Below are 87,598 nucleotides of genomic sequence, written 5' to 3'. Positions count from 1 at the left end.
CGCCGGCCAATCCAATACTGCCAGGGGCACTGACTGCGCTACTGGCGCCTGCCGAGCTGCCACCCATCATTGCGCCTTCCCAACACGCGTTGATGGCCGATTCCAAACGTGAAAAGCCTGATTTTTGCCCCGTCTGCGAGGCCTGCAAAAACGCAGTGTGCCTGCCTGAAGGAGCCACAGCATGAGCACTCTGTCGCCTCGGCAATGGATGATCGAACAACGCCACCTCGGGCATTGCCTGTGCCTGATTCTCGACTCTGAGGGCGAACACGAAACCCGTCAGGCGCTGATAGGCGCTCAAAACGCTGACCAGTATTGCAGCATATACAGCGAAACACCGGTCGCAGAGTTGGCGAGTGCGGGGCCTTTTGTGTTCCTTATCGACAACCCTGACGATCGGCGTTTGAACGCGTTGCTTGACGCGCCTGAAAGGAACTGGGGCTGGCTGGCCAGTATTCCACCGGAGGCCGGGCTTAACGCGCTGGCCAAACATTGGCGTGACCGCCTGATTGTCGGGGCGCGACCGTATCAGGCGCTCTATCGTTTCCATGACAACCGGGTATTGACCCGCGCACTGGCGCATTTAACCGGCGGGGCTATTGCGGGGTACTTGGGGCCGATTGCCAGCGTTTGCTACTGGCAGGGTGAGCACTGGCTAACGCTGAATAATTGTGCGCCGGGTAACCATCCCGTTCCTGAGAGACCTGCCTGGTGCGAGGTGCCGGTTGACGGTGATCAATTCGCGCGTATCAGTCAGATCAATGCCAGGCGTTACTTGCTGGCCGAACATCTGGATGCCTATGCGCGAATTGCTGAGCAACAAGACCCTGACTTATGGCTCAGTACACAGTTGGAATTGGCTAAGTCTTGGGGATGGCGGTCGCCCGAGCAAATAGAGTTTTTATTGGTCCAGAGTTTAAAGGCAACCAACGGCACACTTGCAGAGCGCTGGCGGGCGCGCTCTGGAGAAACACCAGTAACGCATTTCGAGCGTATTTATCAGGAAGTACAGTTTTGGCAAGGAGACGCGCCGTTATGACACCTGTACTTAAAATCTTGTTCTTGGGGTTTTGCGTCGTGCCGATAGCAGGGTGTGCTACCGGGAAGTTGGAGAGTTTTACCTTTTCGGCTGACTTTCCTCCTGATTTTACTTACGAGGCAGTCGCCAGGTACGCACCTGCCAAGGGAGCGACGTGCACGGTTAAAAAGCCTCATATAGGTTACAACCAAAGATGGCACCTGGATTATAAAGAACGCTACAAGCGCGACTTGGAAATTCCCATCTACCGCACCGTTGAAGGTTGCCCATTAGTTATCTATCGCGTTGAGGTTGAAGTCTACGGCGCTTATGGAGAAGCGCGTGGTGACTTCGGCGCAGATACAGCGATGATTATTGTTAGAGAACAGCTGGAAGATAAATACAAAGGTTTTTTTGATTCTGTTGGGGAGAGCGCGATAAATGGTCAGTGTCAGTGGCTGTTCCGTACTGTAGGTCCTAAGCGATATATAAGAAAACTACTTGACTGTAAAAAAACCGACGACCAGGGCTTGGTGGCGAAAGGGCGTCCTGTAGGAGCTTACACCTTGGACCAACTACCGGGTAAAACAGTGAAGCTGAAAATCAAGTTGGCTGAAGAGGAAAATCCTGCAATCGGCGATACTTGGATCAAGGTCCCTAATGGCTGGAAACGTTGCATGGGCAAAGCTCTTGAAGATCAGTATGCGTTCTGTTTTGGAAACCACAAAGACTTCAGCAATTTCAAAATGCCTGATGGGCGCAGCTGCACCATTTACCCCGGCTGTACAGAATAAGGAATCGCTCAGTGAGCGCATTGGATGAAGAGATAAAGCCCCCGTTACATAGCCGCACGTTTAACTGCCCGCCCCAAGGTAACTGGACGATTTTTCGGCTGGTTGATGGATCTCTGAAAGGGAACGCCTCGCTATGACGAATGCACTTAAAACCCTCTTCCTGGGGGGCTACGTAATGCTGACAACAGGCTGTGCTACCGGGAAGTCGGAGAGCTTCACCTTCACGGCTGACTTTCCTCCTGATTTTACTTACGAGGCAGTCGCCAGGTACGCACCTGCCAAGGGAGAAACGTGCACGGTTAAAAAGCCTCATATAGGTTACAACCAAAGATGGCATCTGGATTATAAAGAACGCTACAAACGCGACTTGGAAATCCCCATCTATCGCACTATTGAAGGCTGCCCATTAGTTGTCTATCGCGTTGAAGTTGAAGTCTACGGTGCTTATGGAAAAGCGCGTGGCGACTTTGGCGCAGATTCAGCGATGATTATTATCAGGGAGCAATTGGAGGAAAAGTACAAAGGAGTTTTTGACTCTGCTGGAGAGGGCGCGATAAATGGTCAGTGTCAGTGGCTATTTCGTACCATGGGGGTTGAACGTTATATTTCAAAGGGGCTCGCGTGCAAAAAAATCGACGACCACGGCTTGGTTACTAAAGGGCGTCCTGTAGGGGCTTACACCTTGGATCAACTACCTGGTAAAACCGTAAAGCTGAAGATTCAGTTGGCTGAAGAGGAAAAACCTGCAATCGGCGATACTTGGGTCAAAGTCCCGAATGGTTGGAAACGCTGCATGGGCAAAGCAATTGAAGACCAGTATGCGTTCTGTTTTGGAAACCACAAAGACTTCAGCAGTTTCAAGATGCCTGATGGGCGCAGCTGCAACATTTACCCCAACTGTACAGAATAAGGAATAGATCAATGAGCAAGTTGGATGATGAGCTGAAGCACCCGCTAAACGATCGTATGTTCACCTGCCCTATTCGAGGTAAATGGACAAGCTTTCAGTTGGTTGATGAAAGTGGTGAAGGGCAATCTTATTTTGGATTAACTTACGAAGTCATTGACTCAGAAGGTTATACCTACGAGGGTAAACTCGACGCTACAGGCGCAGGCAAAGTCGAGAACCACTTCGCGGGGCCGATAGCGTTGATTTTCAAAAAGCCGTATCAGGGTGGAAATGAATTTTATGCCTATCTACAGAAAAGGCCTCACTACCCACTGCCGATAACCGAACTGCAAGTTCGCGCCGAGCAAACCCGCCACTTTCATAAAGACGGCTCGCGCACCGCAGAAAACCCCGCACAAGCGTGTGCAGACTTTTTCTTCCAGGTCGAAGTTCGTCATTTTGTCGACCATGTTGCGCATTTGCCGCCTGAAGTCGAGTGCCAATACCCTGCCATGCGGCGCTGGGCTTCACTGATGGGCGAGCATGGAAAGCGCGGGGTCTGCCTGCTTGCCAATAAACACAGCGTGTTGGAAGTTCGTCCTTTACGCGCCCTGTGTCCGATGCTGTCTACAGACCCGCAGTTCTGTGCGCTGAACCTGTATCAGCTCGCCATCATGGCCACCTTGAGCTACCACCCGTTTGGGCAGGAGTCCGACAAGCCGCCCATCAGAGACAAGAACGTTAGTTTCCCGAGCAAACCAAGCATGGGTAACTGGTTCGGTGATGCGTTGGCAAAGTTTGATGAAATCTGGACAGTGGACCCCTCCCAAACCACCGCTTACTACCCGCTATACGAAGATGTGCCGTATTCCAACCGCCTGGAAATCGTACCGTTTGATCCTGATCTGTACCCAGCGAACAGCCCGGATTTAGAAACGGATCAAGAAACCCCTGCCAGCATTCACTTTCTGGATGATCGAGACCAAATTGATAACACCGACACCCAAGCGTTTATCACGCACAACGATGAGTTGATCCTGATTTCCGTACGCGGCACCAATGAAATAATCGCGGATGCCCTCCGTGATGCCGATGCACTCCAAGTACCCTTTGTGGAAGGTGTGGGCAATGTCCACCGAGGATTCTATGAGGCTGCACTTAAAGTCTATGACCTCACTGACAAGTATCTCGATAAGTTCTACACCGGCCAAAAACTGATCATCTGCGGTCACAGCTTGGGCGGTGCCATTACCTTGCTGCTCTCGGAAATGCTACGTCGGCAGAAAAAGTATGGTGCCGACATCACGCTCTACACCTACGGCGCCCCAAGAGCGGCTGACGCCACCTTCGTAAAAGCGGCCGCCAACCTGGTGCATTACCGCATGGTCAACCATAACGACCCGGTGCCCAGCGTGCCCGGTACATGGATGAACACCAAAACGCCGGTCTACGCGACTGGCGCCGCCTTGACCTTCGTAAACGTGCCTGTCGGCCTCTCGGTGTTCGTAGCGGGCATTACCAACCTCAGCGGCGAGCCGTATGAACACCACGGCACGTTACGCCACTTCCTCCCGGTGGAGTTGGGCGGCAAAGAAACCTCTTCCATCCTCTGGCAGCCCGGTTGCGACACCATTACCCAGCACGCCGCCTGCACGCTGGCCGTGCAGCAAATCAACGGACTGCCCGACCGCCCCGGGCTTATCGCTCAAGGCCTCAAGCACAGTGGCAACCATTCAATGGTTGGAGGCTACATTCCCAATTGCTGGGCCGCGCTTCGACGCGCGCAGGAATCGCTGCAGCTCAAACGTTCGCTGGTCACCCCGCGTGAGTTCGATTTTGTAGACGCTGCTCTGATCCGCATTAACCAACAGTTATTCCTCCGCCGCCGAGACTTGTACGCGCGTGGCGATAAATACCGCGAAAGCCACGAACCTGCGGTTGAAGCGTTCAGTCGAGAAACCCATAAAGTGCAACAGACCCGTGACCGCTTGGCCACGTTGCGCTATGAGAAGGTGACCGCCGCAAGCGTCTACGGCTTGCTTTCAGAAGACGCGGAAGCACTCGCAGACAGCCTGCTGCGCTGGCAGGCTCACGCGGAAAATACGCGGGCTGAACAACTGGCCATGGCGCCCGCCGCGGTCTTGAGCGACGAGGAATTTATGGCGTCACTGTCAGGTTATACCCCCGGCGCGCCGTACCCGTTTGATATTGATTCAATGATCTGAACCCACACAGAACGCCGGTTTTTTGAAGTATTTGCTCGCACGAACAGCATCAATCAAATCGGCGTTCTAGTTTGCGTCTTCGCCGAAATTGCGTGAAGAACCCTTTTTTCACGCCGTGTTCGGCTCAGGTGGTTGAGTTCTGATCGCCGCCTCGACCCGCGCCAAATAGGTATCAAACCGCGCCACCAAGTCTACCTGCTCGGGAAACCGCAGCCACTGGATCTGCAAGCCATCCATCATGGCGAGGATCTCCTCGACCAGCCCCGCCAAGTCAACATCCCCGCGTACTTCGCCCATCGCCACCAAGTCAGCGAACTGCCCGCGCAGTCGCCGCTGAATGCCCGCATAACGTTCCTGAAACCACGCCCAGGCAGGTTGGGTGTCGAGCAAGCTTTCGGCATTTAAAATCGTGAAGGCCCGCACCACCCCCGGCGCGGTTGCGTTTGAGCGGTTGATCGCGCGCAGGCTGCCAAGCAACCCTGTCAGTGACTTCTCGGCCCGCACTTGATCGGCAATGCGTTGATTCACTTCGTCGCGGCGTTGCAGCACGCCCATCAGTAATGAAATTTTGCTTGGAAAGTGATGCAGCAGGCCGGCCACGGAAATACCGGCAATGGCCGCCACTTGGGCCACTGACGCACCGCTGTAACCTTCGAGGGAAAAGACCTGCAAGGCTGCGTCCAGCAGCTCTTCGCGGCGTTTTTCACCTTTGGGCGCACGGCGAGTCTTGATCGGCGCAGGCGCGAGTGGATCGGTCATGGAAAAGTCCTTTTTTGGGGCAGGCTTGCACCGTATCCAAATTGACCATGAGCCGCAAATAAACCTCAGGTGCTTTCGCGCTCGATCAAGCGGCAGTCGAGCAGGTTCAAGCGCTGCACCTCATCCTCCAGCGGCAGTGCGCCGAGGCTTTGCAGCACGCGGGTTGCCGCGAGCACACCGATCTCCAGCGCAGGCGGCTTGATGGTGCTGAGGCTCGGCAGGAGCATTTCGGCAAACGGGTAATCACCAAAGCCGAGCACCGCGCAGTCTTGCGGGATGTTCAGCCCGGCACGCTGCCCGGCCAGCAAGCCACCGGCGGCCAGGTTGTCGTTGGCGAAGACGATTGCATCCGGCGGCGTGGCATCGGCCATCAATGCCTGCATCGCTTGTTTGCCCGCTTCGAACGGCGCGTGCTCGGCGCTTGGCACGAATACCCAAGGCTGCAAACCCAGCGCGGTAACGGTCGCGGCATAACCATCACGCCGCTCCAGCGCGCTGAAGTCGCCGACCACACTGTTCTGCACGAAGGCGATGCGCCGGTAGCCCTTGCCATGCAGATAACGCGCGGCGGTGACGCCCACCTCGTAATGCGAAAAACCGATCTGCAGTGGCTCACGCTCGGGTACGTAGTCCCAGGTTTCGACCACCGGAATATCCACTTCTGCGATCATTTTTTCAGTGCCGGCGCTGTGGAAGCGGCTGGTGAGTACCAGCGCCGCAGGCGACCAACCGAGGAACGCGCGCACCGCGCTTTCTTCCTGCTCGACGCTGAAGTAGCTCGAGGCCAACAGCAATTGATAGCCATGGCGGCTGAGGGTGTCGCTGAAACCCTGAAGCGTGTTGGCAAAGATCGGCCCGGAAATGTTCGGGATCACCATCGCGACGATTCTGCCGCGCGCCGACGCCAGCCCACCGGCCACCAGGTTAGGCACATAACCCAGCTCGGCGACCACGGCTGCAATGCGTTGGCGCCGCTGCGGCGAGACTTGCTCCGGCTGGTTGAAGTAACGCGACACGGTGATCGCCGACACGCCGGCCTGCCGCGCCACGGTGCTGAGGGTGACACGGCCTGCGCCACGGCGTTTGCGCGGTTTGTCTTCGCTCAAGGGACAGTCCTGCTAGAAACAAAAAAGAATATAAGGCTAATTTTTTAGTATTTGACGCTCTAAACCAGACCTACCAATAATGCCGATGTTAGCGCTAACAAAGCGCGGTGTCTGCTACTCGCTCGAGCGAATGCCCAAGACAGTGACACAGGCGCTGACGGTCGCAGAACCGCAGCGGATCAGGGCATTTTTCGAACGGGCACAGCATGCACAATTTTCCACGCCACACTCATTTATTGCTTCTGGCCGGCCTGACCGCACTCCCGCTGCCAGGCGCATTTGCCGCCGATGAGCCGGAACTCACGCTCAAGCCGGTCACCGTCACGGCCACTCGCCGCGAAGAGTCGCTGCAAAAAGTGCCGGTGGCGGTGTCGGTACTCGATGGCGAACAACTGGAGCGCGACAACCGCACCGGCGTGGCGAGCATCGCGCAACAGGTGCCGTCGCTGAACTTTCGCACCGGCGCGTCGAACAAAGACACCTCGTTGTTCGTGCGCGGCGTGGGCACCATTTCCACCTCCCCCGGCGTTGAGCCGACCGTGGCCACCGTGATTGACGGCGTGGTGTATGCGCGCCCCGGCCAGGCCACCCTCGACCTGCTGGACCTGGAACGCATCGAAGTATTGCGTGGCCCGCAGGGCACACTGTTCGGCAAGAACGCGTCGGCCGGTGTGCTGAATATCACCAGCAAAGCGCCTACCGCCGAGACCCATGGTTATATCGACCAGTCGTACTACAGCGGCAATGAAAGCCGTACCCGTTTCGGCATTGGTGGCAGCTTGGTGCCGGACGTGCTCAAGGGCTCGATCAGCACCTTGTTCGGTAGCTATGACGGCAATGTCGACAACAAAAACAACGGCCAGGAGGTCAACGGCTACAACCACAAGGGTATCCGCGGCAAATTGGAATTCACCCCCAATGACGACGTGAAGCTGACCCTGATCGCCGACTACATGCAGTCGCACGACGACGCACCGAACGGTGTGGTCAGCAAGTCGCTGAGCCCGGCGTTCAGCAACGCACTGAGCCCGGTGCGGGCGTCCAGCGACAACCGCGATATCAACACCGATACCCGCAGCCATGTCGAAGACACCAACAAGGGCTTGTCCGCCCAGCTTGACTGGAACCTCGGTGACTACACCCTGACCTCGATCACCGCCTGGCGCGGCTGGGACAACACGCAGTACCAGGACGGCGATCGCCTCGGCAGCGTGACCGCAGCCTTCCCCGGCACCGCCGACAAGGGTGATTTGGCGTTCGACCAGTACTCCCAGGAAGTGCGCCTGGCGTCGCCCAAAGGTGAGTTCCTGGAATACGTCGGTGGCCTGTTCTACATGCACGGCAAGGACCAGGAAACCTACCAGCGCACACTCACCACCACCACGCGCACCGACCGTGGCATTGCCGACTACAGCACCACCAGCGACAGCTACGCCGCGTTCGGCGAGACCACGCTGAATTTCACCTCGCGCTTTCGCGGCATCGCCGGCCTGCGCTATACCCACGATGACCTGAAATACGACCACAGCCGCGTCTCTACCTCCGCCACCACAGTCAGCGGTATTCAACCGGCCACCCGCAGTTCGGGCTCGGTGGATGAAGACGGCTGGTCCGGCCGGCTTGGCGTGCAATATGACATCAGCGACACCATCACCAGCTACCTGACCTATTCGCGCGGCTACAAAGGCCCTGCGTACAACGTGTTTTTCAACATGCAGCCGCGCGACACCGACGCGCTCAAGCCAGAGACTTCCAACACCTGGGAAGCCGGCATCAAAGCCACCGCCTGGAACAATCGCCTGACCACCAACCTTGCGGTATTCCACAGCGACTACGACAACTACCAGGCCAACTTTTTCGATACCGTCGCCGGCCAAGTGGTGACGCGCCTGATCAACGCCGGCAGCGTCAGCACCGAAGGCGTCGAGCTGGATTACGCGTTGCAGGCCACCCAGCAACTCAAGCTCTCCGGCGCCCTGGCCTACACCCGAGCGCGCATCGACGCGTTCGCCTGCCCGCCAGGCGCGGCGTCTACCTGCAACGTGAATGGCAAGCCGCTGCCCTACAGCCCGGACTGGAAAAGCTACGTGCGCGCCGACTACAGTATCCCGCTGGATAACGGCCTGGACATCGAACTGGGCACCGACTACAGCTGGCAGAGCGAGGTGCAATACGACATCAGCCAGAACCTGGACACCCAACAAGGCGCCTACGGCATCTGGAACGCCAGCGTGGCCCTGGCCGACTACAACAACGGCTGGCGTGTGGCACTGCTGGCGAAGAACCTCGCCGACAAGTCCTACTCACCCATGCTGGCCAGCGGCGGCAACTCTATCTACCGCGCCGTACCGCGTGACGATGAGCGTTACTTCGGCGTGCAACTGCGCAAGGATTTTTAAGCATGAGCCGTCAACTGAAACTCGGCGCCTTTCTGATGGCCACCGGGCACCACGTCGCCGCCTGGCGCCACCCGGACGTGCCGGCGAATGCCGGGTTGGATTTCGCCCACTACAAGCACTTGGCGCACGTCGCCGAAGCGGCCAGGTTTGATGCGCTGTTCGTGGCTGACAGTATTGCTGCCGCCACCGGCGACATCGCCAGCCACATGGCGCGCTCGGACCACTTTGAGCCGCTCACCTTGCTCTCGGCGCTCAGCGCGGTGACGGACCACATCGGCCTGATCGCCACCGCCACCACCACCTACAACGAGCCCTACCACGTGGCGCGCAAATTCGCCTCGCTGGATCACTTGTCCGGCGGGCGCGCGGGCTGGAACCTGGTGACCTCGGACAACGCCGCCGAAGCGCAGAATTTTGGCCGCGATGAACACCTCGGCCACGGCGAACGTTACAGCCGCGCGCGGGAATTTCATCAGGTGGTGACGGGGCTGTGGGACAGTTGGCAAGACGACGCGTTTGTGCGCGACAAGGCCAGCGGCTGCTACTACGACCCGGCGAAACGGCATGTGCTGGATCACGTCGGCGAACACTTCCGGGTCAAAGGCCCGCTCAACGTCGCGCGCTCGCCGCAGGGCCAGCCGGTGATCGTACAGGCCGGTTCTTCAGAAGCCGGCCGTGAGTTGGCGGCGCAGACCGCCGAAGTGGTGTTTACCGCGCAAACCTCGTTGGCCAACGCGCAGGCGTTTTACGCCGACATCAAGGGCCGTTTGGGCCAGTACGGGCGTGAGGCCGATTCGCTGAAAATAATGCCCGGCGTGTTTGTCGTGGTCGGGCACACCGAGGCGCAGGCACAGGCAAAATTCGACGCGTTCCAGCAACTGGTGGAGCCTGCAGTGGGCGTGGCCTTGCTGGGCCGCATGCTGGGCAATTTCGACCTGTCCGGCTACCCGCTCGACGGGCCGCTGCCGGCGCTGCCATTGACCGACAGCGGCCAGCGCAGCCGCCAACAACTGCTCAGCGAGTTGGCGAACCGCGAGCAACTGACACTGGCGCAATTGGGTCGGCGGATTGCCGGCGGGCGCGGGCATTACAGCCTGATTGGCACGCCTGCGCAGATCGCCGACGAGTTGCAGCGCTGGTTTGAAAACGGCGCCGCCGATGGCTTCAATATTCTCGTGCCGCACCTGCCGGGAGGGCTGGAAGATTTTGCGCAGTGGGTGGTGCCCGAATTACAACGCCGCGGTCTGTTCCGCACCGAATACACCGGCAGCACGCTGCGAGAAAACCTCGGTTTGGCGCGCCCGAAAAATCGTTTTAAAGAGGTACAGCCATGAAAATCCCCGCGCTGTTGCTGGCCCTGCTGGCCGTGACGCACACCGCACTCGCGGCCGACCCGGCCGCCCTGCGTATCGGCTACCAGAAAGGCTCAATCGCCCTGGTGCTCGCCAAGGAACATGGCCTGCTGGAAAAACGCTTCCCGCAGACCGCGGTGAAATGGGTTGAATTCCCCGCCGGCCCGCAGATGCTCGAAGCGCTGAATGTGGGTGCGCTGGATGTGGGCTCGACCGGCGATATCCCTCCCCTGTTCGCCCAAGCCGCCGGTGCCGACCTTGTGTACATCGGCGCCGAACCGCCCAAACCTACGGCGGAAACGATACTGGTGCGCAACGACAGCCCACTGCATTCGGTCGCGGACCTTAAGGGCAAAAAAGTCGCTTTTCAGAAAGGCTCCAGCTCCCACAACGTGATCCTGCGGTCGCTGAACAAAGCCGGCCTGAGTTACCAGGACATCCAGCCGGTGTACTTGCCACCCGCCGATGCACGGGCCGCGTTTGAGCAAGGCAGCGTTGATGCCTGGGCGATCTGGGAGCCCTATTCGTCACTCGCCCTGAGCCAAAGCCCAAGCCGTGTGCTGGCCAATGGCGAAGGCTTGGGGTTGTCGGGGCCGGTGTATACCGCACGGCGCGAGTATGCCCAGGCCAATGGCGTATTTATCCACGACGTGCTGGATGAACTCAGCGCCGCCGAAGCCCTCACGCGCAGCCAGCGTGAAGACAGTCTCAAGGTACTGACAGGGTTTATGGGCCTGCCCGCCGAGGTTATTGCACGCTATATGGATAACCGTCCGCCATCGCCGATCCTGCCGATTGACGACACGATCATCCAGGCGCAACAGGCGACGGCCGATCTGTTTTACCAGAACCGGTTGCTGCCCAAGCAGATCGAGGTGAAAAAGGCGGTGTGGAGAGCCCAGGGCAACTGAGATTCAACGGTGGAGTGGGCTTGCTCGCGATAGCGGTGTGTCAGATAAGTATTTTTCAACTGAAACACCTCAATCGCGAGCAAGCCCGCTCCCACCAAAAGCGCTTTTGATCCAACCACTTAACCGCGTTCGGCCTGCGGTCGGGTGCTTTTCTCTACGAGGCACATCGGGGTGCCGGCCACCGGTTCAAGCATGATCCGCACCTGCACATCGAACACCTGACGCATCAGCTCGGCACTGATCACCGCCGCCGGTGCGCCATCGGCGACCAGCTTGCCGGCGTGCATCACCGCCAGGTGGTCGGCGTAGCGGCAGGCCTGGTTAATGTCGTGCAACACGGTAATCACGGTTTTGCCTTCGGCGGCCAGTTCGCGCATCAGGTCGAGCAGTTCAACCTGGTGGCTGATGTCGAGGTACGTGGTCGGTTCATCGAGCAACACCACCGGCGCGTTCTGCGCCAATACCATCGCCAGCCACGCGCGCTGGCGCTGGCCACCGGACAAGTCCGCCAGCGCCCGGTCGGCCAGCGTGTCCAGCTCCAGGCGCTGCATGGCTTGGGTCACATGGGCTTGATCACTGCCACTCAGGCGCCCCCACAATGAGTTATGCGGGCTGCGGCCGTACGCGACCAACTGGCGCACGCTGACACCTTCCGGCACGGGCAGCACCTGCGGCAAAAACGCAATCTGCTGGGCTAACTGGCGGGCCGACAGGCTGGCGTAAGCCTGACCTTGCAAGGTCAGTTCACCCTGCGTGGGCTTTAGAATGCGCGCGAACGCCTTGAGCAAGGTCGACTTGCCGCACCCGTTCGGCCCGATCAACGCAGTGACTTGCCCCGGCGGCGGCGCAAACGACAAACCTTGCACGATGCGCGTGGCGCCGTAGCCAATGTCGAGTTGATGCGCCTTTAGAATACTCATGTCATCAACCCTTGAACCGTGCCAGCAACCAAAGAAAATACGGCGCGCCAATCACCGCCGTGAGCACCCCCGCCGGGATTTCGCTGGGTGCGATCAACGTGCGCCCAAGGGTGTCGGCGAGTACCAGCAACAACGCGCCGATCAGCATGGCGGCCGGCAGCAAGTACTGGTGATGCCCGCCCACCAGGCGCCGTGCCATGTGCGGCGCGACCAGGCCGATAAAACCAATCGGCCCGATCACCCCCACGCCCAAGCTGGTGAGCAGCACCGCGCAGGCCATCGCCAGCCAGCGCGTGCGGCTCAGCGCGGTGCCCAAGCTGTGGGCCGCTTCGTCGCCAAGGGCGATCAGGTTCAGCGGCTTGGCCAGGCACAGCCCCAACGGAATCAGCAGCAGAAACGGCAGCACCAGCACCACATGCTGCCAATTGCGGCTCCACAGGCTGCCGGTCAGCGCGAGCAACGCGGTGTTGATGTCCAGCGGATGCGACAAAATCAGAAACTCGGTGACGCGGGACAAGGTCACCGCAATTGCCACCCCCGACAGCGCAAAACGCACCCCGGAGAAACTCACGCCGCTGTTATACAACGCCAGCAGCAACGCCCCAGCGCCGCCGCCGAGGCAGGCCACCAGTGGCAGCCAGGCAATCGGCAACTGCGGCCAACCGATGATCGCCACGGTCAGCGCCAGCCCTGCGCCTTGGGTCACACCGAGAATTTCCGGCGACGCCAGCGGGTTACGAATCACCCCCTGCACAATCGCCCCGGCCAGGCCGAAAGCGCAGCCGGCGAGAATCGCAATCACGCTACGCGGCAGGCGATGGTTCCACACTTCAAAGTCGAGCGCGTCATGCGCCAACAGGCGCTCCAGCACCGTTGCAGGCTTGAGCCACAGCGTGCCGGCGCTGAGGCTGACAAAGGTCGCCACCAGCAACAGACCGAGCAACAGCCATAAGCGCAAGCGTGGCCGGGTCATAACGCGCGCCTGGCAAGAAACAGAAAGAACGGCGCGCCGATCAGTGCAGTCACCACACCGGCCGGTGTCTCCACCGGGAACGCCACGGCGCGACTGAGCAGGTCGGCGGCCAGCACGATTACCGCGCCCAGCGCCGCACTCAGCGGGATCAGCCAGCGGTAGTCGTTACCGAGAAACTGGCGCAGGATATTCGGCGCAATCAGCCCGACGAAGCCAATCGGCCCGACCGCGCAGACACTGGCGCCGACCAGCAACAGGCTGGCGGCAAACACCTGCAAGCGCAGGCTGGCGATGCCGACGCCCAGCGAGCGCGCGGCGTCTTCACCGAGGTTGATCAGGTTCAGGCGCGGTGCACACCAGAGCGCCCACACACCGCCGATCAAGGTGCAAGGCCAGAGCAATTGCACCTGCGCTGCACCGACGTTGGCCAGCGAACCGGCCAGCCAGTTCAGCACGCTTTGTGCCTGCGCCTCGACCAGAATCACGCTGAGCCGGGTCAATGCCGCGCACAATGCGGCAACCGCCACACCGGCCAATACCAAGCGGCCTTGGGCGGTGGTCGGCGACCAGGCGCCGCCGAGGCTGAACACCGTGACCCAGGCGAGCGCGCCGCCCACGCAGGTCATTAACAGCGCACCACCGGCAAAGGGTGGTGCCACCAGGCCGGTCGAAAACAACGCCAATCCCAACGCCGCCCCCGCTGTCACCCCAAATAAAGAAGGCGATGCCAGACGGTTGCGGGTAATGCCTTGCATCAGCGCGCCGGCCAGCCCCAGGCAGGCGCCCACCAAGCCTGCGCACAGCGCACGCGGCACGCGCAATTGGGCGACGATATAAGCCATATTGCCGCCTTCGTGGCCTTGGTGAACCAAGCCATTCCAGGCATCCGCCGGGGTGATCACAAACGGCGACCAGCTGAACAGCGAGTACCAGAACAACACGGCCCCCAGCAGCACAATGCCTGCTGCGGCGAAACTGCGCTGCACGGTTACTGGCTCAGGTCGGCTTTGCCGCCTTTGAGAATCGCCAGCGCGTCTTCTGCGATTTGCTCCGAAGCCAACACGCCGCGGTTGCGCGCCCAACTGTCGCCATCCACCTCGGCCACGTGCTGGTTGCGCACCGCGCCGAGCACTTGCCACAGCGGCTGCTTGCTCCAGGTGTCGACGATGCTTGGGCGACGGTAGTGACCGACCAGCAACCAACCCGGATCCAGCGCGAGCAATTGCTCCAGGCTGACGAACTCAGTCGGCGCAGCTTTGGCACGCACAGACGGTACTTTCAGGCCGATGGCTTCGAGCACGCTGCCGGCATAAGAGTCGGGGCCGTGCACCGAAAAGCTGTCTTCGCGCGCCACACCGAACAACACGCTGGCACCGGCCGGGATCTGTTGCGCAATGCTCTTGAGGTGCTCACGGTTCTGCGCAATGCGCGCCTGCATCTGCGCGCTTTTGCCCACGGCCTTGCCGATCAGCTCGGCGGATTTCAGGCTGCCCTGGTAATCCTCTCCCCGCGAGGGCAGCAACAAGGTCGGCGCGATACTCGCCAAGTCGCTGTACAACGCCTGGTGGCGATTGAGGTCGGCAATAATCAAGTCCGGTTTAAGCCGGGCTATTTCCTCGATGCTCGGCTGCGAGCGCAGGCCCACGGACTTCCATTCGCCGATGGCCTGACGCACGCGCGGCAACACCCTGTTCGCATCGCCATCGTCGGCAGCGCCTACCGGCGTTACGTCAACCGCGGCCAAACTGTCGAGAAAGGAGAACTCCAGCACCACCACGCGCTTGGGCGCATCCGGCAGATGCACCGCGTGTTGGCCGTCGTTCAGGTCGATAGGCGCAGCGTTCAATACGCTGGAGCACAACGCCAGGAGGCAGGCGGCAAGAGTGGGGATGGAGCGCAGCATTCGCATGAACAACCTCGGCGTTGAAACACCCAAGCGCGACAGGCCTGGGAAAACGGCGGGTACTATTCCATATCGGGGCGGAGCAATCAAAAAACATTCCTATTAACGTCATTGATCAGCGGCGCTCGCAGGGGTTATGCAAGGTGACGCGGTGCGCCACGGGATGCATTCCCACGCAGCGTGGGAACGATCGACCGCTACATTCGGGCGGCTTCTAGAAATCGACAGTGGCCGAGAGTAAATAGGTGCGCGGCGTGGACAGGGTCAAACCTGGCTCACTGTCATCCGACGCCCCGGCCGAACTCCAGTAGCGCTTGTCGGCGACGTTTTCGACATTGGCGCGCAGGGTAATCTGCTTGTCGTCGACCTTGAAGGCGTAGCGCGCGCCGACGTCGATACGGTTCCAGGCATCGATTTGCTTGACGTTGGAGGTGTCCAGGTACTGCGCGCTTGAGTAGATGCCGCGGCTGGTCAGCGTCAGGCCCTCGACGGTCGGCACGTCCCATTCGGCACCCAGGTTGACGTTGTACTTGGGTGTGGCCGGTGCGCGGTTGCCGTCGAAGGTGCCGTTGGTGGTGTGGGTCAGTTCGCTGTCGATGTACATCACACCACCGAGCAAGCGCACGCCCTTGAGCGGCTCGCCGAACACGCTGAGTTCCACGCCGTCGTTCTGTCGCTTGCCATTCGGCCCGAACACCCGCGTGGTGGCGTTGGTTTCATAAGCTGGCTGTTTGATACGAAACACCGCGGCGGTCACGGCGAAGGCGCCTGCATCGTACTTGGCGCCGACCTCGACCTGACGGCTGATAAACGGCGGGAAGATTTCATCTTCATTGATCGACGTAGACGGCGCAACCTTGCCCTGGCTCAAGCCTTCCATGTAGTTGGCGTACAGCGACAAGCTGTCGGTGGCCTTGAACAGAATACCGCCGGAAGGCGAGACTTTTTCCTCGTCATAGGCAGTGTCGCCTTTGACGTTATCGGTCCAGTCATCGACTTTCACACGCTGCCAGCGCGCGCCCAAGGTCAGCAGCAGGCGGTCGTCGAAAAAGCCCAAGGTGTCGGAGAGCGCCACACCACTGAACATGTTCTCGGTGTAGACCTTCGAATCGAAACGCGTAGGCCGCGACGGCGTCGGGGTTTGCACCGGGTTGTACAGATTGCTCGGCGCCGCAGCGTAGCGAGCGCCGCCGTTTTCAAAGTCCATGTAGAAGTAGCTGGCGGCCAGGTTGACCTCGTGGCTGACTGGCCCGGTGTGGAACCAACTGCGCACGCCGGCCGTGGCGGTGCGCACGTTTTCGTCGCGGGTGAAATCACGCGGCAGCACGCTGAAATCCCCTGCGTCATTGGTGACCGACACCGCGTGGCGCAGGAAGTCGTGATGGCTCTCGCGTGCGCCCACGCCGCCATACAGCATCACGCTGTCACTGAGGTCGAACTCGCCGTTGAGCGTGCCGAACGTGTCGTTGGTGCTGGCCTTGCTCCAGCTTTGCGCGTAGTTGCGGTGCACCTCATTGGCACTCGGCACCTTGGCATTCGCGCCGACCTGCACGCGCTCTTGCGGCGCATCGGTGTCGCGCTCGGTGTGGCCGATGTCGGTGGAAAGGCGCAAGCGCTCGCCGCGAAAATCCAGGCCAATGACCGCCATCTCACGGTCGACGCTCTGGTGGTCCCATTCAGTATCGCCAGCCTGCTTGACGCCGTTAAAGCGAATGCCGAACTGGTTGTCCTCGCCAAAGCGCCGGCCCACATCCACTGCGCCACCGGCCTGGCTGTCAGATGCCCAGGTGCCGGTAAACGAGTTGATGTCTTTGTCGGTGGCGCGCTTGGGCACCACGTTAATTCCACCGCCTACGCTTCCGCGCGGCGAGATGCCGTTGATCAACTGGTTAGGGCCTTTGAGCACATCGACGCGCTCGGCCATTTCCATGTCGATGGTGTAGGTCGGCAACACGCCGTAGAGGCCGTTGTAGGCCACATCGCTGTTGAACAGGCTGAACCCGCGAATCGTGAATTGCTCGTAACGCCCACCGGCCGGGTTGGTCGCGCGTACCGACGGGTCGCTGGCGATCAAGTCACCAAGGGTGCGCGCCTGCTGGTTCTTCACCGCATCGGCGGTGTAGGTGGTCATGCTGAACGGCGTGTCCATAAAGTCCCGCGAGCCCAACAGGCCTTGCGAGCCCCGGCGCGCCACTTGCCCACCCGCATAGGTATCGCCGCCCTCCAGCCCTGAAGTGCCGACGATTGAAGTCGGTGCCAACTGCAGGCTGCCGCCCTCCGGGGCCGGTATCAACACATAGGCCTGCTCACCCATCGGTTGCAATTGCAGGCCGGAGCCTTGCAGCAAACGCGCAAAGCCCTCCTCCACCGCGTACTCGCCAGACAAACCACTGCTGCTGCGCCCGCTGACCAACGCCGGGTCTACCGACAAGTTGACGCCTGCCAACCCGGCAAAGCGAGTCAATGCGGCGCTCAAGCTGCCGGCTGGCACCTGATAGCTACGGCGCGCGGTGCTGTCTTCGGCATAGCTGACAGGGATGAATAGCGGGCTGGCGCTGAGGCTTAGCATCAGGCTCAGGTTCAGCAACGGGCGCAAGCGCAAAGGTGGAACTGCGGACATAGGAGGAAGCTCTCGAATTTATTCACTTACCTGAAATGACCGGCGAGATGAAAAAAAGGGACAGGCTTCGACGTCTATTTTGAGGCATTAAAAAGCGCAACCGCTGAGTGCATACTCATTCACCTGGAGCACGGCGCGCAGCAAATAGCCGGGCGGTCAGCGGCATAAGGCTGACTCAATTAAAAGCTTGCCACATGAAAAAGCCCAACCTTTTCAGATTGGGCCAAGTCATTGAATTATATGGTCGGGACGGAGTGATTCGAACACTCGACCCCTAGCACCCCATGCTAGTGCGCTACCGGACTGCGCTACGCCCCGACTAGGCGTGTTACTGGGTTTGCTTCGCAACGAAGCGAACCGGAATATACCGCAAGCTTTTGAAATGTGGAAGTATTTTAAAAACTGCGGTTATTTCTTCAGAACCACCAGCACATCTTCGAGTTCGGAGATCATCTGACGGATCATTTGTTTGTATTGGGTGGTGTCGTCTTTGGCTTCATCACCGGACATACGCTGGCGTGCGCCGCTGATGGTAAAACCCTGGTCGTACAACAACGCGCGGATCTGTCGGATCATCAGCACGTCCTGGCGCTGATAATACCGACGGTTCCCGGTGCGTTTGACGGGGTTGAGTTGAGGAAACTCCTGCTCCCAGTAGCGCAGCACGTGCGGTTTTACCGCACACAGCTCGCTGACTTCACCAATGGTGAAGTAGCGTTTGCCCGGGATGACGGGTAGCTCGTCGTTATGACTTGGTTCCAGCATAAGCCTCAACTCGGGCCTTCAACTTCTGCCCTGGACGAAAGGTGACCACACGGCGAGCCGTGATCGGGATTTCTTCTCCCGTTTTTGGATTGCGGCCAGGCCGCTGGCGTTTGTCCCGCAGGTCAAAATTGCCGAAACCGGACAACTTGACCTGTTCGTTGTCTTCCAGAGCGTGCCTGATTTCTTCAAAAAACAGCTCGACCAATTCCTTGGCTTCGCGTTTGTTCAGACCCAGCTCTTCGTACAGACGTTCCGCCATCTCAGCTTTCGTCAAAGCCCCCATACGTCACTTCCTTAACGTGGCGTTTAACCTTTGTTCGAGCGAGGTGAGGATATTTTGCGTCGTGGTATTCACCTCATCGTCGTTAAGAGTGCGCGATGGATGCTGCCAGGTCAAGCCGACTGCAAGGCTTTTTCTATGCGGATCAATGCCTTTACCCTGATAGACGTCAAATAGCCTGAGGTCTGTCAGCCATTCCCCTGCATTTTCACGGATTACTTCCAGAACAGCCGTGGCGGCGACGTCACGGTCGGCGATGAGGGCCAAGTCGCGACGCACTTCCGGAAAGCGCGACAACTCGCTGAATTTAGGCATCTTGCCCGAAGCAACTTCAGCCAATACCAGCTCAAACACGAACACCGGACGGTCCAGGCCGAGGGTTTTCGAGAGCTCCGGGTGAATGGCGCCGACGAAGCCCACCAGGCGACCTTCGCGTTCGATACGCGCGGTCTGGCCAGGGTGCAAGGCGGGGTGGCTGCCCGGCACAAAGGTGAAGTCAGCCAGAGCACCGGCAAAACCCAATACCGCTTCCACGTCAGCTTTAACGTCGAAGAAGTCCACGGCATCACGACCCTGAGCCCAGCCTTCGGGCAGGCGGCTACCGCACACCACGCCAGCCAGCATCGGTTCTTGCTGCAAGCCGTCGAGTTGGCCGACGAAACGCAGGCCGCTTTCGAACATGCGCACGCGATCTTGCTGACGGTTGAGGTTGTGCGAAAGTGCTTTGACCAAGCCTGGCCACAGCGACGAACGCATGGCCGCCATGTCGTTGGAGATCGGGTTGGCCAACAGCAGCGGTTCAACACCGGGGTTGAACAGTTCGAACTGCTTTGGATCGATGAAGCTGTAGGTCACCGCTTCCTGGTAACCACGCGCAACCAGCAGGCGACGCAGTTCCGGCAGGTGCGCACGCGCTTCTGCTTTGGGTTGCGGCGCCAGGCGCGCTTGCGGGTAACGGACCGGCAAACGGTTGTAGCCGTACAGGCGGGCCAGTTCTTCGATCAGGTCGACTTCCAGGCTGATATCAAAGCGATGGCTTGGCACTTCAACGTGCCACTGCCCGGCGCCGTCAGCAGAAATGCCGAGGCCGAGTGCCGACAGCAGTTGCTCGATTTCCGCAGGCGCGATGACCAGGCCAAGCATTTGCTCAACGGCTTTGGCACGCAGGGTGATCGGTGCAACCGACGGCAGGTACTGCTCGCTGACGGTTTCGCTGATCGGGCCGGCTTCGCCACCAGTGATTTCCAGCAGCAGGCCAGTGGCGCGCTCCATGGCTTCACGGGCCAACTGCCAGTCCACGCCACGCTCGTAGCGGTGCGAGGCGTCGGTGTGCAGGCCGTAGGAGCGGGCCTTGCCGGCGATGGCGATCTGATCGAAGAACGCGCTTTCGAGAAAAATGTCACGGGTGGTTGCGGACACGCCGCTGTGCTCGCCACCCATCACGCCGGCAATCGCCAGGGCGCGGGAATGGTCCGCAATCACCAGGGTGTCGGCGCGCAGGCTGACTTCCTGGCCGTCGAGCAGCACCAGCTTCTCGCCTTCCTCGGCCATGCGTACGCGGATACCGCCGTTGATTTCGGCAAGATCAAAGGCGTGCAGCGGTTGGCCCAGCTCCAGCATCACGTAATTGGTGATGTCGACAGCCGCGTCAATGCTGCGCACGTCCGCGCGACGCAGACGCTCAACCATCCACAGCGGGGTTGGCTGGGTCAGGTCGACATTTCGGATCACACGGCCCAAGTAACGTGGGCAAGCGTTGGGCGCCAGCACCTCGATCGGGCGCACTTCATCGTGCACCGCAGCCACGGCGGCAACCACCGGGCGCGTGACCGGAGCGTCGTACAACGCGCCGACTTCACGCGCCAGGCCAGCCAGGGACAGGCAATCACCGCGGTTCGGGGTCAGGTCAACCTCGATGCTCGCGTCTTCCAGTTCCAGGTAAACGCGGATGTCCTGGCCCACTGGCGCGTCGGCCGGCAGCTCCATCAGGCCATCATTGCCCTCGCCCACCTGCAGCTCGGCCTGGGAACACAGCATGCCGTTGGACTCGACGCCGCGCAGCTTGGCCTTCTTGATTTTGAAGTCGCCCGGCAGCTCGGCACCGATCATCGCGAACGGGATTTTCAGGCCCGGGCGCACGTTGGGCGCTCCGCACACGACCTGGAAGGTTTCCGCGCCGTTGCTGACCTGGCATACGCGCAATTTATCGGCATCCGGGTGCTGCTCGGTGCTCAGCACCTCGCCCACTACCACGCCACTGAAAACACCGGCGGCCGGCGTCACGCTATCGACCTCAAGGCCGGCCATCGACAGACGCGCAACCAGCTCGTCGCGACTTACCTGCGGGCTTACCCAGCCACGCAGCCATTGTTCACTGAATTTCATCCTGCTCTCCTAAAGATTCGTTACGACTAGCGAAATTGCGCGAGGAACCGCAAGTCGTTGTCGAAGAACAGACGCAAGTCGTTCACGCCGTAACGCAGCATGGCCAGACGCTCAACGCCCATGCCGAAGGCAAAGCCCGAGAATTCTTCCGGGTCGATCCCGGACATACGCAACACGTTGGGGTGAACCATGCCGCAACCCATCACTTCCAGCCAGCCGGTCTGTTTGCAGACGCGGCAGCCTTTACCGCTGCACATCACGCATTCCATATCGACTTCAGCGGAAGGCTCGGTGAACGGGAAGAACGAGGGACGGAAACGCACCGCCAGCTCTTTCTCGAAGAACACCCGCAGGAACTCTTCGATGGTGCCTTTGAGGTCAGCGAAGTTGATGTCGCGATCAACCAGCAGGCCTTCAACCTGATGGAACATCGGCGAGTGGGTAATATCGGAGTCGCTACGGTACACACGGCCTGGGCAAACGATACGGATCGGCGGCTTGTTCGCTTCCATGGTGCGAACCTGTACCGGCGAGGTATGGGTGCGCAATAACATGTTGGCGTTGAAATAGAAGGTGTCGTGCATCGACCGGGCCGGGTGATGGCCTGGGATGTTGAGCGCCTCGAAGTTGTGATAGTCGTCTTCGACCTCAGGGCCTTCGGCAATGCCGTAGCCAATGTGGGTGAAGAACTGCTCGATACGTTCCAGCGTCCGGGTGATCGGATGCAGGCCGCCCGAGGCTTGGCCACGGCCTGGCAGGGTCACGTCAATGGACTCGGCGGCGAGTTTGGCCGCAAGATCGGCCTCCTCGAGCGACGCTTTGCGCGCATTAAGAACCTCTGTGACACGCTCCTTGGCGACGTTGATCAGCGCGCCGACTTGCGGGCGCTCTTCGGCCGGCAAATTCCCCAGGGTCTTCATCACCTGAGTCAATTCACCCTTTTTGCCAAGGTAGTGAACCCGGATTTGCTCCAGGGCATTGATATCTTCAGCGCTTTGCACAGCCTCAAGGGCTTGAGCGACGAGCGCGTCGAGGTTTTCCATGTACAGACTCCAGATACAAAATAGGGGAAGAGCTTGAAGGCTCTTCCCCTATTTATGACGTTTACCACCGTGGGCTACAGGAGTAACCCAAGGTGACTGTCGGGGGTACTTAAGCCAAGGTGGCTTTAGCTTTCTCGACAATCGCAGCAAACACCGCTTTATCGTTCACGGCCAGTTCAGCCAGAACCTTACGGTCGATTTCGATGGACGCTTTTTTCAGGCCAGCGATGAAACGGCTGTAGGACAGACCGTTAACACGTGCACCAGCGTTGATACGAGCGATCCACAGAGCGCGGAACTGACGTTTTTTCTGACGACGGTCACGGTAGGCGTATTGGCCTGCCTTGATTACCGCTTGCTTGGCAACACGGAATACGCGTGAGCGTGCGCCGTAGTAGCCTTTAGCGAGTTTCAGAATTTTTTTGTGACGTTTACGGGCAATGACGCCACGCTTTACACGAGCCATGAGTTACTTCCTCTATCTTGATCCAAAAATTAACGAAGGCGCAGCATGCGCTCGACTTTTGCCACGTCAGACGGATGCAGCAAGCTGCTACCGCGCAGTTGACGCTTACGCTTGGTCGACATTTTGGTCAGGATGTGGCTCTTGAAAGCGTGCTTGTGCTTGATACCGTTAGCAGTTTTCAGAAACCGCTTAGCAGCACCACTTTTAGTCTTCATCTTTGGCATGTTCGGATACTCCGCATTCAGTTGATAAACATAATCAGAAGGCCTGCCGTGCCCTGATGATTACTTCTTCTTTTTCGGGGCGATGACCATAATCAGCTGGCGTCCTTCCATCTTAGGATGCTGTTCGACCGAACCGTACTCGAGCAGGTCACCTTCAACCCGCTTGAGGAGTTCCATCCCCAGCTCCTGGTGGGCCATCTCACGGCCGCGGAATCGCAAGGATACCTTGGCCCTGTCCCCATCACTCAGGAAACGTACCAGGTTGCGCAGTTTTACCTGGTAATCCCCTTCCTCCGTCCCTGGACGAAACTTGATTTCTTTTACTTGAATCTGCTTCTGGTTCTTCTTCGCTGCGGCAACCTGCTTCTTCTTTTCGAAGATCGATTTGCCGTAGTCCATCACCCGACAAACAGGTGGGATTGCATCGGCGGAAATTTCCACCAGGTCCAATTTGGACTCTTCAGCAATACGAAGCGCTTCATCAATCGAGACGATGCCAATCTGCTCGCCGTCAGCGCCAATTAACCGAACCTCGCGTGCCGAGATATTCTCGTTGATCGGGGCTTTCGGTGCAGCTCGTTTATCTTGTCTCATTTCACGCTTAATAATAATTACTCCGAATCTGGGCGACCACGCCGGGAAACCGCTTGCGCGAGGAACTCAGCGAACTGGGCGACGGGCATAGAGCCCAGGTCAGCACCTTCACGAGTACGCACAGCGACAGTCTGCATCTCGACTTCCCGATCTCCGATAACCAAAAGATAGGGAACCTTGAGCAAAGTATGCTCACGGATTTTAAAGCCGATCTTTTCATTTCTCAAGTCGGACTTGGCACGAAAACCGCTTTCGTTGAGAGTTTTTTCAACTTCAGCCGCAAAATCTGCCTGTTTATCAGTGATATTCATGATCACTGCCTGGGTCGGAGCAAGCCACGCAGGGAATGCACCCTCGTAGTGCTCGATCAGGATACCGACGAACCGTTCAAACGAGCCAAGGATCGCCCGGTGCAGCATAACCGGGTGCTTACGGCTGTTATCTTCGGAGACGTATTCGGCCCCCAAACGGATCGGCAGGTTAAAATCGAGCTGCAAAGTACCACATTGCCAGACACGACCAAGACAATCTTTCAGCGAGAACTCGATTTTCGGACCGTAGAAGGCGCCCTCGCCCGGCTGCAGATCGTACGCAAGGCCCGCGCTATCAAGCGCTGCGGCCAATGCAGCTTCGGCGCGATCCCATAGCTCGTCGGAACCGACACGTTTTTCCGGACGAGTGGACAGCTTCATTTCGACTTCGGTGAAGCCGAAATCGCGGTACACGTCCATGGTCAGCTTGATAAACGCAGCGGACTCGGCCTGCATCTGCTCTTCTGTGCAGAAGATGTGGGCGTCATCCTGCGTAAAGCCACGCACACGCATGATGCCGTGCAGTGCACCGGACGGCTCGTTACGGTGGCAGGCACCGAACTCGGCCAGACGCAGCGGCAACTCGCGGTAGCTCTTCAGGCCCTGATTGAACACCTGCACGTGGCACGGGCAGTTCATCGGCTTGATGGCGTAATCGCGGTTTTCCGACTGGGTGGTGAACATGTTGTCGGCGTAGTTGGCCCAGTGCCCGGATTTCTCCCAGAGGCTGCGGTCAACCACCTGCGGAGTTTTGATCTCCAGGTAGCCGTTGTCGCGCTGAACCTTGCGCATGTACTGCTCAAGCACTTGGTACAGGGTCCAGCCATTCGGGTGCCAGAACACCATGCCCGGCGCTTCTTCCTGAAGGTGGAACAGGTTCAGGCGCTTGCCGATTTTACGGTGGTCGCGTTTTTCGGCTTCTTCGATGCGCTGCACATAAGCCGCCAGTTGCTTTTTATCAGCCCAGGCAGTGCCGTAGATCCGTTGCAACTGCTCGTTCTTCGCGTCGCCGCGCCAGTAGGCACCGGACAACTTGGTCAGCTTGAACGACTTGAGGAAGCGCGTATTCGGCACGTGCGGGCCACGGCACATGTCGACATATTCTTCGTGGTAATACAGGCCCATGGCCTGCTCGTCCGGCATGTCTTCAACCAGACGCAATTTGTAGTCTTCACCACGCGCGGTAAACACGTCGATCACTTCAGCGCGCGGCGTGACCTTCTTGATGACGTCGTAATCTTTTTCGATCAGCGCGTGCATGCGCGCTTCGATAGCGGCCATGTCGTCCGGCGTAAAAGGACGCTCGTAGGCGATATCGTAATAGAAGCCTTCATCAATGACCGGGCCGATCACCATTTTCGCCGTCGGGTACAACTGTTTGACCGCGTGGCCAATCAGGTGCGCGCAGGAGTGGCGAATGATCTCGAGCCCCTCTTGATCCTTGGGCGTGATGATTTGCAGGCTGGCGTCACCGGTGATCAGGTCACTGGCGTCAACCAGCTTGCCGTCGACCTTGCCGGCCACGGTGGCTTTGGCCAGGCCTGCACCAATGGATGCGGCGACCTCGGCTACAGAAACCGAATGATCGAATGAACGTTGACTGCCATCGGGAAGAGTAATAGTTGGCATGGCGCCTCCTCTCCTAGTGGTGACCCCTACCAAAGGTCACGTGGGTTGGGATGAGCCAGTACAAGATCCAATACCAGGCCGTTCAATGCTGAACGCCTGCCTTACAGCGGCAGGAGCCTTTCGGCCAACCGATAATCGAACCAGAGTGACTGGAGTGAACTCAAAAAAATGGCAAGGCGGCAATTGGCGCACCTGGAAAAAGCCAAGCGCAGGATGCTAGCACAGATGAACGGTCATCGCGCCGGTGCCGGCACGCGTAAATACAAATTCACGCTTTTATAGCGGCTAAAGTGAACTTGGGCTGTACGCCACGCCTCAAACGCACCGAGAATCGCCGTTCGTCCTCGACCCAAAGGAGCATCCACATGATGCGTTTTACCTCGACCCTCGCTCTCGCCGCTTCCCTGGCATTCCTGTCTTTCGGCGCCCAAGCTGCTGCGCCATCGAACTGGCCCGACGGCGCCCGTGATAGCTTTGTCAAAGATTGCAGTGCGGCCGCCAGCCAGAACGTTGACGCCAAAACTGCCAAAGATCACTGTGAATGCGGCGCCGACAAGATCAACGCTGAATTGAGCACTGCAGAGATCAAAGAGCTCATGACCAATCAGAACGCCAGCCAAGAGCTCAAGACCAAAGCGGTCACGGCTATTTCCTCGTGCAAAGTGGCAAAGAAAAAGTAACAACGGCTGCTGATCCGACTGCCGGGTTGCGTGAAAAACGCGGTTAAAACTGCTATTTCTCACAAATTACGCAGCTTTTGCGGCTTTTTTTATCAGCTGATATTTCGCGCCAAAGCCCCGTAGATCGGGGCTTTCAGCCAGCCAAAGGACTAAACGCAAGGCTATTGATTAGCAAACAGTGCCTTGGGGGGGGTCCCAAGTCGAACATTTCGACTATGATACCCCGGTGTGCCCAGTTGGCCTGAGCAGCACAGCACTACTGAAAATATATGTTTCTTGGAGATACACCATGTCTAATCGCCAAAACGGCACCGTTAAATGGTTCAACGATGAAAAAGGCTTCGGCTTCATCACTCCTACAGGTGGCGGTGACGACCTGTTCGTACACTTCAAAGCTATCGAAAGCGACGGTTTCAAAAGCCTGAAAGAAGGCCAAACCGTTTCCTTCGTGGCTGAGAAAGGCCAAAAGGGTATGCAAGCTGCACAGGTTCGCGCTGAGTAATCTGCGCTGAGCTAAAAAAAACCCCGTCCATGTGACGGGGTTTTTTATGCGCGCTACAAAAGCCGGGGGCTATCAGCCGCAGTTGACCCGCGTAATCACCAGGTTATCGTCGGTGTTCAGGTTCAGGCGGTCGGAGCGGTATTCCAGCGTGACCATATCGTTGGGCTTGAGGATTCGTGCGTTCTGCGCACCGGCGCGCGTACGCGCCTGATCCAGTAATTGGGGCGAGGCCTTCTGGCCTACGGCGAACTCGGCGGCTTTCGATTCACAGCGGCTATAGGCTGCGTCAGCAACGGCGGCCTCTTTGCCTTGCGCTGGAGCGCCCGGAGTGCTGCAACCCGCCAACGCGAGTGCCGCCAACAGAGTACCGAATGATGCGAGCTTCCAAGGCATGAAGCCTCCTATGTAAAAAAATGGACAGAGATCGTGCGACAGCAGCAAGGCGGATAGGTTTCAAGACGTAAATCGCCAAGCGGCCAGTCTGCCTGACTCAAGACGCGCATTCGCCCAGGCAATCGTCACCAGATATGAACGCATTCAGTAGACGTCGATGTAGTCAAACGGCGGGTTTGGCCAATTTTGCTTGAGCGCATTGAAAATCTGCGTCACCCAGACTTCATCGCTGGCGGCTACGTTGCCCACATAACCAGAACCTTTGGCCCAGGTTTCCAGGCGAAACAACAGGCCGTCGATGTCTACACCGCCTACGGCTTTGCCGGAGGATATATAGGCGATACCGGCCTTGGTCACGCGCAATTGAGTGTGTTCGTCGTCACTCGCACTGGCGAGTAATTGACGAACAGCCTTCAGCGTCAGGCCATCGGGGTTGTTCAAGTCGATCTGCACGCGGTGTTCCCCGGCAATTAAGATGGCAGACAGTGTCGCACAGGGTCTGCCTCATTTCGAAGCAACTGCGGCCTAAGTAGCAGTGCCCAACACGCCGCAAAAATGCTTAACTGCGCCGGCAAGAACCGCGTTTCAGCGCACTACACAGTAATTCAGCCCCGCGAGCCCACACCATGAGCACCGTAACCCTGCAAGCCGACATCAAAGCCAAGTGGCCTCAAGGACAGGGCTCTTACAGCCCCGGAAGCCCGGAAGAGTTGGCAATCATTGGCATCGACTTGCTGGTCAAAGAGATGGGCACCCAAGCCGCGCAGGCCTTCATCGGCCAGGTATTCGAGAAATACCCGGCCGATCATATGGGCGCTCACAACCCCGAGCGCGAATAAGAACCGGCCGGCGAACGCCGACCGGCAAGCACATTACTTCAGACGCGCGAGGCGCTCGGTCAGCAGATCGAAGAAGCCTTGGGCATTGCCGTTCTCAACCCAGAACGCGTTCTTCGGTTGTTTCAGGCCGTCATACCAATCCACGATGGTCTGGCCGAAGGTCGGGCCTTCGCGGCTGTCGACGACCACGTTAACTTCACGGCCGCTGAACAGCTCAGGCTTGAGCAGGTAGGCAATCACAGTGGCATCGTGTACCGGGCCGCCGGGGATGCCGTAGTGTTCCATGTCGCCTTTTACATATTCATTAAGAATACTGCTGACGACCTTGCTGGCGTTGTTATTGAGGTCGGCGATCTTTTTCAAGCGCGCGTCACTGGTCAGCACCTTATGGGTCACGTCCAGTGGCAGGTAGGTCAGCTTGACGCCACTTTTCAGCACGATCTCGGCCGCAACCGGGTCAGCGAACAGATTAAACTCGGCCACCGGCGTGATATTGCCGCCATTGAAGTGCGCGCCGCCCATCACCACCACTTCCTTGATGCCTTGGGTAATTTCCGGCGCTTGGGTGAGTGCCAGAGCGAGGTTGGTCTGCGGGCCAAGCATGGCGATGGTGATGCTGTGCGGCTTGGCGGTGCTCAGGGTTTTGATCAAGTAATCAACCGCATTGCCTTCGGCCAGGGCTTGTTTCGGCTCGTGCACGGTGACGCCGGAGATACCTTCCTTGCCGTGAATATTCTCGGCATAAATCGGCGTGCGCAGCAGCGGTTTTGGTGCACCGGCGTACACCGGGATGTCCTCACGCCCTGCCCACTCGCGCGCCAGGCGCGCGTTGCGGGAAGTTTTGTCGAGCCGCACGTTACCGGCAACGGTGGTCAGCGCACGAATGCTCAATTCCTCTGGCGAGGCCATGGCGAACAGCAAGGCCACCACGTCATCGGCACCTGGGTCGGTGTCGATGATCAGGTCGATTTTTTCCGCCGCGTGGGCGTTGGCTGCAGTGAGCGCGGACAAAAGCAAAACACTCCGAAACAGGTTTTTCAGGGTGGGAAGACCACGTTGCATGAAACTCTCCTTGTCTTGGGAAAACGCTAGAAGGTGACGCCGGATACCAGCGCTATATTACAGTAAGGCTGGCACTCGCCAGTGCGCACCACGGCGCGGGCCTTACGGCTGAGCTGCTTGAATTCTTCGTGGCTGAGCAGGCGTCGCTCGCCGAGCGCCGCCTGCTCAGTCAAGGTGTTAAGTGCCGCCAGCGCCGGCGGCTGCTTGAGCAGAATTTCTTCCGCCAACACGTGGCTTTCCACCTGCATCTCGCTCAGCACAATACGCAGGGTGCTGATGAAGTCCGGAATACCCTGAGTCAGCGCCAAGTCGATTAACTCGACGCCCGGCGGCACCGGCAGGCCAGCATCGCCGATCACCAGAATGTCGCCGTGCCCCAACGATGCGATCACGCGTGACAGGGCAATATTGAGCAGAGGTGTCTTTTTCATGAGGGCACAAAACCTTGAACGTCATGCAGCGTAGGGATAGAAGGTTGCGCACCAGCGCGAGTCACCGACAACGCCGCTGCCACCTGGCCAAAACGGATGGCCTCGGCTTCGGTTTTGCCGTTGGCAAGCGCTGCGGCAAAGCCTCCGACGAAGGTGTCACCGGCGGCCGTGGTGTCCACCGCCTTGACCTTGGGCGCCACTAAATGCTCGAAGCCTTTGCCATCGGCAAACAGCGCGCCCTGGGCGCCGAGGGTAATGATCACCTTGCCGGCGCCCGCGTTGATCAAGTGCGTCGCCGCGAGCTTGGCGGTGTCCAGGCAGTCAACCTGCACGCCACTTAATGCGCTGGCTTCACTTTCGTTGGGAATCAGATAATCAATCGAGGCATACCACTCAGCCGGCAACGGGCCACTGGCCGGCGCCGGGTTGAGGATCACTGTCTTGCCCAGTTCGCGACCGCGCTTAAGGGCGTGCCCCACGGTGCTCATCGGCACTTCCAACTGGCAGATGATCACCTCGGCCGCCTGCAACACAGCGTCAGCGGCCTGCAACGACGCGGGGCTCAGTTCAGCGTTGCTGCCGGCCACGATCACAATCGCGTTCTGGCTGCTGTCATCCACCACAATCAACGCCACGCCGCTGGAACCGTCCACGCTGCTCACAGCCTGGCAATCGATGCCCTCTACCTTAAGCGCATCGCGCAATTGGCTGCCATAGGCGTCGGTGCCGACGCAGCCGATCATCGCCACCTCAGCCCCCAGGCGCGCCGACGCCACGGCCTGGTTGGCGCCCTTGCCGCCGGGGACGGTTGCAAAGGTTTGGCCAATCAAGGTTTCACCGGCGCGCGGCAAGCGGCTGGCGCGGGTGACCAGGTCCATGTTCAAGCTGCCTACTACCACTACTTTTGCTGGCATACATCAATTCTCATCAGTTCGGTTCAGCGGTAATGGGCGAACACACCGGCAAACGGTGCCGTCGACTCACGCAAAACAATACTCGGCGTCACGATGCGTTGATCGATCGGCAGTTGGGGTGTCGCAATTCGTCGCAGTAAAAGTTCGGCGGCCGTCTCGCCCAATTGCACGATCGACTGCCCCACCGTGGTCAGCGCCGGGTACACGTAACGGCCCATTTGAATATCATCAAAACCGATGACCGACAGCTCACCCGGCACGCGGATATTACGCTCGGCCGCGGCGCGCAATACGCCGAAACCAATCATGTCATTGCTGGCAAAAATCGCGCTGGGCGGGTTTTCCGACAACAACTGCACCGCTGCGGCATAACCGCCGGTGCTGGTGAAGTCACTCGCCTGCGTCCGACTGGCCGCCACCTCCACGCCCGCCTCACGCAGCGCGCGGTGATACCCGGCCAAACGCATTTGCGCCACGCGGGTGTGGCCGGGGCCGCCGATACAGGCGATGTCGCGGTGGCCCAGCTCAAGCAAATGCCGGGTCGCCAAGTAGGCGCCCTGCTCGTGATCGATACGCACCAGGTCGACATCTATACCGTCCAGCGCGCGGTCGACAATCACCATCGGCGTGCGCACCGCGTTCAAGCCGGCGGCAAGGCCACTGTCGTCGCCGCCCACCGAGGTCACGATCAAGCCGTCGATGCGCTTCTCAAGCAACACGCGCAAGTAGCTGCGCTGCTTCTCGGCGTTATCGTCGGAATTGCACAGGATTACGCAATAGCCATTACGCTCGCAATAATCCTCGATGCCTCGCGCCAACTCCGCGAAATACGGGTTGAGGCTGTTGGGCACGAGCAGGCCGATGGTGGCGGTGGTCTTGGCCTTGAGCGAGCGCGCGACCGCACTCGGCACGTAGTCCAACTGCTTGATCGCCGCCTCGACCTTGACCCGCACAGGCTCGCTGACCGGCCGCGACTTGTTCACCACATGCGACACGGTGGTGTAGGAAATACCCGCAAGCGCTGCCACATCCTTGATCGTTGCCATGGTTTAGCCCCGCCGACTGGCGCGCTGGCTACGATAGGTGTCGAGGACCACGGCAATCACGATTACCGCACCGGTGATGATGCGTTTGGTCGGCTCCGTAGCACCGATTTGCGCCAGGCCCGCCGCCAATACCGAAATAATCAGCACGCCGAAGAATGTACTGATGACCGAGCCGCGCCCGCCCATCAGGCTGGTGCCGCCGATTACCACGGCCGCAATCACCTGCAATTCCAGGCCGGAGCCGGCGTTCGGGTCTGCCGCTTCCAGGCGCGAGATCTGGAACAACGCCGCCACACCGGCCAACAGGCCCATCAGGCTGAATACCAGGATCTTGTAGGGCTTGGGATTGATGCCGGCCAGCCGCACGGCCTCTTCGTTGGTGCCGATACCGATCAGGTAGCGACCAAACACGGTGCGCGTCAACACCAGCTGGGCGACGATAATCACCAGCAGCGCAATGATAAACGATGGCGAAATACCGAAGGCAATCGGGTTCGACAGCCAGGCGAAGGAGTCACCGATGTAAGCGGTGCGCGAGCCGGTCATCTGGTACGCCACGCCGCGCGCCATTTCAAGCACGCCGAGGGACACGATAAACGAAGGAATGCGCCAGGCCACAGTGATCGAGCCAGTAATGGTGCCGGCCAACGCCGCACAGCCCATGCCGAGCAAGGCCGCTGGCAATACGCTCCAGCCCCAGCCGAGAATCGCCACGCTGACCGCCGACGCGGCCAGTGCCAGCACCGAGCCCACCGACAGGTCGATACCGCCGATGATCAGGATAAAGGTCATGCCCACCGCCAGCACCATCAGGTCGGGGATCTGGTTGGCCAAGGTGCTGAAGGTGTCGTAGGACAGGAAGTGATCGCTCAACACCGAGAACAGCGCGATCATCGCCAACAACGCGCCCGCCAGCCCCAGGTAGGTGCCGAGGCCATAGAAGTTGCCGGCGGTTTTACCGGGCGAATGTGTAGTTTTCATGGGGTATCCCTAAGCACTGCGTCGTTGAGCAGCGCATCACGTTTTTTATAGCCGGCAAACGCGGCGGCGAGCAATTCGTCCTGGGTCCAGCTGTCACGCTCGAAGGTATCGATCAGGCGCCCGGCGGAGAGCACGCCGATTCGGTCGCAGATCAACATCAATTCACGCAGGTCGCTGGACACCACGACCAGCGCTTTGCCTTGGCGAGTCAGGTCGCCGAGCAGCGCATAAATATCGAATTTGGCGCCGACGTCGATGCCTCGCGTCGGCTCATCGAACAGCATCACCGCGCAATCGCGCTCCAGCCAGCGACCAATCACCACCTTTTGCTGGTTGCCGCCCGACAGCTCGGACACCAACTGCGCCGGGCTTGAGCTGCGGATGCGCATCGCATCGATCTGGCGCTTGGCCAGGGCGGTTTCGTCACGGCTATTCACCACGCCGCCAGCGGAAATTTCCGGCATGTTGCCCAAGGCAATATTGGCGCTGATGGACTGGGTCAATAGCAGGCCTTCGCCCTTGCGGTCTTCGGTGATCAGGGCGATGCCATGACCGACCGCATCCACCGGCGAACGAATGCTCACAACCTGCGCTGGCGAGCCCAGCGCCACCGTGCCGCTGTCGGCCAGGTCGGCACCAAAGATCAGCCGCAACAGTTCGGTACGACCGGCACCGATCAGGCCCGAGATGCCATAGATTTCACCCGCGCGCACCTCAAAAGACACGTCGCGCACCTTGTCCGAACGGGTCAGCCCTTTCACCGTCAAGGCCGGGCCGCCGAGGGTGCGCGGGCCCAAGTCGATCTGTTCGCCCAACTCGCGACCGACCATCAAGGTCACCAGTTGCTCGCTGTTGTAGTTGGCCATCGGCTCGACGCAGACCAGCTTGCCGTCGCGCAGTACCGCAATGCGCTGGGCGACGCGGGCCAGCTCTTCGAGCCGGTGAGAGATATAAATAATCGCCACACCGCGCGCTTGCAGGCGGGTGATTTGTTCAAACAGCATCTCGACTTCACGCGCGGTGAGCATGGCCGTGGGTTCGTCGAGAATCAGGACATGGCAATCGCCGATCAGGTTGCGGGCGATTTCGACCATTTGTTGATGGCCAATGCCGAGGCTGCCGACGAGGGTGTCCGGGTCGATCGCATCGAGGCCGACTTGCGCCATGGCTTCGATCGCGGCTTTGCGCAACTGCTTGCGGCTGATCCAACCACAGTTACTGGGCAGGTTATCGAGGAACAGGTTTTCGGCGACCGTGAGCGTGGGCAACAGGTTGAGTTCCTGCATGACCATGCGCACGCCCAGCCCTTCGGCGTGGGTGCGGCTGCCGGGGCGGTAATCCTGACCATTGAACTGCATGTGCCCGGTGGTCGGGGTGACCAGCCCGCCGATAATCTTCGACAACGTGCTTTTACCTGCGCCGTTCTCACCGGTCAGCGCCAGCACTTCCCCGCGATTAAGCGTCAGGGTGATGTCGGACAGAACCGGTTGGGCATAGGTTTTGCCGATACCGCTGACCGAGAGGACAGCGTTCGGGGCGGAAGATGACATAGGAAATCTCCAGGCGCCCGCTCAGGACGAGCGGGCGCTGTTGGGTGCTGCCAGGATTATTGCTTGAGGACGAGTTCGACCGGCGTTTCAATCACGCCGTCTTTGGCGTCGACTTTCTCACCCTTGACCAGCTTGAGCGCGTTCTGGATACCGAACACGGCTTGCTGGGCGGCGGCCTGATCGGCGGTCGCCAGGATGCGGCCGTCTTTGAGCATCGGCTTAACCGCTTCGATATTGTCGTAGCCCACGACCAGTACTTTGCCGGCCTTGCCTGCGGCACGTACGGCCGAGACAGCGCCAAGCGCCATGTTGTCGTTACCGGCCAACAGAGCCTTGAGGTCCGGGTATTCGCTCAGCATCGCGGAAGCGACTTTTTGGCCCTGGTCGATTTCCCAGTTACCCGATTGGGTAGACACGATTTTCATGCCGGCGGCGTCCATCGCATCCTTGAAGCCTGCGGTTCGCTGCTGGGCGTTGGTGGTGGTCGGTACGCCTTCGATGATGCCGACTTTGTCACCCGCGGCCAGTTGCTTGGCCAGGTAGTCACCGACCAGCTTGGAGCCTTTGCGGTTGTCCGGGCCTACAAACGGGATGTCGAGGTTTTTGCTTTTCAGCACGTCCGGGTCAAGGCGGTTGTCGATGTTGACGACCTTGATGCCGGCATCGGAAGCCTTCTTCAGCACGGTGACCAATGCCTTGGAGTCGGCCGGGGCGATGACGATGGCGTTTACTTTGGCGAGGATCATCTGGTTGACAATATCGATCTGCGCGCTGGTATCGGTTTCGTTCTTGATACCGTTGGTGATCATGTCGAAGTCAGCAGCATGCTCCTTCTGATAAGACTTGGCGCCCTCTTGCATGGTGACGAAAAATTCGTTGGCAAGCGACTTCATCACCAGGCCGACCTTGGGTTTGGCGGCGGCGTCTTCAGCAAAGGCCGAGGAAAGGGGTAGAGCAGCGGATGCGGCGGCAAGCACAGCGACAGCAAGAAGACGTGCAGCGAATGGCAGCTTCATGGGTTCACTCCGATCTTATGATTATTGTAAGCAACGCTTGCCGTGAAACATCTCGCAAACGTTTGCGTTAGTCAAACTATGAGAACCTTGTCGGGATTTGTCAACGGAAGAAAAACGCCGTCCATTCCAAGTACGCGAGGTTCAGGCCTCAGGTCACACGGTTGATCTGATTAAACATCGCCCTCCCCCAGTCGTCCTCCAAAACGACAGGCTGTGGCGCGCATGCCTTATGTGCGCCGTCGATATTCCATCATGGTTTTCGGACAACCGAACGCACGCCCCTTCATTGTTCGGAAAGCCGGACAAGCGCGGTTCCAACTCATCAAAAAATTGAACATAAGTTGTTTTGAATCAACAGGTTAATTTATAGCCGCCGACACAATCAGCTTGGTACAAATCCTGCTCTTTCTCAGCACCTCGTGGCGTTCAGAACCGCCCGGGCGCTCTAGATGAACCTGCATCAGCACTCATCAAAAACCAGAGAGAAAAATAATGAAATCTGCACTGAAGACCTTTGTTCCGGGCGCTCTAGCCCTACTGCTGCTGTGCCCCGTTGCCGCCCAGGCAAAGGACGCTGAACCCAAGACCAAACTGTCCAACGTAGTCATTCTCGCCACCGGCGGCACCATTGCCGGTGCTGGCGCGAGCGCCGCCAACAGCGCTACCTATCAGGCAGCCAAAGTCGGCATCGAGCAATTGATCGCAGGCGTTCCCGAGCTTGGCCAGATCGCCCATGTACGCGGCGAGCAAGTCCTGCAAATCGCCTCCGAAAGCATCAACAACGAAAACCTGCTGCAATTGGGGCGCCGCGTTGCCGAACTGGCCGACAGTGATGACGTGGACGGCATCGTGATCACCCACGGCACCGACACCCTTGAAGAAACCGCTTACTTCCTGAACCTGGTGGAAAAAACCGACAAGCCAATCGTGGTGGTCGGCTCCATGCGCCCAGGCACCGCGATGTCGGCAGACGGTATGCTCAACCTGTACAACGCGGTTGCAGTGGCCAGCAGCAAAGAAGCACGCGGCAAAGGCGTGCTGGTCACCATGAACGACGAAATCCAATCGGGCCGCGACGTCAGCAAGATGATCAACATCAAGACTGAAGCGTTCAAGAGCGCATGGGGCCCGCTGGGCATGGTGGTTGAAGGCAAATCCTATTGGTTCCGCCTGCCTGCCAAGCGCCACACACAGGATTCAGAGTTCGACATCAAGACCATCAAGAGCCTGCCGGACGTGGAAATCGCCTACGGTTATGGCAACGTCGGCGACACCAGCGTCAAGGCGCTGGCCCAGGCTGGCGCCAAGGCAATCGTCTATGCCGGTACCGGCAATGGTTCGGTGTCCTCCAAGGTCGTGCCTGCCCTGCAAGAACTGCGCAAGCAAGGCGTGCAGATCATTCGGTCTTCCCACGTGAATGCCGGCGGCTTCGTTCTGCGCAATGCCGAACAGCCGGACGACAAGTATGACTGGGTTGCGGCGCATGACCTGAACCCTCAGAAAGCACGAATCCTGGCCATGGTTGCCCTGACGAAGACTCAGGACAGCAAAGAGCTGCAACGGATCTTCTGGGAATATTAATTCCTGGTAACACTGGGCAGAGGCGGGTTACCCGCCTCTGCCTGCCGGCACGTGAATTTTAAGCAGTTGCGAAATTGCTTGCAGTTAAATACTGTATGCACGTACAGCAAACTAAGGAATATTCCGTGGCAAAGTCTTCTTCCGCAGCGCCTGCTCCGCCGGATGCGTACGCACGCCTCGGCGTTCGTGTGCAAAAAATCATTAATTCAACCAATGCCCAGAAATCCAAAACAGCGTTGATTTTCCGTCTGCCGGACGAGCCGGAGGAAGACTGGGCACGCTTGCTGGAAGAAATTGCAGAGAACGACAACGTCACCCTCGCCTATCGGGATGACGGCGGCGTGCAGATTTTCTGGGTTGTACCGAAGGAAGATTGACCCGAACGCTGCCGGCGCAACAAAAACAACACCCATAAAAAAGGGCCAATACTGGCCCTTTATAGTCAACTTAAGCTTACTTGTTCAGCCAGGACTCGACGGTGTCTGAACCGTGTTCAGCTTTCCATTCTTTCAAGCCTTTGTGATTACCACCCTTCGTTTCAATGACTTCACCGGTGTGCGGGTTCTTGTAAACCTTCACTTGGCGAGCTTTACGGGTGCCGGACTTCGGTGCGGCCACGGGAGCACGACGACCCGCCTGTGGATCAAGCAGATTGACCACGTCCTTGAGGCTGTAGCCATATTTTGCGAGCAAATCACGCAGCTTGGTCTCAAATTCAATTTCTTTCTTAAGGCCGGCGTCGCCCTTCAGCGCTTCGAGTGCCTTGAGTTGTTCAGCAAGATGTTTTTCGAGCTGGCGGAATTCTGCGAGTTTGGACATGGGTAATCTCTCTTAGAGTAAGCAGTGAAATCTGTGCCAAATCAAGATTTAGCTAGATTGCTTGATCGGACAATAGCCCCTGCCAAGAAGTGCCGTCGAGTTGAATGTGAAACGGCGGTGGTTTCTTTGCGTTAATTAATATTTTGCCTGTGCAGATAATTCTCCAGCAACGTCACGACCTCCACGGTGAAGCTTGGCTGGCCAAGTAATGCCGGACGGTCAGCCGTCACGGTGTGAATGATGGCGTGCACGGCGATGCCCATCAAATAGATCGAAAGATCCGGGTCCGGCACGTTCTTCATGAACGGCCTGAGTACCTCTGCAAACTGGCGCTGTAATTGATCGTTATTGTCATCCATGTGCCTGACGGTACTGGGTAGCTCCTCGTGGATGGCTTTGTGCAGCGCGGGCGCGACGCGGTGTTCGGCAACGACCATCTCCACGATCATGGTCAGCGCCTCACGAAGAGAGCACTGGTTCGGTAGAACCTCCAACACCTTGAATAAATCAGTTTGCGTTGCATCGGCATGACGCCGCTGCAGCTCCGCAATGATCGCCTCTTTATTAGGAAAAAACTGGTAAAGCGACCCAATGTTGACGCCTGCACGCTCTGCAATCGCGTTGGTGGTCAGCCCCTCCCAACCTACCTGGGTCAAAATGTAAGTCGCTGCTTGAATAATCGCATCGACCGTCGCCCGCGAACGTGCTTGGGACGGCATTTTCCTGGGGCTGACGGGCATACGGCTTTTGTTCAAGGTCACCTCAAGAACATGAGTTTTTAAAAACTAAGCTTTAACTTACTATTTTGGACGTGAGAACACAACGTTGCTCACGTACCGAGACTATTGCAGCCATGAATACGCATGATTTGGAACAACGCTGGGACAGCTTCCGGGCCGCGAACCGCTTTCGCAGGGCCATCCGAAAATTCAGTTCAGCAGCGTTGCCAGATGGCGACGTCTACGAGCTACTGGTGGAGGCCGCTCACGCTCCGTCAAGCGGAAACATGCAGCCCTATGAGTTTCACCGCGTCCGCGACCCAGCGCTTAAAGCCAGCATGGCGGCAGCCTGCAATGGGCAAAAAGCAGCGGCATCGGCATCCGAGTTCGTGGTGATCGTGGCCAGCCCCGCGCTTGGGATACGTACCGCCCAGGCGCAACTTGAGTATCTCGAACACTCTGCCTTGGGCGCTGATTCAAAGGCCTATAACCGCAAGCAGATTGCGATGTTCAAAAAAGTACTGGGGCTGGGTTCCAGCGCAGCGTGGTCGCCGCTGGTGTTCCTGGCGGCGTTGGTACGCCCCACGCTTTCGCTGTTGCCTGTAGGCCTGATCGGAGGTCGTCAATGGGCTGCGCGCAACGCCATATTTGCGGCTCAAACCATCATGCTCGGGGCTGCGGCCAAAGGCATCGATTCATGCCCGATGGAAGGGTTTTCGGCAACAAAAGTTGCAAAGCTTCTAGGCATACAGCGCGGGTCTGTGATCCCGCTGGTGATCGCACTCGGGTACCGCGCGCCCGACGCCAGGATCGAAGAACGCTGGCGCAACCCGATGGAAAACATCGTTATTTCACACTGAACCACTTTTGCGTGGCCCGTTCAGGGCTGCGGCAAAGCTTTTCAGAGCGCTATTACCTTCTTCGGTAATCCAAGATGACTTCTCAGATCGAATGTCGAGCAGGCCTCTCTGAGCCCTGCGAACAGGGCTGCAGGCAATCGCGATGGATAGCGCCCCTACTTGTTGTGGCGGCTTTACTGGTATGCGCAGGGTGCGCGTTGCAACCGGCCTATGTGACGCCGACCCCGCCGACACCCACAGCCTGGTCGGTAGACGCCGCCAGTGCTGAACGCCATGCGCCCTTGCCGGGCGATCCCTGGTGGCAGCCTTTGGGTGACAAGGCTATTGATACCCTGGTAGAGGCCGCATTCGCAGGCAACCCGACCTTGCTGCAGGCAGTGACACGGGTTGACGAGGCCAAGGCGACGCTGACTGCTGATACAGCGGCAACGATGCCTGGCGTCGGCGTCGACGCCAGCTTCACACGGCAAAAAAGTCGCGATACTTCCGCCGCCGGATCAGGGGTGACGGTACAGAGTACCTCCGCCGCTGTCGGGCCGAGTTTCAGTTGGGAACTGGACCTGTTCGGGCGGGTTCGCCAGTCAGTAGAAGCCGCCCGAAACCACCTGGATGCGCGTACCGCAGACGCGGCGTCCACGCGCCTGACCTTGGCCGCCGATGTTGCCAATGACGTGCTTTCCCTGCGTGCCTGTGAAAGTTCGCGACGCGTTTTAATCGATGACATTGCCTCCCGGGAAAAGACCCTGGCATTGACGCAACTGCGGCTGAACTCAGGTTTTGCTGCACCGGTTGACGAAGCACGCATCCTGTCCGGCTTAGCGACCTCGCAGACCAATCTTGCCACTCAAGCAGACCAATGCGCGCGTCTGGTTAATGCGCTGGTGGCGTTGACCGGCGCAGAGGCCGGCACCGTCACACACCTTGTGGGTACACAACCGTCAGCCTCTGAGAGCGAACTGGCCTACATGCCGCAGGCGCCCGCTGCGGTGCCTCAACTACCCGCAACGGTATTGGCCTCGCATCCCGACGTTGTTTCAGCTGAACGTGAGACTGCAGCCGCTTGGGCCGACATCGCGGTAGCGCGTGCAGACCGCCTGCCGCGTATCGATCTCGCCGCAGCGCTGACCGGGCAGTGGATTCGCATGGCCGGTTCCAGCATTAACTTCGACACCTGGTCTATCGGCCCCAGCCTCAGTGGCACGCTGTTCGATGGCGGTGCGGGCAAGGCCAAAGTCGAGGCTGCAAAAGCCCGCTACGTGCGCGCCGCCGCCACCTTGAAAAGCACGCTGAGAACCACCGTTCAAGACGTCGAAAACGCGCTGGCGGATCAGGCATCGGCAAAGTCCCGGCTGACCTCTACCAAGGAAGGCGTAGCCGCCGCCCGCACCACCTTCCAAGCCTCAGACGCGCAATGGAAGGCGGGCGCTGTCAGCCTGTTTGAGCTGGAAGACAGCCGCCGGCAATTCGCTTCAGCAAAGGATGCCGAAATCTCTGCACGCCGCGATCAGGCACAGGCCTGGATCTCGCTGGTAAAAGCCACCGGCGGAGCTATCGCCCTAACTCCGGATAACACCTCCCATGAATAAATTATTGTGCTTGCGGATGATAGTTGGCGGCCGGTCAATGGCCGTCGTTGCGCTGGTCGCCGGCTTGGTTATCGCCGCCATTTTCATGTCTGCGCCTACCCGCTCAGCCACTCAAACAGACACCCAGCCGGCCTCCGCCCTGACGGTGACGGTCGCGACCGCGACCACCTTGAGTTGGCCCGTCAAACTTGAGGCAAGTGGCTCAATCGCGCCTTGGGAAGAAGCGGTCATCGGGTCCCAGGTTTCAAACCTGCGTTTGGTTCAGCTCTATGTGAACGTCGGTGACGCGGTGAAGCGAGGGCAACTGCTCGCCTCGTTCGACGCGGCCTTGCTCGAAGCCGACGCCACGCGCCTTAACGCAAACTGGTTGCAAGCGGAGTCCAACCGCAAGCGCGCATTGCAATTGAAGGGCACGGGCGGCATCAGTGATCAGGACGTGCTTCAGTATGAGACGCAAGCCGACGTGGCCAAAGCGTTGCTCACCGGCACTCAACTGCAACTGCGTTATGCCAAGGTCATCGCGCCAGATGACGGTTTGATCAGCGCTCGCTCTGCAACCGTCGGCGCGGTTTACGGTAACGGCCAAGAGTTGTTCCGCATGATCCGGCAAGGCCGGCTGGAATGGCGCGGCGAATTGACCGCGCTGCAGTTGGCCCACGTCACACCCGGCCAACGCATCACACTGGCGTTACCTGACGATTCTTCAGCCGTTGCAGTGGTGCGTGAACTCGCGCCGGACCTGAACACCGAGACGCGTTTGGGCATCGCCTACGCTGACATCGAACCCGGCAGCACGGCACGGGCCGGCATGTATGCCAAAGGGCTGGTTAATTTGGCTGTGCGCGCCGCCGTGGTGATACCGGCCGCGAGTGTGGTCATACGAGATGGGCGTAGCTACGTGCCCCGCGTGGTCGACGACGACCGAATCAGCTTACAACCGGTGACGGTGGGGCGCCGGCAGAACAACCAGGTCGAAATTGTTTCGGGTATCAACGTTGCAGACAGCGTGGTAGAGCAAGGTGCCGCCTTTTTGAATGACGGTGATCGGGTACACATCGTAACAGCACCTGCTGAAGCGAAGGAGTAAGCCATGAACTTCGCCACCTGGTCGATCCGCAACCCAATCCCTTCCATCCTGCTTTTCGTACTGTTGTCCATGGCCGGAATACTAAGCTTTCGGGCGTTGCCGATCGCCAACATGCCGGACATCGATCTGCCCTCAGTGGTTATTTCGCTGACGCAACCCGGTGCTTCCCCGGCGCAGTTAGAGACGGAGGTAGCACGCAAGGTAGAGAACTCCCTCGCCACGCTGTCCGGGATAAAACACATGAGCACCTCGATTGTTGATGGGCGCGTAACCATTAACGTCGAGTTCATCCTTGAAAAGAAGTTATCTGATGCGCTGATTGAATCCAAAGATGCCGTCGATAAAGTTCGCTCCGATTTACCCAGCGATCTGGAGCAGCCTTCGATCAGCGCGATTCGTGTAGGCAGCGACGACGCAACATTAATCTACGCCGCTGCCTCTTCGAAAATGGATGAAGAGGCGCTCTCGTGGTTCGTCGATGATGCGGTCAACAAGGCCATATTGGGCGTACCCGGTATTGGCAAGTTTGAGCGCGTCGGTGGGGTTAGCCGCCAGGTAGTGGTGGAAGTCGACCCGGCCAGCCTGGAGGCGCAAGGCACCACGGCGGCCGAAGTGTCCAGGGCGCTCAAGAGTGTCGAGCAAGAGTCCTCCGGGGGGCGTGGCCAGGTGAATGGCGCGGAGCAGGCAGTGCGCACTATTGCTACAGTGCGCACTGCCGACGAGCTGAAAAATCTCCCCGTGGTGCTCAGCAATGGTCGACGCGTGAACCTGGACCAGGTTGCCTTGATCAAGGATACCTATGCAGACCGCACGCAGCTCGCCACGCTGGATGGTCAGCCGGTGGTCGGTTTCAGGATCTATCGGGCCAAGGGTTTCGACGAAACGCGTGTCGCCGCAGGTGTGCAGCAGGTGCTCGACAAGCTTCACGCGGCGGACGCAAGCCTGAACTTTACAAAAGTTTCCGGTACCGTGGATTACACGCATGAGCAGTATGAGGGCTCAATGCACATGCTTTATGAAGGCGCGTTACTGGCGGTGCTGGTGGTCTGGTGGTTCTTGCGCGACTGGCGCGCCACATTGATCTCCGCCTCGGCTTTACCGCTGTCGATACTGCCTACCTTTCTTGTGATGAACTGGCTCGGTTACTCTCTCAATACCCTGACGCTTCTGGCGCTGGCGGTGATCGTCGGCATTCTTGTAGACGACGCGATTGTCGAGATCGAGAACATTGAACGCCACCGCCGCATGGGCAAGCCTATCCATCAGGCAGCCGGCGACGCGGTGACCGAAATCGCCTTGGCGGTGATGGCCACCACCCTGACGCTGGTTGTAGTGTTTCTGCCCACGGCAATGATGAGCGGGGTCCCGGGGCTGTTCTTCAAGCAGTTTGGCTGGACGGCCGTGGTGGCGGTGCTTTCTTCCCTGTTGGTGGCGCGGGTTCTGACTCCGATGATGGCCACCTACTTGCTCAAAACGCATACCAAGGGCAAGGAAACGCCGGATGGCAGGCTGATGAAGCTGTATTTGCACAGCGTGGCCTGGTGCCTCAGCCATCGCCGCCTGACGATGTTGGGCACGGCTGTGGTTTTCGCTGCTTCGGTAGCGGTGGTTCCGCTGCTTGAAACCGGACTGATGCCAGCGTCAGACAAAGGCTACAGCAACATCAACCTTGAGCTGCCACCCGGCAGCAGCTTGTCGGCTACACGGGCGACAACCGAAGCGGTTAGCCGCGCCATCAACCACCTGCCAGGCATCGAGCATGTGTTCAGCACCGTGGGCGTCGCTCAGCCTGCCGGGCGCGGGCAAACCCAGGCAGCAGAGCTACGCCGGGCCACCATGACGCTCGTGCTGTCGGCACGCGGTGAGCGCCCAGGGCAAACCGACATCGAAAACCAGGTACGTGTTGCCTTGAAGGAAGTGCCAGGCGCACGGTTTTCGTTGGGCTCCGGCGGGCTCGGCGAGAAGCTGTCGCTGATTCTAGCGAGTGACGACAAGGCCGCGCTCAAAGCGACGGCTCAGGCGCTGGAGCGGCAGTTGAGGGAAGTCGCCGGCCTGGCCAACATCACCTCAACTGCCAGTATCGAGCGGCCGGAAATCGTGGTGCGTCCTGACGCCAGGCAGGCAGCCGAGCGTGGCGTGAGCACCGAGACGATTGGCGAAACAGTGCGCATTGCCACCAACGGCGACTTCGATGCAAAGATGGGCAAGCTAAACCTCGACAACCGGCAAATAGCCATTCAGGTGCGCATACCGGACGCTTCGCGCCAGGACTTTGAAACATTGGCTAATTTAAGGGTTCGCGGGCGTGACGGGCTGATTCCGCTATCGACTGTCGCGCAGTTGGCGATCGAGAGCGGGCCGACCCAGATTGACCGTTACGATCGACGCCGCTATGCGACAGTCACCGCGGACCTCGGGCACACACCGCTTGGGCAAGCACTCGCCAAAGCCAGAGCGCTGCCCGCCATCCAGTCCATGCCGTCGAGTGTCGAGCTGATCGAATCCGGCGACGCAGAAACCATGGCAGAGCTTATGACCGGGTTCAGCATGGCAATCGTCATCGGCCTGGTCTGTGTGTATTGCGTATTGGTGCTGCTGTTTCACGACTTTTTTCAGCCGCTGACAATCTTGTTTGCCATCCCCCTGTCGGTAGGCGGCGCCTTTGTGGCATTGCTGATGACACGCGGCATGCTGAGCCTCCCGTCGATGATTGGCCTGGTGATGCTGATGGGCATCGTCACCAAAAACTCGATCTTGCTCGTCGAGTACGCGTTGATGGGTATCCAGAAACAGGGGCTGTCGGTGGTTGAGGCATTGATTAACGCCTGCCATAAGCGGGTACGCCCGATCATCATGACGACCCTGGCGATGATCGCCGGGATGATGCCGATTGCGCTGGGCCTGGGGGCCGATGCGAGTTTCCGTCAGCCGATGGCCATCGCGGTTATCGGTGGGCTGGTGACCTCAACTGCATTGAGCTTGCTGGTGGTGCCTGTGGCGTTCACTTACATCAACGACGTTGAGCGCATGCTTCATCGAAGGTTTTCGTCGAAGCCGCAGGCACCTGCCGCCAAACACCTCACTGCCCGGTAGACAAGCCTGTGAGTAAAAATGGGCGGTATTCCCGCCCATTCTGCAAGTTACTGCGCAGCCTTGTGTTCGATGACCTGCGACACGGTGTCGCCTTTCTTGGCGCGCGCCAGTTTTTCGGTCAACAGTGCCTGCTTGGCTTCGGCTTCGGCCTGCGTGGCGAACGGCCCGAGCAACACCTGGTCCTTGCCGTCCTCTTTGACGATATAAAAATTAAAACCGTGTTCCAGCAACCAGGCGGTCAGGTCGGTGAGCGCCTGCAGCTTGTGGTCCGGCGGGCCGACCCACACGTCCCATTCCTGGGCGGCCAACGCGCCGGGCTGTGGCTGGCTTTCGATCACGGAAGGCTTGGCCTTGGGGGCTTCGACCGGTTTACCTTCACCGCAACCGGCCAATGCCAACACCGCAATTGCCATCGCTACTTTACGCACAGCCCTGCTCCTTTAAGGATAAAGAGGCAACTTTATCATTCACTGTCTATTCTGGCCGTCATAAACATTGGCTTAAACAATGCGAATGATGTATCGCAGACCTGTATGATGCCGCCATGGGAATTAATGTCGCCTCTATGCGTCCTAAAAGAGGCAGTCACAGGGAAGCGCTTAGCAGTAAGCTACACACATCTGACACCTGCCCTGTCTGAAACATGTGTCCTTAAAAGTAATCAAGGAGAAGTCCATGCTTATACTCACCCGCAAAGTTGGTGAAAGCATAAACATCGGTGATGACATTACGATCACCATTCTGGGCGTTAGCGGCCAGCAAGTACGAATCGGTATCAACGCGCCCAAAGATGTTGCGGTGCATCGCGAGGAAATTTACCAGCGCATCCAGGCTGGGCTGACTGCTCCGGACAAAAACCAGACGCCTTGAAGCGCCCTCAGTAGCCAGCCCTTTCGTTCACTGTAACGGCTGGCGAAGAGTTTTCGGTCTGCCCGCGTCCATCGCGCCACCAGCGCCCTCAGCTTCATTGCCAGATGAAAACTGCCCAGATGCCTGGAACTTGTTGCGTCATTCGCAGCCGAATTCCCTGAATACCGTCCCGCCGTCCGAGTGCATTCAGGAGCACGTCGATGAGGCCTACTGCAACCAAGCCACTTGTTTCCAGATCCTGGAGAATAGCCGTGCTGATAGGGCTGGCCTTCCTGGCGCTGGAGTATGGGCTAGGGTTCGAAGTTGAAGGCATTGGCGATCCCGGCGTACGTTCGTCGCTGGAACTGGCGCTCGTGCTGTGCGGCTACCTTTTTGCATTCTGCATCAAGCCAATCCAAAAGGTCGTTTTGCGCAAACTGTGCCAACACGCCGCTCAGCGCACACGCCGGCATACCTCACGATAAGCGCTGCAAACCGAGCAAGCCGTCAGCATCGCGCTGCACCTGCAACCGCTCATACCCATCGATGGCGGCATGCGTTGTTACCATAGGCGTCAGGTGCGTGGCGGTTACGACCAGCACATCAGCCCCGGCCGCCTCCCCGGCTCGAATACCCACCGTCGCATCCTCGAACACCAGGCAGTCCTCTACCGGCACGCCCAAACGCTGGGCACCCAGCACATAACACGCTGGATCGGGTTTGCCGTTGGCGACATCTTCGGCCGTCACCAACACCGCCGGTGGCGTAATGCCCGCAGCCTGCAGACGGCGCAATGCCAGCGCTTTGGGTGCAGACGTAACCAGCGCCCATTGATCGCCGGGCAGGCTGCGCAAGAACTCAACGGCGCCGGAAATCGCCACAACGCCCTCAACATCGTCGAGCTCCGCTTGGGTAATCCATTGCGCTTCAGCCTCGGGGTCTACGCCTGGTAATGCCTGACGGGTGATGGTGTCAATCGCACGCGCGCCGTGAATAGTGCTCAGGAACGCGGCCACATCCAGGCCGTGGCGTTCAGCCCAGATGCCCCACACCCGCTCGGCGGCGGCAATCGAGTTGAGCAGGGTTCCGTCCATATCGAAGAGGAAGGCGCGGTAACGTTGATTGAATACGGCTGAACCTGAAATAGACACGTCTGGGCTTTCCTTTTAATCGGTCCGATGCAATCTACGGATCAGCCCAGCGCTTGTAAACGTTACGCACGGCTACCCGCGCCATTGCATTACAGGTTTGTAATCAAGCGATGACCCTTGATCCGGCTACACTTGCGCCACGTATGGAACCAAGGCAATTCCCATGAACATCCTCGTAGTCGAAGACGAACCCAAGGCTGGCAATTACCTGCTCAACGGCCTGCAGGAGCTGGGTTACTCCGTAAGCCTTGCGCGTGACGGGGTAGACGGCCTGCACCAAGCGCTGGACACGCCTTTTGACGTGATCGTGCTAGACGTAATGATGCCGAAAATGGACGGCTGGGAAGTGCTGCGCCGCCTGCGCAAAGAGGCCGACACGCCGGTACTGTTCCTCACCGCCCGCGACGATATTGCCGACCGCATCAAGGGCCTGGAACTGGGCGCCGATGATTACTTGATCAAACCGTTTTCCTTCGCCGAGCTGGTCGCGCGTTTGCGCACCCTGACCCGTCGCGGCCCGAGCCGTGACGAGGCGCAACTGCAGATCGCCGACCTGCAAATCGACGTACTCAAGCGCCGCGTCAGCCGTGCCGGTACGCGCATCAACCTGACCAATAAAGAATTCGCCCTGCTGCACCTGTTCGCCACCCACCAGGACCAAGCGCTGTCACGCTCGATGATTGCCTCACGGGTGTGGGACATGAATTTCGACAGTGATACCAACGTGGTCGATGTCGCCGTGCGGCGCCTGCGTCTGAAAATCGACGACCCGTTCCAGCTCAAGTTGATCCACAGCGTGCGGGGCATCGGCTACCGCTTCGACACCCAGCCATGAACCCGCGCCGCCCTTACTCACTGACGCTGCGCCTGGCGTTGATCTTCGCCCTGCTCGCTTTTGCCCTGCTGGCCACGCTGGGGGTTGCACTGTACCGCGAGCTGGAGCGCGAACTGATCCTGCGCGATGACACCGCGCTGATCGGCCGCGTCGAGCAACTGCGTAACCTGCTGAACGACAGCAACACCCTGGACCTGATCAAGACCAAACCAGAGCTGTTCCAGAACATGTTGGGTAACCGCGAGTCGGTGTTGAGTATCGCCGCGCCGGGGCACAAGCCGTTGCTGCTGGTTAACCCTGGCAACATCGATTTGCCGCCCGTGCCGCCGGTTCCAAAGGGCCACACGTTGAGCCTCGCCGACGTGCAGCATTTGCCCGGTATCAATGGCGTGCCCTTCGCCACCGTGGCCGCCACCATCGATTCCGGCGACATCGGCAGCCTGCACATCACCACCGGGCGCCTGATGACCGAACGTAGCGCCGTGCTCGCCAGCTACCGTTTAAGTGTTTACATCCTGGCCAGCCTCGCCGCGATCATCCTCGCCCTGGTCGGCTACCTGTTAGTGCGCAGAGGGCTGCTGCCCTTAAGGCGCCTGGCCAACCACGCCCAAGGTATCGACGTGGGCAACCTCGCCGAACGCCTCGACAGCCACGGTGCGCCAAAAGAGCTGCTGCCGCTGATCGAGTCGTTCAACACCATGCTTGAGCGGCTGGCCAAGGGCTTTGTGCAACTGGGCCAAGTGTCCACCGACATGGCCCACGAACTGCGCACCCCGATCAACAACCTGCTGGGGGAAACCCAGGTAGCGTTACAGCAGAGCCGCAGCATCGAGGGCTATCAGCAATTGCTGGCCTCCAATGTCGAAGAACTCGAACGCCTGGCACGGATGCTCGACAACATGCTGTTCCTTGCCCGCACCGACCCGGCCAGCGCCCTGCGCCAACGCCAACAGCTGAGTGCGGCGGATGAAGTGACGCGCATCGCAGACTACTTTGAAGGGCTGGCCAGTGATGTGGATATGCGCATTATCGCGCGGGGTGACGGCGTGATCTGGGCAGAACCGATGCTGCTGCGCCGGGCACTGGCCAACCTGTGCGCGAACGCCATCAAATACGCTGCGCCGAGTTCGCAATTGGTGATTCAGGCGGTACCGTGTGCCGACGGCATCAACCTGAGCGTGAGCAGCCAGGGTGAAACCATTCCCGCCGAGCATCTGCCCAGGTTGTTCGAACGGTTTTACCGGGTGGATCAATCACGCGAACGTTCGGCGCAATCGAATGGGCTGGGGCTGTCGATTGTCGCGACCATCATGCAACTGCATAACGGGCGCTGCAGCGTGAGCAGTGCGTCGGGCGTAACGTGCTTTGAGCTGTTCTTTCCCCAGGCGGAACACTGAGCATCGCAAGCCGGAGCCTTGGAGTTATTTTGCAAACGTTTGTACGTCACGGCTAGGCCAGACTAACGCTACTCTGCCCCTCATCACTCACTCACATTGTTTGAAACGGGTGTCATGCTTTGGAGAGAAGACAGTATCGATTCGGCGCAGCGAGCACAGTGAACATCCCGGCTCAAGGCAGAGCCGGTGGCGGTAATGACGGAGGTTCTGGTATGGAAAGACGCTTGGGTTTACTGGAAAAGGGGCTGGCTGATATGAAAGAGAAGCTATTTGTCGTTTCGAGCAGAGCGGACTCGATTGAAAGGCATTCCACCACCATTGAAAAGCACTTCGCCACCAGGGCAGACCTGGCGACCACAGAGCTGAACCTGATCAAATGGTATGTAGCGACGGCCTTCGCGATGACAGGCCTGGTGTGCGCCATAACGTTCGGCCTGACCCGGCTGATGAGTGGCTAAGGCTGCCCGGGCAGGTCAACTGACCTGCCCGCCGCTTTGCACCACATCCACCTCGGTTACCCACGCCGCGAGCACTGCCACGCGCAGCCCCTCAACCAACGTCTCCAGCGGCATCGACGCTTGCCGCGTATCAGCCACCTGCTCCGGCAGGTTGGGTACGTGAATAAAACCACTGCACACAGGTGTGCCCGCAAGCGCATGCTGCAACAGGTAAAACACCTGATTACACACAAACGTACCCGCTGTCTGCGAGACCGAAGCGGCTATACCAGCCTCGCGCGCAGCCTTGACCATCGCCTTGATCGGCAGCGTGGTGAAGTAAGCCGCCGGGCCATCGGCCACCACCGCTTTATCAATAGGTTGCTCCCCAAGATTGTCGGGGATGCGTGCATCGTTCACGTTGATCGCCACCCGCTCCATCGAAATATCCCCGCGCCCGGGCGCAAGGCCTGTGGCAATCACCATCGCCGGGTTCAGTTCGGCGATCAGCCGGGTCAGGCATTCCCCCGCCGTGGCGAACGCACAGGGCAGTCGACGCGCAACAATCTGCACGCCCTCGCCCAACTTTACGCCCTCCAAACGGCGTACCGCTTCCCAAGAAGGGTTTATGACGTCTTGATCAAAGGGCTCAAAGCCCGTCAGCAGCACAGTTTGCATCTCGGCCTCACATCAACACGTAGAGCAGCACAATATTGACCGCCAGCATCATCAGCGCGGTCGGAAACTGAGCCTTGATCACCGCGTGTTTATCCGGCAACTCCAGCAACGCGGCGGGGACGATATTGAAGTTGGCGGCCATGGGCGTCATCAGCGTGCCGCAATAACCAGAGAACATACCGATCGCCGCCATCACTGCCGGGTTAGCACCGTAGATGCCGACCAGCACCGGCACGCCGACACCGCCTGTCATGACCGGGAACGCGGCGAAGCCGTTGCCCATGATCACCGTAAACAGCGCCATGCCCAACACATACACCACTACCGCCACCCACTTGAAATCCAGGTTGATGTAGGTGGTAACCACATGCGCGACCGCCGTGCCCACCCCGGCTTCATTGAACAACAGCCCGAGCATTGCCAGCATCTGCGGCAACACCATGGCCCAGCCCAGCGCTTCGGTCAGGCGTCGCGATTCGCGCAAGGCTTGCACCGGCGTATCACGGGTCAGCCAGCAGGCCAGGCCGAGGGCGATAAGGCAGCCGATGCCGAGGGAAACAAAGGTCGTGTTTTTCGGGTCCAGCAGCGGCACGCCGCCAATTTCGGTGTGCTTGAGCAGCACCGAACCGATCACGGTGGTAAGCGGAATCGCCAGCGCCGGTATAAATAACTTATGCCCCAAACGACCGGCGCTCGCGCGCGACTCAGTGTCATGCAACTCGGCGTGCTTGCCACGGCCAACGCCGCCCAAGCCTGCAATCAGCGCCATCACCACCACGCCTGCACCGATAACCACCGACGGCAGGCGCTCCCCAATCAGGAACGGAATAGCAAACAACAACCAGAACAAGGCGCTGGACCAGCGTTTGGGATGGCTTCGATCAAACAGGATCATGCCGGCAGTGATCAACAACAGCACACCGGCCAGCCAGTAGAGGTATTGAATTGAGATAATCATTGCGCAGCCTCCACTGGGGCGGCGGCGGCGGTCATTTCACGGGTGAGTCTTCGATCAAATCGATGCAGGCGGATGGCATGGATGATAAACGCGCAGATGGCCGTAGGGATGCCCCACACCGCAATATGCAGCGGTTCCACATCAATGCCCGAGCCGAGCAGGAAGGTGTGCATCAGCGCAATCGCGCCAAAGGCGACAAAGATGTCCTCACCGAAAAACAGCCCCACGTTGTCGGTCGCCGCACACATGGCTAATACCTTGTGACGCAGTTTGTCGGGCAGTTTGCCGTAGCGTTTTTCCGCCGCGCCCTCGGCCATCGGCGCCAGTAGCGGCCGCACCATCTGCGGGTGCCCGCCCAGACTGGTCAGGCCCATGGCCGCGGTGGACTCGCGTACAAACAAGTACATGATCAATAAGCGCCCGACCGTGGCCCGCTCGAAGCGGGCGATCCAGTTCTGCGCATGCAAGCGCAAGCCGTGGCGCTCCAGCAGGCCGATGACCGCCAAGGGCAATAACAGGATCAGTTGCAGGGCGCGGGTCTGGAGAAAACCATCGCCCATGCTGGCGAGAATTTTTTCCAACGGAAAGTGCGCGGCCAAGCCGGTGGCGATGGCGGCAGCGGTGACCACCAACAGCGGATTGAAGCGCAAGACGAAGCCAACCACGATGACAAGCACGCCGATCAACGGCCATAGGTTCACAACAGTTTGCATGACGATGAGGTCCTTGAATGCGCGCTGCGGCGCCATTACAGCAGGATGTGAACAAACGGCTCACAGCATGAAAGTGACGTGCAGCCCGGCGCGGTTTTTATTGTTGACCTTAAAGGTCGAGCGTCAGTGGCGGCAACTTTGCTGCTTGGGGGCGGGAGGTGTCCAACAAGAAAAATTGTTGCTGCAAACCAATAAACTTTGTCGGTGATGGGCGCCGTCTGATCCGGCGCTGTACGAGGATTTAACCCAGGCGTTTCTGGAAAAAATGCCGCTGGTGCCCCGGCGGGTAATCGTCGATATGACCCAACTCACTGAACCCCAGCTTTCGATAAAAACCCGGCGCCTGGAAGCTGAAGGTGTCCAGCCAGATCCCCTGGCAGCCCTTTTCGCGCGCCAGGTCTTCAGCGGCACGCATCAGCCGTGTGCCGGTGCCTTGGGTGCGCATCAGGTCCGGGATGCTCAAGAGTTCAACGAACAGCCACCCGTAGGAAATTTTTCCGTAGAGGCCACCGACAACCTCCTGAGTGTCTGGATCGCGCAGTAAAATCCCGACCGTTTCAAACGCCATGTCACCCGTATGGCTGAGGTTATAGGCCCTCAACGGTTTAAGGATGGCCTCACGCTCCTGCGCCGTCACGTCGAACGACACCTCAATTGCCAATTCCATCGCCTGCTCCCTCGGTTGAATTCCGTCGCCCGCCAGTATGCCTTGGCCACCGCGGCTAAAGCAGCGCTCAACGTGATGAAAGCGTTCACTGGCGCTGGGAGTTTTCGGATAGCGTTCGCGTGGGTCGCGCTGCTTGGGGCGCTGGAGAAAGTGTGCTCATCGCGCCCAGCCGGCTCGACCGTGAAGAATCCTGTTGAGCGCCTATACTCCAGGCAGCCGTTGCGCGCTTTGCGCATCGCTCACGGCCCCCGTGCCGACGAAGAGGTCAGCCGCCATGTACGCCGGACAAATGGGTATGACGACAACAAACGGTGAAATACGCTGCCAGATGGTGGTTCAGATCATCTGCTTTTTATCGGTGGCGTCACTGTTCTGCTGACTCATCAGTAACGCCTGCGCCCTGAATGTCAGCCTTGATTGCCAAGGCTGACACGGGCCCGAATTTCAGGCGCCACACCTACACACGCTCCAACCGTACGCTGGGCCTGTTTCAAGCCGTGGTGCTGACAAGTGAGCCGGACGAGCTGTTACCTTCCTCGGTAACCGCCTGCAACAGCGCCGACGTGGTGGTCTGCAATGCAGCCGACGTCGACATCACTTGCGCTTGAGCCGCCGCAACAGCCGCAGCCTTGGCGTCTGCGCTCTGATTGCTCGATTGGGCTTTTTGCAAGGCTTGCTGCTGCTGTTCAAGCTGCTTTTGCAACAGCGCGATCTGCTTTTTCAACTGCTTGACGTTATCCGATTCCTTCGCGCTCGATGACGTCGAACCACCACTGCCACCTGCCCCGCCCGCCGCTTTAGCGTCAGCGTTCGGATTGACCGAAGAGGCGCTGATGGCACTTTTGCTTTCAGTTGCAGTGGCATCAGCCGCTACAGCAGTGGCCTTAGTGCTGGGTACGGCAGTGGAATTGCTAACATTGATAAGCATGTCAGATGTCCGATGAATAAGAGGTAATGGAGGCATCGGCCTTTCATCCGATTACTTTAGACGGATGTGTACTTTTGTTAATGAATAATTCAAGACAACAAAAAAGGGCCCACCTTTCGGTGAGCCCTTCCAGACCGCCCAGCAGAGCGGATTTTGTTTGGTAGGCGCGATTGGACTCGAACCAACGACCCCCACCATGTCAAGAGCCACCCTGCTAAGCGCTAGGCCACGTAGCCTATAGCCCTAAGGAAACGCCCATTCACATTATGAGGCGTCAACCATGGCTAACATTCGCTCCCTTCCCTCTGGTAACTGGAACGCTCAAGTTCGATTGAGAGGAAGCCCCCCGCAATCCAAAACATTCCCCACTCAAGCATTGGCTCAGGCATGGGCTGACCAGTTAGAGGCTGTCACCAAGACGCATCAGACGCACACCCTGTACACCCTTGGCATGACCTATTGCGAAACCATGCTCAAGGGCAAGGGTAGCTATGACCATGCAATCAAGATTGTTGACCAGCTCTTTGCTGCCTTCCCCCAGTCAATCCATGACATCACCCCTCAGCTAGTCAATGACTTCAAGCTGAAGCGTCTACAGACGGTCAAGCCTGCTACCTGTCGCATACAGCTAGCGTTCATGTCTCGTTTCTTCAGGTTCGCTAAGCGTGGCCTGCTCATAGACATACACAACCCCGTAAGTGACATAGCTCTACCTAAGCCGGACAAGTCGAGCGACAAGGTAATCAGTGCTGGCGAGCTTCGACAGTTGCTCAACAAGCTATCCCCCACCATGGCACTCATCGTGGAGCTAGCCTATGAGACAGCTATGAGACGCTCAGAAATACTCAAGCTCACGACCCAATGCCTTCACCTGGATGAACGTATAGCGGATGTAATTGATGGTAAGAACGGCACTAGGTCTGTGCCCCTGACCATGCGTGCCATAGAACTACTGAAAGAGGCACAGAGGCTGGCTCTCGCAAGCAAGGCACACAGAGGACGACTGTTTATCGTGACGCCTCATGCAGTGTCTCAGGCGGTTAGGTTGGCAAGGAACAAGGCTGGTCTTGATGATAGCGTCAGGCTTCACCAGTTAAGGCACACCCGCATCACCAACGTTGCAAAGAAGGGATTCAACAACGCTCAGATAATGATTGTGTCGGGCCACAGGGATACTAGGTCTGTAGCTAGATACTCCCACCTGAACGCTAAGGATGTACTTCACCTCATTGATTAAACGCCCTGTAGTGCGGCAGGGACGACGATGGGAGACGCAGTGCCACCCGTATAGCCAACTGCTGCTGTAGGCCCTCACAGAGGCTTACAGTGGCATTAAATTATTGGAGAGTAATGGGATGGGCATGACTCATGGGTTACGGATAGAAACTAATTTGAAGAGTTCTTGTAGACCTTCTTCTCAGAATTAAGTATATAACAGTATAGATTAAAGATTGCTTCCTAGAACTGCTTACACAGAGTCAGTAGGTTGCGGTCTTTTTTATTGCCTGAACAGTGAACTCCCAAAATATGGGCGTCGATGAGGAACGATAGAGAGAACGTAATGAACGTAGATGAAATTATCGAAAGCAAGATTATGCAATTGAATACTACAGAGCGAAAGCTAGTATGGGTAATGATCAGAAACAAAAGCAATGACGGCTTACGCTGGTGTGAAATCCCAATTGGGGAATTTTGTTCAGCGACAGGCAAATCTTCTAGCTCATGCAGCAGAGCCATTCAACACTTACTCGAACATGAACTGATTGCGTTGCGCAAGGTTCGTCTTGGGTCTACGACTCACAACCAATATAAAACTATCAGCTTGGAGCAAGATCAATGAATACAGTGACCATGAACGATGTAAAAGAACTGGCACGCCAAACAGGCAACTCCCCTATGGCTGTTCTTACAGACCTGATTGAGCGTGGCTACCAACTAGTTGAGGACGCACCCCTTCCTAAGGGTAATCCGCTCACTTCTTCCAAGGATGCTACAGCTCTGTGGAAAGCTACTAAACAGAAAGTGGCAGAAGACCTTTATCAAGCAGACCCACTCGTTCGACAACTGATTGATGTGGACAACGCATACAAAGGGTTCGCTCAACAGCCAAAGCAGAGCGTGATTAAGCGTGATGAGTTTGGCAACGTAACAGGCACCAATAAGTCAATGCTTACTGGCGCAAGCCAGAAAGAGCAAGCCGAACTGATGGCCGCTATCCGCGCTAACTACAACCAAGGGCAATAACAATGAAAGCAGTAGACCTCACCCCAGAAGAAATTAAAGCACTAGAACAACGCCGCTCCTCCCTCAATGCAATTGATTGTTCCATCGCAGAGAAAAACAAACTCATCCATGGCGTTAAGAATTACAAAGGCGTTGACTACGGCATGAGTCAGTATGGCCTATATCAAGTGACGTATGTAGTGGGCGCTAGCTTCTTCCCAACAGAACTCACTGGCACGTTCACTGATCCTCGACAAATCACTAGAACTGTAGACAGCTTAATCGGAGAGGGAAAACTGGTTGATTCCGAATAAGAACAAAACCATTTTCGTAGCTGAAGCTACACCCGGCACTGGCAAAACAGAACAGTTCATTAGAGAGCTAGACTCTGATCCCTACAAGCGATACGTGTATGCAGTGCCTACCAAGGTACTATCAAAGGATGTAGTCAGACGCATCCAAGCAACAGGTATCACTCACATATGCATCATCAACAGTGACACGCACAAGAATGTAACTGACACAGTAGAATGCACGCTACTAGAAGATGATCCTAAGGTGCTTGTCATTACGCATAAGACCTTACTAGACCTTGACCCTTGCTACCTGCAAGATTGGATTGTAGTCATCGATGAAGTACCTTCAGTCGCTAACAACCTTACCAAAGATATTGGCGACCACGCTTATACAAACTTCCTAGAGAAATTCATTGAGATTGATAGCGTCTCCACCAGAGCGTTTATCAAGCAGGGAATGACGAAGGAAGCCAGAGCCACCTACTCTGATGTAGTAAACGATAAGGGTATGTCAACCATCTGCACTTGTCTCGGTGCTCTCCTTAGGGGTAAGGCTGATGTGTTCATCAAAGAATACGTAGACAAGAAAGACAGCAGATGGAAATGGCAAATCAGGGTAATTGATTACTTTGACTTAAGCGGGATCTATGAAGCTGCCCAAGAAACGCACATCCTAGGTGCCAATGTCACAGGTACGTTAGCCTATCAGCACGCTCTGACCAAGGGATACGCTCTTGAAGTCTCCAAGTTCACACCAGAATACAGAGGCTACAAGTTCCCTAGCTACATCTACCCACTGATTGGGGGAAGCAAGGTAAGCAAGACCATGCTACTGACGCTCCCGAATGGTGATGTAGCAGAGGAATGGAATGAACAAGTGTACGGACATGCTCTGCTACGTGACGCTATCCAGTTCGTTCAAGGTGAGCCCATCCTTGCTCAGGTGCATGACTGGTGCAAGTTCCCCTTTGAAGACTATCCCAACGTAATACGTATGCCCTTTGATGCAAGGGGATTGAATGGATATTTAGGCGTACACCATACGCTCTCACTGATTCACGGCAATCCTAATCCTGTTGAAGATCGGAACAACACTGAAATGCTAGCCAAGATGGCCGTAGATATTTCTGTAGGCAAGCAGGCATTACGTAATGAACGCTCCAGAGAATACATATTCCAAGCGGCAACACGAAGCAGTATCAGGACTTTTAGTAATGACAGACCGACTATTCACTTCGTGCCTACAGAAGAATCAGGGCGCCACTTGGCGTTCGACTTAACAGGGTGCCACTACATCCTCAAAGACTTGACTAGGCACGCTCCAACTAGCAATGCAAAAGACAAAACAAAGCACAACATCGTCACAGCAAAAGGTTTGTCATCTGATGGATTCTCATTGCGAAGCATTGCAGCGACCATGGGCGTTAGCAAAAGCATAGTATCCAAGTGGTTGAAAGCTGATGAATGAAGCTAGCCCTGTCCACTTTCTCTTAGAACTCTCTAAGGAAAAGTGGACATCTCCTCCACTCACTTAAGATCAAGAGCAACGTCAGCAAGCTGACAAAGAGCACGCATTAAAGAGAGAATCAAAAACAGAGCACCTACCAATACATCGCTCTTGATCCTTCTTTATGCGTATGCCACTCCGTGGCGTGCTCTTGCTCTTGCTTCTGTCACACCGTGACGTTAAGAATTAATCAATAAAGGAAAATCAAATGTCAGACAATGACATGATAAAAATACCAGACTTAACCTCGATAGTAATTCATAGCCGCTTCATCCAAAGGGGCTTAGCAAGGGAGATCATTAGTAAGCGAGGAGACTACAACGCCTTGTACAAAATCTCGCTCAATCACAAGTTAACCTTGCAAGCAGTAGGTTATATCTCAAGGCTAGATCTAAGAGAAATTGAGATTGCAAGAGCCAACTAGATAGTGACACTCCTCTTAACTCTACTACTTTGCCTACAGTACACCCAGCTAGTAATCTTTCAGATCAAACAAGATTACAGCATGACCGCTATAGCGCTTAACACCGTAAGCTACTCACTCTCCCTATTCATGATGATCCGACACAGAGCCAGACTATGAAACTCACACAAGAAGACAAGACAGAATACATTGAGACAAACTCCCATTGCGTATTAGCTAAGCGCTTGGGGATTAGTATGCTCACCCTGGATACCTATGCGGATGATCAGGGATGGAAAGAAGAACACCGCATCTATTGGCACGACAAGTCGATTGAGATATTGAAACAAGAGCTAGTCAACGGAAATATCAGCGCAGTTAAAGAGATGCTCAAGGTTACGGGTAGCGTAAGACCAGTAGGACGACCACGTAAATTGGAAGTTGAGCGTGAGGTTGCCATCAGCAAGCGCATCGATGAGGAATACGCAGCAGACATTCGACGAATGAAGCTTGTAGACAACAAAACAGGATAATTATTTATTAAGACAGGAGGGGTGCATTGGGTTATATGACTGGCGTTCAATTTAAAAAGTGAACAAAGGGCGTAGCTGTAGCAGGTAGAGCGTAATGCTCAAACTCTAGGCTTACCTAGATGCCCCTCCGGGGTGCTCAATGCGTTACCACACTGGCCGTTCTTCACAGGGGCTAGCGCCCTCTATGCCTGATAGTTCAGCTACCAGTCACCTGCCCTCCTAACCACGCCAGAAGGGTTAAGCGATCCACCTCTGAGGGTGGCACCTCGGCCTGTTTACAAACCACCGGCTCGGTCCTCTCAGCGTTCACGCCACCACTACACCATCGAAGGTTCGCTATGACCCTACTGACATTGAGGCGTCTCGCTCTCTGAGACGTACAGTTCAGCGTCCGCTAAGCCCGTTTGCATAGGAACCTTATAATCCACCATTCAAAGGAAATCAAGTATCAAAATTGCTGCCGGATTCAGCATCCACGAAAGCCATTATCTTTCCGTGAGCGCTTTCTATCTGTGGCTGTGGTCCGAATCTAGCCCTTAATACACTGAGGCCTGGAACCAAAAACTTGATTGAATGTATTCCGACCTGCTCAATTGAACAACCTTCCTCTTTTAAATAGTAGAGTTTGATCATGTGCAACTCGCAGCCGCCCTCTTCCATTGCACCATGATAAAGACCACGATGTATCCCAAGTAAGTCAGCCACTTGATTACCGAAGGCCTTACCTCGCCAAGCTCGATACACCGATGCAAAAACACTCATGGCGGATTCCTTGTCGAGACAGCAGAAGCTTTTATTAGGCCATCACACGACAATTTTAGCTAGAAATCCAGAAGCCACATTGCATATATAAGCACCCCACCCCACACCCCCTGCCCCACCCCTAGAGAGACCCCCGCCAGCCCTACAGCAGCACACAGAGCGTTCAGGATTCACCACAGAGCGTAGAGTGTTGAGCGTGGCCGACAGGCGTACCCGCCTCATAGCAGGCACGTAGCTCAGCTGGTTAGACAGCCTGCCCTTGTGAGGTACGAACAACGGGCAAGGGAGTGAGCCTGCGAACGTACCACCACCTAGACAAGATAGTGAACGAGCCATGCATATCAATGGGTTAGGTAGAGTCGTTCACAATTCCGAGTGTGAACAGAGGCAGGTATGAATTCACGTTCACATTGCCTTGTGTGAACGAAGCCTATAATTTGTGAACGTTTTCTTAGGCAAAGAAAAAGGGGAACCCTTTCGGATTCCCCCTCTAGACCGCCCAGCAGAGCGGATTTTGTTTGGTAGGCGCGATTGGACTCGAACCAACGACCCCCACCATGTCAAGGTGGTGCTCTAACCAACTGAGCTACGTGCCTGCTGTGAGGCGGCATTCTACGGAATTGCGCAGGGCTGTCAACATCTTTTTTGCAGCTAACCCTATGAATATGCGAATTATTTATTTGCGCAGGGTGCTCGCGTAGTTTTCGCTTGGCTGGCAGGCAATTTTCAACTCAGGTAGGATCGGAACACTCGTAAAAAATATAAAACAGAGGTTCCAGGATGGCGAACACCGCGTACCCCCAGTCGTATTATGCAGCGTCCGCGAACGCGGTACCGCCCCGACCGGCGCTGCAAGGTGAAGTCGAAACTGATGTCTGTGTGATCGGTGCCGGCTATACGGGCCTCTCCAGCGCGCTGTTTCTGCTGGAGAACGGTTTTCGCGTCACCGTGCTGGAAGCCGCCAAAGTCGGGTTTGGTGCGTCGGGCCGCAATGGCGGGCAGATCGTCAACAGCTACAGCCGCGACATTGATGTGATAGAGCGTAGCGTTGGCCCCAAGCAGGCGCAGTTGCTCGGGCAGATGGCGTTTGAAGGCGGCAGGATTATTCGCGAGCGCGTGGCCAAGTACCAGATCCAGTGCGACTTGAAAGACGGCGGTGTGTTCGCTGCGCTTAACAGCAAGCACATGGGCCACCTGGAATCGCAGCAGCGCCTGTGGGAGCGCTATGGCCATACGCAACTGGAGTTGCTGGATCAGCGCCGAATCCGCGAAGTCGTGGGCTGTGAAAACTATGTAGGCGGCCTGCTGGACATGAGTGGCGGCCATATTCACCCACTCAACCTGGCGCTGGGTGAAGCGACTGCGGTGGAATCCCTTGGCGGCACGATCTACGAGCAGTCGGCGGCGGTGCGTATCGAGCGCGGCCCCAACCCCGTGGTGCACACCGCTGAGGGCAAGGTCAGGGCCAAGTTCATCATCGTTGCAGGCAATGCCTACCTCGGCAACCTGGTGCCGGAGCTGGCAGCCAAATCGATGCCCTGCGGCACTCAGGTCATTACCACCGCTCCGTTGGGCGATGAACTGGCCAAGACGTTACTGCCGCAAGATTACTGCGTGGAAGACTGCAACTACCTGCTGGACTACTACCGCCTCACCCGCGACAAGCGCCTGATCTTCGGCGGCGGCGTGGTGTATGGCGCACGCGACCCGGCCAATATCGAGGCGATCATCCGCCCTAAAATGCTCAAGGCCTTCCCGCAGCTCAAAGATGTGAAAATCGATTACGCCTGGACCGGCAATTTCCTGCTGACCCTTTCGCGCCTGCCACAGGTAGGTCGCTTGGGCGACAATATCTATTATTCCCAAGGCTGCAGCGGCCATGGCGTGACGTACACGCACCTGGCAGGCAAGGTGCTGGCGGAAGCCCTTCGAGGCCAGGCAGAGCGTTTTGATGCGTTTGCCGACTTGCCGCATTATCCGTTCCCGGGCGGGCAATTATTGCGCACGCCGTTTGCGGCGTTGGGCGCCTGGTATTACGGGCTGCGGGATAAGCTGGGGTTCTGAGGCAATACAACTGTGGGAGCGGGCTTGCTCGCGAATGCGGTGTATCAGCGAGAACACTTTTCACTGAACCACCGCATTCGCGAGCAAGCCCGCTCCCACATAAAGCCAAATCGCAGACACAAAAAACCCCGGTCTCTCGACCAGGGTTGTTTGCTATCGGTTCAAAGAAGCCCAGGGCTTTCTTTGTGCTTCAAGGCGTTCAGTGGGCCTTGAGGCAGATATGGCGCAGCGGACGGGACTCGAACCCGCGACCCCCGGCGTGACAGGCCGGTATTCTAACCGACTGAACTACCGCTGCGTATCGCTTGACCGGCTGGGCCTAAACCCAACCGTCTTTAAACATCTGACCGATCAGCCTTGGCTGTTCAATCTCAAGCCCGACACGTCGGACCTGGAAGATATGGCGCAGCGGACGGGACTCGAACCCGCGACCCCCGGCGTGACAGGCCGGTATTCTAACCGACTGAACTACCGCTGCGTATCGCTTGACCGGCTGGGCCTAAACCCAACCGTCTTTAAACATCTGACCGATCAGCCTTGGCTGTTCAATCTCAAGCCCGACACGTCGGACCTGGAAAATATGGCGCAGCGGACGGGACTCGAACCCGCGACCCCCGGCGTGACAGGCCGGTATTCTAACCGACTGAACTACCGCTGCGCGTCGGTGCAACCTTTAAACGTTGCGTCTTGCCCCAAGGCAAAACTCTCAACAAGTGGTGGGTGATGACGGGATCGAACCGCCGACCCTCTGCTTGTAAGGCAGATGCTCTCCCAGCTGAGCTAATCACCCTTTGCTTCGTTGAGGCCGCGAAATTTACGCAGGTAGCGAACCTAAGTCAATAGCAGGATTGAGTTTTTTTCAAAAACAGGCACAAGCTACAAGCGTCAAGCCGCAAGTGAAAAGCCACCAGCATCCGCCTTCACTTGCAGCTGATAGCCTGAAGCTTGAAGCTGCCTCTCACTGCTCGTAAATCATCTTCTTGCTCATGCCGCCATCCACGACAAACTCTTGCCCGGTGACAAAACCTGCGTGACGCGACAGCAACCACGCCACCATCGCGGCCACGTCTTCAACCGTCCCCACCCTGCCCGCCGGATGCTGCGCGTGATCGGCGTCGGTCAACGGCTCGGCACGCCGTGCCGCAGGGTCACGCGCATCGATCCAGCCAGGGCTGACGGCATTGACCCGCACCTCCGGCCCCAGGCTCATCGCCAACGCGTGTGTCAGCGCCAGCAGGCCACCCTTGCTCGCCGCATAGGCTTCGGTGTTCGGCTCTGACTGACGCGCCCGGGTCGACGCCAAGTTGACGATGGCACCGCCGTGGGCGCGCAGGTAAGGCGCACAGTGCTTGGCCAGTAACATCGGGCCACTGAGGTTCACCGCCAGCACGCGATTCCAGTGAGCCAGGTCGAGGCTTTCCAGGGTGATGTTGTGCGGGTCAGCGACCGCCGCGTTGCACACCAACGCGTCCAGGCGCCCGAACTGCCCCAGCACCTCGGCAACGCCCTGCGCGACTTGCTTCTCGTCGGCCACATCCATAGTGATAAACCAGGCATTGTCGCCCAGCACCCTGGACACCTTGGAACCGCGCTCGCGGTCCAGGTCGGTCAACACCACCTGCCAGCCTTCGCTGATCAGCCATGCGGCAATCCCCAGGCCTATGCCGCGCGCGGCACCGGTGACCAGCGCGACGCGCCCGTTACCGGCGGGCGCAGCGTCCATGGACCACTCGATCACAAGGCCGCCAGCCCGCGGGCCAGGTCAGCCTGCAAGTCGGCCACGTCTTCAAGCCCCACCGCAACGCGGATCAGGCTGTCACGAATACCGGCAGCTTCGCGCTCCTGCGGCGCCAAGCGACCGTGGGACGTAGTGGCCGGGTGGGTGATCGTGGTTTTGCTGTCACCCAGGTTGGCAGTGATGGAAATCAACCGCGTTGCATCGATAAAGCGCCACGCACCCTCTTTGCCGCCCTTCACTTCGAAGCTCACCACGGCGCCGAAACCGCGCTGTTGGCGCTGAGCCAACGCGTGCTGCGGGTGGCTCTTGAGGCCAGCGTAATGCACCTTCTCAATGCCGTCCTGCTGCTCCAGCCATTCGGCCAGGGTTTGGGCATTCGCGCAGTGGGCCTTCATCCGCAGGCTGAGTGTCTCCAGGCCCTTGAGGAAGATCCATGCATTGAACGGGCTCAGAGTCGGCCCGGCAGTGCGCAGGAAACCCACGACTTCTTTCATCTGCTCGCTACGCCCGGCAACCACGCCGCCCATGCAACGGCCCTGGCCGTCGATGAACTTGGTAGCCGAGTGCAGCACAATGTCCGCGCCCAGCTTCAACGGCTGCTGCAACGCAGGCGTGCAGAAGCAGTTATCGACGATCAACATGGCGCCCTTGGCGTGCGCCACGTCGGCCAGCGCAGCGATGTCCACCAACTCGGCCAGCGGGTTGGACGGCGACTCGACAAACAGCAATTTGGTGTTGGCCTTGATCGCTGCATCCCAACCGGAGAGGTCCGCCAGAGGCACGTAGTCGACTTCGATACCGAAGCGCTTGAAGTACTTCTCAAACAGGCTGATGGTCGAACCGAACACGCTGCGCGACACCAGCACGTGGTCGCCGGCGCTGCACAGGCTCATCACCACAGCCAGGATCGCGGCCATGCCGGTCGCCGTGGCCACCGCTTGCTCAGCACCTTCCAGGGCCGCAATACGCTCTTCGAACGCACGCACCGTCGGGTTGGTGTAGCGCGAATAAACGTTGCCCGGCACTTCACCGGCAAAGCGCGCGGCGGCGTCGGCGGCCGTGCGGAACACGTAGCTTGAGGTGAAAAACATCGGGTCACCGTGCTCACCTTCCGGGGTACGGTGCTGCCCGGCGCGCACGGCCAGGGTATCGAACGCTACGCCATCGAGGTCGCTGTCCAACCGACCGGCATCCCATTCCTGACTCATGCTGCGACTCCTTACTCAATGCTTTATTTAAGATACAAAACCGGCCCCTCAGGGCCGGTGTTTACTCAGTTGTTGTACAGATCGATGATCGCGCTGACCGCCTGGGTCTTGATCTTCGACGAGTCGTTACGCGCCTGCTCGATCTTGTTCAGGTAGGCATCGTCAACGTCGCCGGTCACGTACTTGCCGTCAAATACCGCACAGTCGAACTGCTCGATCTTGATCTTGCCACCGCCGACCGCTTCGATCAGGTCCGGAAGGTCCTGATAGATCAGCCAGTCGGCGCCGATCAGGTCGGCCACGTCCTGGGTTGAACGGTTGTGGGCGATCAGTTCGTGGGCGCTCGGCATGTCGATACCGTACACGTTCGGGTAACGCACTGCTGGCGCAGCGGAGCAAAAGTACACGTTCTTCGCACCGGCTTCGCGAGCCATCTGAATGATCTGCTTGCACGTAGTGCCGCGCACGATGGAGTCATCCACCAGCATTACGTTCTTGCCGCGAAATTCCAGCTCGATGGCATTCAGCTTCTGGCGTACCGACTTCTTGCGGGCCGCCTGGCCCGGCATGATGAAGGTACGGCCGATGTAGCGGTTCTTGACGAAACCTTCGCGAAACTTCACGCCCAAGTGGTTGGCCAGTTCCAGCGCAGCGGTACGGCTGGTGTCCGGAATCGGGATGACCACGTCGATATCATGCTCAGGGCGCTCGCGCAGGATCTTGTCGGCGAGCTTCTCACCCATGCGCAGACGCGCCTTGTACACCGAAACGCCGTCGATGATCGAATCCGGACGCGCCAGGTAGACGTGTTCGAAGATGCACGGGGTGAGCTTCGGGGCAATCGCGCATTGACGCGTGTGCAGCTTGCCGTCTTCAGTGATGTAGACCGCCTCGCCTGGCGCCAGGTCGCGGATCAGGGTGAAGCCCAGCACGTCCAAAGACACGCTTTCGGAGGCGATCATGTACTCGACGCCCTCGTCGGTGTGACGCTGGCCGAACACGATCGGGCGAATGCCATGCGGGTCGCGGAAACCGACGATGCCATAACCGGTGATCATGGCCACGACCGCGTAGCCACCGACGCAACGGTTGTGCACGTCAGTCACGGCAGCGAACACATCTTCTTCGGTCGGCTGCAGCTTGCCGCGCTGCGCCAGCTCGTGCGCGAACACGTTGAGCAGCACTTCCGAGTCGGAGTTGGTGTTGACGTGGCGCAGGTCGGATTCGTAAATCTCCTTGGCCAGCTGTTCAACGTTGGTCAGGTTACCGTTGTGCGCCAGAGTAATGCCGTAAGGCGAGTTGACGTAAAACGGTTGAGCTTCGGCCGAGGTCGAGCTACCGGCAGTCGGGTAACGTACATGGCCAATGCCCATGTGCCCGACCAGGCGCTGCATGTGACGCTGATGGAACACGTCACGCACCAGGCCATTGTCCTTGCGCAGGAATAACCGGCCATCATGGCTGGTCACAATACCGGCAGCGTCCTGGCCGCGGTGCTGGAGGACGGTTAGCGCGTCATACAGCGCCTGATTCACGTTCGACTTACCGACGATACCGACGATGCCACACATGCGACGCAACCCCTACTTAATGAATCTTGACTGAACACAACTTACTGAGGCGTTTTGGCCGGCAAGAGGTGTTCCTTGAACGGAAGATCAGCGGGTACGCTGATTCCGCTGGCCAGCCACTGACTGCTCCACCCCAAAATGAGGTTCTTGGACCAGTCGGCAACCAATAGAAATTTTGGCACGAGTACCGACTCTTGCCACCACGAATCCTGCTGTACCGGCCCCAGGCTCAACAGCCCCACCGCCACGACCACCAGCAACGCACCGCGTGCGGCGCCGAAGGCCATGCCGAGAAATCGATCGGTCCCGGAGAGGCCGGTGACACGTATCAACTCGCCAATAAGATAATTGACCATTGCTCCCACCAGCAGCGTGGCGATGAACATGATGGCGCAGCCCGCGATAACGCGAGCCGAAGGTGTTTCGATGTACCCGGCCAGGTAAACCGAGAGTGAACCACCAAACATCCAGGCTACGACCCCTGCGATGATCCAGGTCAGCAACGACAGTGCTTCTTTTACGAAGCCGCGGCTTAGACTGATCAAAGCGGAGATGGCGACAATTGCAACGATCGCCCAATCAACCCAGGTAAATGGCACAGTGCAGCCTACGGTCGGATAAGGCGGCGCATTTTAGCAGAGCGTCGGGCTGTCGGTAAGCTGTGTTTGTGGGTGCTTTGCAAAATCAATCGGTTGCAGCGAGTTAATGCGGGAGGGGGCTTGTTCCCGATAGCGGCCTGTCAGCGATAGACAGGCTGACTGACACATTGCCATCGGGAGCAAGCCCCCTCCCACAGTTGACTGCACCCCACGCTGAGACCGAGGCGGAATCAGCCGCGCTCAGGCTGGAAGCGCACCACAAAACCGTTGAGGTTCTGCTGGCGACCCAACAAGTCCCGAAGGCGATCCGCCTCGGCGCGCTCGATCAGCGGCCCGATAAACACCCGATTCTTGCCATCTGCACTGCGGATATAGGCGTTATAGCCTTGAGCGCGCAGTTTTTTCTGCAAGGCGTCGGCGCTTTCACGGCTGGCCAAACTGGCGAGCTGGATCGACCAACTGATCGGCAGGCCATTGGGGTCGATACGGCTTTGCCCCACATCCGGTTTACCCGGCGCGGCAGGTTGCGGCGCCACCGGCTTGGGCGCTGGCGCAGGCGCCGCAGGTTTGGCGGCAACAGCCGGCGCCGGAGCAGGCTTGACCACCGGCACACTCGGCTGCACCGGCATCGAAGGGGCTGCTGGCGCAGCGACTTCATCTTCGCTCGGCACGGGTTCTTGCGGCAACGCCTGCGGCTCGGGCACGACCACAGGTTCCACTTGAACCTGGGGCACCACCGGCATTTGCGGTGCCGCCGGAGCGTCTACCACCACTTGGCGTTGTTCGTCCTGCCGGGAAAACAGCATGGGCAGAAAAATCACCGCCAGCGCCACCAACACCAGGGCTCCAACCATTCGCTGCTTGTATGCGCTATCAAGTAATGCCATGTGCAGCTTCCTTCGTGGAGCGCCGGGTCAGCCACTCTAGCGCCTCGGCAACACAATAAAATGATCCGAACAACAGAATCTCGTCGTCAGGCGTGGCCACTGCGCACTGCGCCTCAAGGGCATCAGTGACGCTTGCATACGACGCCACCGACGCCCCAAGGTTCTGCAAGGCCAGGTGCAACTCGGCGGCCGGGCGGCTGCGCGGCGTATCCAGTGGCGCCACCGCCCAGGCCTGCACATTGCCCAGCAGCGGCGCAACCACGCCGTCCAGGTCCTTGTCGGCGAGCAGCCCGAACACCGCAAGGCGGCGCCCGACCGGCGCCGCACGCGACAGGCGCTGCGCCAGGTACTCGGCAGCATGCGGGTTATGCCCCACATCCAGCAGCAGGTTCAAGCGTTTGCCTTGCCAGTCGAACACGCGACGGTCCAGGCGGCCCACCACACGAGTCGCCAGCAAGGTGGCGGCAATCTGCTCGGGACGCCACGGCAGGTCCAACAGCAAATAGGCTTGCAACGCGAGCGCGGCGTTTTCCATCGGCAAGTTCAGCAGCGGTAAATCACACAGCTCGACAACGTCGCCGCGTGCATCACGCCCGCGCCACTGCCAATGCCGGTCGCCGATGTCGAGCGTGAATTCGCGCCCGCGCAGGTAAAACGCACAATCGAGTTCGCGCACCTTGTCGAGCAACGGTTGCGGCGGGTCCAGGTCACCACACAGCGCAGGCTTGCCCTGGCGCAAGATCCCGGCTTTTTCATACGCGACGGACTCACGCGTATTGCCCAGATAATCGGCATGATCGATGCCGATGCTGGTGATCAGCGCCAGGTCGGCGTCCACCACGTTGACCGTGTCCAGGCGCCCACCCAAACCGACTTCGAGGACGACCACGTCCAATTGCGCGCGCTCGAACAGCCAAAAAGCCGCCAAGGTGCCCATTTCGAAGTAAGTCAGGGAAATTTCGCCTCGCCCCGCATCCAGTGCGGCGAAGGCTTCGCACAGCTGCTCGTCAGTGGCTTCGACGCCATTGAGCTGCACCCGCTCGTTGTAACGCAGCAAGTGCGGCGAGCTGTACACGCCAACCGTCAGCCCTTGGGCTTGCAGCAGCGCCGCCACAAAGGCACAGGTCGAGCCTTTGCCGTTGGTGCCGGTCACCGTGATCACGCGCGGCGCCGGTCGGCCCAACCCAAGGCGGGCCGCTACCTGTTGCGAGCGCTCCAGGCCCATGTCGATGGCTGACGGATGCAACTGCTCAAGGTAAGCGAGCCATTCGCCCAGGGTTCGCTGGGTCATAGGTTTGCAGGCACCGGCGGCACAACGATTGGCTCGATTTTAGGCGCGACGTACACCGGCGTCGGCAGGCCCATCATCTGCGCCAGCAGGCTACCCAAGCGCGGGCGCAACTCGCCACGCGCAATAATCATGTCGATTGCGCCGTGCTCCAGCAGGAACTCGCTGCGCTGGAAACCTTCCGGCAGTTTTTCGCGAACTGTTTGCTCGATCACGCGCGGGCCGGCAAAGCCGATCAACGCCTTGGGCTCGCCGACGATCACGTCACCCAGCATCGCCAGGCTGGCGGAAACGCCGCCGTAGACCGGGTCGGTCAGTACGGAAATGAACGGAATGCCTTCTTCGCGCAGACGCGCCAATACCGCGGAGGTCTTGGCCATTTGCATCAGGGAAATCAGCGCTTCCTGCATACGCGCGCCACCGGAGGCGGCGAAGCAGATCATCGGGCAACGGTTTTCCAGCGCGTAGTTGGCGGCACGTACAAAACGCTCACCGACGATGGCGCCCATGGAGCCGCCCATGAACGAGAACTCAAAGGCGGAAACCACCACCGGCATGCCCAGCAGCTTGCCGCTGACGGAGATCAGCGCGTCTTTTTCGCCGGTTTGCTTCTGCGCGGCGGTCAGGCGGTCCTTGTACTTCTTGCCGTCGCGGAACTTGAGACGGTCAACCGGCTCCAGGTCAGCGCCCAGCTCGTTACGGCCATCGGCATCCAGGAAGATGTCGATGCGGGCGCGGGCGCCGATACGCATGTGGTGGTTGCACTTGGGGCAAACGTCCAGGGTCTTTTCCAGCTCAGGGCGGTAGAGCACCGCCTCGCAGGATGGGCACTTGTGCCACAGACCTTCAGGAACCGAGCTTTTCTTCACCTCGGAACGCATGATCGAAGGGATCAGTTTGTCTACTAACCAGTTGCTCATGCTTTCTTTCTCCAGTACCGGTGGCTTGAACACAGCCCCGCGTATGCCCTTGAGCTAAATTCATATGTGGCGATGACACAGGCTGGACGGGGTCAGACGTTCGACCGGCCATTTCCTGCCTGTATCCTCAGCCTTCCAGACAACCTGCCAGCGCAGGGTTGCCACTTCATTTCCGGGCCTCCCACAGGTGGCGCCGGTGCTGTTTTACACAGTGGTAGTTATGGACGGCGGCAGACTGCCAGCCGTCACATCGCGCCACTGCTGTTGCGCACGGCCTGCATGAACGCGCGAATCTTGTGGTGGTCCTTGATACCTTTGCCCTGCTCTACCCCGCCGCTGACATCCACCGCGTACGGCCGCACCTGTTCGATGGCTGCCGCGACATTGGCCGGGGTAAGCCCACCGGCGAGGATAATCGGCAAGCGCAAGCCCTCAGGAATCAGCGCCCAGTCGAAGGCCTCGCCGGTACCGCCCGGCACGCCCTCGACATAGGTGTCCAACAGCACCCCGCGAGCACCGGCATAGGCGGCACACGCCGCGGCGATGTCATCCCCCGCCTTGACGCGCAGCGCCTTGATATACGGGCGCTGGTAACTCTCGCACTCCTCAGGGCTTTCATCGCCATGAAATTGCAGCAGGTCGAGTGGTACGGCATCCAGGGTTTCATTGAGTTCGCAGCGGCTGGCGTTGACGAACAAGCCAACGGTGGTTACGAACGGCGGCAGCGCAGCGATGATCGCGCGCGCCTGCAGCACATTCACCGCTCGCGGGCTCTTGGCATAAAACACCAAACCAATCGCGTCCGCGCCCGCCTCGACTGCCGCCAGCGCGTCTTCTATGCGGGTGATCCCGCAAATCTTGCTGCGAACGGCGGACATGTCGTAGAAACCTCAGGGATTAAGCCGGGAAAGTCCCGGATGGTAACAAAAGCTTTTCCGGGCGTCAGCCGCCAAGTTCGCTGAAACCTGTGAGGAAGTGTGGCCCGATGAAACGATCCGGCAATTGGAACTCGTCGTGGTACTCCACATTCACCAGGTACAGTCCGAAGGGATGTGCCGTGACCCCGCCCGTGCGGCGCACACGACTTTCGAGTACTTCCCTGGCCCATTCCACCGGGCGCTCGCCGGTGCCGATGGTCATCAGCACGCCGGCAATGTTGCGCACCATATGGTGCAGGAAGGAACCGGCACGAATATCCAGCACGATCATCTTGCCGTGGCGCGACACGCGCAGGTGATGCACTTGCTTGATCGGCGACTTGGCCTGGCACTGGCCGGCACGGAAGGCGCTGAAGTCATGCACACCGACCAACTGTTGCGCGGCCTCGGCCATGCGCTCGGCGTCCAGCGGGCGATGGTTCCAGGTGATTTCCTGATTGAGGTGCGCCGGGCGGATCTGATCGTTATAGATCACGTAGCGGTAACGCCGCGCGATGGCCTTGAAGCGCGCATGAAAATGCGCGGGCATGACCTTGGCCCAACTGACGCTTACGTCATGCGGCAAATTGATATTGGCGCCCATTACCCACGCTTTCATGCTGCGTTCGGCCTGAGTGTCAAAGTGCACCACCTGGCCACAGGCGTGCACACCGGCGTCGGTACGCCCGGCGCACATCAGCGAGACGGGCGAGTCGGCGACCTTCGACAAGGCCTTTTCCAGGGTTTCCTGAACCGTCAGCACGCCTGAAGCCTGGCGCTGCCACCCGCAATAGCGCGAGCCTTTATATTCAACGCCCAAGGCGATGCGGTTAAAGCCTGCGGCCGCCATTTCGGCGGCCGCGTTATCTATATTTGCCAAGAACTGAGAGCCTGATGAGTTGCGCAAAGGCGGCCATTATAAGGCGATGGACGTGAGAGCGGCGCTTTTGTTGCAGGCCAAATGAAGCGCTAATGCGCAAACGGGCTTGCTCGCGATGGCGCAGTGCCAGTCAAGTTATGCCTCGACTGACCTTACGCATCGCGAGCAAGCCCGCTGCCACAGTGGATTTGCGCCGCAGTTTAAATTTTACCGAGCATTTCCTTGGCTTCGCCGCGCTGGGTTTCATCACCTTCGGTCAGCACTTCGGACAGGATGTCGCGCGCACCGTCCGCATCCCCCATGTCGATGTAGGCCTGGGCCAGGTCGAGCTTGGTGGCAACTTCATCGGTGCCGGAAAGGAAGTCGAATTCCGGCTCATCATCTCCCAACGCCGCATCGTCAGCGGTGAACGTAGGTTCGATGCGCGGATGCTCCAGGCTCTGCGACAAGCGATCCAGCTCGGCGTTGACATCATCAAGCTCTGAAGCAAAGGCATCGGGTTTGGCCGCAGCGGCCGGCTCATCGGCCAGCGACAGGTCAAAGTCTTCCGGCAGGTCAAAATCGTCGAGCGCGGCAGGCGTCAGGGTTGGAGGTTCAACCGCCGGCACGTCCTTCATCTGGTCTTCGAGGCCCGACAGAAAGTCATCGTCCGACGGTGCGGAAGCCGGCGACTCCAGTTGCAGGTCAAGGTCAAAGTCGGACAGATCATCCGGGGCGGCCTTGGCTTCAGTCTGGCTTTTGAGCAGCGACTCAAAGCTCGGCGCGTCTTCCGGGCGAACCACCGCAGGCGATGCCGCTTCCAAATCGTCCAGGCTCAGGTCGAAATCAGTGTCGAATGCGTCAGGCTCCGCGGCGGGTGGCGCGGGCTTGTCTTCAAGCAAATTCTTCACGTATTGAGCGTCCAGCGCCGCGGCGGCGACTGCCGCGCTGACACCCGCCGCTACCACAGCCATGGCGGGAAAGCGGTTCTTGAGCTGCTCGACCTGGGCATGGTTTTCACCATTGGCCACCAGTTGACGCTCTTGGGTGACAAAGCCGTCCTTGTCGCTTTGCAGGCCATACACTTCCATCAACTTCAAGCGCAGGTCGCTGCGCTTGGGTTCGCGCTTGATCGCCTGCTCCAACATATCAGCGGCCTGGTTCAAGTGGCCGCGGTCGATATGCGATTGAGCCTGCGCCAGTGCATCGTTGGAATTGGCCGGGGCCACCGCAACGGCCAACGGCGCGAGCACGGAAGCAACCGTCGGCACCACGACCGGGTCAACCACCGGCGCCGGAGCTGGCGCGGCAGCCGCCAACTTGACGCTCGGCGGCGCAACCTCCAAGCCTTCGAAACTGTCAGGTGGCAGGTCGTGATCGACACTCGACGTGAACGCCGACTCTTCGGCCAGTGCCCGCGCCATACGCAGGTGTTTTTCTTCTTCGAGACGGGCATTACGATGACGCGCCCATAACAGCAGGAGCAACAACACCAGTAAACCCGCCGCACCGCCGATCACGCCGAGCACGATCGGGTTGGTCAGCAGCTCATTGAATTTGCCTTCGGTGCTGGCAGGTTCGGCAGCCGGCTGGATGGCCTCGGGTGCAGGCGCGGGTTCAGGCACTGCGGCTGTCGACGCAGCATCCTGGGCAGCAGCAGCATCGTCGAGCGCCGCATCCGAGTCCGCGGGAGTTGCGGCAGGCTCAGCGGCCAACTGAGCAGGCATCGCCGCAGTCGCCTGCGCCGCCGGGTCAGCCTGCAACCTGGCCAACTGATCGTTTTTTAGCTGGATCAGCTTTTGCAACTTATCCAGTTGGCTTTGCAAGTCAGCCGCACGGCTTTTCAGCTCAGCGTTATCACGGCGCGTGGTGTCCAGCTCTTCCTGGGTCATCGCCAGCTTGTCGCTCAACGCGCGGCCATCACCGGCCGCTCCCTGCGCGCCTTTTTTGGCGGCTTCGGCCGAAACCAGGCTCAAGTTGTCCTTGGCAGTGGTGCTCGACGGCGCGTTGCCCGCCTCGGTACGCCGGGTGGCGTCCAGTTGCTGCTTGCCCAGGGCTTGATTGCTGGCGGTACGACGACCTTCGCGCCAAGCCGCGTTTTGCTTGCTCACTTCGGCAATCGCTTCGGGCTGTGGCAGGCTGCTCGCTTGCACGCGATCCGGCAGACGCAGGACCTGGCCGGTTTTCAGGCGGTTGATATTGCCGTCGATAAAGGCGTCCGGGTTCAGCGCCTGGATGGCCAGCATGGTTTGCTGGACCGAGGCGCCATTACGGTTCTTCGCGGCAATTTCCCACAAAGTGTCGCGAGAAGTCGTGGTGTGGCGGGCGGATTTGCTGATGTTCGGTGCGTTATTGGCCGGTACAGTAGCCGTGGGTGCGGTATTGCCCGGTGCACTCAAGCGTGGGGCGGGCGCGCCGGCAGTCGGCGCCGTCTGTTCGAACTTGGCCGGGTCGAGCAGCACACTGTAGTCGCGCATCAGACGGCCATTGGGCCACTGCACTTGCAGCAGGAAGCGTACGTAGGAATCAGGCAACGGCTTGCTGGAGGTGACGCGCACCACGCTGCGACCGTTGGGGTTGACCACCGGGGTGAACGTCAGGTCATTGAGAAACGCTTGGCGATCCACGCCTGCATTCACGAACGCTTGTTCGGATGCCAGGCTCGGGGTGATTTCGGAAGCAGTGAGGCCACCGACATCGAGCAATTCAATTTCCACCGACAGTGGCTGGTTCAACTTCGACTTGAGGGTCATCTCCCCAAGTTGCAGCGCCTGCGCCATACCGGAGGTCAGCGCCGAGGCGGCCGCTATTGCTAACACCAGTTTGCGAACTTGAACCATAGCCTCATCCTTTGTGTGAACACTCCCCGGCCTGCGAGAAGGTTGGTAACCGCTGCCATAAGGCATGGCGAGCCGATAGGTTACCGACGCGCTTCTGTTCCGCTTAGGGCCAAGCATAGCGCTTGGCTAGAATCAATCTACAAATTGCACCCAAGTATCTTTTACGCAAGGCCTTTTATCAACAACTGCGCCAATTGCACGGCATTCAGTGCTGCACCTTTGCGTACGTTATCTGACGTCAGCCATAGATTTAGTTCCGCCGGGTCGTCCACACCCGCACGCACTCTGCCGACATAGACCACATCCTGGCCAACCGCATCACCCACGGCGGTGGGGTAGTCGCCCTCCTCCACCCGCTCGATACCCGGCGCAGCGTCGAGTGCACGGTTGACGGCGGCAAGGTCGACCGCCGCACCCAACTGCAATGACACGGTCAGGCTATCGCCAAAAAACACCGGCGCTTGAACGCAGGTCGCGGAAATCTTCAGCAAAGGAGTTTCCAGCACTGCACGCAGTTCGTGTACGAGACGCTTCTCCAGGGCTGTATGACCTTGGGCATCCGGCGTGCCGACTTGTGCCAGCAGGTTGAAAGCCATCTGCCGATCAAAGAACGCGGGCTCCAGTGGGCGTACATTCAGCAGCTCGGCGGTTTGGCGGGCCAGTTCACTGACAGCCTCACGGCCTTGCGCCGATACAGCCAGGTTAGCGGTGACGCTGACGCGCTGAATATCCAGCAAACCGCGCAGCGGTGCCAGGACCACCGCGAGGTTGGTCGCGGACGGGCTTGGGCTGCCGAGCTGGAAGGGCTTTTTCAGGCCTTGCAGAATGTGCGCGTTGGCTTCCGGCACCACTTGGGGCGCCTGCTCGGGCGGCAAGGCACCGGAAAGGTCGATCACCGAGCAGCCTGCGGCGGTGGCGCGCGGAGCGAAACTGAGGGTCACTGCCGGGCCGGCCGCGAAGAACGCGAGTTGCACTTTGCTGAAGTCAAATTCATCGACTTCCTTAACCCGCACGTTTTTGCCGCGAAACGGCACTGAGGCGCCGGCAGAGTTGTTGCCCGCCAGCAGGTACAGCGTGCCAACCGGGAATGCCAGCTCTTCGAGGATCTGCACCAGGGTTTCGCCAACCGTGCCGGTGGCGCCGATCACTGCGATATCAAAGGTCTGGGTCATGCTGGCTGCCTCGGGCATTGCGGGGGGAGCGGCACTTTACCGGGTGGCTGGGGGTGAGGCAATTAACCTGGCTTTTTGGATGGGCTGATGGCCTCATCGGGAGCAAGCCCCCTCCCACATTCGGATGTGGGAGCACCTTTGAATTGTGGGAGGGGGCTTGCTCCCGATGAGGCCTTAAAGAGCAACAAAAAACCCGCGCCTGTCACCAGAACGCGGGTTCTTGATTAGCAGCAGCGATTACCGCTCCAGCAAAATCCGCAGCATGCGACGCAGCGGTTCGGCCGCGCCCCACAGCAGTTGGTCGCCTACGGTGAACGCGCCCAGGTACTGCGTGCCCATGTTCAGCTTGCGCAGGCGCCCAACCGGCACATTCAGGGTGCCCGTCACCTTGGTAGGGCTAAGCTCCTGCATGCTGATATCACGGTTGTTCGGCACCAGCTTGACCCAAGGGTTGTGCTGGCTGATCAGCCCTTCAATATCCGCGATCGGCACATCTTTGTTCAGCTTGATGGTCAGCGCCTGGCTGTGGCAACGCATTGCGCCAATGCGCACACAAATGCCATCTACCGGGATCGGGTTCTTGAAGCGGCCCAGAATCTTGTTGGTCTCAGCCTGAGCCTTCCACTCTTCACGGCTTTGCCCGTTCGGCAGTTCCTTATCGATCCAGGGGATCAAGCTACCCGCCAATGGCACACCGAAGTTTTCGGTCGGGTAAGCATCACTGCGCATGGCTTCGGCCACGCGGCGGTCGATGTCGAGAATCGCACTGGCCGGGTCGGCCAGTTGATCGGCAACGGCAGCGTGGGTTGCGCCCATTTGCTTGATCAGTTCGCGCATGTTCTGCGCGCCGGCGCCGGAGGCGGCTTGATAAGTCATCGCGCTCATCCACTCGACCAGGCCAGCTTCGAACAAGCCACCCAGGCCCATCAGCATCAGGCTGACGGTGCAGTTGCCACCGACGTAGTTCTTGGTGCCGGCGTCCAGCTGCTGGTCGATGACCTTGCGGTTAACCGGGTCGAGAATGATGACCGCGTCGTCCTGCATGCGCAGGCTTGAGGCGGCGTCGATCCAGTAACCCTGCCAGCCGGCTTCGCGCAGTTTAGGGAAGACTTCGCTGGTGTAGTCGCCACCCTGGCAGGTCAAAATCACGTCGAGGGTTTTCAGCTCTTCAATGCTGTAGGCGTCCTTGAGCGGGGCAATATCCTTGCCCACGGACGGCCCTTGGCCACCCACGTTCGACGTGGTGAAAAACACCGGCTCAATAAGATCGAAATCCTGCTCTTCCAGCATCCGCTGCATGAGCACGGAACCGACCATACCGCGCCAACCGATCAGACCTACACGTTTCATCGCAACTACACCTTGTTAAAAAGTGGGCCGCCTTGCAGCAACAACTGCAAGCGGGCCCGAGAGATTACAGATTCCGCAGGGCGGCGACTACTGCGTCGCCCATTTCTTGCGTACCGACTTTGGTGCAACCTTGTGACCAAATGTCACCGGTGCGCAGGCCCTGATCCAGAACCAGGCTGACGGCCTTCTCGATGGCATCCGCCGCGTCACTCAAGTTGAAGCTGTAACGCAGCATCATCGAGACCGACAAGATGGTCGCCAACGGGTTGGCAATGCCCTGGCCCGCGATGTCCGGCGCCGAACCGTGGCACGGCTCGTACATGCCCTTGTTATGGGTGTCCAGCGACGCCGACGGCAGCATGCCGATAGAACCGGTGAGCATTGAGGCCTGGTCGGACAGAATGTCGCCGAACAGGTTGTCGGTGACGATCACGTCGAACTGCTTGGGCGCGCGCACCAGTTGCATGGCGGCGTTGTCGACGTACATGTGGCTCAGCTCGACGTCCGGGTAGTCCTTGGCGACTTCTTCGACGATTTCGCGCCACAGCTGGCTGGAGGCCAACACGTTGGCTTTATCCACCGAACAGACCTTTTTGCTGCGCACGCGGGCCATGTCGAAACCGACACGCGCGATACGGCGGATTTCGCTCTCGCTGTACGGCAGGGTGTCGTAGGCCTGGCGCTCGCCGTTTTCGAGTTCACGCACGCCGCGCGGCGAGCCGAAATAGATACCGCCGGTCAGCTCACGCACAATCAGAATATCCAGGCCCGCCACCACTTCCGGCTTCAAGCTCGAAGCGTCGGCCAGTTGCGGGTAGAGGATCGCCGGGCGCAGGTTGCCGAACAGGCCCAACTGCGCGCGGATTTTCAACAGGCCGCGTTCCGGGCGAATGTCGCGTTCGATCTTGTCCCATTTCGGGCCACCCACGGCGCCCAGCAACACCGCGTCAGCCGCGCGTGCACGCTCCAGGGTTTCGTCGGCCAGCGGCACGCCGTGCTTGTCGATGGCAGCGCCGCCGATCACGTCGTGGCTCAGTTCGAAGCCCAGGCTGTACTGGGTGTTGGCCAATTCCAGGACTTTGACCGCTTCGGCCATGATTTCCGGGCCAATACCGTCGCCAGGGAGAATCAGAATCTGCTTGCTCATGCGTTCCTCATTTCATCAAGCGACCCGCCCATGGGCAGGCCGGGAAAAATTAATCCGCCCAGACCACCAGCACGTCGGTGCTGAAGGTGCCGTCGGCTTGAATCTCGAAATAATCGCGGACCTCCTGGCCCATCGACTGTTGCAGTGCCAGGATCGCAGCGCGCAACACCTCTGGCGTGCGCATGCGCTCAACCCACGAGGTGTATTCCAAACGCAGGCGCTGGCGACTGCTGTTACGTACGTGCAACCCGGCTTCGCTGAGTTGGCGCATCCACTCGCCGGCGGAGTAATCGCGCACGTGGCTGGTGTCGCGCAACACTTCGACGGTTTGCAGGTAAGTGTCCAACAGCGGGCTGCCCGGTGACAAGACGTCAACGAAGGCCGCCACGCCACCCGGTTTGAGCACCCGGCGCACTTCACGCAGGGCCAGGCCGAGGTCACTCCAGTGGTGCGCCGAATAGCGGCTGAACACGAAGTCGAACTCGCCCGCGGCGAACGGCAAACGCTCGGCGGCGCCGTGCACCGTGCGGATGTTATTCAGGCCACGGTCTACGGCTGCAGCGGCAACCACGTCGAGCATCGGCTGGGACAAGTCGTAGGCGACGACTTCTTTAACCAGTGGCGCCACGTTGAAGCTCACATGGCCGGCCCCGCAACCCAAATCCAGCAGCCGTGCAGCGCCCTGCCCGGCCAGTTCGGCCTGAAGCAGCGCGAATTCGGTGCCTTGGGCGTGCACGGCGCTGCTCAGGTAGGCCGAGGCTTGCTCGCCGAATTGTTTTTGCACGACTTGGGTGTGGGCGGTGTTGGTCATGGTGAGTCTCTTGGATTTTGTGTGGTTAACACTGGCCTCATCGGGAGCAAGCCCCCTCCCACAATTGATCCGATTTCTTCAGTTGAAATGCAATCAAATGTGGGAGGGGGCTTGCTCCCGATGGCGGCGGCCCTGCCTACATAGAATCAAGCATCGCGAAACAACCAGGGCTGACTCGCCCGGTGTTTGGCTTCAAACGCCGCAATCGCGTCGCCGTCCTGCAGGGTCAGGCCGATGTCATCCAGGCCGTTGACCAGGCAGTGCTTGCGGAACGCGTCGACTTCAAAGTGATAAACCTTGCCGTCCGGGCGGGTCACGGTCTGCGCCACCAGGTCGACGGTCAACTGGTAGCCCACAGCCGCCTCGACTTGCTGGAACAGCTCATCCACTTCAGCGTCGCTCAAGATGATCGGCAGCAAGCCGTTCTTGAAGCTGTTGTTGAAGAAAATGTCGGCGTAGCTCGGCGCGATGATGCTGCGAAAGCCATATTCTTCCAGCGCCCACGGCGCGTGCTCACGGCTGGAGCCGCAGCCGAAGTTCTCACGGGCAAGTAACACGCTGGCGCCCTGGTAGCGCTCGGCGTTAAGCACAAAATCCTTGTTCAACGGGCGCTTGGAGTTGTCCTGGTAGGCGTAGCCCACGTCCAGGTAGCGCCACTCATCGAACAGGTTAGGGCCGAACCCGGTGCGCTTGATCGACTTCAAAAATTGCTTGGGGATGATCTGGTCGGTGTCCACGTTGGCACGGTCCAACGGCGCGACCAAACCGGTGTGTTGGGTGAAAGCTCTCATCGGGTTTTCCTCAGATCAATTCGCGAACGTCGATGAAACGACCGTTGACGGCAGCCGCAGCGGCCATCGCCGGGCTGACCAAGTGGGTACGCCCGCCGTTGCCCTGGCGCCCTTCGAAGTTACGGTTGGAGGTGGACGCGCAATGCTCGCCCGACTCCAAACGGTCCGGGTTCATCGCAAGGCACATCGAGCAACCCGGCTCACGCCATTCAAAACCGGCTTCCAGGAAAATCTTGTCCAGGCCTTCCGCTTCGGCCTGCGCTTTAACCAGGCCCGAGCCTGGCACCACGATGGCTTGCTTGATGGTCGAGGCGACTTTGCGGCCCTTGGCGATCGCGGCGGCGGCACGCAGGTCTTCGATGCGCGAATTGGTGCAGGACCCGATGAACACACGGTCCAACTGGATATCGGTGATCGCCTGGTTGGCTTTGAGCCCCATGTATTTCAAGGCACGCTCGATGGAGCCGCGCTTGACCAGGTCGGCTTCCTTGGCCGGGTCCGGCACGTTCTGGTCAACCGCCACGACCATCTCCGGCGAGGTGCCCCAGCTGACTTGTGGCTTGATCCGGGTAGCGTCGAGCTCAACCACGGTGTCGAACACCGCATCGGCGTCGGACACCAGGTCTTTCCAGGCTTCGACCGCTGCGTCCCAGTCTGCGCCTGCCGGAGCAAATGGGCGGCCCTTGACGTACTCAACGGTTTTTTCGTCGGCCGCCACCATGCCGACACGGGCACCGGCTTCGATGGACATGTTGCAGATGGTCATGCGGCCTTCGATGGACAGGTCGCGAATCGCGCTGCCAGCGAACTCGATGGCATGGCCATTACCGCCGGCCGTGCCGATCTTGCCGATGACCGCGAGCACGATGTCTTTGGCGGTCACGCCGAACGGCAAGGTGCCTTCGACGCGCACCAACATGTTCTTCATTTTCTTGGCGACCAGGCACTGCGTGGCGAACACATGTTCCACCTCGGAGGTGCCGATACCGTGCGCCAACGCGCCGAACGCGCCGTGGGTCGAGGTGTGGGAGTCGCCGCAGACCACGGTCATGCCAGGCAAGGTGGCGCCCTGCTCCGGGCCGATCACGTGGACGATGCCCTGGCGAACGTCATTCATCTTGAATTCGGTAATGCCGTATTCGTCGCAATAGTCATCGAGGGTCTGCACCTGCAAACGCGACACGGTGTCGACAATCGCTTCGATGCCGCCCTTGCGCTCCGGGGTGGTCGGTACGTTGTGGTCCGGGGTGGCGATGATCGAGTCGACGCGCCATGGCTTGCGCCCGGCCAGCCGCAGGCCTTCAAACGCTTGAGGCGAGGTCACTTCATGGATGATGTGACGGTCGATATAGATCAGCGACGAACCATCGTCGCGCCGTTTCACTTCATGCGAATCCCAAAGCTTGTCGTAAAGCGTTTTGCCGGCCATCGGTTGGTCCTCATCATCGGTGTTTCTATGCCCCGGGCCTTGAGCGGCTCAATAACCCTTTGGCTTGTGAGGCCGATGGTATGGCGCTACATTAAATAACTCAAATTCATATTTTTTATGCTTTGGATTACTAACTGGAATACCACAATGGACTTGGCCAACCTCAACGCCTTTATAGCCATCGCCGAGACTGGCAGCTTCTCCGGCGCCGGTGAACGGCTGTATCTGACACAACCGGCGATCAGCAAGCGCATTGCCGGCCTGGAGCAGCAACTCAAGGTGCGCCTGTTTGATCGGCTGGGCCGCGAAGTCGGCTTGACCGAGGCCGGGCGCGCGCTGCTGCCGCGTGCCTATCAGATTCTGAACGTACTGGAGGACACCCGCCGCGCGCTGACCAACCTCACCGGTGAAGTCAGCGGTCGGCTGACCCTGGCCACCAGCCACCATATTGGCCTGCACCGCTTGCCGCCGATCCTGCGCACCTTTACCCGGGAATACCCTAACGTGGCGCTGGACATTCAGTTCCTCGATTCGGAGGTGGCCTATGAAGAAATCCTGCATGGCCGCGCTGAAGTGGCGGTAATCACGCTGGCACCCACTCCGCACAACCTGATACGCGCGACGCCGGTGTGGGATGACCCGCTGGATTTTGTGGTAGCGCCGGAGCACAGCTTGACCGGCAACGGTGCGGTGAAGCTTTCGGACGTTGCCCGGCACCCGGCGGTTTTCCCCGGCGGCAACACGTTTACCCACCATATTGTCAGCCGGTTGTTCGAAGCCCAGGGCCTGACGCCAAACATCGCGATGAGCACCAACTACCTGGAAACCATCAAGATGATGGTTTCGATCGGCCTGGCCTGGAGCGTATTGCCGCGCACCATGCTGGATGAACACGTGGCAACCATCGCTTTGCCAGGCATACAGCTCAGTCGCCAGCTAGGCTATATAGTGCACACCGAAAGGACGCTGTCGAATGCTGCGCGGGCCTTCATGAGCCTATTGGATGCACAGGTCGATATGCCAGGGATACCGGCATGAAGCTGTGCGGCCTAAAGGTCTGAATACACCCCGCCGAACGCCCATTGAGCGAAGGCCCGTTGATAATGCGCAACCCCGTCGATTCCGCGCCACCGTTGCCCCGCGTTCACGCCCTTGACCCACAAGGCGCGGAACACAGTTGGGACAGCGCCCCGCAGTTGCTGGCAGCCCTTGATGCTGCCCGACTGGGCGCCTGGTATTGGGAAATCGACACAGGCCGCGTCACCTGGTCACGGGGCACACAGGCGCTGTTCGGCTTCGATCCGCGCCTGCCTTTACCCACAGACCTCAACTACCTGGACCTGTTGGCGCCGTCGGACCGCGACCGGGTGGTGCGCGCGTTTGATGCGATGGTGGCGGGCGAACCGATCGAGCAGACCATGCACCATCACATCCTCTGGCCGGATGGCACGCATCACTGGCTGGAGATCAGTGGCAGCCTGGCGCCGGACAAGGCCGGCCGGCCGCGCATGATGGGTGTGATCCGCGAAACCACTTATCAGCGCGAGCGCAAGCACGCCCTCAAAGACAGCCAGGAGCGCCTCGACCTCGCCCTGCACTCGGCGCAACTGGGCACTTGGGACTGGCACATACCCACCGGCATGCTTTACGGCTCGGCCCGCGCCGCGCAACTGCACGGCCTGCCGCCGGAACCGTTTCACGAATCCTTCGAGGCTTTTTTCGAGGGCATGCCTGACGAAGAACGCGAGAACCTGCGTGATGCTTATCGCACCCTGCGCGAAGGCGAGGCCGGCAATTACCACCTGACTTACCGCGTGCAACTGGAAAACGGCACCTCGCGCTACCTGGAAAGCCGCGCGCGCCTGTACCGGGATGAACACGGCGCGCCGCAGCGCATGGCCGGCACCCTGTTGGACATCACCGACCAGATCGAGCGCGAGCAGCGGCTCAGCGCCTCGGAAGAAAAATTTGCCAGTGTGTTCCAGGCCAGCCCCGACCCGATCTGCGTAACCCGCCTGGACAGCGGCGCGTTTATCGAGATCAACCCCGCCTTCACCCAAACCCTGGGCTTCACGGCCGCCGAGGTCATAAACCGGCGCGACGCGCAGAACGACCTGCAGGATGAGGCAAGCAAACACCTGCAGCATATTGAACAGGTGATTCGCGAGCAGGCGTTGAGCAATGTGGCCATCGTGGTGAATCACAAGAACGGCCAGCGCCTGACCTGCGTGATTTCCAGCCGGCTGATCAAGGTTGAAGGTCAACCCTGCATCGTCACGACCTTGCGCGACATTACCCAGCAGCAACGCGCGGAGGCCGCGCTGAAGGCCAGCGAAGAAAAGTTCGCCAAGGCCTTTCACTCCAGCCCCGACGCTATTTCCATCACCGAGCGCGACACCGGCCGCTACGTGGAGGTCAACGATGGGTTCTGCCGCCTGACCGGCTACCGCGCCGAAGAAGCGATTGGCCTGACGCTTTACCAGATCGGTATCTGGGCCGATGAAAACCAGCGCGCCGCGCTGTTGTCCGAACTGCAGATCAAGGGCCGCATTCAGCATCTGGAAATGCTTTGGCACAACAAGCGCGGTGAGGTTCTGGCCGTGGAAGTTTCGGTAGAACCAATCACCTTGAATGAAACACCGTGCCTGCTACTGACCGCGCGGGACGTGAGCCTGCTGAAAAACGCTCAGGCGCAGATTCGCCACTTGGCTTATCACGATCCGCTGACCAACCTGCCCAATCGCGCGTTGCTGATGGACCGCCTGAGCCAGCAGATCGCCCTGCTCAAGCGCCATGACTTGCGCGGCGCGTTGCTGTTCCTCGACCTTGACCACTTCAAGCACATCAACGATTCGCTCGGCCATCCGGTGGGCGACACCGTGTTGAAAATCGTCACCGCGCGCCTGGAAGCCAGCGTGCGCATGGAAGACACGGTGGCGCGCCTGGGCGGTGATGAATTTGTGGTACTGCTCAGCGGCCTGCAAGGTACCCGCACGCACGTCAGCGCCCACGTGCAGGAACTGGCGGATACGTTGCGCCGGCTGCTGTCGGAACCGATGTTCCTTGATGGTCACCGCTTGCACGTCACGCCGAGCATTGGCGTGGCGCTGATTCCCGATCACGGCTGCACACCGGCTGACCTGCTCAAGCGCGCCGACATTGCCCTGTATCGGGCCAAGGACTCAGGGCGCAACACCACGCAGATGTTCCACAACAGCATGCAAAAAACCGCCAGCGAGCGCCTGCGCATGGAGACCGACCTGCGCCTGGCACTCGGCCGTGGTGAGTTCAGCGTGCATTACCAACCCCAAGTGGATGCGCGTGGCAACCACATCGTCGGTGCCGAAGCCTTGGTGCGCTGGCAGCACCCGCAACTGGGCGCGCAGTCACCGGCCAAGTTTATCAAGGTGCTGGAGGACAGCGGCCTGATCCTGGAAGTCGGCACGTGGATTCTCGATGAAGCGTGCGGCGCTTTTGCGCAACTGATTGGCGAAGGGTTGGTGGACCCGTTGAATTTCAGTTTGTGCGTGAATATCAGCCCCCGACAGTTTCGCCAAAATGACTTTGTAGAGCGCGTGGCGCGCAGCCTCAAGCGGCATAAGCTGCCCTTCAGGCTACTGAAACTTGAGATCACGGAGGGCATCGTGATTCAGGACCTCGATGACACAGTGGCAAAGATGCGCCGACTGAAAAAACTCGGGGTCAGTTTTGCCATGGATGATTTCGGCACAGGCTACTCGTCGCTGACCTACCTCAAGCGCCTGCCGGTGGATGCGCTGAAGATCGACCAATCGTTTGTGCGCGACGCAACCCACGACCCCAACGACGCGGAGATCATCCGCGCCATCGTGGCCATGGCGTGCAGTCTGAACCTGGACGTGATTGCCGAGGGCGTGGAAACCCCGGAGCAACTGGCGTTCCTGCAAAAGCTGGGCTGCCATTTGTTCCAGGGTTATTTGCACAGCCGGCCGTTGCCGATCGATGGGTTCAGGCGGTTGCTCGGCTAAGCCTGCGTGTGATCACACCAGCTTGAGGGCACGAAGCCCGGAGTTCATCCAGTGCGATGAAGCCAAGGTGAACTTTTGGCCGTAGTAGTCCAGCACGCCGTCGATAACGGCCATCGAGTGACCATAGTCAGCCAGCGTTCCGATTGCGCCATTTGCCAGCTCGCGCGCATCTGAATCACGTACATAGGCATTCAAGCCCAGCCTGCGCAGCGCTTGGCCTGGGTATTCGCCGTCATTCAAGGTTTCCATGGCCACCGCGAAACTCTGGCTGCCGCGAAAATCATTGTTCTCCGCTTGCGCACGCTTGGCGCTCGCCGCGAACAGAAAGTTGGCGTTGTTTAGCAAACCCTGGTTACTCCCGCGAAAGTTGGACGCGCCTTCAGCCAGACTAAGTTCGGCGTGAGTCAACTGCAGGCTGAAACCATCCCTCATCGTCACGTCATAACCGTCGGCTGTGGCCTTCACATGCTTGTAAATGCTCTCCGGGCTTTGCCCGAACCGCATCATCGCAGCCTTGATCGCCGACACCGTGACGCAGTTGCCTTCCAGGCCTTGATAAAAGCCGCTCCAGATGTCCGCAGGCCGCACGTGGAACGACTGGCGGGAAGACGCTCGCTGGCTCGACGCCGAGGCGTCATTGAACAGCTTGTACCCATAGCGATGATCAACCTTGCGCTGCTCACCGTTGTGGTGCCGGATGCCATCGAGCACCAGCGCGCCGCCGCGAATATGAGTTTCCAGCACACCGACTTCGCCTGCACCGACCATCTCGCTTGAGGGCACAAACCGCGACATACCGTATACCCCCATGCCCTGCAAACATCTCAATGTGGTCTCGCCGCGCAAGGTACTGGTCAGGGCAGCCTCGAAACTGGCAATGCCCTTGGTGCTCTGCAGACGCTTCACGAAAGCAGCCAAGACCACGTTGGCGCTCCCCACCAACCGGTGATCATCGCCCGCGAATGTCGAAGCCTGAGCGGCAAGCTGCAACTCCTGATGTGACACGTGAACCTTGAACTCATCTTTCATGGTGATTTCATAACCATCGCCGGAAGGCTGGATGTGCTCAAACATATCCGCCGGGCTTTGGCCAAAGGTCATCATCATCATTTTGATCACAGCCGCGTGGGTACTGCCGTCAAAGTCTTCGCCAAATCGACGCTCGCGGACGTTAAACCCATTGACCACGTCTGCGGGTTTCTCACCTTTGCCGTCCAGTGCCAGCCCAGCTTGTCGGGGTGCCACGACCGGCCACGGGCTGCTCACTATTGAGATATTCATACAGGTTTTATCCTTTGAAATTCGTCGATATCAGACCAGAGCGATAGCGTCGCCGCGGGTCGGTGCGCGGCCTTCCTTGCCCCACAGCTCTTCGTGCCCATTGATCACCGCAACCGAATGTCGGGTTCGATTGCACATACCCACCATGCCGTTGGCGAGGTCACGGACAGACACCTTGCGCATGTGTTTTTGCAACCCCAAGCGTTTGAATCCTTCCCCTGGGCCGGACTCATCTTCGCCATCATTCAAGCTACGGATCGCCGCACTGAAACTTTTGCCTGCCGTACGGTCATTATTTTCCATTTGCGCGCGCTTGGCGCTGACCGCAAACAGAAACTGCGCATCCTTGAGCATGCCTTTGTCCTCACCGTAAAACTTGGCACCCCGCGCGCCATCAACTAACTCGCGGTCACTGAGGGTGACAACCACGTCATCGCGCATGGTGACTCGGTAGCCAGTGGCGTCCTTTTTTACTTCCTTGTAGATGTCGGTCGGGCTTTGACCAAATTTATGCATCGCCGCTTTTATCGCCGAGACCGTGACGCAATTGCCGTCAGGGCCCTGGCGGAACCCGCTCCAGATATTGCCTGGCTTGGCGCCGTTACGTTTGTCCGACAGGCCCGCAATGGTTGCAGCGGAGCCAGGCTTAACCGGCTCGGGCAGAACACGTGGCATCACTTGTGGTTGCACTTGTGGTTGCGGCTTTGGTTGTGGCTGTGGTTGCACTTGCGGTTGCGGAGGGACGAGCGGAAGAGTCTTGTCTTTCTTATCTGAAACCAGCGTCATCAACTGCGTAAAAAGCGAGTTAACCAATGCAATCAGCATACTGACTGCGCCTGTTTCGTCCCCCGCAGCTTTCACAGGGCTACTCCAGGGAAGTGTCGGGGTGTGCTGAACAAAACTAACGTCTGCTGTTGTTTTGTGAGGGGCGAAGTAGTTGGCAGCCCTCACACTTTCCAATGGCTGGACAGGAATCACCGGTATAACGCGTGCACTGTTATTAATCGGACAAGAAGACATCACAACCTCCACGAACAGCTACCTCCCCGAGCATGAGTGCCCGGGAAGGTAGTGTTTTTATAAAAGGGTTTTGAGAAGCGAATTAACGAATCAATTGCCCGACCTTGATCGGTTGATGAAACCCTGGCGCCTCAAGCTGGTTGGGTATTCAGCAGGTGCAGGGCTGGTCAGATCGGGGGACGGCAGCGGAAGGTCAGGCTTCACCCCAGGCGTTGGAACAGTATTTTCTGGATGTTTGAAATGAGGCGCTACATGGAAGGGGATCGGCTTATGCTGCAGGTCAGTGTTCGGCAATACGCGGGTATCAATCTTGCGATTAACAGGTGGCACGTTCGGCAAGACGCTCGGGGTAATCGTGACACGTGGTGGTACAGCTTTGTCATGAATTACACCGGTGTCGGGGCAGGGGCAATGGTTGATGTTGACTTCTACGTGTACCTGCGCATTTGAGTCGTTGGTCACATTTACTTCGGGCCGCGGTGTCGGCGTGAAAGGCGTTGGCGTGATGACCCTGAACGGACTTGCGTCCGGCATCACCTTCGGCAACGGACCTGCATCCGGCTTGACCTTCAGCGGGTCAGCTTTATCGGGCATCACTTTCGGTAACGGACCTGCATCCGGCGTGACCTTCGGCGGG

Annotated in this window: 82 protein-coding genes, 6 tRNA genes and 1 pseudogene; 30 read left to right on the top strand and 59 right to left on the bottom strand. The window is 58.8% G+C overall.

The window, feature by feature from the left end; genetic code table 11:
• The first annotated feature begins 208 nt into the window (after positions 1-208).
• The 4 genes from AO240_RS14730 (at position 209) to AO240_RS14715 (ending at position 4,926) form a co-directional block, all read left to right on the top strand.
• A complete protein-coding gene (locus tag AO240_RS14730; protein ID WP_371918629.1) occupies positions 209-1,039 on the top strand; it encodes a DUF4123 domain-containing protein in 831 nt (276 codons plus the stop codon).
• Positions 1,036-1,812, top strand: a complete 777-nt coding sequence (locus tag AO240_RS14725; RefSeq protein ID WP_099237079.1) for a hypothetical protein — start codon at positions 1,036-1,038, stop codon at positions 1,810-1,812. Before AO240_RS14730 ends, AO240_RS14725 begins: the two co-directional genes overlap by 4 nt.
• 133 nt (positions 1,813-1,945) lie before the next feature.
• Entirely contained in the window at positions 1,946-2,722 is a 777-nt protein-coding gene (locus AO240_RS14720) for a hypothetical protein (protein ID WP_099237078.1), read from the top strand.
• A gap of 11 nt (positions 2,723-2,733) precedes the next feature.
• On the top strand, positions 2,734-4,926 hold the full coding sequence (locus tag AO240_RS14715; protein WP_099237077.1) for a lipase family protein: 2,193 nt from the start codon (positions 2,734-2,736) through the stop codon (positions 4,924-4,926).
• Positions 4,927-5,034: 108 nt separating this feature from the next.
• On the opposite strand, the gene AO240_RS14710 is transcribed toward AO240_RS14715, so the two are convergent.
• Together AO240_RS14710 and AO240_RS14705 are read right to left on the bottom strand one after the other, a co-directional pair.
• Positions 5,035-5,685: a TetR/AcrR family transcriptional regulator gene (locus tag AO240_RS14710; protein WP_058412095.1), complete on the bottom strand. Its 651-nt coding sequence runs from the start codon at positions 5,683-5,685 to the stop codon at positions 5,035-5,037.
• 65 nt (positions 5,686-5,750) lie between these two features.
• Positions 5,751-6,791, bottom strand: a complete 1,041-nt coding sequence (locus AO240_RS14705; protein ID WP_099237076.1) for a LacI family DNA-binding transcriptional regulator — start codon at positions 6,789-6,791, stop codon at positions 5,751-5,753.
• A gap of 206 nt (positions 6,792-6,997) precedes the next feature.
• On the opposite strand from AO240_RS14705, the gene AO240_RS14700 reads away from it, so the two are divergent.
• The 3 genes from AO240_RS14700 to AO240_RS14690 are packed head-to-tail and all read left to right on the top strand — an operon-like array spanning position 6,998 to position 11,453.
• Entirely contained in the window at positions 6,998-9,190 is a 2,193-nt protein-coding gene (locus tag AO240_RS14700; RefSeq protein ID WP_099237075.1) for a TonB-dependent receptor, read from the top strand.
• A 2-nt stretch (positions 9,191-9,192) separates the two neighbouring features.
• Positions 9,193-10,524 carry an LLM class flavin-dependent oxidoreductase gene (locus tag AO240_RS14695; protein ID WP_099237074.1) on the top strand — a complete coding sequence of 444 codons (1,332 nt, stop codon included), beginning with the start codon at positions 9,193-9,195 and terminating at the stop codon, positions 10,522-10,524.
• On the top strand, positions 10,521-11,453 hold the full coding sequence (locus AO240_RS14690; RefSeq protein ID WP_099237073.1) for a sulfonate ABC transporter substrate-binding protein: 933 nt from the start codon (positions 10,521-10,523) through the stop codon (positions 11,451-11,453). Before AO240_RS14695 ends, AO240_RS14690 begins: the two co-directional genes overlap by 4 nt.
• A gap of 119 nt (positions 11,454-11,572) precedes the next feature.
• Here AO240_RS14690 and fecE read toward each other — a convergent pair whose 3' ends face one another.
• From fecE to thrS, 14 genes are all read right to left on the bottom strand, one after another.
• Entirely contained in the window at positions 11,573-12,373 is an 801-nt protein-coding gene (gene fecE, locus AO240_RS14685) for a Fe(3+) dicitrate ABC transporter ATP-binding protein FecE (RefSeq protein WP_099237072.1), read from the bottom strand.
• 4 nt (positions 12,374-12,377) lie between these two features.
• Positions 12,378-13,346: an iron ABC transporter permease gene (locus AO240_RS14680; RefSeq protein ID WP_099237071.1), complete on the bottom strand. Its 969-nt coding sequence runs from the start codon at positions 13,344-13,346 to the stop codon at positions 12,378-12,380.
• Positions 13,343-14,332, bottom strand: a complete 990-nt coding sequence (gene fecC, locus AO240_RS14675) for an iron-dicitrate ABC transporter permease FecC (RefSeq protein ID WP_099237070.1) — start codon at positions 14,330-14,332, stop codon at positions 13,343-13,345. The genes AO240_RS14680 and fecC overlap by 4 nt, the downstream gene beginning before the upstream one ends.
• 2 nt (positions 14,333-14,334) lie before the next feature.
• The gene (locus AO240_RS14670; protein WP_371918630.1) at positions 14,335-15,249 is read right to left on the bottom strand and encodes a Fe(3+) dicitrate ABC transporter substrate-binding protein FecB; all 915 of its coding nucleotides are present in this window, start codon (positions 15,247-15,249) and stop codon (positions 14,335-14,337) included.
• A 214-nt stretch (positions 15,250-15,463) separates the two neighbouring features.
• Positions 15,464-17,869, bottom strand: a complete 2,406-nt coding sequence (locus tag AO240_RS14665) for a TonB-dependent receptor (protein WP_099237068.1) — start codon at positions 17,867-17,869, stop codon at positions 15,464-15,466.
• A 241-nt stretch (positions 17,870-18,110) separates the two neighbouring features.
• Positions 18,111-18,187, bottom strand: a tRNA-Pro gene (locus AO240_RS14660).
• 90 nt (positions 18,188-18,277) lie between these two features.
• A complete protein-coding gene (locus tag AO240_RS14655; protein ID WP_003219935.1) occupies positions 18,278-18,634 on the bottom strand; it encodes a MerR family transcriptional regulator in 357 nt (118 codons plus the stop codon).
• The gene (ihfA, locus tag AO240_RS14650; protein WP_002553164.1) at positions 18,615-18,917 is read right to left on the bottom strand and encodes an integration host factor subunit alpha; all 303 of its coding nucleotides are present in this window, start codon (positions 18,915-18,917) and stop codon (positions 18,615-18,617) included. The genes AO240_RS14655 and ihfA overlap by 20 nt, the downstream gene beginning before the upstream one ends.
• A gap of 3 nt (positions 18,918-18,920) precedes the next feature.
• On the bottom strand, positions 18,921-21,299 hold the full coding sequence (gene pheT, locus AO240_RS14645) for a phenylalanine--tRNA ligase subunit beta (RefSeq protein ID WP_099237067.1): 2,379 nt from the start codon (positions 21,297-21,299) through the stop codon (positions 18,921-18,923).
• A 26-nt stretch (positions 21,300-21,325) separates the two neighbouring features.
• Positions 21,326-22,342 carry a phenylalanine--tRNA ligase subunit alpha gene (gene pheS, locus AO240_RS14640; RefSeq protein ID WP_034099107.1) on the bottom strand — a complete coding sequence of 339 codons (1,017 nt, stop codon included), beginning with the start codon at positions 22,340-22,342 and terminating at the stop codon, positions 21,326-21,328.
• A gap of 109 nt (positions 22,343-22,451) precedes the next feature.
• A complete protein-coding gene (gene rplT / locus AO240_RS14635; protein ID WP_053257052.1) occupies positions 22,452-22,808 on the bottom strand; it encodes a 50S ribosomal protein L20 in 357 nt (118 codons plus the stop codon).
• A 29-nt stretch (positions 22,809-22,837) separates the two neighbouring features.
• The gene (rpmI, locus tag AO240_RS14630) at positions 22,838-23,032 is read right to left on the bottom strand and encodes a 50S ribosomal protein L35 (protein WP_002553160.1); all 195 of its coding nucleotides are present in this window, start codon (positions 23,030-23,032) and stop codon (positions 22,838-22,840) included.
• A gap of 60 nt (positions 23,033-23,092) precedes the next feature.
• Positions 23,093-23,644, bottom strand: a complete 552-nt coding sequence (gene infC, locus AO240_RS14625; RefSeq protein ID WP_172979313.1) for a translation initiation factor IF-3 — start codon at positions 23,642-23,644, stop codon at positions 23,093-23,095.
• On the bottom strand, positions 23,644-25,566 hold the full coding sequence (gene thrS, locus AO240_RS14620) for a threonine--tRNA ligase (protein ID WP_058412107.1): 1,923 nt from the start codon (positions 25,564-25,566) through the stop codon (positions 23,644-23,646). Before thrS ends, infC begins: the two co-directional genes overlap by 1 nt.
• 365 nt (positions 25,567-25,931) lie before the next feature.
• Here thrS and AO240_RS14615 point away from each other — a divergent pair, with 365 nt between their 5' ends.
• Both AO240_RS14615 and AO240_RS14610 read left to right on the top strand, forming a co-directional pair.
• Entirely contained in the window at positions 25,932-26,246 is a 315-nt protein-coding gene (locus AO240_RS14615; RefSeq protein WP_099237066.1) for a hypothetical protein, read from the top strand.
• Between the two features lie 289 nt (positions 26,247-26,535).
• A complete protein-coding gene (locus AO240_RS14610) occupies positions 26,536-26,748 on the top strand; it encodes a cold-shock protein (RefSeq protein WP_058412108.1) in 213 nt (70 codons plus the stop codon).
• Positions 26,749-26,820: 72 nt separating this feature from the next.
• On the opposite strand, the gene AO240_RS14605 is transcribed toward AO240_RS14610, so the two are convergent.
• Complete coding sequence (locus AO240_RS14605) at positions 26,821-27,141, bottom strand: I78 family peptidase inhibitor (RefSeq protein WP_099237065.1); 321 nt, start codon at positions 27,139-27,141, stop codon at positions 26,821-26,823.
• Between the two features lie 144 nt (positions 27,142-27,285).
• The gene (locus tag AO240_RS14600; RefSeq protein WP_099237064.1) at positions 27,286-27,594 is read right to left on the bottom strand and encodes a hypothetical protein; all 309 of its coding nucleotides are present in this window, start codon (positions 27,592-27,594) and stop codon (positions 27,286-27,288) included.
• 173 nt (positions 27,595-27,767) lie between these two features.
• Between AO240_RS14600 and AO240_RS14595 the strand changes: the two genes are divergently transcribed.
• On the top strand, positions 27,768-27,980 hold the full coding sequence (locus tag AO240_RS14595) for a hypothetical protein (RefSeq protein ID WP_058412111.1): 213 nt from the start codon (positions 27,768-27,770) through the stop codon (positions 27,978-27,980).
• A gap of 33 nt (positions 27,981-28,013) precedes the next feature.
• Here the strand turns inward: AO240_RS14595 and AO240_RS14590 are convergent, their stop codons facing one another.
• Genes AO240_RS14590 through AO240_RS14560 form a run of 7 tightly spaced genes read right to left on the bottom strand, consistent with a single transcriptional unit; the run spans position 28,014 to position 34,980 of the window.
• On the bottom strand, positions 28,014-29,042 hold the full coding sequence (locus AO240_RS14590; protein ID WP_099237063.1) for a nucleoside hydrolase: 1,029 nt from the start codon (positions 29,040-29,042) through the stop codon (positions 28,014-28,016).
• Positions 29,043-29,068: 26 nt separating this feature from the next.
• Entirely contained in the window at positions 29,069-29,473 is a 405-nt protein-coding gene (rbsD, locus tag AO240_RS14585) for a D-ribose pyranase (RefSeq protein WP_058412113.1), read from the bottom strand.
• Positions 29,470-30,387 (bottom strand): ribokinase, encoded by a 918-nt coding sequence (gene rbsK / locus AO240_RS14580; protein ID WP_099237062.1) that lies wholly within the window; start codon positions 30,385-30,387, stop codon positions 29,470-29,472. Before rbsK ends, rbsD begins: the two co-directional genes overlap by 4 nt.
• A 23-nt stretch (positions 30,388-30,410) precedes the next feature.
• On the bottom strand, positions 30,411-31,433 hold the full coding sequence (locus AO240_RS14575; protein WP_099237061.1) for a LacI family DNA-binding transcriptional regulator: 1,023 nt from the start codon (positions 31,431-31,433) through the stop codon (positions 30,411-30,413).
• Between the two features lie 3 nt (positions 31,434-31,436).
• Complete coding sequence (locus tag AO240_RS14570; protein WP_058412116.1) at positions 31,437-32,414, bottom strand: ABC transporter permease; 978 nt, start codon at positions 32,412-32,414, stop codon at positions 31,437-31,439.
• Positions 32,411-33,964 (bottom strand): sugar ABC transporter ATP-binding protein, encoded by a 1,554-nt coding sequence (locus AO240_RS14565; RefSeq protein ID WP_099237060.1) that lies wholly within the window; start codon positions 33,962-33,964, stop codon positions 32,411-32,413. The genes AO240_RS14570 and AO240_RS14565 overlap by 4 nt, the downstream gene beginning before the upstream one ends.
• A gap of 56 nt (positions 33,965-34,020) precedes the next feature.
• Entirely contained in the window at positions 34,021-34,980 is a 960-nt protein-coding gene (locus AO240_RS14560) for a sugar ABC transporter substrate-binding protein (protein ID WP_099237059.1), read from the bottom strand.
• A gap of 492 nt (positions 34,981-35,472) precedes the next feature.
• Here AO240_RS14560 and AO240_RS14555 point away from each other — a divergent pair, with 492 nt between their 5' ends.
• Positions 35,473-36,561, top strand: coding sequence for an asparaginase (locus AO240_RS14555; RefSeq protein ID WP_099237058.1), 1,089 nt, complete (start codon positions 35,473-35,475; stop codon positions 36,559-36,561).
• A gap of 125 nt (positions 36,562-36,686) precedes the next feature.
• Entirely contained in the window at positions 36,687-36,938 is a 252-nt protein-coding gene (locus AO240_RS14550) for a DUF1654 domain-containing protein (RefSeq protein WP_177445827.1), read from the top strand.
• Positions 36,939-37,014: 76 nt separating this feature from the next.
• Here AO240_RS14550 and AO240_RS14545 read toward each other — a convergent pair whose 3' ends face one another.
• Both AO240_RS14545 and AO240_RS14540 read right to left on the bottom strand, forming a co-directional pair.
• Complete coding sequence (locus AO240_RS14545) at positions 37,015-37,380, bottom strand: histone-like nucleoid-structuring protein, MvaT/MvaU family (RefSeq protein ID WP_058412121.1); 366 nt, start codon at positions 37,378-37,380, stop codon at positions 37,015-37,017.
• A gap of 131 nt (positions 37,381-37,511) precedes the next feature.
• Positions 37,512-38,135 carry a TetR/AcrR family transcriptional regulator gene (locus AO240_RS14540; protein WP_177445826.1) on the bottom strand — a complete coding sequence of 208 codons (624 nt, stop codon included), beginning with the start codon at positions 38,133-38,135 and terminating at the stop codon, positions 37,512-37,514.
• Between the two features lie 98 nt (positions 38,136-38,233).
• Here AO240_RS14540 and AO240_RS14535 point away from each other — a divergent pair, with 98 nt between their 5' ends.
• From AO240_RS14535 to AO240_RS14520, 4 genes are all read left to right on the top strand, one after another.
• Entirely contained in the window at positions 38,234-38,959 is a 726-nt protein-coding gene (locus AO240_RS14535; RefSeq protein ID WP_099237055.1) for a nitroreductase family protein, read from the top strand.
• A gap of 197 nt (positions 38,960-39,156) precedes the next feature.
• Positions 39,157-40,545 carry an efflux transporter outer membrane subunit gene (locus AO240_RS14530; RefSeq protein WP_371918628.1) on the top strand — a complete coding sequence of 463 codons (1,389 nt, stop codon included), beginning with the start codon at positions 39,157-39,159 and terminating at the stop codon, positions 40,543-40,545.
• A 37-nt stretch (positions 40,546-40,582) separates the two neighbouring features.
• On the top strand, positions 40,583-41,632 hold the full coding sequence (locus AO240_RS14525) for an efflux RND transporter periplasmic adaptor subunit (RefSeq protein WP_256585957.1): 1,050 nt from the start codon (positions 40,583-40,585) through the stop codon (positions 41,630-41,632).
• Between the two features lie 3 nt (positions 41,633-41,635).
• Complete coding sequence (locus AO240_RS14520; RefSeq protein WP_099237052.1) at positions 41,636-44,725, top strand: efflux RND transporter permease subunit; 3,090 nt, start codon at positions 41,636-41,638, stop codon at positions 44,723-44,725.
• A 47-nt stretch (positions 44,726-44,772) separates the two neighbouring features.
• Here AO240_RS14520 and AO240_RS14515 read toward each other — a convergent pair whose 3' ends face one another.
• Positions 44,773-45,153, bottom strand: coding sequence for a penicillin-binding protein activator LpoB (locus tag AO240_RS14515; protein WP_082649002.1), 381 nt, complete (start codon positions 45,151-45,153; stop codon positions 44,773-44,775).
• Positions 45,154-45,400: 247 nt separating this feature from the next.
• Between AO240_RS14515 and csrA the strand changes: the two genes are divergently transcribed.
• Positions 45,401-45,595, top strand: a complete 195-nt coding sequence (gene csrA / locus AO240_RS14510) for a carbon storage regulator CsrA (protein WP_003192511.1) — start codon at positions 45,401-45,403, stop codon at positions 45,593-45,595.
• A 200-nt stretch (positions 45,596-45,795) separates the two neighbouring features.
• Positions 45,796-46,059, top strand: a complete 264-nt coding sequence (locus AO240_RS14505; RefSeq protein ID WP_099237051.1) for a hypothetical protein — start codon at positions 45,796-45,798, stop codon at positions 46,057-46,059.
• Here AO240_RS14505 and AO240_RS14500 read toward each other — a convergent pair.
• Positions 46,051-46,725, bottom strand: coding sequence for an HAD-IA family hydrolase (locus AO240_RS14500; RefSeq protein ID WP_099237050.1), 675 nt, complete (start codon positions 46,723-46,725; stop codon positions 46,051-46,053). The genes AO240_RS14505 and AO240_RS14500 overlap by 9 nt on opposite strands.
• A 163-nt stretch (positions 46,726-46,888) precedes the next feature.
• Here AO240_RS14500 and AO240_RS14495 point away from each other — a divergent pair, with 163 nt between their 5' ends.
• The 3 genes from AO240_RS14495 to AO240_RS14485 all read left to right on the top strand — a co-directional run bounded on the left by AO240_RS14495 (position 46,889) and on the right by AO240_RS14485 (position 49,415).
• Positions 46,889-47,560 (top strand): heavy metal response regulator transcription factor, encoded by a 672-nt coding sequence (locus AO240_RS14495; protein WP_099237049.1) that lies wholly within the window; start codon positions 46,889-46,891, stop codon positions 47,558-47,560.
• Positions 47,557-48,957 (top strand): heavy metal sensor histidine kinase, encoded by a 1,401-nt coding sequence (locus tag AO240_RS14490; RefSeq protein ID WP_099237048.1) that lies wholly within the window; start codon positions 47,557-47,559, stop codon positions 48,955-48,957. Before AO240_RS14495 ends, AO240_RS14490 begins: the two co-directional genes overlap by 4 nt.
• A gap of 212 nt (positions 48,958-49,169) precedes the next feature.
• Entirely contained in the window at positions 49,170-49,415 is a 246-nt protein-coding gene (locus tag AO240_RS14485; protein ID WP_058412131.1) for a hypothetical protein, read from the top strand.
• A gap of 15 nt (positions 49,416-49,430) precedes the next feature.
• On the opposite strand, the gene pcp is transcribed toward AO240_RS14485, so the two are convergent.
• From pcp to AO240_RS14460, 5 genes are all read right to left on the bottom strand, one after another.
• The gene (gene pcp / locus AO240_RS14480; RefSeq protein ID WP_099237047.1) at positions 49,431-50,072 is read right to left on the bottom strand and encodes a pyroglutamyl-peptidase I; all 642 of its coding nucleotides are present in this window, start codon (positions 50,070-50,072) and stop codon (positions 49,431-49,433) included.
• A gap of 7 nt (positions 50,073-50,079) precedes the next feature.
• Complete coding sequence (locus tag AO240_RS14475; protein WP_099237046.1) at positions 50,080-51,030, bottom strand: DUF979 domain-containing protein; 951 nt, start codon at positions 51,028-51,030, stop codon at positions 50,080-50,082.
• Positions 51,027-51,743 (bottom strand): DUF969 domain-containing protein, encoded by a 717-nt coding sequence (locus AO240_RS14470; protein WP_099237082.1) that lies wholly within the window; start codon positions 51,741-51,743, stop codon positions 51,027-51,029. The genes AO240_RS14475 and AO240_RS14470 overlap by 4 nt, the downstream gene beginning before the upstream one ends.
• A 241-nt stretch (positions 51,744-51,984) precedes the next feature.
• The gene (locus tag AO240_RS14465) at positions 51,985-52,410 is read right to left on the bottom strand and encodes a GNAT family N-acetyltransferase (protein WP_099237045.1); all 426 of its coding nucleotides are present in this window, start codon (positions 52,408-52,410) and stop codon (positions 51,985-51,987) included.
• A 490-nt stretch (positions 52,411-52,900) separates the two neighbouring features.
• The gene (locus AO240_RS14460) at positions 52,901-53,374 is read right to left on the bottom strand and encodes a hypothetical protein (RefSeq protein WP_371918627.1); all 474 of its coding nucleotides are present in this window, start codon (positions 53,372-53,374) and stop codon (positions 52,901-52,903) included.
• Positions 53,375-53,618: 244 nt separating this feature from the next.
• Between AO240_RS14460 and AO240_RS14455 the strand changes: the two genes are divergently transcribed.
• The 6 genes from AO240_RS14455 to AO240_RS14430 all read left to right on the top strand — a co-directional run bounded on the left by AO240_RS14455 (position 53,619) and on the right by AO240_RS14430 (position 58,300).
• Complete coding sequence (locus AO240_RS14455) at positions 53,619-54,575, top strand: site-specific integrase (protein WP_099237043.1); 957 nt, start codon at positions 53,619-53,621, stop codon at positions 54,573-54,575.
• 324 nt (positions 54,576-54,899) lie between these two features.
• The gene (locus tag AO240_RS28380) at positions 54,900-55,178 is read left to right on the top strand and encodes a hypothetical protein (protein WP_143505379.1); all 279 of its coding nucleotides are present in this window, start codon (positions 54,900-54,902) and stop codon (positions 55,176-55,178) included.
• Positions 55,175-55,582 (top strand): hypothetical protein, encoded by a 408-nt coding sequence (locus AO240_RS14450; protein WP_099237042.1) that lies wholly within the window; start codon positions 55,175-55,177, stop codon positions 55,580-55,582. Before AO240_RS28380 ends, AO240_RS14450 begins: the two co-directional genes overlap by 4 nt.
• Positions 55,583-55,584: 2 nt before the next feature.
• The gene (locus tag AO240_RS14445; protein WP_099237041.1) at positions 55,585-55,875 is read left to right on the top strand and encodes a hypothetical protein; all 291 of its coding nucleotides are present in this window, start codon (positions 55,585-55,587) and stop codon (positions 55,873-55,875) included.
• Positions 55,862-57,325 (top strand): DEAD/DEAH box helicase family protein, encoded by a 1,464-nt coding sequence (locus AO240_RS14440; RefSeq protein WP_099237040.1) that lies wholly within the window; start codon positions 55,862-55,864, stop codon positions 57,323-57,325. The genes AO240_RS14445 and AO240_RS14440 overlap by 14 nt, the downstream gene beginning before the upstream one ends.
• Positions 57,326-57,943: 618 nt before the next feature.
• Positions 57,944-58,300 (top strand): hypothetical protein, encoded by a 357-nt coding sequence (locus tag AO240_RS14430; protein ID WP_099237038.1) that lies wholly within the window; start codon positions 57,944-57,946, stop codon positions 58,298-58,300.
• A gap of 441 nt (positions 58,301-58,741) precedes the next feature.
• Here the strand turns inward: AO240_RS14430 and AO240_RS14425 are convergent, their stop codons facing one another.
• Positions 58,742-59,062: a hypothetical protein gene (locus AO240_RS14425; RefSeq protein ID WP_099237037.1), complete on the bottom strand. Its 321-nt coding sequence runs from the start codon at positions 59,060-59,062 to the stop codon at positions 58,742-58,744.
• 519 nt (positions 59,063-59,581) lie between these two features.
• Positions 59,582-59,658 (bottom strand) — tRNA-Val (locus tag AO240_RS14420).
• 184 nt (positions 59,659-59,842) lie between these two features.
• Here AO240_RS14420 and AO240_RS14415 point away from each other — a divergent pair.
• Entirely contained in the window at positions 59,843-61,126 is a 1,284-nt protein-coding gene (locus AO240_RS14415; protein ID WP_099237036.1) for an FAD-binding oxidoreductase, read from the top strand.
• A gap of 221 nt (positions 61,127-61,347) precedes the next feature.
• Here the strand turns inward: AO240_RS14415 and AO240_RS14410 are convergent.
• From AO240_RS14410 to leuC, 20 genes are all read right to left on the bottom strand, one after another.
• Positions 61,348-61,424 (bottom strand) — tRNA-Asp (locus tag AO240_RS14410).
• A gap of 103 nt (positions 61,425-61,527) precedes the next feature.
• Positions 61,528-61,604 (bottom strand) — tRNA-Asp (locus tag AO240_RS14405).
• 103 nt (positions 61,605-61,707) lie between these two features.
• Positions 61,708-61,784, bottom strand: a tRNA-Asp gene (locus AO240_RS14400).
• Between the two features lie 56 nt (positions 61,785-61,840).
• Positions 61,841-61,916, bottom strand: a tRNA-Val gene (locus tag AO240_RS14395).
• 168 nt (positions 61,917-62,084) lie between these two features.
• Complete coding sequence (locus AO240_RS14390) at positions 62,085-62,849, bottom strand: SDR family oxidoreductase (protein WP_099237035.1); 765 nt, start codon at positions 62,847-62,849, stop codon at positions 62,085-62,087.
• A gap of 11 nt (positions 62,850-62,860) precedes the next feature.
• Positions 62,861-64,072, bottom strand: a complete 1,212-nt coding sequence (locus tag AO240_RS14385; protein WP_099237034.1) for an O-succinylhomoserine sulfhydrylase — start codon at positions 64,070-64,072, stop codon at positions 62,861-62,863.
• Between the two features lie 65 nt (positions 64,073-64,137).
• Positions 64,138-65,643, bottom strand: a complete 1,506-nt coding sequence (gene purF, locus AO240_RS14380) for an amidophosphoribosyltransferase (protein WP_099237033.1) — start codon at positions 65,641-65,643, stop codon at positions 64,138-64,140.
• Between the two features lie 41 nt (positions 65,644-65,684).
• A complete protein-coding gene (locus tag AO240_RS14375; RefSeq protein ID WP_003192538.1) occupies positions 65,685-66,242 on the bottom strand; it encodes a CvpA family protein in 558 nt (185 codons plus the stop codon).
• 230 nt (positions 66,243-66,472) lie between these two features.
• Entirely contained in the window at positions 66,473-67,129 is a 657-nt protein-coding gene (locus AO240_RS14370) for an SPOR domain-containing protein (RefSeq protein WP_099237032.1), read from the bottom strand.
• A complete protein-coding gene (gene folC, locus AO240_RS14365; RefSeq protein ID WP_099237031.1) occupies positions 67,116-68,420 on the bottom strand; it encodes a bifunctional tetrahydrofolate synthase/dihydrofolate synthase in 1,305 nt (434 codons plus the stop codon). Before folC ends, AO240_RS14370 begins: the two co-directional genes overlap by 14 nt.
• The gene (accD, locus tag AO240_RS14360) at positions 68,417-69,337 is read right to left on the bottom strand and encodes an acetyl-CoA carboxylase, carboxyltransferase subunit beta (RefSeq protein ID WP_099237030.1); all 921 of its coding nucleotides are present in this window, start codon (positions 69,335-69,337) and stop codon (positions 68,417-68,419) included. Before accD ends, folC begins: the two co-directional genes overlap by 4 nt.
• 245 nt (positions 69,338-69,582) lie before the next feature.
• Positions 69,583-70,215: a phosphoribosylanthranilate isomerase gene (locus tag AO240_RS14355; RefSeq protein ID WP_099237029.1), complete on the bottom strand. Its 633-nt coding sequence runs from the start codon at positions 70,213-70,215 to the stop codon at positions 69,583-69,585.
• Positions 70,216-70,279: 64 nt separating this feature from the next.
• Entirely contained in the window at positions 70,280-71,104 is an 825-nt protein-coding gene (gene truA, locus AO240_RS14350) for a tRNA pseudouridine(38-40) synthase TruA (RefSeq protein ID WP_099237028.1), read from the bottom strand.
• 230 nt (positions 71,105-71,334) lie between these two features.
• Entirely contained in the window at positions 71,335-73,953 is a 2,619-nt protein-coding gene (locus tag AO240_RS14345; protein WP_099237027.1) for a FimV/HubP family polar landmark protein, read from the bottom strand.
• 161 nt (positions 73,954-74,114) lie between these two features.
• The gene (locus AO240_RS14340; protein WP_099237026.1) at positions 74,115-75,125 is read right to left on the bottom strand and encodes an aspartate-semialdehyde dehydrogenase; all 1,011 of its coding nucleotides are present in this window, start codon (positions 75,123-75,125) and stop codon (positions 74,115-74,117) included.
• Positions 75,126-75,362: 237 nt separating this feature from the next.
• On the bottom strand, positions 75,363-76,475 hold the full coding sequence (gene asd / locus AO240_RS14335) for an aspartate-semialdehyde dehydrogenase (protein ID WP_058412147.1): 1,113 nt from the start codon (positions 76,473-76,475) through the stop codon (positions 75,363-75,365).
• Between the two features lie 64 nt (positions 76,476-76,539).
• Positions 76,540-77,622: a 3-isopropylmalate dehydrogenase gene (gene leuB, locus AO240_RS14330; protein WP_099237025.1), complete on the bottom strand. Its 1,083-nt coding sequence runs from the start codon at positions 77,620-77,622 to the stop codon at positions 76,540-76,542.
• A gap of 49 nt (positions 77,623-77,671) precedes the next feature.
• Positions 77,672-78,433 carry a class I SAM-dependent methyltransferase gene (locus AO240_RS14325; RefSeq protein ID WP_099237024.1) on the bottom strand — a complete coding sequence of 254 codons (762 nt, stop codon included), beginning with the start codon at positions 78,431-78,433 and terminating at the stop codon, positions 77,672-77,674.
• Between the two features lie 146 nt (positions 78,434-78,579).
• Positions 78,580-79,224, bottom strand: coding sequence for a 3-isopropylmalate dehydratase small subunit (gene leuD, locus AO240_RS14320; RefSeq protein WP_099237023.1), 645 nt, complete (start codon positions 79,222-79,224; stop codon positions 78,580-78,582).
• A gap of 10 nt (positions 79,225-79,234) precedes the next feature.
• A complete protein-coding gene (gene leuC / locus AO240_RS14315) occupies positions 79,235-80,653 on the bottom strand; it encodes a 3-isopropylmalate dehydratase large subunit (RefSeq protein WP_099237022.1) in 1,419 nt (472 codons plus the stop codon).
• Between the two features lie 147 nt (positions 80,654-80,800).
• Here leuC and AO240_RS14310 point away from each other — a divergent pair, with 147 nt between their 5' ends.
• Together AO240_RS14310 and AO240_RS14305 are read left to right on the top strand one after the other, a co-directional pair.
• Complete coding sequence (locus tag AO240_RS14310; RefSeq protein WP_099237021.1) at positions 80,801-81,691, top strand: LysR family transcriptional regulator; 891 nt, start codon at positions 80,801-80,803, stop codon at positions 81,689-81,691.
• A gap of 65 nt (positions 81,692-81,756) precedes the next feature.
• On the top strand, positions 81,757-84,660 hold the full coding sequence (locus AO240_RS14305; protein ID WP_099237020.1) for a GGDEF domain-containing phosphodiesterase: 2,904 nt from the start codon (positions 81,757-81,759) through the stop codon (positions 84,658-84,660).
• A 12-nt stretch (positions 84,661-84,672) separates the two neighbouring features.
• On the opposite strand, the gene AO240_RS14300 is transcribed toward AO240_RS14305, so the two are convergent.
• From AO240_RS14300 to AO240_RS14290, 3 genes and pseudogenes are all read right to left on the bottom strand, one after another.
• Positions 84,673-85,941 carry a hypothetical protein gene (locus AO240_RS14300; RefSeq protein WP_099237019.1) on the bottom strand — a complete coding sequence of 423 codons (1,269 nt, stop codon included), beginning with the start codon at positions 85,939-85,941 and terminating at the stop codon, positions 84,673-84,675.
• 30 nt (positions 85,942-85,971) lie between these two features.
• The gene (locus AO240_RS14295; protein ID WP_177445825.1) at positions 85,972-86,961 is read right to left on the bottom strand and encodes a hypothetical protein; all 990 of its coding nucleotides are present in this window, start codon (positions 86,959-86,961) and stop codon (positions 85,972-85,974) included.
• A gap of 90 nt (positions 86,962-87,051) precedes the next feature.
• A pseudogene (locus AO240_RS14290) lies at positions 87,052-87,598 on the bottom strand (hypothetical protein); the annotation flags it as partial.

The sequence above is a fragment of the Pseudomonas sp. ICMP 460 genome (genome assembly GCF_002723595.1).
GTDB classification, from domain to species: Bacteria; Pseudomonadota; Gammaproteobacteria; order Pseudomonadales; family Pseudomonadaceae; genus Aquipseudomonas; species Aquipseudomonas kitaguniensis.
Note: the sequence above shows the minus strand (reverse complement) of the source record. Positions and strands in the feature narration are given on the sequence as shown.

Bases quoted from the DNA above. Each gene is read 5' to 3' on its own strand.
- AO240_RS14730 (WP_371918629.1), top strand. From the start codon at position 209: ATGATCGAACAACGCCACCTCGGGCATTGCCTGTGCCTGATTCTCGAC.
- AO240_RS14725 (WP_099237079.1), top strand. From the start codon at position 1,036: ATGACACCTGTACTTAAAATCTTGTTCTTGGGGTTTTGCGTCGTGCCG.
- AO240_RS14720 (WP_099237078.1), top strand. From the start codon at position 1,946: ATGACGAATGCACTTAAAACCCTCTTCCTGGGGGGCTACGTAATGCTG.
- AO240_RS14715 (WP_099237077.1), top strand. From the start codon at position 2,734: ATGAGCAAGTTGGATGATGAGCTGAAGCACCCGCTAAACGATCGTATG.
- AO240_RS14710 (WP_058412095.1), bottom strand. From the start codon at position 5,685: ATGACCGATCCACTCGCGCCTGCGCCGATCAAGACTCGCCGTGCGCCC.
- AO240_RS14700 (WP_099237075.1), top strand. From the start codon at position 6,998: ATGCACAATTTTCCACGCCACACTCATTTATTGCTTCTGGCCGGCCTG.
- AO240_RS14695 (WP_099237074.1), top strand. From the start codon at position 9,193: ATGAGCCGTCAACTGAAACTCGGCGCCTTTCTGATGGCCACCGGGCAC.
- AO240_RS14690 (WP_099237073.1), top strand. From the start codon at position 10,521: ATGAAAATCCCCGCGCTGTTGCTGGCCCTGCTGGCCGTGACGCACACC.
- fecE (WP_099237072.1), bottom strand. From the start codon at position 12,373: ATGAGTATTCTAAAGGCGCATCAACTCGACATTGGCTACGGCGCCACG.
- AO240_RS14680 (WP_099237071.1), bottom strand. From the start codon at position 13,346: ATGACCCGGCCACGCTTGCGCTTATGGCTGTTGCTCGGTCTGTTGCTG.
- AO240_RS14670 (WP_371918630.1), bottom strand. From the start codon at position 15,249: ATGCTGCGCTCCATCCCCACTCTTGCCGCCTGCCTCCTGGCGTTGTGC.
- AO240_RS14665 (WP_099237068.1), bottom strand. From the start codon at position 17,869: ATGTCCGCAGTTCCACCTTTGCGCTTGCGCCCGTTGCTGAACCTGAGC.
- AO240_RS14655 (WP_003219935.1), bottom strand. From the start codon at position 18,634: ATGCTGGAACCAAGTCATAACGACGAGCTACCCGTCATCCCGGGCAAA.
- ihfA (WP_002553164.1), bottom strand. From the start codon at position 18,917: ATGGGGGCTTTGACGAAAGCTGAGATGGCGGAACGTCTGTACGAAGAG.
- pheT (WP_099237067.1), bottom strand. From the start codon at position 21,299: ATGAAATTCAGTGAACAATGGCTGCGTGGCTGGGTAAGCCCGCAGGTA.
- pheS (WP_034099107.1), bottom strand. From the start codon at position 22,342: ATGGAAAACCTCGACGCGCTCGTCGCTCAAGCCCTTGAGGCTGTGCAA.
- rplT (WP_053257052.1), bottom strand. From the start codon at position 22,808: ATGGCTCGTGTAAAGCGTGGCGTCATTGCCCGTAAACGTCACAAAAAA.
- rpmI (WP_002553160.1), bottom strand. From the start codon at position 23,032: ATGCCAAAGATGAAGACTAAAAGTGGTGCTGCTAAGCGGTTTCTGAAA.
- thrS (WP_058412107.1), bottom strand. From the start codon at position 25,566: ATGCCAACTATTACTCTTCCCGATGGCAGTCAACGTTCATTCGATCAT.
- AO240_RS14615 (WP_099237066.1), top strand. From the start codon at position 25,932: ATGATGCGTTTTACCTCGACCCTCGCTCTCGCCGCTTCCCTGGCATTC.
- AO240_RS14610 (WP_058412108.1), top strand. From the start codon at position 26,536: ATGTCTAATCGCCAAAACGGCACCGTTAAATGGTTCAACGATGAAAAA.
- AO240_RS14605 (WP_099237065.1), bottom strand. From the start codon at position 27,141: ATGCCTTGGAAGCTCGCATCATTCGGTACTCTGTTGGCGGCACTCGCG.
- AO240_RS14595 (WP_058412111.1), top strand. From the start codon at position 27,768: ATGAGCACCGTAACCCTGCAAGCCGACATCAAAGCCAAGTGGCCTCAA.
- AO240_RS14590 (WP_099237063.1), bottom strand. From the start codon at position 29,042: ATGCAACGTGGTCTTCCCACCCTGAAAAACCTGTTTCGGAGTGTTTTG.
- rbsD (WP_058412113.1), bottom strand. From the start codon at position 29,473: ATGAAAAAGACACCTCTGCTCAATATTGCCCTGTCACGCGTGATCGCA.
- rbsK (WP_099237062.1), bottom strand. From the start codon at position 30,387: ATGCCAGCAAAAGTAGTGGTAGTAGGCAGCTTGAACATGGACCTGGTC.
- AO240_RS14575 (WP_099237061.1), bottom strand. From the start codon at position 31,433: ATGGCAACGATCAAGGATGTGGCAGCGCTTGCGGGTATTTCCTACACC.
- AO240_RS14570 (WP_058412116.1), bottom strand. From the start codon at position 32,414: ATGAAAACTACACATTCGCCCGGTAAAACCGCCGGCAACTTCTATGGC.
- AO240_RS14565 (WP_099237060.1), bottom strand. From the start codon at position 33,964: ATGTCATCTTCCGCCCCGAACGCTGTCCTCTCGGTCAGCGGTATCGGC.
- AO240_RS14560 (WP_099237059.1), bottom strand. From the start codon at position 34,980: ATGAAGCTGCCATTCGCTGCACGTCTTCTTGCTGTCGCTGTGCTTGCC.
- AO240_RS14555 (WP_099237058.1), top strand. From the start codon at position 35,473: ATGAAATCTGCACTGAAGACCTTTGTTCCGGGCGCTCTAGCCCTACTG.
- AO240_RS14545 (WP_058412121.1), bottom strand. From the start codon at position 37,380: ATGTCCAAACTCGCAGAATTCCGCCAGCTCGAAAAACATCTTGCTGAA.
- AO240_RS14535 (WP_099237055.1), top strand. From the start codon at position 38,234: ATGAATACGCATGATTTGGAACAACGCTGGGACAGCTTCCGGGCCGCG.
- AO240_RS14525 (WP_256585957.1), top strand. From the start codon at position 40,583: ATGGCCGTCGTTGCGCTGGTCGCCGGCTTGGTTATCGCCGCCATTTTC.
- AO240_RS14520 (WP_099237052.1), top strand. From the start codon at position 41,636: ATGAACTTCGCCACCTGGTCGATCCGCAACCCAATCCCTTCCATCCTG.
- csrA (WP_003192511.1), top strand. From the start codon at position 45,401: ATGCTTATACTCACCCGCAAAGTTGGTGAAAGCATAAACATCGGTGAT.
- AO240_RS14505 (WP_099237051.1), top strand. From the start codon at position 45,796: ATGAGGCCTACTGCAACCAAGCCACTTGTTTCCAGATCCTGGAGAATA.
- AO240_RS14495 (WP_099237049.1), top strand. From the start codon at position 46,889: ATGAACATCCTCGTAGTCGAAGACGAACCCAAGGCTGGCAATTACCTG.
- AO240_RS14490 (WP_099237048.1), top strand. From the start codon at position 47,557: ATGAACCCGCGCCGCCCTTACTCACTGACGCTGCGCCTGGCGTTGATC.
- AO240_RS14485 (WP_058412131.1), top strand. From the start codon at position 49,170: ATGGAAAGACGCTTGGGTTTACTGGAAAAGGGGCTGGCTGATATGAAA.
- pcp (WP_099237047.1), bottom strand. From the start codon at position 50,072: ATGCAAACTGTGCTGCTGACGGGCTTTGAGCCCTTTGATCAAGACGTC.
- AO240_RS14475 (WP_099237046.1), bottom strand. From the start codon at position 51,030: ATGATTATCTCAATTCAATACCTCTACTGGCTGGCCGGTGTGCTGTTG.
- AO240_RS14470 (WP_099237082.1), bottom strand. From the start codon at position 51,743: ATGCAAACTGTTGTGAACCTATGGCCGTTGATCGGCGTGCTTGTCATC.
- AO240_RS14465 (WP_099237045.1), bottom strand. From the start codon at position 52,410: ATGGAATTGGCAATTGAGGTGTCGTTCGACGTGACGGCGCAGGAGCGT.
- AO240_RS14460 (WP_371918627.1), bottom strand. From the start codon at position 53,374: ATGCCTCCATTACCTCTTATTCATCGGACATCTGACATGCTTATCAAT.
- AO240_RS14455 (WP_099237043.1), top strand. From the start codon at position 53,619: ATGGCTAACATTCGCTCCCTTCCCTCTGGTAACTGGAACGCTCAAGTT.
- AO240_RS28380 (WP_143505379.1), top strand. From the start codon at position 54,900: ATGAACGTAGATGAAATTATCGAAAGCAAGATTATGCAATTGAATACT.
- AO240_RS14450 (WP_099237042.1), top strand. From the start codon at position 55,175: ATGAATACAGTGACCATGAACGATGTAAAAGAACTGGCACGCCAAACA.
- AO240_RS14445 (WP_099237041.1), top strand. From the start codon at position 55,585: ATGAAAGCAGTAGACCTCACCCCAGAAGAAATTAAAGCACTAGAACAA.
- AO240_RS14430 (WP_099237038.1), top strand. From the start codon at position 57,944: ATGAAACTCACACAAGAAGACAAGACAGAATACATTGAGACAAACTCC.
- AO240_RS14425 (WP_099237037.1), bottom strand. From the start codon at position 59,062: ATGAGTGTTTTTGCATCGGTGTATCGAGCTTGGCGAGGTAAGGCCTTC.
- AO240_RS14415 (WP_099237036.1), top strand. From the start codon at position 59,843: ATGGCGAACACCGCGTACCCCCAGTCGTATTATGCAGCGTCCGCGAAC.
- AO240_RS14390 (WP_099237035.1), bottom strand. From the start codon at position 62,849: ATGGACGCTGCGCCCGCCGGTAACGGGCGCGTCGCGCTGGTCACCGGT.
- AO240_RS14385 (WP_099237034.1), bottom strand. From the start codon at position 64,072: ATGAGTCAGGAATGGGATGCCGGTCGGTTGGACAGCGACCTCGATGGC.
- purF (WP_099237033.1), bottom strand. From the start codon at position 65,643: ATGTGTGGCATCGTCGGTATCGTCGGTAAGTCGAACGTGAATCAGGCG.
- AO240_RS14370 (WP_099237032.1), bottom strand. From the start codon at position 67,129: ATGGCATTACTTGATAGCGCATACAAGCAGCGAATGGTTGGAGCCCTG.
- folC (WP_099237031.1), bottom strand. From the start codon at position 68,420: ATGACCCAGCGAACCCTGGGCGAATGGCTCGCTTACCTTGAGCAGTTG.
- accD (WP_099237030.1), bottom strand. From the start codon at position 69,337: ATGAGCAACTGGTTAGTAGACAAACTGATCCCTTCGATCATGCGTTCC.
- AO240_RS14355 (WP_099237029.1), bottom strand. From the start codon at position 70,215: ATGTCCGCCGTTCGCAGCAAGATTTGCGGGATCACCCGCATAGAAGAC.
- truA (WP_099237028.1), bottom strand. From the start codon at position 71,104: ATGGCGGCCGCAGGCTTTAACCGCATCGCCTTGGGCGTTGAATATAAA.
- AO240_RS14345 (WP_099237027.1), bottom strand. From the start codon at position 73,953: ATGGTTCAAGTTCGCAAACTGGTGTTAGCAATAGCGGCCGCCTCGGCG.
- AO240_RS14340 (WP_099237026.1), bottom strand. From the start codon at position 75,125: ATGACCCAGACCTTTGATATCGCAGTGATCGGCGCCACCGGCACGGTT.
- asd (WP_058412147.1), bottom strand. From the start codon at position 76,475: ATGAAACGTGTAGGTCTGATCGGTTGGCGCGGTATGGTCGGTTCCGTG.
- leuB (WP_099237025.1), bottom strand. From the start codon at position 77,622: ATGAGCAAGCAGATTCTGATTCTCCCTGGCGACGGTATTGGCCCGGAA.
- AO240_RS14325 (WP_099237024.1), bottom strand. From the start codon at position 78,433: ATGACCAACACCGCCCACACCCAAGTCGTGCAAAAACAATTCGGCGAG.
- leuD (WP_099237023.1), bottom strand. From the start codon at position 79,224: ATGAGAGCTTTCACCCAACACACCGGTTTGGTCGCGCCGTTGGACCGT.
- leuC (WP_099237022.1), bottom strand. From the start codon at position 80,653: ATGGCCGGCAAAACGCTTTACGACAAGCTTTGGGATTCGCATGAAGTG.
- AO240_RS14310 (WP_099237021.1), top strand. From the start codon at position 80,801: ATGGACTTGGCCAACCTCAACGCCTTTATAGCCATCGCCGAGACTGGC.
- AO240_RS14305 (WP_099237020.1), top strand. From the start codon at position 81,757: ATGCGCAACCCCGTCGATTCCGCGCCACCGTTGCCCCGCGTTCACGCC.
- AO240_RS14300 (WP_099237019.1), bottom strand. From the start codon at position 85,941: ATGAATATCTCAATAGTGAGCAGCCCGTGGCCGGTCGTGGCACCCCGA.
- AO240_RS14295 (WP_177445825.1), bottom strand. From the start codon at position 86,961: ATGTCTTCTTGTCCGATTAATAACAGTGCACGCGTTATACCGGTGATT.